The organism is Lacinutrix algicola, assembly GCF_001418085.1.
In the GTDB taxonomy this organism is placed as follows: domain Bacteria; phylum Bacteroidota; class Bacteroidia; order Flavobacteriales; family Flavobacteriaceae; genus Lacinutrix; species Lacinutrix algicola.
Genome location: NZ_LIQH01000021.1, coordinates 1 through 115,343, shown reverse-complemented (window position 1 = coordinate 115,343; position 115,343 = coordinate 1). Strand labels below are relative to the sequence as shown.

The 115,343-nt window shown below is 32.2% G+C and carries 87 protein-coding genes, 1 tRNA gene and 2 pseudogenes (1 of these 90 running past the window's edge); 41 read left to right on the top strand and 49 right to left on the bottom strand.

The features are described 5' to 3' along the window. Both ASC41_RS01970 and ASC41_RS01965 read right to left on the bottom strand, forming a co-directional pair. A protein-coding gene (locus ASC41_RS01970; RefSeq protein ID WP_055434960.1) for a DUF6695 family protein crosses the window boundary here: on the bottom strand, window positions 1-765 show its 5' portion. The gene continues 243 nt to the left of window position 1, outside the view; only the first 765 of its 1,008 coding nucleotides appear in the window; the start codon lies at window positions 763-765; its stop codon lies off the left edge, out of view. Continuing rightward, entirely contained in the window at window positions 758-1,483 is a 726-nt protein-coding gene (locus ASC41_RS01965; RefSeq protein ID WP_055434959.1) for an NRDE family protein, read from the bottom strand. Before ASC41_RS01965 ends, ASC41_RS01970 begins: the two co-directional genes overlap by 8 nt. Window positions 1,484-1,616: 133 nt before the next feature. Here ASC41_RS01965 and pruA point away from each other — a divergent pair, with 133 nt between their 5' ends. Then, window positions 1,617-3,245 (top strand): L-glutamate gamma-semialdehyde dehydrogenase, encoded by a 1,629-nt coding sequence (gene pruA / locus ASC41_RS01960; protein WP_055434958.1) that lies wholly within the window; start codon window positions 1,617-1,619, stop codon window positions 3,243-3,245. 217 nt (window positions 3,246-3,462) lie between these two features. Here pruA and ASC41_RS01955 read toward each other — a convergent pair whose 3' ends face one another. Next, complete coding sequence (locus ASC41_RS01955) at window positions 3,463-4,770, bottom strand: Omp28-related outer membrane protein (protein WP_055434957.1); 1,308 nt, start codon at window positions 4,768-4,770, stop codon at window positions 3,463-3,465. Window positions 4,771-4,911: 141 nt separating this feature from the next. On the opposite strand from ASC41_RS01955, the gene ASC41_RS01950 reads away from it, so the two are divergent. Together ASC41_RS01950 and ASC41_RS01945 are read left to right on the top strand one after the other, a co-directional pair. Further along, on the top strand, window positions 4,912-5,391 hold the full coding sequence (locus tag ASC41_RS01950; RefSeq protein WP_055434956.1) for a TlpA family protein disulfide reductase: 480 nt from the start codon (window positions 4,912-4,914) through the stop codon (window positions 5,389-5,391). 25 nt (window positions 5,392-5,416) lie between these two features. After that, window positions 5,417-7,204, top strand: coding sequence for a DUF6029 family protein (locus tag ASC41_RS01945; RefSeq protein WP_055434955.1), 1,788 nt, complete (start codon window positions 5,417-5,419; stop codon window positions 7,202-7,204). Window positions 7,205-7,259: 55 nt separating this feature from the next. On the opposite strand, the pseudogene ASC41_RS17075 reads toward ASC41_RS01945, so the two are convergent. The 4 genes and pseudogenes from ASC41_RS17075 to ASC41_RS01930 all read right to left on the bottom strand — a co-directional run. Next, window positions 7,260-7,682: pseudogene (locus ASC41_RS17075) on the bottom strand (outer membrane beta-barrel protein); the annotation flags it as partial. 15 nt (window positions 7,683-7,697) lie between these two features. Beyond that, complete coding sequence (locus ASC41_RS17070; RefSeq protein WP_241489616.1) at window positions 7,698-7,865, bottom strand: hypothetical protein; 168 nt, start codon at window positions 7,863-7,865, stop codon at window positions 7,698-7,700. Between the two features lie 94 nt (window positions 7,866-7,959). Beyond that, window positions 7,960-10,461 carry a DUF5686 and carboxypeptidase-like regulatory domain-containing protein gene (locus ASC41_RS01935; protein WP_055435071.1) on the bottom strand — a complete coding sequence of 834 codons (2,502 nt, stop codon included), beginning with the start codon at window positions 10,459-10,461 and terminating at the stop codon, window positions 7,960-7,962. Between the two features lie 165 nt (window positions 10,462-10,626). Beyond that, window positions 10,627-11,604, bottom strand: a complete 978-nt coding sequence (locus tag ASC41_RS01930; RefSeq protein WP_055434954.1) for a pyruvate dehydrogenase complex E1 component subunit beta — start codon at window positions 11,602-11,604, stop codon at window positions 10,627-10,629. 202 nt (window positions 11,605-11,806) lie between these two features. Between ASC41_RS01930 and ASC41_RS01925 the strand changes: the two genes are divergently transcribed. From ASC41_RS01925 to ASC41_RS01900, 6 genes are all read left to right on the top strand, one after another. Continuing rightward, window positions 11,807-12,553, top strand: coding sequence for an electron transfer flavoprotein subunit beta/FixA family protein (locus ASC41_RS01925; protein ID WP_055434953.1), 747 nt, complete (start codon window positions 11,807-11,809; stop codon window positions 12,551-12,553). Window positions 12,554-12,637: 84 nt separating this feature from the next. Next, entirely contained in the window at window positions 12,638-13,600 is a 963-nt protein-coding gene (locus ASC41_RS01920; RefSeq protein ID WP_055435070.1) for an electron transfer flavoprotein subunit alpha/FixB family protein, read from the top strand. A gap of 91 nt (window positions 13,601-13,691) precedes the next feature. Continuing rightward, the gene (locus ASC41_RS01915; RefSeq protein WP_055434952.1) at window positions 13,692-14,306 is read left to right on the top strand and encodes a bifunctional nuclease family protein; all 615 of its coding nucleotides are present in this window, start codon (window positions 13,692-13,694) and stop codon (window positions 14,304-14,306) included. Window positions 14,307-14,313: 7 nt separating this feature from the next. Then, window positions 14,314-16,044: a NupC/NupG family nucleoside CNT transporter gene (locus ASC41_RS01910; RefSeq protein ID WP_420835919.1), complete on the top strand. Its 1,731-nt coding sequence runs from the start codon at window positions 14,314-14,316 to the stop codon at window positions 16,042-16,044. 229 nt (window positions 16,045-16,273) lie between these two features. Beyond that, a complete protein-coding gene (locus ASC41_RS01905) occupies window positions 16,274-17,098 on the top strand; it encodes a thymidylate synthase (protein WP_055434950.1) in 825 nt (274 codons plus the stop codon). Between the two features lie 3 nt (window positions 17,099-17,101). Continuing rightward, window positions 17,102-17,944 (top strand): energy transducer TonB, encoded by an 843-nt coding sequence (locus ASC41_RS01900; RefSeq protein ID WP_055434949.1) that lies wholly within the window; start codon window positions 17,102-17,104, stop codon window positions 17,942-17,944. Window positions 17,945-18,002: 58 nt separating this feature from the next. Here ASC41_RS01900 and ASC41_RS01895 read toward each other — a convergent pair whose 3' ends face one another. Continuing rightward, entirely contained in the window at window positions 18,003-18,299 is a 297-nt protein-coding gene (locus ASC41_RS01895) for an isoamylase early set domain-containing protein (protein WP_055434948.1), read from the bottom strand. 263 nt (window positions 18,300-18,562) lie between these two features. Between ASC41_RS01895 and ASC41_RS01890 the strand changes: the two genes are divergently transcribed. The 3 genes from ASC41_RS01890 to ASC41_RS01880 all read left to right on the top strand — a co-directional run bounded on the left by ASC41_RS01890 (window position 18,563) and on the right by ASC41_RS01880 (window position 21,613). Further along, complete coding sequence (locus tag ASC41_RS01890; protein ID WP_055434947.1) at window positions 18,563-19,456, top strand: dihydrofolate reductase; 894 nt, start codon at window positions 18,563-18,565, stop codon at window positions 19,454-19,456. A gap of 103 nt (window positions 19,457-19,559) precedes the next feature. Beyond that, the gene (locus ASC41_RS01885) at window positions 19,560-20,645 is read left to right on the top strand and encodes an OmpA family protein (protein ID WP_160318791.1); all 1,086 of its coding nucleotides are present in this window, start codon (window positions 19,560-19,562) and stop codon (window positions 20,643-20,645) included. 176 nt (window positions 20,646-20,821) lie between these two features. Next, the gene (locus ASC41_RS01880; RefSeq protein WP_055434945.1) at window positions 20,822-21,613 is read left to right on the top strand and encodes an energy transducer TonB; all 792 of its coding nucleotides are present in this window, start codon (window positions 20,822-20,824) and stop codon (window positions 21,611-21,613) included. Window positions 21,614-21,654: 41 nt separating this feature from the next. On the opposite strand, the gene ASC41_RS01875 is transcribed toward ASC41_RS01880, so the two are convergent. Further along, window positions 21,655-22,749, bottom strand: a complete 1,095-nt coding sequence (locus ASC41_RS01875; RefSeq protein ID WP_055434944.1) for an ABC transporter permease — start codon at window positions 22,747-22,749, stop codon at window positions 21,655-21,657. A 6-nt stretch (window positions 22,750-22,755) separates the two neighbouring features. Next, window positions 22,756-24,897, bottom strand: a complete 2,142-nt coding sequence (locus ASC41_RS01870) for a carboxy terminal-processing peptidase (protein ID WP_055434943.1) — start codon at window positions 24,895-24,897, stop codon at window positions 22,756-22,758. A 278-nt stretch (window positions 24,898-25,175) separates the two neighbouring features. On the opposite strand from ASC41_RS01870, the gene surE reads away from it, so the two are divergent. The 5 genes from surE to ASC41_RS01845 all read left to right on the top strand — a co-directional run bounded on the left by surE (window position 25,176) and on the right by ASC41_RS01845 (window position 30,041). Beyond that, window positions 25,176-25,952: a 5'/3'-nucleotidase SurE gene (surE, locus tag ASC41_RS01865; RefSeq protein WP_055434942.1), complete on the top strand. Its 777-nt coding sequence runs from the start codon at window positions 25,176-25,178 to the stop codon at window positions 25,950-25,952. After that, window positions 25,945-26,232: a hypothetical protein gene (locus tag ASC41_RS01860; protein WP_055434941.1), complete on the top strand. Its 288-nt coding sequence runs from the start codon at window positions 25,945-25,947 to the stop codon at window positions 26,230-26,232. Before surE ends, ASC41_RS01860 begins: the two co-directional genes overlap by 8 nt. 3 nt (window positions 26,233-26,235) lie before the next feature. Then, window positions 26,236-27,357, top strand: a complete 1,122-nt coding sequence (lpxB, locus tag ASC41_RS01855) for a lipid-A-disaccharide synthase (protein ID WP_055434940.1) — start codon at window positions 26,236-26,238, stop codon at window positions 27,355-27,357. A gap of 1 nt (window position 27,358) precedes the next feature. Then, complete coding sequence (locus ASC41_RS01850) at window positions 27,359-27,895, top strand: C40 family peptidase (protein WP_055434939.1); 537 nt, start codon at window positions 27,359-27,361, stop codon at window positions 27,893-27,895. A 127-nt stretch (window positions 27,896-28,022) separates the two neighbouring features. Beyond that, window positions 28,023-30,041: a ComEC/Rec2 family competence protein gene (locus ASC41_RS01845; protein ID WP_055434938.1), complete on the top strand. Its 2,019-nt coding sequence runs from the start codon at window positions 28,023-28,025 to the stop codon at window positions 30,039-30,041. Between the two features lie 13 nt (window positions 30,042-30,054). Here the strand turns inward: ASC41_RS01845 and ASC41_RS01840 are convergent, their stop codons facing one another. From ASC41_RS01840 to ASC41_RS01825, 4 genes are all read right to left on the bottom strand, one after another. Next, complete coding sequence (locus tag ASC41_RS01840) at window positions 30,055-30,600, bottom strand: thioredoxin family protein (protein WP_055434937.1); 546 nt, start codon at window positions 30,598-30,600, stop codon at window positions 30,055-30,057. A gap of 102 nt (window positions 30,601-30,702) precedes the next feature. Next, window positions 30,703-32,487: a peptide MFS transporter gene (locus tag ASC41_RS01835; RefSeq protein WP_055434936.1), complete on the bottom strand. Its 1,785-nt coding sequence runs from the start codon at window positions 32,485-32,487 to the stop codon at window positions 30,703-30,705. A 33-nt stretch (window positions 32,488-32,520) separates the two neighbouring features. Next, window positions 32,521-34,035 (bottom strand): peptide MFS transporter, encoded by a 1,515-nt coding sequence (locus tag ASC41_RS01830; RefSeq protein WP_055434935.1) that lies wholly within the window; start codon window positions 34,033-34,035, stop codon window positions 32,521-32,523. A gap of 53 nt (window positions 34,036-34,088) precedes the next feature. After that, window positions 34,089-36,293: a S9 family peptidase gene (locus ASC41_RS01825; protein WP_055434934.1), complete on the bottom strand. Its 2,205-nt coding sequence runs from the start codon at window positions 36,291-36,293 to the stop codon at window positions 34,089-34,091. A gap of 180 nt (window positions 36,294-36,473) precedes the next feature. Between ASC41_RS01825 and ASC41_RS01820 the strand changes: the two genes are divergently transcribed. Beyond that, complete coding sequence (locus ASC41_RS01820; RefSeq protein WP_055434933.1) at window positions 36,474-37,772, top strand: hydroxymethylglutaryl-CoA reductase, degradative; 1,299 nt, start codon at window positions 36,474-36,476, stop codon at window positions 37,770-37,772. Beyond that, window positions 37,772-38,686 carry a GYDIA family GHMP kinase gene (locus ASC41_RS01815; RefSeq protein WP_055434932.1) on the top strand — a complete coding sequence of 305 codons (915 nt, stop codon included), beginning with the start codon at window positions 37,772-37,774 and terminating at the stop codon, window positions 38,684-38,686. Before ASC41_RS01820 ends, ASC41_RS01815 begins: the two co-directional genes overlap by 1 nt. A gap of 137 nt (window positions 38,687-38,823) precedes the next feature. On the opposite strand, the gene ASC41_RS01810 is transcribed toward ASC41_RS01815, so the two are convergent. From ASC41_RS01810 to ASC41_RS01780, 7 genes are all read right to left on the bottom strand, one after another. Continuing rightward, window positions 38,824-40,968 (bottom strand): peptidylprolyl isomerase, encoded by a 2,145-nt coding sequence (locus ASC41_RS01810; protein WP_055434931.1) that lies wholly within the window; start codon window positions 40,966-40,968, stop codon window positions 38,824-38,826. Between the two features lie 158 nt (window positions 40,969-41,126). After that, window positions 41,127-42,419, bottom strand: a complete 1,293-nt coding sequence (locus ASC41_RS01805) for a hemolysin family protein (RefSeq protein WP_055434930.1) — start codon at window positions 42,417-42,419, stop codon at window positions 41,127-41,129. Next, a complete protein-coding gene (locus tag ASC41_RS01800) occupies window positions 42,420-42,614 on the bottom strand; it encodes a hypothetical protein (protein ID WP_055434929.1) in 195 nt (64 codons plus the stop codon). A gap of 124 nt (window positions 42,615-42,738) precedes the next feature. Next, complete coding sequence (gene lptC, locus ASC41_RS01795) at window positions 42,739-43,293, bottom strand: LPS export ABC transporter periplasmic protein LptC (protein WP_055435069.1); 555 nt, start codon at window positions 43,291-43,293, stop codon at window positions 42,739-42,741. Next, window positions 43,293-44,624, bottom strand: coding sequence for a hypothetical protein (locus ASC41_RS01790; protein ID WP_055434928.1), 1,332 nt, complete (start codon window positions 44,622-44,624; stop codon window positions 43,293-43,295). The genes lptC and ASC41_RS01790 overlap by 1 nt, the downstream gene beginning before the upstream one ends. Window positions 44,625-44,643: 19 nt before the next feature. Next, window positions 44,644-45,960, bottom strand: a complete 1,317-nt coding sequence (gene bamG, locus ASC41_RS01785) for a BamG family beta-barrel-assembly machinery protein (protein ID WP_055434927.1) — start codon at window positions 45,958-45,960, stop codon at window positions 44,644-44,646. Further along, window positions 45,960-46,688, bottom strand: coding sequence for a type III pantothenate kinase (locus tag ASC41_RS01780; RefSeq protein ID WP_055434926.1), 729 nt, complete (start codon window positions 46,686-46,688; stop codon window positions 45,960-45,962). The genes bamG and ASC41_RS01780 overlap by 1 nt, the downstream gene beginning before the upstream one ends. 180 nt (window positions 46,689-46,868) lie before the next feature. On the opposite strand from ASC41_RS01780, the gene ASC41_RS01775 reads away from it, so the two are divergent. Beyond that, a tRNA-Phe gene (locus ASC41_RS01775) sits at window positions 46,869-46,944 on the top strand. A gap of 121 nt (window positions 46,945-47,065) precedes the next feature. Here the strand turns inward: ASC41_RS01775 and ASC41_RS01770 are convergent. The 10 genes from ASC41_RS01770 to ASC41_RS01725 all read right to left on the bottom strand — a co-directional run bounded on the left by ASC41_RS01770 (window position 47,066) and on the right by ASC41_RS01725 (window position 66,719). Then, the gene (locus ASC41_RS01770; protein ID WP_241489615.1) at window positions 47,066-47,539 is read right to left on the bottom strand and encodes a response regulator; all 474 of its coding nucleotides are present in this window, start codon (window positions 47,537-47,539) and stop codon (window positions 47,066-47,068) included. Window positions 47,540-47,559: 20 nt separating this feature from the next. Next, a complete protein-coding gene (locus ASC41_RS01765) occupies window positions 47,560-49,404 on the bottom strand; it encodes a PAS domain S-box protein (protein WP_055434925.1) in 1,845 nt (614 codons plus the stop codon). Continuing rightward, entirely contained in the window at window positions 49,391-49,786 is a 396-nt protein-coding gene (locus ASC41_RS01760) for a DUF7793 family protein (RefSeq protein ID WP_152971396.1), read from the bottom strand. The genes ASC41_RS01765 and ASC41_RS01760 overlap by 14 nt, the downstream gene beginning before the upstream one ends. A gap of 19 nt (window positions 49,787-49,805) precedes the next feature. Then, complete coding sequence (locus ASC41_RS01755; protein ID WP_055434923.1) at window positions 49,806-50,228, bottom strand: hypothetical protein; 423 nt, start codon at window positions 50,226-50,228, stop codon at window positions 49,806-49,808. Window positions 50,229-50,549: 321 nt separating this feature from the next. After that, the gene (locus ASC41_RS01750) at window positions 50,550-51,977 is read right to left on the bottom strand and encodes a hypothetical protein (RefSeq protein ID WP_055435068.1); all 1,428 of its coding nucleotides are present in this window, start codon (window positions 51,975-51,977) and stop codon (window positions 50,550-50,552) included. Between the two features lie 459 nt (window positions 51,978-52,436). Then, window positions 52,437-58,064: a PAS domain S-box protein gene (locus ASC41_RS17065; protein ID WP_055434922.1), complete on the bottom strand. Its 5,628-nt coding sequence runs from the start codon at window positions 58,062-58,064 to the stop codon at window positions 52,437-52,439. Between the two features lie 7 nt (window positions 58,065-58,071). Then, the gene (locus ASC41_RS01740; protein ID WP_055434921.1) at window positions 58,072-58,440 is read right to left on the bottom strand and encodes a response regulator; all 369 of its coding nucleotides are present in this window, start codon (window positions 58,438-58,440) and stop codon (window positions 58,072-58,074) included. A gap of 76 nt (window positions 58,441-58,516) precedes the next feature. Then, the gene (locus ASC41_RS01735) at window positions 58,517-60,652 is read right to left on the bottom strand and encodes a sensor histidine kinase (protein ID WP_055434920.1); all 2,136 of its coding nucleotides are present in this window, start codon (window positions 60,650-60,652) and stop codon (window positions 58,517-58,519) included. Between the two features lie 42 nt (window positions 60,653-60,694). Beyond that, window positions 60,695-65,029: a PAS domain S-box protein gene (locus tag ASC41_RS01730; protein ID WP_083477116.1), complete on the bottom strand. Its 4,335-nt coding sequence runs from the start codon at window positions 65,027-65,029 to the stop codon at window positions 60,695-60,697. A 148-nt stretch (window positions 65,030-65,177) separates the two neighbouring features. Further along, on the bottom strand, window positions 65,178-66,719 hold the full coding sequence (locus tag ASC41_RS01725; RefSeq protein ID WP_055434918.1) for a hypothetical protein: 1,542 nt from the start codon (window positions 66,717-66,719) through the stop codon (window positions 65,178-65,180). A gap of 148 nt (window positions 66,720-66,867) precedes the next feature. Between ASC41_RS01725 and ASC41_RS01720 the strand changes: the two genes are divergently transcribed. The 5 genes from ASC41_RS01720 to ASC41_RS01700 all read left to right on the top strand — a co-directional run bounded on the left by ASC41_RS01720 (window position 66,868) and on the right by ASC41_RS01700 (window position 73,944). Continuing rightward, window positions 66,868-68,043 carry a 2-isopropylmalate synthase gene (locus ASC41_RS01720; RefSeq protein WP_055434917.1) on the top strand — a complete coding sequence of 392 codons (1,176 nt, stop codon included), beginning with the start codon at window positions 66,868-66,870 and terminating at the stop codon, window positions 68,041-68,043. A 78-nt stretch (window positions 68,044-68,121) separates the two neighbouring features. Further along, entirely contained in the window at window positions 68,122-69,525 is a 1,404-nt protein-coding gene (leuC, locus tag ASC41_RS01715) for a 3-isopropylmalate dehydratase large subunit (RefSeq protein WP_055434916.1), read from the top strand. A 1-nt stretch (window position 69,526) separates the two neighbouring features. Then, window positions 69,527-70,108: a 3-isopropylmalate dehydratase small subunit gene (gene leuD, locus ASC41_RS01710; protein WP_055434915.1), complete on the top strand. Its 582-nt coding sequence runs from the start codon at window positions 69,527-69,529 to the stop codon at window positions 70,106-70,108. A 138-nt stretch (window positions 70,109-70,246) separates the two neighbouring features. Then, window positions 70,247-71,365 (top strand): 3-isopropylmalate dehydrogenase, encoded by a 1,119-nt coding sequence (leuB, locus tag ASC41_RS01705; protein ID WP_055434914.1) that lies wholly within the window; start codon window positions 70,247-70,249, stop codon window positions 71,363-71,365. Beyond that, window positions 71,365-73,944: a phosphoenolpyruvate carboxylase gene (locus tag ASC41_RS01700; protein ID WP_055434913.1), complete on the top strand. Its 2,580-nt coding sequence runs from the start codon at window positions 71,365-71,367 to the stop codon at window positions 73,942-73,944. The genes leuB and ASC41_RS01700 overlap by 1 nt, the downstream gene beginning before the upstream one ends. A gap of 149 nt (window positions 73,945-74,093) precedes the next feature. Here the strand turns inward: ASC41_RS01700 and ASC41_RS01695 are convergent, their stop codons facing one another. From ASC41_RS01695 to ASC41_RS01685, 3 genes are read right to left on the bottom strand one after another with little or no spacing between them, the layout of a single operon-like run. Then, window positions 74,094-75,341, bottom strand: a complete 1,248-nt coding sequence (locus ASC41_RS01695; RefSeq protein ID WP_055434912.1) for an ammonium transporter — start codon at window positions 75,339-75,341, stop codon at window positions 74,094-74,096. An 11-nt stretch (window positions 75,342-75,352) separates the two neighbouring features. Next, on the bottom strand, window positions 75,353-75,691 hold the full coding sequence (locus ASC41_RS01690; RefSeq protein ID WP_055434911.1) for a P-II family nitrogen regulator: 339 nt from the start codon (window positions 75,689-75,691) through the stop codon (window positions 75,353-75,355). 12 nt (window positions 75,692-75,703) lie between these two features. Beyond that, window positions 75,704-76,690, bottom strand: coding sequence for an outer membrane beta-barrel protein (locus ASC41_RS01685; RefSeq protein WP_055434910.1), 987 nt, complete (start codon window positions 76,688-76,690; stop codon window positions 75,704-75,706). A gap of 442 nt (window positions 76,691-77,132) precedes the next feature. Between ASC41_RS01685 and gltB the strand changes: the two genes are divergently transcribed. Together gltB and ASC41_RS01675 are read left to right on the top strand one after the other, a co-directional pair. Continuing rightward, a complete protein-coding gene (gene gltB / locus ASC41_RS01680) occupies window positions 77,133-81,629 on the top strand; it encodes a glutamate synthase large subunit (RefSeq protein WP_055434909.1) in 4,497 nt (1,498 codons plus the stop codon). 3 nt (window positions 81,630-81,632) lie between these two features. After that, window positions 81,633-83,099 (top strand): glutamate synthase subunit beta, encoded by a 1,467-nt coding sequence (locus ASC41_RS01675; RefSeq protein ID WP_055434908.1) that lies wholly within the window; start codon window positions 81,633-81,635, stop codon window positions 83,097-83,099. A 313-nt stretch (window positions 83,100-83,412) separates the two neighbouring features. On the opposite strand, the gene ASC41_RS01670 is transcribed toward ASC41_RS01675, so the two are convergent. The 15 genes from ASC41_RS01670 to ilvD all read right to left on the bottom strand — a co-directional run bounded on the left by ASC41_RS01670 (window position 83,413) and on the right by ilvD (window position 100,657). Further along, complete coding sequence (locus tag ASC41_RS01670) at window positions 83,413-83,709, bottom strand: GIY-YIG nuclease family protein (protein WP_055434907.1); 297 nt, start codon at window positions 83,707-83,709, stop codon at window positions 83,413-83,415. Between the two features lie 352 nt (window positions 83,710-84,061). Beyond that, a complete protein-coding gene (gene argH / locus ASC41_RS01665) occupies window positions 84,062-85,336 on the bottom strand; it encodes an argininosuccinate lyase (protein WP_055434906.1) in 1,275 nt (424 codons plus the stop codon). A 99-nt stretch (window positions 85,337-85,435) separates the two neighbouring features. After that, the gene (locus ASC41_RS01660) at window positions 85,436-86,497 is read right to left on the bottom strand and encodes a M20 family metallo-hydrolase (RefSeq protein WP_055434905.1); all 1,062 of its coding nucleotides are present in this window, start codon (window positions 86,495-86,497) and stop codon (window positions 85,436-85,438) included. Next, complete coding sequence (gene argB, locus ASC41_RS01655) at window positions 86,494-87,270, bottom strand: acetylglutamate kinase (RefSeq protein WP_193786888.1); 777 nt, start codon at window positions 87,268-87,270, stop codon at window positions 86,494-86,496. The genes ASC41_RS01660 and argB overlap by 4 nt, the downstream gene beginning before the upstream one ends. Window positions 87,271-87,372: 102 nt before the next feature. Beyond that, window positions 87,373-88,308, bottom strand: coding sequence for an N-acetylornithine carbamoyltransferase (locus tag ASC41_RS01650; RefSeq protein WP_055435066.1), 936 nt, complete (start codon window positions 88,306-88,308; stop codon window positions 87,373-87,375). A gap of 85 nt (window positions 88,309-88,393) precedes the next feature. Further along, window positions 88,394-89,524: an aspartate aminotransferase family protein gene (locus tag ASC41_RS01645; protein ID WP_055434904.1), complete on the bottom strand. Its 1,131-nt coding sequence runs from the start codon at window positions 89,522-89,524 to the stop codon at window positions 88,394-88,396. Continuing rightward, the gene (gene proC / locus ASC41_RS01640; protein ID WP_055434903.1) at window positions 89,521-90,321 is read right to left on the bottom strand and encodes a pyrroline-5-carboxylate reductase; all 801 of its coding nucleotides are present in this window, start codon (window positions 90,319-90,321) and stop codon (window positions 89,521-89,523) included. The genes ASC41_RS01645 and proC overlap by 4 nt, the downstream gene beginning before the upstream one ends. A 160-nt stretch (window positions 90,322-90,481) precedes the next feature. Next, window positions 90,482-91,465, bottom strand: a complete 984-nt coding sequence (argC, locus tag ASC41_RS01635) for an N-acetyl-gamma-glutamyl-phosphate reductase (RefSeq protein WP_055434902.1) — start codon at window positions 91,463-91,465, stop codon at window positions 90,482-90,484. A gap of 85 nt (window positions 91,466-91,550) precedes the next feature. Further along, a complete protein-coding gene (locus ASC41_RS01630; RefSeq protein ID WP_055435065.1) occupies window positions 91,551-92,747 on the bottom strand; it encodes an argininosuccinate synthase in 1,197 nt (398 codons plus the stop codon). 28 nt (window positions 92,748-92,775) lie between these two features. Further along, entirely contained in the window at window positions 92,776-93,411 is a 636-nt protein-coding gene (locus ASC41_RS01625; RefSeq protein WP_055434901.1) for a GNAT family N-acetyltransferase, read from the bottom strand. A gap of 401 nt (window positions 93,412-93,812) precedes the next feature. Beyond that, window positions 93,813-95,081, bottom strand: coding sequence for a threonine ammonia-lyase IlvA (ilvA, locus tag ASC41_RS01620; protein WP_055434900.1), 1,269 nt, complete (start codon window positions 95,079-95,081; stop codon window positions 93,813-93,815). An 84-nt stretch (window positions 95,082-95,165) separates the two neighbouring features. After that, on the bottom strand, window positions 95,166-96,668 hold the full coding sequence (ilvC, locus tag ASC41_RS01615; RefSeq protein ID WP_055434899.1) for a ketol-acid reductoisomerase: 1,503 nt from the start codon (window positions 96,666-96,668) through the stop codon (window positions 95,166-95,168). An 11-nt stretch (window positions 96,669-96,679) separates the two neighbouring features. Further along, complete coding sequence (gene ilvN, locus ASC41_RS01610) at window positions 96,680-97,210, bottom strand: acetolactate synthase small subunit (protein WP_055434898.1); 531 nt, start codon at window positions 97,208-97,210, stop codon at window positions 96,680-96,682. A gap of 1 nt (window position 97,211) precedes the next feature. Then, a complete protein-coding gene (ilvB, locus tag ASC41_RS01605; protein ID WP_055434897.1) occupies window positions 97,212-98,945 on the bottom strand; it encodes a biosynthetic-type acetolactate synthase large subunit in 1,734 nt (577 codons plus the stop codon). Window positions 98,946-98,977: 32 nt separating this feature from the next. Further along, the gene (gene ilvD, locus ASC41_RS01600) at window positions 98,978-100,657 is read right to left on the bottom strand and encodes a dihydroxy-acid dehydratase (protein ID WP_055434896.1); all 1,680 of its coding nucleotides are present in this window, start codon (window positions 100,655-100,657) and stop codon (window positions 98,978-98,980) included. Between the two features lie 392 nt (window positions 100,658-101,049). On the opposite strand from ilvD, the gene ASC41_RS01595 reads away from it, so the two are divergent. The 14 genes and pseudogenes from ASC41_RS01595 (at window position 101,050) to arsM (ending at window position 115,318) form a co-directional block, all read left to right on the top strand. Beyond that, complete coding sequence (locus ASC41_RS01595; protein ID WP_055434895.1) at window positions 101,050-101,523, top strand: nucleoside deaminase; 474 nt, start codon at window positions 101,050-101,052, stop codon at window positions 101,521-101,523. Between the two features lie 574 nt (window positions 101,524-102,097). Beyond that, window positions 102,098-102,322 (top strand): hypothetical protein, encoded by a 225-nt coding sequence (locus ASC41_RS01590; RefSeq protein ID WP_055435064.1) that lies wholly within the window; start codon window positions 102,098-102,100, stop codon window positions 102,320-102,322. Between the two features lie 130 nt (window positions 102,323-102,452). Continuing rightward, a complete protein-coding gene (locus ASC41_RS01585; protein ID WP_055434894.1) occupies window positions 102,453-102,788 on the top strand; it encodes an arsenosugar biosynthesis-associated peroxidase-like protein in 336 nt (111 codons plus the stop codon). 92 nt (window positions 102,789-102,880) lie between these two features. Next, window positions 102,881-103,945 carry an arsenosugar biosynthesis radical SAM (seleno)protein ArsS gene (gene arsS, locus ASC41_RS01580; RefSeq protein WP_055434893.1) on the top strand — a complete coding sequence of 355 codons (1,065 nt, stop codon included), beginning with the start codon at window positions 102,881-102,883 and terminating at the stop codon, window positions 103,943-103,945. 69 nt (window positions 103,946-104,014) lie between these two features. Next, complete coding sequence (locus tag ASC41_RS01575) at window positions 104,015-104,698, top strand: TIGR04282 family arsenosugar biosynthesis glycosyltransferase (protein WP_055434892.1); 684 nt, start codon at window positions 104,015-104,017, stop codon at window positions 104,696-104,698. 60 nt (window positions 104,699-104,758) lie between these two features. Beyond that, window positions 104,759-107,949, top strand: a pseudogene (locus tag ASC41_RS01570) (SusC/RagA family TonB-linked outer membrane protein). 10 nt (window positions 107,950-107,959) lie between these two features. Beyond that, window positions 107,960-109,405 carry a SusD/RagB family nutrient-binding outer membrane lipoprotein gene (locus ASC41_RS01565; protein ID WP_055434891.1) on the top strand — a complete coding sequence of 482 codons (1,446 nt, stop codon included), beginning with the start codon at window positions 107,960-107,962 and terminating at the stop codon, window positions 109,403-109,405. 3 nt (window positions 109,406-109,408) lie between these two features. Continuing rightward, entirely contained in the window at window positions 109,409-110,743 is a 1,335-nt protein-coding gene (locus tag ASC41_RS01560; RefSeq protein ID WP_055434890.1) for a sodium:solute symporter family transporter, read from the top strand. Window positions 110,744-110,745: 2 nt separating this feature from the next. Next, window positions 110,746-111,573, top strand: coding sequence for a metallophosphoesterase family protein (locus ASC41_RS01555; RefSeq protein WP_055434889.1), 828 nt, complete (start codon window positions 110,746-110,748; stop codon window positions 111,571-111,573). Window positions 111,574-111,591: 18 nt separating this feature from the next. Next, window positions 111,592-112,140 (top strand): rhodanese-like domain-containing protein, encoded by a 549-nt coding sequence (locus tag ASC41_RS01550; RefSeq protein WP_055434888.1) that lies wholly within the window; start codon window positions 111,592-111,594, stop codon window positions 112,138-112,140. 10 nt (window positions 112,141-112,150) lie between these two features. After that, complete coding sequence (locus tag ASC41_RS01545; protein WP_055434887.1) at window positions 112,151-112,750, top strand: TIGR04282 family arsenosugar biosynthesis glycosyltransferase; 600 nt, start codon at window positions 112,151-112,153, stop codon at window positions 112,748-112,750. 12 nt (window positions 112,751-112,762) lie between these two features. Next, a complete protein-coding gene (locus tag ASC41_RS01540; protein WP_055434886.1) occupies window positions 112,763-113,494 on the top strand; it encodes a DM13 domain-containing protein in 732 nt (243 codons plus the stop codon). Between the two features lie 4 nt (window positions 113,495-113,498). Beyond that, window positions 113,499-114,311 (top strand): purine-nucleoside phosphorylase, encoded by an 813-nt coding sequence (locus ASC41_RS01535; protein WP_055435063.1) that lies wholly within the window; start codon window positions 113,499-113,501, stop codon window positions 114,309-114,311. Window positions 114,312-114,349: 38 nt separating this feature from the next. Continuing rightward, on the top strand, window positions 114,350-115,318 hold the full coding sequence (arsM, locus tag ASC41_RS01530; RefSeq protein ID WP_055434885.1) for an arsenosugar biosynthesis arsenite methyltransferase ArsM: 969 nt from the start codon (window positions 114,350-114,352) through the stop codon (window positions 115,316-115,318). Window positions 115,319-115,343: the final 25 nt, after the last annotated feature.

Genomic DNA, 115,343 nt, shown 5'->3' with positions numbered 1-115,343 from the left:
TGCTTTTTCATGCAAGCCATTAACTTCTTTAGGAATAAGCGTCCCAACTTTATTCGGTTTATAATCTTTTAACCTATCTAAAAAGCATTTTAAATTTTCACTTTTTTGAGAACCTTTATACTCTACTATCGCTCCTTGATCTGAAACCTCAAAAGGATAAGTATTAGTATTTGCCAATAAAACATTACCAACAGTACTTGGCGTAAACCATTTAGAATTCTCTAAAGCTTTTTTAGTTTTTATATTTGTTAGTGATTCAATTAAAGCATCGGTTACAAAACGCGCACAATTACAAGCTTCTTTTTTAAAAGCAGCATAATATATAAATCCTCGCTCTTGCATACTAGTAATATGAGTTCTAGCTTTTTTATAATTTATAGCATTACATACAGAAGCTACCAATCTGCCATCTCCATGTGTTAATTTTGGATTTGTAGCTAAGAATTTTAAAATAGCATCTAGATTTAGAATCTCATCCTCTTTTATTTCTGCTTTAATCGGTATATGCAACTCGTTATCAGTATGAATACCACGAACACGACCATTAGGCTCTGAAGTAATATAACGACCAAAATCGTGATATTCTAAAACTCCGGTTGCTTTATTTATTAATACCAAAGCTGCATGTCCTGCACGAACACTTGTTTTACTACCTACTCCAACATATCTTAAATAAGGAGAATACCATTCTTCGGCATGAGAAACAATAGTATCTGGATAGGCAAGTGTTAATATTACACCTGTGTTTTCTTTTTGATTATTCATTTACTGCTTCAACAAGGTTAAATATTTTACTCGTTTTTTCTGAAGTATTCAAATTTAAAAATCGCATTTCTAAAGTAGCATTTGTTTTTTCAATTTGAGTAATACTTGTTGTTTTTACAAAACCACGATCCATAACAACACCAAAATTTGTATTATCCTTACCTGCTGTTTTATGAAATCCTAAAAGCGAGCTTGAAGACAATTCCTTTTCAGATTTAAAATCTTCAAACCAATCGCGTCTTGCCTGTTTTTTATCTTCAGTATATAAAGTAGAAGACGACCATATTTTAGTTTCTAATGGTAATTTTTGAAAATGCTTTAGTTCAGAATCCCAAACCAGCTCAAAGAATTTTAAGCCCGTATCCCAATCGGCAATCACAATTGTAAAAGGTTCTATATCTTTAAAATTATAAGCCTCAATAGTAGTTTCAATATCCTTAGCGGTTAGTAAATCTGTAACCACAACACCTCTACTTTGCCTGTAATTTGGTTTTCTTTCATGAAGTTTAAAACCACCATTTAACAAACATACTATTCTATTTCTATCACTTGCTCCAATCCAACTTCCGCCAGACTGCTCATCTTTAGGCATTAATAAACTTGTATTATTAATAGAATAAAAATCTGGAGACAAAGCGTTTCTATTTGGTGCTTCATCTCTATTAGAGGTTAACACAAAATCATTATTCCCTTTGTAAAAAATACTTACTGTACACATAAAGTTAATAGTCCAAAAATAGAACGGCAACTTACAAAAAAATAAGATTTCTTTGGCATTTACTCCAGAAAGAAATACTTAAAAATTTTGTAACTTTGCTCCTTTAAATTTGACAACTAAAACTTAATATAAAATGGGAAAAGGATTTTTTAACGTACCAATCGCAGTAAACGAACCTGTAAGAGCTTATGCTCCTGGTTGTGAGTATCGTGAAGCAATTTCTAAAGCTTACAAAGAGATGTACAACAGCACTTTAGATGTGCCAATGTATATTAATGGAAAGGAAGTAAAGACTGGAAACACTAAACCAATGTCTCCTCCACACGATCATAAACATGTTGTTGGACATTACCATTTAGCCGAAAAATCTCACGTTGACGAAGCTATTTCTACAGCTTTAGAAGCAAGAACAAACTGGGCAGAAATGCCTTGGGAACATAGAGCTGGAATATTTTTAAAAGCTGCCGAATTAATTGCTGGACCATATAGAGCTAGAATTAATGCTGCAACAATGATGGCACAATCTAAAACAATACACCAAGCAGAAATTGATGCTGCTTGTGAATTTATAGATTTCTTACGTTTTAACGTACAGTTCATGACAGAAATGTACCATGAACAACCACAAAGTACAAGTGGAGCTTGGAATCGTATAGAATACAGACCTCTTGAAGGTTTTGTATATGCTGTAACACCATTTAATTTTACTGCTATTGCAGGAAACCTACCTGCTTGTATGGCAATGATGGGTAATGTTGTGGTTTGGAAACCTAGCGATTCTCAAATCTATTCTGCTAAAGTAATTATGGATGTTTTTGAAGAAGCTGGAGTTCCTGCTGGAGTAATAAATGTTGTTTTTGGTGATCCAGTAATGATTACTGAAACTGTATTAGCAAGCCCTGATTTTTCTGGATTACACTTTACAGGTTCTACTTACATATTTAAAGAACTTTGGAAACAAATTGGAAACAATATCCATAACTACAAAACATACCCAAAAATTGTTGGAGAAACTGGTGGTAAAGATTTTATTGTTGCCCACAAAACAGCCAATCCTGCACAAGTAGCAACGGCTATTGCACGTGGTTCTTTTGAGTTTCAAGGACAAAAATGTAGTGCAGCTTCTCGTGCTTACGTTTCTAAAAGCATTTGGAATGCTGTTAAAGAACAATTAGTAAGAGATGTAAAATCTTTTAAAATGGGTTCTCCTGCAGATATGGAAAACTTTGTTACTGCTGTAATACATGAAGGTTCTTTCGATAAATTAGCAAAATACATTGACCAAGCGAAAGCTGATGACAATGCTGAGATTATTGTTGGTGGTGGTCATGATAAAACTAAAGGTTACTTTATTGAGCCTACTGTTATTGTAACAAACGACCCAAAATACACAACAATGCGTGAAGAGTTATTTGGACCAGTAATGACTATTTATGTTTTTGAAGATGAAGATTATTCTAAAACATTAAAAATAGTAGACGAAACTAGTGACTACGCATTAACTGGAGCTATTTTAGCACAAGATAGATATGCAGTAGTAGAAGCAACTAAAGCATTACAAAACTGTGCAGGTAACTTCTATATTAACGATAAGCCAACTGGTGCTGTTGTAGGGCAACAACCTTTTGGAGGTGCTAGAGGTTCTGGAACCAATGACAAGGCGGGAAGTATATTAAACTTACAACGTTGGGTATCACCAAGAATGATTAAAGAAACATTTGTAACACCTACAGATTACAGATATCCTTTCTTAGGAGAATAGTAACTTCTGTTATTAAATATAAAGAAACCCAAAGCTTTTAGCTTTGGGTTTTTTCGTTCTAAGCCATTATAAAATGTAATCCTTAAAAACACTTACTGTTTAATAAAACAATATCTTTTTAACTATAAACTAATTAAACATTACTGAATATCGACAAAACAAAAACGCGAACTAAATAGCTCGCGTTTTTTTTTATAAAATTATATTGAGATAATTTTTAGTCAAAATCTTTATTCTCCCCTAAATCTGCTTTTTGCACATTCAAGACTTTATTATTTAATCCCACAACAAAAGCAACTAACTCTAAGTTATCTGTGTTTTGAACAGATGCTGGAACAGTTAAAGTGTAGTTTCCTGTAAAAGTACTATTTGTATCTGTACTCGCTACTGGAATTACATCACCAAATATATTTGTAAAGACACTACGAGCTGTATGATCATGCACAAAACCAACAATTGGATTACCCGCTTGATACCATGGACTTGAAGGATCTCCATTATAATAGTTTACTTGGTCATAAACTAGACCATTCTCTAATAAATAAACAACAATTTTATTTTCAGAATTTACTTTTAAATCATAATGCACTTTTACTTCTGCAGTAATTGTATTACCAGCAATTGAAGAGTTTATTGCTAATCCCATATTTTGTCTAGTACTTAAGTAACCTATAGGCTGACTAGAACTCTCATTCCAAGTGATAGTTCTATTAACTTTACCTGTTGGAAAACCATTTACTCCAAAAGTACTCTCCATTTGATTTGCATAAGGAAATAACATTTCATTATCATCGTGTATTGCTACTGGAATAACATTAGAGTTTTGTGTAACTGTGTTTTCTAATGCCGTTGCTAATCTTGGGCAATACCCACACCAAGTTCCAGTATAATCTTCTACCAAGACCTTAGTAGTATGCGTAGACTCTACTGCCACAATATTAACACTATTAGATGTTAGCGTACTATTTGGCATTACAAAAGTTGCAACTGCATTATAATCGCCAGCACTTGTAAAATTAGTTGGATTAGTAACAGTACCTGCTTCTGTACTATAGACTACATATTCTGTTATGTTATTACCTAAATCGTCTATTACAGTAAAAGTAGCATCCTCTTTATCATACCAAAAAAGATTATTATCTACCGTAAGCGTTATTGCAGTAGGAGCATCACCAATCTCTATTGTAATAGTATCAGTAAAATCTCCATTTGTTGCTGTTACAGTATAAGATCCTGAAGCTGGAAACACATAAGGGTTCTCAACTACAACACCATTTACAGTAAATACAGAACCTGCTGTAACATCAGCACCTAAATTATTAACAACACCAAATGTTACAGGAATACCGGCAAAAGCAGAAGTAACATTGCTTTCTACCGTTATAGCAGTTACAATGGCAGATCCACCACCACTTCCACCAGTGCCAGTGCCTCCATCATCATTTTCGTTATCTGAACTACATGCGAATGCAAAAATCACAAAGGCCATTACGACTAATTCTTTTAAAATACTTTTAATTTTCATGTTGGTTTATATTTTGTTGGTTATTATTAAAAAGACAAATTATTAAGACTTTTAAATTGAAGTTCACAATTTATGACTTAATTTTCTAAACTTTCATTTAAAAAAACACTAATTTTATAAAAAAAATTAACAAATCATCAAATGAAACATTTTATCCGCTTATTAGTATTTGCAATTAGCTTTACACTTTCTGCACAAGAATCACTACCTACAACAGAAATTAAAACACTAGATGGCACAACTACTTCTTTACAAGAAATTAGCAAACAAAACGACCTTATAGTTGTCTCTTTATGGGCAACTTGGTGTGTACCATGTAAAAACGAATTAGACGCTATTAACGAACTTTATACAGATTGGCAAGATGAAACCAATGTAAAGGTTTATGCTATTTCAATAGACGACTCTAGAACGGTTAGTCGCGTAAAACCACTAGTTAATGGAAAAGCTTGGGATTTTGATATCCTATTAGACACTAACAATGATCTAAAAAGAGAATTAGGAGCTGCAACAGTACCACTTACATTAATAATAAAGAATGGGAAAATTGTTTACAGACACTCTGGTTATACTCCTGGCTCTGAAGACTCTCTTTTTGAAGAAATAAAAAAACACTCTTAAACCTAACTACCAACCAATTTATATTATGAAAAAAATCACAGTTTTAATTGTGTTAATACTACCTATGCTTAGTTTTTCACAAGAAACAGACACAAAAGACAATACTATATTTAAACAATTTCTAGATAATCTTTCGGGTAGTTTAGAAACCAATGGACAATGGTACACTAACGATGCTGTTTTAGGTGATTTTGAAGATCCTCTTCCTGAATTTGATTTAAGAAATGAACACATTAGAGTTAATAGTTATTTACGATTAGATTATAGTTTTTTAGAAAATTTCACCGTTGGCCTTCAAGCAGAAAGCTACGAACCTCTTCCGCTTATTAACTATTACCCTGAATATAATGATACTAGAATAGCAACGTATTATGCAAATTTTAGAAATAAAAAATTAGATATTACTGCTGGTTATTTTTACGAACAATTTGGTAGCGGATTATTACTTCGTGCTTTTGAAGAAAGACAGCTTGGTTTAAATACTGCATTAAGAGGTGGACGTATAAAATACACACCAACAGACTTTTTAGACATTACTGCATTATATGGACAGCAACGTGTTGCTTTTGATGTATCTGAAAGTGATATTTTTGGTTTCGACACCAATTTTGATTTCACAAAAGCTTTTGAAATTAAAGGATTAAACCGATTAAGCTTAGGACTAAGTTATGTTGGCAAAAAAGAAGATTTTACACCTCCTGTTAATGAATTTGATCCAGAAAATGAATTTGACATAACAGATTTTCCTGAAATGATAAATTCTTACTCAGCAAGAGTAGATGTTGATTTTGGAAATTTTTACATAAATACCGAATATGCTTTAAAAGGAGAAGATGTTACTTTTATTCCTCCTGCTCTACCAGGAGACGGTATTCTTGAAGGTAAATATTTTGATGGTAATGCACTTATTTTTACTGCTGGTTTTAGCAAAAGAGGATTAGGAATAAGCAATACGTTTAGACGCATGGAAAACATGACTTTTACTGCAGAACGTAATGCAAAGGATATTTCTTCAACAGAATTCCAATTTAATATGCAGAACTTAAACTACTTACCCACATTAACTAAACAGCAAGATTATTCTTTAGCAAACATTTATATTTACAATACACAACCTGGACTGTTTTTACAAAATTTTGGTGGTCAAGCTGGAGAAATAGGAAATTCTTTAGATGTCTTTTATAACTTTAAAAAAGGTTCAAAGTTAGGTGGTAAATACGGAACAAAATTTACTATGAATTTTGCGTATTGGGCTTTACTAGACGCCGAATTTAACCAGACGGAATCTACCTATAACGCTGAGTTTTTAAAATTTGGGAACCGCTTAAATAGAGATATAAATTTTGAAATTAGAAAAAAACTAAACAAAAACTGGTCTTCTATTTTTACTTACATCAACACTATTGTTGATAAAGGTGTTGCTTTAGGAGGTAACCTAGGAACAGATGGCGATATTAAATCTCAAATAGTAATTGCAGATGTTACCCATAAACTAGGTAGCGGAAAATCGGTTAGACTAGAAGGGCAGCATTTATGGACAAAAGAAGATAAAAAGAATTGGGCAGGAGCAACTTTAGAATTTGTTGCTAGCAGCAAATTAGCATTCTACGTTACAGATATTTACAACTATGGCAACGAGATTAAAGAAGACCAAAACCATTATTATAATGTTGGAGGTAGTTTTACAAAAGGAGCCACTAGAGTTGCTTTAAACTATGGAAGACAACGTGGTGGATTACTTTGCGTTGGTGGTGTTTGTAGATTTGTACCTGAAAATACAGGTTTAACATTAAACATAAACACTTCTTTTTAAAAATTAAAACTTATATAAAAAAAAGGCTTCCAAACGGAAGCCTTTTTTATGCTTACTATAAATCAAAACCTAATGTAAATTGCAACACTATATTTCTTGGTTTTCCATCATCATAAATATCTCCTAAACCAAAATGATATCTTACAGATAACCTAACGCAGGAATCTGTTTTAAAACTAGCTCCTACATTTACCCTACAATCGAATTTATTAAGATCAAACTCTTGAGAAACATCAAAAAAATTAAAACTACTCTCAAACTCTTCTTTATGAGAGATAGCCAAACCTGCTTGTCCTCCTACTTGTAAAAAGAAATTTTTAGTAGGATACAAATTAATTGATAATGGCTTATTTATATAATTCACTTTTTGTATAAATGTTGAATTATTATTTTTAAGCTCGTAACCTTGTTGCGAATATTGAAACTCTATTTGCAGAGCTAAAGCTTCGCTTACAAAAGACTCGCCGTAAAAACCAACATTAAAACCATGTCGCTATCCTATTTCTCTGTCTGTATTAAACTTTACTGAAGCTAAATTATAACCTCCTTTAAACCCAAAACTGGACTTGCTTTCTGTAATCGACTCTTTTACATTTTCTTGAGCATTTACTTCTAGACAGGCTATAAATAACACTATCAATACAATTATTTGTTTTTTCATTTTTTACGTTTTTGATTAAAAAAAAAACTGCTACCAAATGGCAACAGTTAAATTTATATGTACAAAAAAAAAAAATACTTTTAGTTTATTTAATTTAGAAATAAAACCCGAAACTACCGGTAACACCAAATTTTCTAGCTTCAGGATTAAGTACCGGATCTAGATAGTTACCTCTAAAATTAAAGTCTATTCTAAAAACTTTAAAAATATTACCTACACCAACACTATACTCATAATACGCTTCTTTATTTGGAGCAACATACGTTAAACCAGATGCATTAATATCTCTGTTTTTTTGAGATATATCTCCCATAACACCCCTAAAACCAACAATAGCTCTTAGGTTGTATTTTTTAAGAAACGGAATTCTTGAAAATAATCGTCCGTTGAAATTATGCTCTACATGCAAGGTCGCATACTCGTCTGTTACAAACTCGTAAAAATCTAAATTAGAGAATGTATTATAAATAGAAAAGTAACTTTGGTTACCAGGCACAACACTCATTAATCCTAACGGTATTTCACCATACGTTTTACCAACCTCTATACTTGTAGTTAAACGACCAAAACCACCTAAAGCCCATGGCTGGTAGTAAGAGAATTGTAATTTTTTATAATCGAAATCACTATTAAACAAACTTGGATCCCCAACTGTAACTTGCGCAAAAAGCCTAGCAAAGTCATCATTTTTATTTCTTCGCTCTACACCAAATCCTGTCATTTCTCTTTTTGGAAAATAAGACAGTGATAAAGCTGATTCATATTGTTTAATTTCAGACTTTGTTTCCGTTTGAGTAGCGTCGGTATAATAGTCTAAACTAAAAGTTGATGAAGCAGATTCTAATGTTTTATAAGTTCCGCTTAAGCGAGTTACGAAATTTCTAAGTGGCTCTGCCTCTATTGCAACAGTAGTTAAATTAACATTGGTTAGCTTATCGTTAGTTCCAGTCCCTACAACAGATGATGACGCTAAACTTCTACCTAGAACATCAGTAGAACTTGTTAAATTCGCTCCTATTTGTTCTACATCTCTTCTATTTCCTCCCGAAATAATCAATCGACTTTTTTTATCCATTAACCATTTTCCAGAAATACCGTATTTAAATTTATCATCTCTAAACCCATAAGCTAAAAAACCTTCTAAACGCCATAAATCGTTCTGTCCAAAATAAGTTCTACCACCTCCTCTTAATCTAACACCTTCGACTTCATTATACCCAAAAGTTGAAAAAATTGGTCCGTAATCTAGGTTTAACTCATCGAACTCAATGTAGCCCGAAGCCAATATGCTTCCTAAATTATAAAGTCTTTTAAACTTTTTGGTATTCTTTAAAGAATCAAGCATTACATAAACACCTTTTTCATCTTTGCTTAAAGACTCCATTCTGTTTTTATCCCAAAAGGCTTCATCTTGATTGTACAAATCTTCATCAAAACTATAAATTTTCTCTTTATAGAATTTAGGCTCTTTCTTTTCGTCGAACTTATAATTATCATACAACGTTGTACGCTTACCATAGATACCTTGTGACTTTTCCTTTTTATTGAAAGCAAAATCAGACATAAAGTAATCTCGTTTAATCAAGAAAGTAGAATCATTTAAAACATCAAACTCTTGCTCTATATAAATTTCTTTTACCCAATTAATATTTGCACTTTTAGAAGCTTGCATATTAATATCTTTAATAGCAAACGTGGTATCTGCCACCCAAAAATCACCTTTAAAGGTCAATTCGTTTTTACGTCTTGGATAGTAAATAATATTATAACACCATTTATTATCTATAAAAGAACTATCAGCTAAAACATAGTTATAAGTTTGTATTCCTGTTCTAGAAATAGGACTAGTAAAACTCTTATCGAAGAACTTTAAATAATTATCGTACACATCGTAGTCGCTATATAAATCGTCTACAAAATCAATAATAATTTGGTTATTACTAAATCCAGAATTTTTATTTCCTTTTAAAATCTCGCGCTTTTCATTTATAATATTATCTCCATAAACTTCAGCTGAAGACTCATTTATAAACATTGGTAAATAGGTTTTACCAGTAACTTTAGAAGTATCTACTTGCTCGAAAACAAACTCCATACCACGAAATAGTTTACTTTTTATGGTCGCGCTATCAATTGTATTTAAATCGAACTCTACTTTTTCGTATTTATCGTATTGGTATTGCTTGTATTGTTTTAATCCGTTACTTCTTTTATTAGCCCAAATTTTACGTAAAATATCTATTGCAGGATTATTTTTTTTAGGTTGCTTACCAGAAACAAGTACTACCTCTTGTAACGTTGCAGCATCTTCTTGCAAAGTAACATCAAACTTATAATTAACTTTTTTTGTTAGTTTTACTGTTTGTGTTTGGAAGCCTATAAAAGAATACACAATAGATTCCTGTGTATCATCATCTTCTAAATAATAGGTTCCGTTTTCGTCTGTAATTGTACCAATGCTTGTGCCTTCAAAATAGATATTAACATAAGGAACAGGAGAATTAGTATCATCATAAACATGACCACTAACTTTGGTTTGCGCTAAAGCAGTAAGACTTACAAAGCATAATAGCAAGAATAAAAATTTTAATTTCATGTGTTCCTTTTTATCATTTTTTAATAGTAGCATCAAGTATTCTTACAAACACATCTATATGAACGAATTATAGAAACATATGTTTTATAAGTATAGAATATAAACAAACAAACTTCATCAACAATTGTGCTAATGAAGTTTGATATAAAACTATTTTTTGTTTTTCTATTTATACATCACTTTTTTAACAGCCTTAATTACCTCTGTATAATCTGGTAACCATTCTGCTAATAATACTGGTGAATAAGGTGCAGGTGTATCTGCAGTATTTATTTTTACAACTGGAGCATCTAAATAATCGAAAGCTTCAGACTGTACAATATATGTTAATTCTGTAGAAACGTTTCCAAAAGGCCAAGCCTCTTCTAAAACAACTAAACGGTTTGTTTTCTTTACAGATTTTAATACCGCTTCTTTATCTAAAGGTCTTACTGTACGTAAATCTATAATTTCGCAAGAGATACCTTCTTTTGCTAATTCGTCTGCTGCTTTGTATGCTTCTTTTATAATTTTACCAAAAGAAACAATAGTAACATCTGTACCTTCTCTTTTAATATCGGCAACACCTAATGGGATTGTGTACTCTCCTTCTGGCACTTCTCCTTTATCACCATACATTTGCTCACTTTCCATAAAAATTACTGGATCGTCATCACGAATAGCAGCTTTTAATAATCCTTTTGCATCATATGGATTAGATGGCACAACAACTTTTAAACCGGGAGTGTTAGCGAACCAACTCTCGAAAGCTTGTGAATGTGTTGCTCCTAATTGTCCTGCAGATCCTGTTGGTCCTCTAAATACAATTGGGCATTTAAGTTGCCCACCAGACATTTGTCTGATTTTTGCTGCATTGTTTATAATTTGATCTATCCCAACTAAAGAGAAATTAAAGGTCATATATTCTACAATTGGTCTATTACCAGTCATGGTAGAACCAATAGCAATACCAGCAAAACCAAGTTCTGCAATTGGAGTATCGATAACACGTTTTGCACCAAATTCGTCTAACATACCTTTAGATGCCTTGTAAGCACCATTATATTCTGCTACCTCTTCTCCCATTAAGTAAATGCTTTCATCTCTGCGCATTTCTTCACTCATGGCCTCACATATAGCTTCTCTAAATTGAATTGTTTTCATATTACTTTATAAAATTGAAAAACAAAAATAAGGATAACTCTAAACTAATAATACAGTTTTTATTTAAAATTTATTATGCGTGCATAGTATTTTTTCAGAATAAAATAATTATCTTCGTATCCTGAAAAACTGAAGCATTTAACGATAACGATTGAGTAGAGGGCTTCACAAACAAAATAGTCTTAATTTAATTATAATAAATATGAAAATATTAGTGTGTATAAGTCACGTTCCTGACACTACATCGAAAATTAATTTTACTGATGGAGATTCAAAATTCGACACAAATGGTGTTCAATATGTAATAAACCCTAACGATGAGTTTGGTTTAACACGTGCAATGTGGTTTAAAGAAAAGCAAGGTGCAAGTGTAGATGTTGTAAATGTTGGTGGTGCAGAAACTGAACCTACTTTACGTAAAGCTCTAGCTATTGGTGCAGATTCTGCAATTAGAGTTAACACAGAAGCTAAAGATGGTTTTCAAGTTGCTAAAGAATTAGCTAAAGTGGTAAAAGATGGTGGTTACGACTTAGTAATTGCTGGTCGTGAATCTATTGATTATAATGGAGGAATGGTTCCAGGAATGTTAGCTGAATTAACAAATGCAAATTTTGTTACCAACTGTATTAATTTAGAGGTTGAAGGTACAAATGCTACTGCTACTAGAGAAATTGATGGTGGAAAAGAAACGGTTGCTACAAGTTTACCATTGGTAATTGCAGGACAAAAAGGATTAGTTGAAGAAAGCGATTTACGTATTCCTAATATGAGAGGAATTATGATGGCACGTAAAAAGCCATTAAATGTTGTTGATGCAGCAAATGCTGAACCAGAAACAGCTTCTATTAAATTTGAAAAACCAGCTCCTAAAGGCGCAGTTACTTTAGTAGATGCAGGAAACTTAGATGAGTTAGTAAACTTACTTCATAACGAAGCTAAAGTTATATAGTTGTCATTCCTGCGCAGGCAGGAATCCACAAGTAAATCAAAATAGGTTCCTGCATGCGCAGGAATGACAAAAAAAACAAAATATATGTCAGTTTTAGTATATACAGAATCAGAAAATGGGAAATTTAAGAAAACAGCCTTAGAGGTTGCTTCTTATGCCAAAGCAGTAGCTACTCAATTAGGGACTACTGTTACAGCTGTTACAGTTAATGCAGCAGATACAAGTGAGTTAGGAAATTATGGAGTAGATAAAGTATTAAACGTTACAAACTCTACTTTAGAAAAATTTAGCGCAAAATCTTATGCAGCAGTTTTAAAACAAGCAGCAGAAAAAGAAGATGCAAAAGTAATTGTAGTTAGCCAAAGTGCAGATAGTAAATATTTAGCACCTTTATTAGCAGTAGGTTTAAATGCTGGTTATGCTTCTAATGTTATGGAAGCACCTTCAAGTACAGCTCCTTTTACAGTAAAACGAACAGCTTTTACAAATAAAGCCTTTAATATTACTACAATAAATACAGATGTAAAAGTAGTTGGTCTTTCTAACAATTCTTTTGGATTAGTTGAAAGTAGCGCAAGTGCATCATCTGAAGACTTCTCTCCTACACTTCCAGAAGCAGGAGTTACAGTTCAATCTGTAGATAAAGCTACAGATACAGTAACTATTGCTGATGCAGAAATAGTAGTTTCTGCAGGTCGTGGTTTAAAAGGACCAGAAAACTGGGGAATGATAGAAGAATTAGCAGACGTTCTTGGAGCTGCAACTGCGTGTTCTAAACCAGTAAGTGATTTAGGATGGAGACCACACAGCGAACACGTTGGACAAACAGGAAAACCTGTAGCTGCAAATTTATATATTGCAATTGGTATCTCTGGAGCTATTCAACATTTAGCAGGAATTAATGCAAGTAAAGTAAAAGTTGTTGTTAATACAGATCCTGAAGCACCTTTCTTTAAGGCTGCAGATTACGGTGTTGTAGGTGACGCTTTTGAAGTTATACCTACACTTATCGAAAAATTAAAAGCATTTAAAGCGGCAAACGCTTAATTTTTTATAAATTGTGCTCGTAAAAAGCGGTTAATGCTAATTGGTACTATTCCATTTTACATTTAACCGCTTTTTTTTGATTAAAATATTTATGAGTTTAGTTAGACTAAAAATAAAAGGTATATCGTACAGCCAAACACAAAATGGTGCATACGCTTTAATATTAAATGAGGTAGATGGCGAACGTAAATTGCCAATAGTAATTGGTGCTTTTGAGGCACAATCTATTGCAATTGCTCTTGAAAAAGAAATTCGTCCTCCACGCCCACTCACTCACGATTTATTTAAAAATTTTGCCGACAGATTCGATATCGTTGTCAAACAAGTTATTATACACAAACTTGTAGACGGTGTTTTTTATTCGAGCCTTATTTGCGAACGTGATAAAATTGAAGAAATAATTGATGCAAGAACTAGCGATGCAATAGCATTAGCTCTACGTTTTAAAGCACCAATATTTACTTACAAAAACATCTTAGAAAAAGCCGGTATCTACTTAAAAGTAGACCCAAATAAAGATGAAAATGAAGTGGATGAAGACAATATTTTAATAGAAGATATTATTAATGACGAACTAGAATTTGTCGATTCGGACGATTACAACTCACATTCTTTAGAAGAATTAAATAACCTACTTAGCGAAGCTGTAGAAAATGAAGACTACGAAACTGCTGCTAAAATTCGTGACGAAATTTCTAAACGATAACCTTATGATTAAAAATTTAATACTAGCTGTCGCAGCTATATTTTTTGGGATAACTACCACTTTTGGACAAGACTTAGAAAAAAAATGGGTTTCTCAATCTCCAACAAGTAATTTTAAAAGTTTAGAATTTAATGAAGGTGAATTTGCTTTTACAGGAGATTCCATTCAATCTGTAAATGGTGACTATATATATCAAAACAATTTACTGGTGTTTTATCATAATGATACCTCTAATTCTATTAGACATTATAAAATAACAGAACTTACAGATTCTACTTTAGTAATTAAAAACAAGAATACTACCTATAATTACACATCGCCAACCACGGTTACAGAGGAAAGCATTGCAGTTCTAGATACTACAAAACCAGAAATGGGTTCAATTATTCCTAGTCAAGGTTTCTCTTTAAGTAGTTTATGGAGAGGTGTCTTAGGAATGGTTACTCTAATATTTGTAGCCTTTCTATTTAGTAGTAACCGTAGAGGCATTAATTGGAAAACTGTTGGTTTAGGTTTAGCGTTACAACTAATAATAGCCATAGGTGTTTTAAAAGTAAGTTTTGTAAAAACTGTTTTCGAATTTATTGGTAAAGGTTTTATAGAAATTTTAAGCTACACACAAGCAGGAAGTGAATTCTTATTTGGTGGCATGCTAGACGTTACCTCTTTCGGGTTTATTTTCGCCTTTCAAGTATTACCAACTATTATATTTTTCTCTGCCTTAACATCGGTATTATTTTACTTAGGTATTATCCAAAAAGTTGTAAAACTAATGGGACTATTACTAACTAAAGTACTAGGTATTTCTGGAGCAGAAAGTTTAAGCGTTGCAGGAAACATTTTTTTAGGACAAACCGAAGCACCGCTTTTAATTAAGGCTTATTTAGAGAAAATGAATAAGTCTGAAATACTCCTAGTTATGATTGGTGGTATGGCAACCGTTGCTGGTGCTGTATTAGCTGCATACATTGGGTTTTTAGGTGGTGAAGATGAAGCTTTACAACTTTTTTATGCTAAGCATTTATTAGCTGCATCTGTAATGGCTGCACCGGGAGCTATTGTTATTTCAAAAATATTATTTCCTCAAACTGAAGAAGTAAATACAGATGTAGAAGTTTCTCAAGAAAAAATAGGTTCTAATATTCTTGAAGCCATTGCAAACGGAACAACAGAAGGATTAAGATTAGCGGTAAATGTTGGTGCAATGCTTTTAGTTTTTGTAGCCTTTATTGCTATGGTTAATGGAATTATGGGAGGTATTGCAGGATTTAATGGTTTAACAATAGATGCGTTAAACCTTAAGTGGGAATTTACTTCTCTAAACGAAGTTATTGAAGCCAACACACCATACGATAGTTTATCATTAGAATTTCTATTAGGATATATCTTTGCACCACTTATGTGGTTAATTGGTGTTGCTAGAGAAGATATGGCTTTAATGGGACAACTTTTAGGTATCAAATTAGCAGCAAGTGAATTTATAGGATATATACAATTAGCAGAGCTTAAAAATGTAGCTAATGCTACACATTTAACTTATGAAAAATCTGTAATAATGGCTACATATATGTTATGTGGTTTTGCAAATTTTGCATCAATAGGTATTCAAATTGGTGGTATTGGATCATTAGCACCTGGACAACGTAAACAGTTATCTAAATTTGGAATGAAGGCCTTAATTGGCGGAACTATTGCTTCTTTAATTTCGGCTACTATTGCAGGAATGATAATTGGGTAATAACTTTCTGCAAAAGTAGAAATCTTTTAACGCAAGAGAAACAAAACATAATAAACAAGAAGGCTCTTAATAAAATATTAAGAGCTTTCTTGTTTATTAATCATATTTTTATATCCTTAAAATGAAGTTATAAACTCACTTCTAAGTAAATTTGTTTTAGTTATTTTTGTTTAAATTACGACAATATTATTAATTAAGAGATTCCTGCCTTCGCAGGAATGTGTGCACTATGAAACAATACCACGAGCTAGTAAAACACGTTTTAGAAAACGGAAACGAAAAAGGAGATAGAACAGGAACAGGAACAAAAAGTGTTTTTGGTTACCAATTACGTTTCGATTTAAGTGAAGGCTTTCCGATGGTTACTACTAAAAAACTTCATCTAAAATCTATTATCTACGAACTATTATGGTTTTTAAAAGGTGATACGAATATTGATTACCTAACCGAAAACGGTGTTAAAATCTGGAATTCTTGGGCAGATAAAAATGGTGATTTAGGTCCTGTTTATGGTCACCAATGGCGTAACTGGAACAGTGATGAAGTCGATCAAATAACAGAAGTTATAGAGACACTAAAAAACAATCCGAATAGTCGTAGAATGTTAGTTTCTGCATGGAACCCTTCTGTTTTACCAGATACTTCAAAATCTTTTGATGAGAATGTTGCAAATGGAAAAGCCGCTTTACCACCATGTCACGCATTCTTTCAATTTTATGTAGCAGATGGAAAATTATCTTGCCAATTATACCAACGTAGTGCAGACATCTTTTTAGGTGTCCCTTTCAATATTGCATCTTATGCTTTATTCACAATGATGATGGCACAAGTTTGTGGATACCAAGCTGGAGAGTTTATCCATACTTTTGGAGATGCTCATATTTATAACAACCATAAAGAACAACTAGAATTACAGTTATCCCGTGATTGCAGACCATTACCTAAAATGAAACTGAATCCTGAGATTACTGATATTTTCGATTTTAGATTTGAAGATTTCACTTTGGAAGATTACAATCCGCATCCACATATTAAAGGTCAAGTTGCAGTATAGCTTATGAAAAATAGTATTTTAATTCTTTTATTTATTAGTCTTACTCACATTGTATTTTCTCAAGACATAAGTTCTAAAAGTTTAGACCGTGAAGAAGGCATAGTAGATTTTAATGTTATAGAACATGTTCCTATATATAAAGGCTGTGATAAAAAATCAACTAACTCTGCTCTAAAAAAATGCATGAGTGATGCCGTAAACAAGCATGTTTTAAACTATTTCAATGCTAATATTGGTGACGGATTAGGTCTCCAAGATTTTAAAGTTAAAATTTATAGTCAATTTACCATAGACATCGATGGAACCGTTACTAATATTAAAATTAGAGGACCACATCCTAAAATAGAAAAAGAGGCTAGACGTGTTATTAATTTAATACCAACTTTTACTCAACCAGGAATGCAACTAGGAAAACCTGTTAAAGTTACTTTTTCACTACCAATCACCTTTAACATTAAGAATAAAAAGAAAACGAATCTTAGCAGTGAAAATAGCGCAAAAGATCTAGACTCTTTTCCTATTCACAAACGTTGCGATGAAAGCTTAGGACTTAATAGTCAACGTGAATGCACTACACAAAAAATAGTGGATTTTATAAAAATGAGCGTAAATATGGAATTGGCAGATAAGCTTTTTCCTCTTGAGAAATCTACTAAATTTCAACTTGATTTTATAATAGACAAAAAGGGTAAAATAAAAGATATAACAGCCAAAGCACATCATAAAGTGATGGCTGCCGAAGCTATAAGAGTTGCAAAACGATTACCTAAACTAAAAGCTCCTGGCTTTAAAAATGGCAAACCGGTTGAAGTTCCTATTAGTGTTTTAATGACCATTTATTTCTAGATCAAACAAAAAGAACTTTCGTTAGAAAGCTCTTTTTTGTTTAAAATAGTGGTTTAAACTATAAGTTAATTACACTATTCTTATCTGCAGCATAATCATTCCAAGCAAAAGCATCGGGCTTCTCGTCATTTTTCCACTGTCCGTCTACTAAGTATCTAAACTCATAAGATTTATCTTTTTCTAAATTAACAGTTCCTTTAAAGGTTCCATTTTTCAACTTTTTCAATATAGTCGCTTTAGGATTCCATTCGTTAAAGTTACCAACAACTTTAACTTCGTTAGCATCTGCTGCCGGTACAGTAAATGTTACTTTACATATTGGTTTAGATTTTAAAAATTGTTTTGTAATAGCCATATTATTAATGTTTTATGATTTATGAAATTAAATAACTATACTTTAGAAACAAACTCTTTAATACACATTTAATAAAGAATTATTAAATTAGTAGAATGAAATGTTATATTATTAGAATACAATAATTAAAATATACGTTTTCTAGTAATTTAATAGCTTATATTTTTACATAAAACACTAACAATCAGAAGAAAAAGTTTTCGCTTTAAATAAAAAACAAAAATTAGTATTAATACTTTAACTTTACATTTTTAATAGAAACTATGTTCGGAAAAAAGAAACAAAAGCCACAAATAGACTTAGATCAATTAGCCTTAATTGAAAATGCACAACGTAGAATCAAACAGAAAAAAGGATTATATATACACTTTGTAATCTTCTTAATAGGTGCTGTTTTTTTAATTCTAGCAAATACAGTTTTAGGCATTGGAAAAGACTTTAAAATCCTTGGATTAGATTGGTTTGTAATTGCTATTTCCGCTTGGTTATTCTTCTTTTTGTATCATGCTTTTAATGTTTTTATTACTAACAAGTTTATGGGTAAAGACTGGGAAAAAGCACAAATTGAAAAACTAGTAGCCAAACAACAAGATAAAATTGAATCGTTAAAAAGTAATTTAATTACTCCTCAGGCGCAAACGAAAACAGCAACCACGATTAAATCTATTAAAAATTTAACCATGATTGTTGCTGCTGGTGAGAACAACGAAATAGGAAAAGACAACGGTCTTATCTGGCACTTACGCGATGACCTTAAACGTTTTAAATCATTAACTTCTGGTCATCATATTATTATGGGCCGCAAAACGTTTGAAAGTTTCCCAAAACCGTTACCAAACCGAACCCACATTGTAATTTCTAGACAAAAAAACTATCAAGTTCCCGAAGGCGTTTTAGTTGTAAACTCTATAGAAGATGCTATAGATGCTGCTCGCAGTGACACTCAACCTTTTATTATTGGAGGTGGAGAAATTTACAAGCAAGCCATGCCTTTTGCTACTAAAATTGAATTAACTAGAGTACATTCTACGTTTTCTGCAGATACCTTTTTTCCAGAAATAAATATGGAAGAATGGAAAGAAACAGCAAGTAAAGTACATGATAACGATGAGCAACATAACCATGCGTTTTCGTTTATGACTTATGAGAGAAAATAAATCGAAATTATTTTTTAGAAGTATATTATTTATCCTTCTCATTCTTTGTAAGCTTAGTTTTGCACAGTTAAAAGTATCCCCTATTTCTAATGCTAATCAATTAATGAATAGCTTACTTGGAGATTCGGAAAACATAATAGTAAGCAATATTACTATTAAAGGCGGTAAAAAAACATTTGGGCTTTTTAAAACAAATTTACTTTATAACACCTTTTTTAAAGAAGGCGTTATTATGAGTACTGGAATTGCTGAACATGCTGAAGGACCAAACGATGACACTAAAAAGAGTTCAAAAATAAACTTTGAAAGCGATAAAGACATTAACGTTATTGCAGATAATAAAGGTTGTTACGATACTAGTTTATTCGAATTTGACCTTATATCTGCAACCGATGAAATTGAATTTAAATATTGCTTTGCTTCGGAAGAATATCCTGAATACATATTTAAAAATGTTAACGATGTTTTTATCTTTTTAGTCACAAATACAGATACAAATACTTCAAAAAACATAGCATTATTAAACGGAGACGTAAACACTCCTATTACGGTAGATCATATAAATCCGAAAGTTAATTCAGAATATTATATAGCAAATTTTAACTACAATATTTCAACAATAGAAGCGCTTCAAAATAATGAAAAACATTTCGAACTCGCTAAAAGCATCCAATATGATGGTTTTACAACTGTTTTAACCGCCAAAACAAAAGTAATTCCTAATGTTAAATACCACTTTAAACTAGGCATTAGCGATGTTGGAGATCAATTATACGATTCTGCTATATTCTTAGAAGCTAATTCTTTAAAAAGCACGGGAACTAAACCTGGATTATTAGACACTATAAATAATTTGAAAACTGAAATTTCCTTAGATTTTCAAATTAATTTTGAGACTGCATCGAGTAAAATAATAGGAGCGGATTCATTTTTATTATTGGACGATATATCAAAAACATTGCTAAAAAAATCAGAAATAAACATTAACATTATTGGCCATACAGATGCTGTCGGCACAAATACTTATAATAAAGAACTCTCATTAAGTAGAGCTAATACTGTTAGAGATTACTTTATTTCTAACGGTATTAATAGCTCTAGAATTACTACAAAAGGCATGGGTGAAGAACAGCTAAAAAGTAGTATTTCTAAAGATAACCGTCGTGTAGAAATAGTATTTTCAAAATAAACCTATTCTTTTTTATTACAGAAACATTCCTTGTTAAACACATAGCACGATTCAATTACACCTATATTAAACAAAGTGTTTTACACAAGTTTTGCACTTTTTTGACATTTGTTGTACATGTAAAGCCTTGTCCTGTCTATATATTTGACAGACATTAATCTTTAAACATAATAATTATGAAAAATCAAAGCATCATATTAAGTCTTTCAATTTTAATCACTTTCAGTTTTACTAGTTGCAATAATCCTAGTAAAAACACTATCGAATTAAAAGACATCGCACAACTTGAATTAGCAAACCAAAACATGAATCCTGGAAAAGCAGAATCTGAATACTATTACGGAATAGGTTCAAGATTTGAAGCTATTAGTAAAACAGATTTAAGAAATATTACTACTATATTCCCTTTTAATCGCGATCAGGAAAACGAGCAAATTGAGAAGGTTAATTCTACGGAAATAATTATTATTGAAAACGACAGACAAACAGAAAAACGTACTTATGGAACTTCAGAAAAATTAAATGAATCCCAAATAGCGCTTTTTAAATCTCTTGATTATAATAATAACTTTTCTATGAAAACACTATTTCAAGAAAAAAACACTGATGCATTAACTTCTGAAGAAAAGAAATTTAATCCTCATTATACCGTAACTCCAGAGAAAGAGGCGACATACGTTGAAGGAGAAGATGCTATAGTAAATTATCTAATTATAAACACTAAAGAAGAAACAGCTGACTTGGACAACAAAAAAATACGTCCTGCTAAAATCTACTTTACCATTACCAAAGAAGGCAATATTAAACATGTTAGAATAGATAGAACTACAGGTTATCCGGTTTTAGATAAAAAGTTAATAGAATTAATAAGTAACATATCTGGACAATGGGAACCTGCACAAAATAATAATGGTGAAATTATTGAACAAGAATTCGCTTTTACTTTTGGACCAAAAGGCGGTTGTTAATTCCGACTTTATTAAAGCAATCTATTAAGAGATTATTATAATTAATTCTTGACATCTAAGGCGTCGCGTAAGGCATTACCAATTAACATAAAGGCCATAACTAAAAACATAATGCATAAGCCTGGAATGATGGCTAAATAAGGCTTGCCTAGAATAATATAATTGTAATGATCTTTTATCATTGCTCCCCAACTTGCCATTGGCGGTTGAGCACCAATACCTAGGAAACTCAATCCGCTTTCTATTAATATTGCAGCAGCAAAATTAGCGGCACAAATTACAATTACAGGAGCCATTATATTTGGTAGAATATGCTTAGTAATTATACGGTAGTTATTAAAACCTAAAGCTCGAGCAGCAGTAACATATTGCATTTCTTTTGCACTAATAATTTGTCCTCGCACTACTCTAGCAACTTCTACCCACATTGTTAAACCTACTGCAATAAACACTTGCCAGAAACCTTTTCCTAAAGCCAAAGTAATTGCGATAACCAATAATAAGGTTGGTATAGACCAAGTTACATTTATTATCCACATAATAAACGCATCTATTTTACCACCAAAATAACCTGCTACACTTCCCATAAATATTCCAATTACCAAGGAAATAAAGACAGCAACAAAACCTATAAAGAAAGAAATACGTGCACCTACTAAAATACGACTAAGCAAATCTCTACCATATTTGTCGGTACCTAAATGGAATGTTTTTTTAGTAATTAAAGTTTCTGTATTAATGGTATTATCTTCATCAAGAGTATAGTTTTTTTCAACACCTTTTAATCCATCGGAAGCATATTCGGTATAACTTATAGTATTTCCCGAGATACTATATTGTGTAATTGGAATTTCGGTTACAGTATTAATGTTTCCGAAGAACAATTTATCAATAAAACCTTGTTCATTTTTAATTTGAGAAGGCAACACTAACATCTCGACACTAAAACCTGGTGCTTTAGAATGTATAGAAACATGCATTTGGTTGGCGTGTCTAGAATTATCTGGTGCAAACACATAGGCAAACACAGAAATAACACCAATGAATAGGATAAAATAGAAACTAAAAACGCCCCAAAAATTCTTTTTAAATTTTTGAAGCGCTAATTTACTTAATGAGTTTGCTTTGTTACTCAATGTTTTTTAATCTTTTATGGCTGCTACTTTTTTAATTTCGTAGGTCATTTTTAAATCGTCTATGACATTTAAAGCCTCCTCAATATAAACATCTTGACTTAAGCTTTCGTGCCATCTTACACGCTTCTCTTTTAAGATAGTATCTTTTTCGAAAAGAGCAGTTTCATAAGGTAAAGACTCGAATGTTAAGTTAGTTTTATATTCAGAAATAGCATCAAACTCTTTTGCTTTTTCTTCGTCTGCTTTTAATTCAGCTTTATATTTTTTATAATTTAAAGAATAAATATTCTCATCCATTTGCGTTTTAATCCACTTAGCATTTTCTTCGATAAGCTTAAGCTGCGCATTGTTTTGCATACGCTCTTTACTATTACTTATTGTTGTATTGTAATCGAAATAGCTATTCCAAGAATCGTACTTTACTGCTTCAATTTTATCCCATGGTAATGGATTGTGTTGATCGCGTTCTCCAATATCTATAAAACTATAACGGTCTGGAACCACAACATCACTCTTAACACCTTCTAACTGTGTTGACCCTCCATTAATTCTATAAAATTTCTGACGTGTAATTTTAATAGCTCCTAAATCTCCATGAGAACTATTACGCACCATTCTGTTTAAATCTAATATGTTTTGAACAGTACCTTTTCCATATGTTTGCTTACTTCCAATAACAATAGCACGCTTATAATCTTGCATTGCTGCCGCTAAAATCTCTGACGCTGAAGCAGATAATTCGTTAACCATAATAACTAAAGGTCCATCCCAAATAATAGAATCGTCTGTATCCTTTAAAACTTCTTTTGGTTCATTTGTGGAGCGCACTTGTACTATAGGTCCTTCTTTAATAAACAAACCTGCTATATCTACAACCGTTTTAAGAGATCCTCCTCCGTTATTTCTAAGGTCTAAAACAAGACCTTCCATACCTTCGGCTTTTAATCTTTCTATTTCTTGTTTAATATCGGATGCTGCATTACGTTTTTTATAATCTGTAAAATCGATATAAAATTTAGGAAGATTTATCACTCCATATTTTTTGTCGTTTTTAATAACAGTAGATGATTTAGCATAAGTTTCCTCTAACTCTACTATATCTCTGGTAATTGTAATATCCTCTATAGAACCGTCTACTTTTTTAAGTGTTAAATAAACATTAGTTCCTTTAGGTCCTTTTATTAATTGTATAGCATCGTCTATGCGCATACCAACAATACTAACTGCTTTTTCTTCGTCTTCTTGGCGTACTTTTAAAATAATATCACCAACCTCAAGGTCTTTACCTCTCCATGCTGGACCTCCAGAAATAACTTCTACAATTTTAGTGTAATCCATTCTTTTAGAAAGTTTTGCTCCAATACCTTCTAATTTTCCAGACATTTGCTGGTCGAAACGGTCTTTATCTCTAGGCGCAAAGTAAGATGTATGCGGATCGAATTCTTCTACTATTGCGTTAATGTACATTGCAAACCAATCTTTACGTTCTAAATCTTCAACGTAATCTGTATAATACACATCAAGATTTTTTAAGGTTTCAGCACGTGCTTCAATCTCAATTTCTTTAAGTGTTTTCTTTACTTTTGGCTCATCACCTTCTGCAATAACTGTATCTCTCTCTTGAGTTCTAATTAGTTCATCGTAATTAGAAATAGTACTAAATTTTAACAATTGTCTCCAACGTTCTTTTAGTTTTTTCTTACTCTTTACATATTCGTGATTTTCGTAATCTGTATCAAAATTTTCGTCCCTATCAAAATCGAAAGGCTTTTCTAACACCTCTTTATAATAAGCTTTTGATTCAGCCATACGTTGCACTAAACGTTCATTTGTAACATTAAAAAATGTAATATCATACACTTTAAGTTCGTCATCAATTTCAGTTTCAAACTTTTCAAACTCTTCAATATCGCTCTTTAAAAAGAAACGTTTTAAAGGATCTATTTGTTTTAAATATGTTGAATAAACCTCTTTAGAAAATTCATCATTAAAATCTTTAGGTTCAAAATGCAATTGCTCTAAAGCTAAAGTAATTATCTGGACTAAGAGTTTATCTTTATCTGGATCATCATCTACTTTGGCTGTAAAACTACAAGAGCCAAAGGCTAGTAAAAGCACTAGCATTAATATATTATATTTCCTTTTCATGTGTGTGAATTTATTGTTTTTCTGAAAGTCACATGCTATTGGCTATTAATCGTTACCGCAATTAATAACATTTTTAACATGCTTGTTTCATATGTTTTCTTAATCTTTTTATAGTCGCTGCTAAGGGAAAATTTCCACTAAAATAAAAGAAAAAACCGTGCCAAGTATCTGCAAGCGCACTAATTTTTTGTTAAAGCTCAAAATTTAGAGAAATACTATAGAAATTATGTATTTTAGCTCGTTATTAAAGAGATTAACGCCTTCGCGGAAACAATAAGATGAAAAAAACACCACTAATTTTAGTTACAAACGACGATGGCATAACTGCTCCAGGCATTCGTACTTTAGTAAAAATAATGAAAACCATAGGAGACGTTGTTGTTGTTGCACCAGATAGTCCGCAAAGCGGAATGGGACACGCTATAACTCTAGACTCCACTCTACATATTGAAAAAATACATGTAGAAAATGGAGATTACGATGCTTACAGTTGTTCGGGAACACCAGCAGATTGTGTAAAAATAGCTGTAAACGAAATCTTAGACAGACGTCCAGATTTAGTAGTTTCAGGCATAAACCATGGTAGTAACTCTTCAATAAATGTAATTTATTCTGGAACCATGAGTGCCGCAATAGAAGCAGGTATTGAAGGTATTCCTGCTATTGGATTTTCGCTTTTAGATTACAAATGGAATGCAAATTTTGAGCATTCTAAAAAGTATATAAAAACGATTGCAGAAAACGTGTTAAATAAAGGTTTAGCAGAAGGCACTGTACTTAATGTTAACGTTCCTAATCTAGATAAAAAGGAATTAAAAGGCATTAAAATTTGCCGACAAGCGAAAGCCAATTGGAAAGAGAAGTTCGACAAACGAAAAACACCTCAAGGCAAAGATTATTATTGGCTAACAGGAACATTTGTAAATTACGATAAAGGAGAAGATACAGACGAATGGGCTTTAGAAAACGGTTATATTTCTGTTGTTCCAGTACAATTCGATCTAACCGCTCATCATGCCATACAACAGTTAAATACATGGAACTTAAATGAATAAAAAAGCTATTATTTTTGGATTTCTTATTGGGATAGTTACAACCTTTATTGGTATTTCTATTTACACTTTTTTTATTGGTTTAAAATTAGATTTATCTTTTCAAGAAATAATTAATAGAATATTATCGACAAATGTTTTAGGCAAACGTGCAAGTATTGGCGTTTTACTTAACCTTCCTGTTTTTTATTATTTTCTGAATAAGAAAAAAGAAGATTTTGCAAAAGGTATTTTAATTGCTATTGTTTTAGTAGCTTTAATTTTTATTCTGAATAAATTATAACACATGAAATACTATATTATTTCTGGAGAAGCTTCTGGCGATTTGCATGGTGCGAACCTTATGAAAGCATTATTACATGAAGATGTAGATGCAGATTTTAGGTTTTGGGGTGGCGACCTTATGGAAGCTGTTGGAGGCACATTAGTAAAACACTATCGCGAGCTGGCTTTTATGGGTTTTGCAGAAGTAGTAATGAACTTAAGAACCATAACAAAAAACCTTTCTTTTTGTAAACAAGATATAGAAGCGTATAATCCTGATGTTATTATTTACATAGATTATCCTGGTTTTAATTTACGAATTGCCAAATGGGCAAAACCAAAAGGCTTTAAAAACCATTATTATATTTCACCTCAAATTTGGGCTTGGAAAGAAGGCCGAATTAAAGATATTAAAAAGGATGTGGACGAAATGTATGTTATTTTGCCTTTCGAAAAACAATTCTACGAAGACAAGCATAATTTCCCTGTTCACTTTGTTGGACATCCTTTAATTGATGCAATTGCAGATAGACATCAAGTAGATGAGTTTATATTTAGAAAAGAAAACGGTTTAAGTGAAAAACCAATTATCGCATTATTACCTGGAAGTCGTAAACAAGAGATTAAAAAAATACTCTCGGTTATGCTTAGCCTAGTTGACAACTATAAAGACTATCAATTTGTAATTGCTGGTGCTCCTGGTCAAGACTTTGAATTTTACCAGCAGTTTATAAAAAAATCTAACGTGCATTTTTTAAACAATAAAACGTACGATTTACTTAGTATTTCTACAGCTGCATTAGTTACTTCTGGTACAGCAACACTTGAAACAGCTTTATTTAAAGTACCACAAGTTGTTTGTTACAAAGGAAGCTGGGTGTCTTACCAAATAGGTAAACGTGTGGTGAATTTAAAATATATTTCTTTGGTGAATTTAATTTTGAATAAAGAATCGGTAACCGAACTTATTCAAAACGACTTTAATACCAATAGATTAAAAAAAGAACTAGATATTTTACTAGACAAAGAACAACGTGCAAAATTCTTTTTAGATTATTATGATTTAGAAAAAGATTTAGGTGGCAAAGGCGCTAGTAAAAACACTGCAAAATTGATTTATAATTCTATAAATAAGACTTCCTAAAATGCGAAAAATTATTATAATTCTACTTACTATAATTACACTAACTAGTTGCGGAAGTACTAAAAACAAAAGTGTAATTACAAAAAAATCTCAAACCACAAAAACGGTTAGAAAAACCACAAGAAACAACAAAACTCCTAATGTAGCAGTCCCTAAAATAGCACATTCTATTATTAATAATGCCCAAAAATATGAGGGCACACGCTATAAATATGGTGGAGTAACTAAAAAAGGGATGGATTGTTCTGGTTTAATTTACACTGCGTTTAAAGAAGATAATGTTGCAATTCCTCGAGTGTCTAGGGAAATGGCTAAAACTGGAGATTGGATAGATTTAAAAAAGGTACGTAAAGGTGATTTGTTATTTTTTGCTACTAAAAAAAACAACCGCAGTATTAACCATGTTGGTTTGGTAACAGGAACTAAAGGTGATGATGTAGAGTTTATTCATGCTACTACAAGCAAAGGTGTAATGACATCTATGTTAAAAGAAAAGTATTGGTATTTTGCTTTTGTACAAGCGAGGAGAGTGCTTTAATTTTTATTGCTAGTTTTAGTTGTTTTTCAAACAAAGTAGACCATAAGAAACTAAACAAGAACGCAACTAGCTGTTTTTAAGCACTATATTAATCTATCTGTAAGGTTTTATTTATTATCTTCAGAGAGTGAGACTTCTTAACTTCTCTATAATTAAACTAACAACTTGCTTAGTTATTGGAATTTTAATCGCTTTTTTTATAGCAATTCCGGTATCTATTATTTTGTATACCACAGTTTTTCTACTGCTAGTACTAACATTATTATTTTTTATTTCTAAAAACAAAAGCACTAAAACCGTATGGTTTGGTATTGTTAGTTTTCTAACAATGATTTGTATTGGACTACTTGTAACTAATTTCCATAATGAGAAACTAAACAATAGCAACTACACAAATATAGACTCCAATAAAAAGTTAATCACCTTTAGAATTCGATCTACTTTAAAATCTGGTAATTATAATGATAAGTATATTATTGATGTTTTAAAGATTGCAGATGTTTCTGTTTCAGGAAAAGCGCTACTAAACGTATCGAGAGATAGTTTAAATAAAGTTTTAAAAGTTGATAATGTATATGTTACTTCAGAAGGCTTTCAACCTATTGTAGCAACTATAAACCCATATCAGTTTAATTATAGAAGTTATCTTGAAAAACAATACGTTTTTAAGCAACTGTATGTTAAACCTGTAAGACTTTTCCGCGTAAGCGAAAACAAACATACTATTTTTGGATATGCAGATTTTGTTAGAGAAACTATTAATACCAAGTTAAAATTTTATGATTTTGAACCTGATGTTTTAGCGATTATAAATGCACTAATCTTAGGACAACGTCAAGACTTGAGCAAAGATATTTATGATAGCTATACAGATGCTGGAGCTGTTCATATTCTTGCTGTTTCTGGTCTTCACGTAGCGTTAATATTGTTACTCCTTAATTTTGCATTAAAGCCTTTAAAACGGTTTAAATATGGCAAAGAAATAACCATTCTTATTTTAGTAGTATTAATGTGGAGTTTTGCAATTATAGCTGGTTTATCTGCTTCTGTAACTCGTGCAGTTACTATGTTTAGTATTATTGCTATTGGCATGCATTTAAGACGACCAACAAATATTTACAATACATTAGCTATTTCAATATTTGTACTTCTATTGTTTAAACCTTTATTTTTATTTGATGTTGGTTTTCAATTGAGTTACTTGGCTGTTATTGCTATTGTTGCAATACAACCAAGATTAGTAAAACTTTGGCAACCTAAAAACTTTATTCTATCCAAAGTTTGGGATTATTTTACTGTTGGTATTGCTGCTCAATTTGGCGTTGTACCTATTAGCCTATATTATTTTCATCAATTCCCTGGTTTATTTTTTGTTGCTAATGTTATTATCATTCCTTTTTTAGGTTTCATTTTAGCTATTGGAATTTTAGTTATTATTCTTGCTTTATGCAATGCGCTACCTAAATTCCTTGTCGTTGGTTTCGGTTTTATTATCTCTAGTATGAATGATTTAATGAAATGGTTATCGTTACAAGAGCGCTTCCTGTTTAAAGACATTTCTTTTAATGGCTGGCAAGTTATTACTGCTTATCTATTTGCAATTGCTTTTGTACAATTAGCTATCCATAAAAACTATAAATGGATGAAGTTTACTTTAGTTTCTGTTTTACTTTTTCAAGGTGTTAATCTCCATACTAAATACAATAACAATACAGAAACACTCACTATTTTTCATAAAAGCAGATTAACTGTTATTGGGCAAAAGCACAAATTTAATCTCGATGTGTATTCTAACTTAGACAGCCTTTCGCAGTTTAGTAATTTAAAAGATTACGCTATTGGAAATACTATTGCTGAGATTAATGCATACAAAACACCTTCTTTTATCCAAATTGAAAACAACACCTTATTAATTATAGATAGTTTGGGAGTGTATAATGTGAAGCAACAAAAACCAGATCATATTTTATTAATACAATCTCCAAGAATAAATATGTCTAGATTAATTGATTCTTTACAACCTAAGCAAATTATTGCAGATGGTAGTAATTACAAATCTTATGTTGCGCGTTGGAGAGTGACTTGTATAAAACAAAAAATCCCTTTTCACTATACTGGTGAAAAGGGAGCTTTTGTAATAGATTAACTTTAGATTACTTCTATTTAAATTCTGGCTTAAAGTTTTTAAAATACTCATTAAATTTTGCTTGAGTATCCATACCTGTATGTTCGTTTTTCTTAAACATTTTTAAATACAATTCTAATTGCTGTGGTTTTTTATAACCAATAATAGGTGCTATAAAATCTGCTTTTTCATCTAAAAATAAAATAGTTGGATAAGAGCGAATACTAAAAAAACGTGCTAATTCATGTCCTGAATTTCTACGTTTTGCTTTTGCAGGATCGTAACCTGGATTAGAAAATGTTTTATCTTTAAACTTTACCACATCATTACCTTCAGCATCAAATTTTACAGCGTAAAAATTATCGCTTACATATTTGGCAACATCTTTATTAGCAAATGTATTTTTATCTAACATCTTACAAGGTCCACACCATGAAGTGTACATATCCATCATTATTTTTTTAGGATTTTTCTTTTGAAGCTCAACTGCTTCTTCAAGTGTTATCCAATTAATTTCTTGAGCCGATATAGTAACAGTTGCAAAAACCGTAAACAACGCTATAATAATGTATTTTTTCATTTTACTAATTTATATTTTTTATGTAGTCGCAAATAGTGTTCCAAAGTTACGAAAAAAACAAAACGCCTCTATTGAGGCGTTTTGTTAAAGTTTTACTACTAATTATTTAACACCGTGCATTAATTTCTTTAATACAGGATTTAATAACATAGATACAATTCCTATTGCTGCGGGAACTAAAGTAAATATTAAGAAGAAAGTACTTAATGAATATTCCGATGTAATTTTATCAATCATTCCACCCATAGAACCTGCTGCTTTATTACCAATAGCAATAGCTAAATACCAGATTCCAAACATAAACCCAATCATTCTACCTGGAACCAATTTACTTAAGTAAGATAGACCTACTGGAGAAATACATAATTCTCCCATAGTATGAAATAAGTATGCTAATATCAAGAAAACCATACTAACAGCTGCTGTTTTAGCTCCTGGTTCTATACCTAAAGTACCAAATACTAATACACCAAAACCGAATCCTAAAAGGATTAAACCAATACCGTATTTCATAGCTACACTTGGATTGTATTTACTTTCCCACCATTTAGAAAATAATGGAGCTAATGTAATAATGAAAAATGAGTTTAAAATACCAAACCATGATGCTCCTACCTCAGTAGCATCTTTACTAAATTCATTATTAACCTTATAATAGACAACATACCAAAGGAATACAAATGTAAGGCCTAAAACGATGTTTGATAAAAGAATTTTTGATGCTGTTTTTTTAAATAATAATACAAGTACCCAAGAAATAATTGCAAGAGGTACAATTGTAAGTATTGTATCTATAATTTTAAAAACACTTGCTGAAGAACCTGTTAAAACTCTATCTGTATAATCTCTTGCAAACAATGTCATAGAACCTAAAGATTGTTCGAAAGCTGCAAAGAAAAAGACTGTAAAGATGCCAAAAACAGAAACCGCTATAATTTTATCTCTAACAATTGGAGCGTATCTTGAAATTCTTGTAATAATTAAGTATAGAAATAAAACTAAGGCTGTTAATACTGTAACATTAGAACCATCCATACTTCCCACAGAGAAGTTTAATAAATTAACATTACCAATTTTAGATAATGGATCGTTAAATAAATATAGAACACCACCTAATGATGATAAAACGATTAAAATTTTATCTATAGTTGTAAATGGATTTAATTTAATAGCCTCTTCTAAAGGATTATGTTCTTTAGGGTTTCTTTCATTAATATTTTGAGACAATTCAACTTCATGTACTTTAGAAGGTGCTTCTCCAATTGAACCAAATAAATCTTTAGCTAACCAAAATTGAATTAATCCTCCTAACATAAATATACCAGCTAGTCCAAAACCGTAACTCCATCCTAAGTTTTCTGCTAAATATCCACAAAGCATCATACCAAAAAAGGCACCAGCATTTACTCCCATATAATAAATAGTATACGCTCCGTCTTTTTTAGACTCCTTTCCTTTATACATTTCAGAAATCATAGAAGTCATGTTTGGCTTAAAGAAACCTGTACCGATAATTAGCAATGCTAAACCTAGGTACAAAGACCAAGGTGTTTCGAAAACCATAAAAGCGTGACCAAGCATCATGATAAAACATCCAATAATAACAGCCCATTTATATCCTGAAATTTTATCTGCAAACCATCCTCCAACTATAGGTGTTAAGTAGAGAAGTGAAGAATAAGTACCTATCAATGCTAATGCATTTTCTCTAGACCATTCCCAACCTGGATTATCACTTAAGTATGGAGCAGTTAAAAAGAGTACTAAAAGTATTTTCATTCCATAAAATGAAAAACGTTCCCACATTTCTGTAAAAAAGATTACAAATAATCCTGCTGGATGACCTATAACTTTGTCTTTAAATAGATTTTCAATATCAGTATTCATAAAAATTATATTTAGTTTAGTATAAGATTAATATTAGTGCACTTTACCCATTAATTTCTTCATTAATGGAGAGAAAATTAAAACAATTAAACCTGCTCCAAGAGCATACTTTGCTATAAGACTAAAACCGTCTGTATAAACTGTTAGTGTTTGTAAACCTCCTACATTTCCATCTGTACTTTCTATAGCTAATTGCTTAGATATAAAACCTACTATTTGAAAAGCAAAGGCTGAAGATAAAAACCAAACTCCCATCATGAAAGCAACAATGTTTTTTGGAGATAAATCTGTAATTTTAGATAAACCAACTGGAGACATAAATAACTCTCCTATTGAAATAATAAAATACATTGCAAATAAATAGTAAAAAGGAACCATACCATTTTCATCGGCACTAGCTCCACTAATTGAAAGAATATAAAAACTTAAACCTGCAAACAACAACCCTAAACCAAATTTGTAAGGTGTTCTTGGATTTAATTTTCTTTTTGATAAATATCCCCATAAAAGTGAAATAGGAATTGCTAAAATAATTATAAACATTGAGTTTAACCCATTAGTCTGTCCTGCATTCATAATACCATCTAGATCAACATTTCTAGATGCAAACAAAGTAATTACACTTCCTGATAGTTCATGAAATCCCCAAAACAAAGTCATAAAAAAGGTAATTAAAACAGCCATCACTAATTTTTTTCTAGCCTCATTGGTTTTTAAATTAAAGATAATGTAAGCTAGATATACTAAAACAGCAACACCTATAAATTTAAATATTCCACTAACAAAGTTATCTTGCCAAGATGCCAATAACCATGCTATACCTGGTGCAGATAAAAAAGCAATAATTGGAATTAACGTTTTTTGTGGGACACCTATTATTTTTTTATTGTAAACTTCTTGGCTTGGAGGCATTCCTTTATCTCCAAAAACATTTTTTTTGATTCCGCTCCAAAAGAAAATTAAACCTGCCAACATTCCAATACCTGCTAAACCAAAACCATAATGATAACCATATTTAACAGCTAGCCATGCACATAAAAAAGGAGCAACCATACCACCTATATTAATTCCCATATAGAAAATAGTAAATCCGGAATCCTTTCTTACATCACCATCTTTATACAATGCACCTACAAAAGTTGAAATATTAGGTTTAAAAAAACCATTACCAACAACTATTAATGCTAGTGCTAGGAAAAAGGCAATATCATTTTCAACTGCTAAAACAAAATGCCCTAGAGCCATTAATATCCCTCCTAAAAAAATAGAGCTACGCATTCCTAATATTTTATCGGAAATTTGACCTCCAATAACTGTAGACGCGTATACTAATGAACCATAAGATGCATATACAACAGCTGTAGCAGCATCTCGCTCTGCAATAGCTGCGAATATTTTCTCTACCATATAAAGCGTTAATAACGCTCTCATACCATAAAAACTAAAACGTTCCCAAAGCTCTGCAAAGAATAAATAAAACAATCCTTTTGGATGCCCAAATAACTGTGGTTCTTCTAAAGCAACTGTTTTTGAATTTTGATCTGACATAATGATATATTAGTTAGTAAATTTTATCCTTTAATCTTAACTTCTTTTTTAGCTTACTCTTTTAAGTCTTCAATTTTATCCCCTAAAGTACGATCTATAAAATTGGTCATTTTTGTATATAAATGCTTTCTTGTATTACCTCCGTAAATACCATGATTTTTGTCTGGATAAATCATCCATTCAAATTGCTTATCTGCTTGAATTAATGCTTCAACCATACGCATTGTATTTTGCACATGTACATTATCGTCTCCTGTTCCATGAATTAATAAAAAGTCACCTTTTAATTTATCCACATGGTTTATAGGTGAATTATCATCATAACCACTTGCATTTTCTTGAGGTGTTGTCATGTAACGTTCTGTGTAAATAGAATCGTAAAATCTCCAACTTGTTACTGGTGCAACAGCAATGGCCATTTTAAAAACATCATTACCTTTAAATAAAGCATTACTGGACATGAAGCCACCGTAACTCCATCCCCAAATACCAATTCTTGAAGCATCTACATAATTGCGTTGTCCTAATAATTTGGCTGCTTCAATTTGGTCTTCAACTTCAAATTTACCTAATTCTTTTTGTGTTACTTTTTTAAAATCAGCACCTTTAAATCCTGTTCCTCTTCCATCTACACAAGCAACAATGTATCCTTTTTGAGCTAACATTTGGTACCAATAATCATTAGCGCTATTCCATTTATTTGCTACCTGCTGAGAACCTGGACCAGAATATTGAAACATAAAAAGAGGATACTCTTTAGTTGCATCAAAATTTGCTGGTTTAATCGTCCACATGTTTAAATCATTACCATTTACATTAATAGTGGTAAACTCTTTTTGAGAAGTTGTGAATTCTGATACCGTTTTAGCTAAAACATCGTTATCCTTTATATTTTTTACCACATCACCATTTAAAGCACTATTTAATGTGTATTTTGGAGGTGTTGCTGCACTAGAAAAAGTATTAATAAAGTAAGTAAAATCGGCACTAAAATCTGCATTATTAGTTCCTGTTGTTTTTGATAATCGTTTTTTATCTGTGCCCTTAAGATTGATTGAATGCACATCTCTATTTATAGAACCATTCTCTACCGATTGGTAATAAATATTATTTGTTTTAGCATCGAAACCATAATAATTAGTGACTTCCCAATTTCCTTTGGTAACTTGATTAATTAGCTTCCCTTTTTTATCATAATGATAGATATGATTGTAACCATCCTTTTCACTAGTCCAAATAAAACTATTATCTTCTAAAAAAGTTAGATTATCTGTTACATCAACATAAGCTTTATCTTTTTCAGCAACAGCTAAATTGGCTTTATTTTTATTAGCATTAATTAACCACAGATCTAATTCATCTTGATGACGATTCATATACTGAGCACTTAACACATCAGCATTATTAGACCATTTAATTCTTGGAATATAAAAATCGTTATAAGCTTTATCTACTTTTACTTCAGTAGTTTTTTCTTTCTTTAAATCGTGAATATGTAATGAAACTATTGCATTAGCCTCACCTGCTTTTGGATATTTAAAAACAGTTTGTGTTTGGTATAAGTCTTTACCATAAACATCCATTGAAAATTCAGGAACATTTGTTTCATCAAAACGAATAAAAGCAATTTTATCGCTATTAGAGTTCCATTCGAATGCACGTACAAAACCAAACTCTTCTTCGTAAACCCAATCGGTAATACCGTTAATAATTTTATTTTTTACACCATCTGTAGTAAACTGAGTCGTTTTTCCTGAAGATAAATCTTTTACGTATAGGTTATTGTTTAATCCAAAAGCCACCTTTTTTCCATCTGGAGAAAACGTTGGTTCTTGAATTTTATCATTAGAAATTGAAGTTAAACTATTCGTTTTAGTGTTAAACACATAATAATTGGCTAAGGTAGATCGTCTAAAAATAGACTCTTGATTAGTAGCCAAAAGCACTTGAGATTCATCGTCGCTAAAGGTATAGTCTGTAAAATACTTTACATCTTCTAAGTTAGAAGAATTTACTAAAGTCTTTACTTTTTTAAGCGTCTTGTAATCGTAAATATCTATAGCTGTCGAACCGTTTTGTCTATCAAAGTTTAAAACAGAGTATTCTTGACCATTCTTCATAGAATGTAAAGCGTCTAATCTTTCGGTTCTAAAAGTGCCATTAGACCATATATCTTCAAGGTCTATAGATTTGTTTTGCGCTGTAGATAAAGTAGTTACTAATAAGCAGAAAAATGCTAAATATTTAGATAAAATCATTAAGAATAATTTATTAATAAAATAATGTCAAGTTTACTAAAAAATAAGCAAAAAACCCTAATTATTAACAGTTAATTCAAGTTTCAAAATTGCAAAAAATTTCAGAATATAATTTCATCAATCTAACTCTGCAACAAAATAACCAACGTTTAGTATCTTCGCACCTATAAATAACACTAAATGAGCGCAACAATTTCTGGTTTCTCAAAACTATCTAAATCTGAAAAAATAGATTGGATAGTTACTAATTACCTATCAAACTCTGAGGCAGCAAAGCAAACTATTACACAATATTTTAATGCCGATAACAAACTACAACAGCTACATGATGAGTTTATAGAAAATACTATTTCAAATTACTATTTACCGCTTGGTGTTGCACCTAATTTTGATATCAACGGTAAAACATATGCTATACCAATGGCAATTGAGGAAAGCTCTGTTGTTGCTGCTGCAAGTAATGCTGCTAAATTCTGGATGAAACGTGGAGGCTTTAAAGCCGAAGTATTATCTACTACAAAAATTGGACAAGTACATTTTATGTTTGATGGTGATTTTGAAGAATTAAAACTATACTTCAACTCTATTAAACCAAAATTAATAGCAGATACAAAAGCCATTACTGCTAACATGGAAAAACGTGGTGGTGGAATTCTAGATATAGAATTAAGAAATAAAACTGAAGATTTAGACAACTATTATCAGCTTCACGCAACCTTTGAAACATTGGATGCTATGGGAGCAAATTTTATAAATTCATGTTTAGAACAGTTTGCAAAAACGTTTAAAGCTGAAGCTGAAAAACACTTGAATACTCCTATAGAAATTGTAATGAGTATTCTTTCTAATTACGTACCAGATTGTCTTGTTCGTGTAGAAGTATCTTGTAACGTTGAAGATTTAAAAGACAAAGGCATTAGCGGTAAGGCTTTCGCCGAAAAATTTGTTCGTGCTGTTAATATTGCAGAAGTCGAGCCACATAGAGCAGTAACGCACAATAAAGGTATTATGAATGGTATTGATGCTGTTGTATTAGCTACTGGAAACGATTTTAGAGCAGTTGAAGCTGGAGTGCATGCTTTTGCTGTAAAAAACGGAAAATACACTAGCTTAACACATGCCAAGATTGAAGGTGATGTTTTTACTTTTTGGATGGAAATACCTCTTGCATTAGGAACCGTTGGTGGATTAACAGGATTACATCCTTTAGTTAAAATTGCTTTACAAATTTTAGGACAACCGTCTGCGAAGGAATTAATGCAAATTGTGGCTGTTGCTGGATTGGCTCAAAATTTTGCTGCTCTGCGCTCGCTTACGACAACTGGTATTCAAGAAGGCCACATGAAAATGCATTTAATGAATATATTAAATCAATTTGAAGCTACTAATACTGAAAAAGATAGTATTGTCAATCATTTTAAAACCAATACAGTTACACATAGTGCTGTGGTTACAGAAATTGAAAAACTAAGGCAATAATGAAAACTTTCTATAGTCACGGAAAACTACTACTTACTGCAGAATATGTTGTACTTGATGGTGCTAGAGCTTTAGCTTTACCTACAAAATTTGGACAAACACTATCTGTTGAAGCTTACGCGGAAGAAAAACTAATTTGGCAAAGTATTGATTATAAAGGTAACGTTTGGTTTAAAGATGAGTTCATTATTACTAACGGACAAATTAACTCGTCTCATACTCCCAACAATGACATTAGCATAAGGCTTATAGAAATATTAAACGCTGCAAAAATACTTAATCCTGATTTTCTTAAAGATGGAAAAGGCTATACAGTAAGCTCAAAATTAGAATTCCCAAATGATTGGGGACTAGGCTCTTCTTCTACTCTTTTAAACAATGTAGCACAATGGGCAAATATTGATGCTTTTGCATTATCTAATGCTACTTTTGGTGGTAGTGGTTATGATATTGCTTGTGCACAAAACGACTCGGCAATTGTTTATCAAATAGAGAATTCTATGCCTTTAATTAAAAACATTTCTTTTAATAAAGAATTTGAAGATCAATTATTTTTTGTTCATTTAAATAGAAAACAAAACAGTAGAGATTCTATAAAAACTTATAGAGATAACAAAACTGATACTGAAGCTGTTATTTTAAAAATAAACGATATAACTTCTCAATTAATTACTTCAGATTCTATAGCTACTTTTAACGCTTTAATTCAAGAACATGAGTGTTTAATAGGAGAAGTAACTAACCAAACACCCATTAAGAAACGCTTATTTAGCGATTTTAAACATCAAATTAAGAGCCTTGGAGGATGGAATGGCGACTTTGTTCTAGCTACGGGCGAAAAAGAATATATAGACTCCTATTTCACGTCAAAAGGTTACACTACCATAGTTAGCTTTAAGGATATGATTCTCTAACTACTTAAAACAGTATTAACTCACAACTAAATAGAAACCTATTTAATTAACTATTACATATATAAGTTTTCAACTTTTATCTATAAAAAAAAAGCCATCGCAATGCGAGCTTTTTTTATTTTATATTCAGTTTATTACTATTGTACTGTTTTAGCTCTATAATCTTCAATCTCTGAAGCTTCTTTTAAAGCATTATATAATCTTGTATTAATTGCATTCGTCTTAGCAAGTGCAACTTGGTTAGCAGAAGACTGGTAGTTTTCTAACTTAACAGCTGGAGTCTTTTTTGTTAGCTCAACCATATAAACACCTTTTACTCCTGTAACTAATTTAGAAGATTGTCCTTCTTCAAGACCAAAAGCAGTTCCAACTACAAGTGGCTCTAAACCTGCTCCTGCAATTGTTGGATTTTTCATATTAATAGCTAATGCCGTTTTTACTGTTTGGTTCTCTGCAGCTGCAAGATCTGTAAGTGAATTAGCACTTACTCTTTCTTTAATTAATTTAGCTTTCTTTTCTTTTCTAATTTCAGGTAAAGCAGTTACAGATGCATCTTCAACATTCATTAAACCTGCTTCGTTTTTACCTGTTACTTGAGCAACAATATAACCTGTAGTAGTTTCAAAACGTTTTGTATCCCCAACTTCAGTATTATCTTCAAAAGTCCAACGTACTAAACTTCTTAATGGTCCAACACCAGGAATATTTTCATCTAACTCTTTAATAGTATTAACTGGATTAACACTTAAGTTACTTGCTTTTGCAGCTTCTTGAAAATCTTGATTCCCTAATGAAACTTCAAAGTTGGTAGCCGTTCTAAACACTGCATTTTCTGTATCTACAGAAGGCTCAATAACTCTTTCTATAGTTGCTACTTTGTATGCTGTATCTTCGTTTTTCTTATCGTCGATTCTAATAACATGGTATCCAAATTTAGTTTCAACAACATCTATACTTCCTGCTTTGTTAAAGAATAAGAAGTTTGCGAAATCAGGATCGAATCCTGCAGGATTATAGTTAGATAAACGAGACCATCCAATACTGCCATCTTTTCCTTTAGAACCGTCTGTATTAATTTCGTTTGCTATTTCTGCATATTTCGTTTTATTATTTTTAACTAAGTTAAAAATACTATCTGCAGATACTTTTGCTTGTGCTTTAGTTTTTGTTGTCTCAGCATTTGCTGCTTGAGAACCAACAAAAGGAATAAGAATATGGCTAGACTGAATAGAATCTGCTAATACTTTTCTATCTAAAAGTTTTGTGATTTTAAAAGTCTTACCATCTTTATAAGGACCGTAAACAGAACCTACAGTTAATTTAGAAATACTATCTTTTACTCCATTTGGAAAGTTAGATGCATAAACAAATTTATCTTCAAATTTTACAGTTCCATCAGTTTCAGCATTTACTAAAGTAATCGCTTGCTCTTCGTTCATTTCTAAGAAACCAGGATTTCTTTCTGTTTGCTTTGTTGTTTCGTTATAAACATCTCCACCTTTAATAAATGAAATTAATTCATTTTCAAGAGTAGTTTCATCTTCTAAAGAGGCTACATTTTCAAATTTTACATATTGTAAGTTTCTTGATGCTTCAGCTTCGTATTTATTCTTGTTGTTATTAATATATGTAGTTATTTCAGATTTAGAAACTGAAATAGTACTATCTGGAATAGTTGCATAAGGAATAGATACATATTTAATATCTACTAAGTCGTTTTGTAATTTATGCTCTAATTCACCTTCAGCTAAAGTAGCATTAGATGCCGCTTTAATCATATTAATATAATTTTGCTGTAATGCACCTGAAGCAATACTCTCTTCTCCAAGAACCCATCTATTATAGAAATCATTATTAGGAGAATTCTTTAAATCTAAAATGTATTGATTAAGTAAAGACTCATCAAAAATACCATCAGCATTTAAAAACTGAGGGCTGCTAGCGTATGTTGTCTTTAATAAATCACGCATTTGCTCTCTTCCAACAGTTAAACCTAACTCGTTAAATTGAGATTCCATTACAGATTTTCTTACTTCTGCATCGAAAACTTGATTCATTATTTGAGATTGGGTAGCATTAGGATTGTTACGTGCCTCAACTTGAGCCATAAATGCTTGACGAGAAATGTCTTTTCCATTAATAGTAGCAACTACATCTGGAGATTTGTTAAATAATGCATCTTTATTATCAAAAAGGCTCGATAATATAAACGCGAATAGCGCTAATGCGATTACTAAAATTAGTACAACTGTTTTCTGTCTTATCTTATTTAAAATTGCCATCTGTTGAAATAGATTGTATTCTGTTATTGTTAAAATATAGTGGGCGAAAATACCATTTTCTATTTAATAATAAAAGCAGAAATTGGCAATAATTTTAGAATTATTGAAATGAAGTGTTTATTTATGGAAAATCCTGCAGTATTATGGCGATTTCCTTACTAATCGTCTGTTTTAACTTTTAAAGACACCAAATCTATTTTAGTATTTGAGACTTCTAATATTTTAAACTGAAAATTTTCTGTAGTCACAACATCGTTTTGTTGTGGTATTTTCTCTGTGTGATCAACAATTAAACCTCCTAGCGTTTCGTAGTTTTCGCCTTCTGGCAGGTTTAACTTATGTGTTTCGTTTAAATAATCTACTTCTAATCGTGCAGAAAAAATATAGTTTAAATCGTCTATTTTCTCTTCTCTTAATACTACTGTATCGTGTTCGTCTTCTATTTCTCCTAAAAGTTCTTCAACAATATCTTCAACAGTCATTATACCAGAAGTTCCACCGTACTCGTCTAAAACTACTGCAATACTCTTACGCTTTTTTATAAGCACATTTAAAATATCGTTTGCTAACATTGTTTCTGGAACAAACTCCACAGGCAAAACCATTGCTTTAATCGTTTTTGGTTTTTTAAACAACTCGAAAGCATGTGCATAACCAACAATATCGTCTATAGTATCCTTATAGATTAATATTTTAGACATTCCTGTTTCTATAAACAGGGCACTTAAATTTACGACAGTATCATTAATTTCTAAAGCTATAATCTCAGTTCTTGGTATCATGACTTCACGAGCTTTAACTTCTGCAAACTCTAAAGCATTTTGAAAGATTTGAATTTCTGAATCTACATCGTCATGCGCATCTATAGACTCCATCTGTTCACTTATGTAATTTCCTAATTCTAATTTTGTAAAGGCTAATTGCACTTGATCTCCTTCCGTTTTAAAGAATTTTTTAAGTACAAAATCAGATATCCAGAGTACAAAGTCTGATATAAAAGTGAATAATAAATAAAATAAATATGCAGGAAAAGCTAACACCTTAATTAAGGTGTTACTATAAATTTGAAAGAAAACCTTAGGAAGAAATTCTGCAGTAAACAAAATTACCAATGTTGATATTATAGTTTGAGAAAACAGACTTAAATCTGTTAGCAAATAACTTAAAAAAGCATAATTACTTACCAATGAAGCAAACCACTTCACCAATAAATCTCCCATAAAAAAACCATAAATAACTAAAGCTATATTGTTACCAATAAGCATTGTTGCAATAAACTTAGATGGTTTTGCTGTTAGTTTTGAAAGAATATTAGCTAAAAAATCGTCTTGTTTTTTTTCTATTTCAATATGAATTTTATTGGCAGAAACATAAGCAATCTCCATTCCAGAGAAAAACGCCGACAATAATAACGACACTACAATAATAACGATAATTAATGTTGTGGACATTTACTGTTTATTATTTCTGTCTTCATATTTTTTATGAAAACGTCTTCTAAAGAAGAACATAAATATAGCTAATGCAAATAAGAACAAAGACAAATAAGCTTGGTTTCTATCTTCATTCCAAGTCATTATGCAATCGTATAAAAAAAACGCACCTGCAATAATATAGATGTACTGTGAGAACTTTAAGTATTTCATTGTTTATATAAATCCTTTTATTAAACAACATATGTATTAACACAGCTGTTTATAAATATAATTAATTTGTAATAGTAAAGATATGTAAAATTTTGAAGTGTGCTATAATTAATACAATCTTGTATTAATCACTAACTGCAAAAAGACCACTTATTTCAAGAACCTCTGCTTTAGTAAAATCGCGATCAGAATCGAAACCTTTACCTTTTGTTAGATAGTCTTTAGACTTGTATTTTACTGGTAAGTTAGTAAATAGCCATTCTTTTTTTTGATCGAAAAACAATTGATCTGCGTATAAACTATCGCCTTCATGAGTAGAGACTATAACATTATCTTGCAAATCTATTACATCTGTGTCGCTGTATATAATTGCATAGTCTGCTACTATTGTTGTTTTAAAATTTTGTTCATCGAAAATATGCAATATAACACCTTCTGGAAACTCAGAATAACCAAACTTTCTATTTTCGTAATCTAATAATTTTGGACTAATTAAGTTAGCAACCACACGACCAGAATCTGTACGTTTAGCATTCACGTTTACGCCTACACCTTGCGGTTCGTTATCGCTTACACCAATTTTATTAACTTCTTGAAAGTTGTTTGTACAAGAAAAAAACAAAGTCATAGCTATTGCTATGACTCCGTTTTTAATATTATATATTTTATCTATTTTCATTAAATAGTAGGCACTGTTATACTTCTTCCAATCCAACATCCAATTTTAATTGTTTTTCCAGACATACCTGCTGAAAAAATATCTTGTTTAGATGGTGCTAGTGCTCTGTATTTACTAGCAAGAGAACTGCTTGATTTTGCAGCTTCATCTGCAGCTAACCAAAAGATTGCTCTTTTTTCGAAGTTAGTAGTTCCACAACTTTTAACACTTGCTGCGTACATAGCAGCTATTTGCTGGTATGGTTTTGTATCGGCTGGATTTTGTTTAGCAGCCTTATTAAAGTAAGATCTAGCTTGACCATAACTTCCTTTGCTTTTAAACTCTAATCCTAAATTATAGTTAAGCTTAGCTAATTTTAATGGATCTGTTTCTAATCTAAAGATTTCATCTAAATATTTTTGCTCTCCAGTTATTCCATATAAGTACTTAGCAACATCTGCTGTAGGCTCTAAAGAATACTTTTGTTTAACAACTTTTACAAACATTGGATCTGTTTTACAACCCTTAGCATATAACTTGTTCATTGCTCTTTGTAACCAAACACCATCGTTTTTGTTAGCCTCGTAATCTCTTTGGTAAATTGGAATTAAAACTTCGCAATTTGCTCTATCTCCTAATTCTTGCTCTAAACTTCCTGAAATTTTATCGAATGCAGCTAATGTTTGAGTATAAAATCTTTTATGCTTCTCCTCTTTACTAGATAAGCTCTCTCCTTTAGAAATAAACTCGTTTAATTTAACAGAATTTTCTTCAACTTCAGTTTCAATTTTATCAACTACATCATCATACTTATTAAATAACTCTTGAGGTGTTTTTTGTCCTTTGTCATATAAGCTTACCATCATTTTGAAATAAACGTATAATCCTTTTGGGCTTTCAAAGTTTTTTAAATCTGATTTGTAAATAGCATCAAACTCATTGTAGATTTGCTCATCTGTTAAACCTAATAATTGTCTATTATCATATCTAAGCATTACTTTTTTAGTTTCATACTTTCCTACTGGAGATTTTCTAGCGTAATTTTCTATTCTAGAATCCCATAATGCAGATAATTCATTTATGTATTCAACTTTCTTTGCATCTGTAGTTGCAGCATCAAAAAGACCTTCAAACATATCCTCTCCATACTTGTAAATTGCAGATGGGTTAAATTTTGGGCAATCATTGATTGCTTTTTTATAATATGGTAATGCTTCTGTAAATTTATCAGCTTTAACTGTTTCAACGAATAAAGACAGGTTTACCGTACATTCTTCATTACTAGCTTGAGCAAAACCTGAGTTTAGTCCCAAAAATAGTATGGCAATTATTAGTGTTATATTAGTTTTCATAATCTTAATGTTTGTTTTATTAGTCGAATTTTCTTTTTTTGAACCATCTATCGTTTAACGATAAACTAATTTTAAAATTAACAAAATTCTCTTGTATTAAATTAGCATTAGTTGTACCACGTTTACCAATTTCAAAACCGAAATTAGCATTCGAGAACGGCTCTCTGTTTGTTCCCGCTGGTAAACCTACTCCAAAAGATATGCCAAACTCTTTAATCGATTGGTTTTCTATTTGCAATCCTGTATTCTCGAAACGCAAACCTCCTCTATAAACAACACGTTTCCAATAACTTGAAAACGAATTATATTTAGGAATAAAAAAACCACCTAAAGACAAAGTTGAAGCATCTTCAAAGGTCGTTGCTGTATTTTGATATAAAACATTAGAAAACTTACTTGTATTTTGTGTTGTATATTCTATTCCTGCAAACCATTTTCTTGGCGCTCCAATTCCTCCTCCAAAAGATAGTCTTGATGGAAGTGTTAAGCTTGTATCATCTAAACCACTTGCAGCTAAATCTGCCTCAATAGTTTCTAACGCAAATTCTTCTCCTGTAATTTCATTTATGGTAATTGTAGAAAAAGATCGCTCATTAGCAGAACTAAGATCACTTGTTGGTGCATAAGTAACAGCAGACTGCAATTCTAACTTATCTGTAATCATTGATTTATAATGTAATCCTAAATTAAAGCTAAGACCACTTAAATCTGACCTATTAGTTTCTCTAGATTTTGTTTGCAAAGGATCACCATCGCCATTATAAGTATATTGTATTGTGCTATTTTGAATATTTCCAAAATTATAATTTGCGTCTATTCCTGCACTTAATCCTTCTGTTATTTGATAACCTACAGACAAAAAGGCTTTATTTAAACCTCCTTCTCCACTAAAACGTGTATCTATATCTCCTGCATCGTTCTTTGATTCCAACCTATAACCTACAGATGTATATGGGAGTAATCCAAAACCGAAACCTAGTTTACCTATCGGAACTGACAAAGCTAAATAATCGAAAGTAGTAGACGTAACACGATCTGTACTAGAATTTGTTTTTAACTCTGTTGATGTGTGACTTCCTCCTACTGTAAATTTTACAGGACGGCTTTCGTTATTATAGGTAGTAATATTAGACCCTCCATAAGTTGCAGGATTTCTAAAATTTACATGAATACTATCTTTATAAATACTCAATCCTCCCATGCTTACATTCTCCACAGAACCTTTAAACTTTAAACTCCCTATACCATAAAAAGAATATGGTGAAGCTGTTGTTTCCTGAGCGTAACTTTGAATTGCAAATAATGCAATAAAAACTAATACAAGTTTTTTTATCATTAGTGTTGATTATATTGTAAAATAAAATTCAATCCTTCTAAAAGGAAATTTGAATTCGCAAATATGCTACTTTTTAATTGTTTAGACAACATTTTAGCATCTCCTCCTGTTAAAATTACTGTTAAATCTTGATATTCTGCTTTATACTTACTTATACAACCATCTATTTCGTTAAAAACACCGTTTATAACGCCAGAGTGTATAGAAGCAGCAGTAGCATCTCCAATAAAATGCTTAGGAACTTCTGTTTCTAACAACGGTAAATTGGCTGTTTGATTGTGCATTGCTTTATAACGCATACGAATACCTGGAGATATTGCACCTCCTAAATACTCATTTTTAGCGTTTATAAAATCGAAAGTTATACAGGTACCTGCATCAATAATTAGCACATTATTATCTGAAAACTGCTCTACCGATGCGCAAACTAAAGCTATACGATCGATACCTAATGTATTTGGTGTACTATATAAGTTTTTAAAAGGTAATTTAGATTTACTAGATAATATTTGAAGTTCGAATTCTTTTTTAAGAAAATCTAGAGTATCAATATTTAATCGACCAACCGAAGAGACTATTGCTCTATCCAATTCTTTGTATTCCTTTTGAAGTTTCTTTATTTGACTTATACAGTCTTCTGTTTCAACGCTTTTTTTATCGATTAGCTCGTTTTTTTTAAAAACAGCCAGCTTTGTATACGTATTGCCTACGTCAATAATTAAATTCATATATTAAATTGAAAAACAAATCTACAAAATTGAATTATTTTTTTCTAATGTAATCTACTGATTTTATGACTACTGAATTATACTTTTTTAATTTCATGAAAAATAAATTAAAATTTTTCAACTTTATCTTTGGTAGAACCAAAAATGAGACTATATTTGCACTCGCAATTAAATGCAACTGGTGCCTTAGCTCAGTTGGTAGAGCAAAGGACTGAAAATCCTTGTGTCCCTGGTTCGATTCCTGGAGGCACCACCACTAAAAACCCGATTCATCTGAATCGGGTTTTTTGGTTTTACAAATATCTTTACACCACCAAGGCTGCTATGTTTATTTAAATTGTTTTTAAAGAGGAAGCTATAATAAAACAAACCGTCCATTACACCTCAATAGACTGTTTAAAACCTACCAAGCTAACATCTTCGGCCTCAGCATCAAACCTTTTAAGATATGGCCTAAATTCTTCTAAAAGTTCTTCAACATTATATATTTTAAGCGGTTTAGCAATAAGACCTATACAAGAATTAGATGCTTCTATTTTCTCCACATCCTGAGGACTAGTTGATGAAGACAACATATATATTCTAATACTTTTTTTATCTATTTTATTAAGCTCTTCGAATTCCTCTAAAAATTGAAACCCATCCATTTCAGGCATGTTAATATCTAATAATATTACATCCGGAACAAACATTGTTGGATAAGCACCTTCATCTTCTAAAATTTTCAAAAAATTAATAGCAGAGTTCGCACTAGTAAATGCTCGAATATCACAACCTGTACTTAACCTCTCAATAATTTTTTGATTAACAAACAAGTCTATCTTATTATCATCAATTAACATTATATTCATACCTCTTTTTTTAATATTACCTACACACTACTTGGTAAAACAATTTCAAAACGAGCACCGTTTCCCACACTACTTTCAACACTTACCCTTCCTTTTAGTTCACTTACTATGTTTTTAACCACATAAAGCCCTAAACCGTGACCAGTCTCATTAAATCTATTGGCCCTATAGTATAAATCAAAAATTTTATGAATCTTCTTTTTATGCATACCAACACCATTGTCTTCAACAATTACTATTACTTCTTTTTGACTAGTTCTTACTATTATATTTACATAAGATTTATCTAATTCTTCAATATCTGTAGAATATTTTATAGCATTCTGAATTAAGTTTTGCAGTATATATTTTATTTTTTCTTGATACGAATTAAAATCACAAGTATCGATAACATCTACTTTAAAATTTATAGCAGAAAACTTCTCTACTCCTTTTAACGAAGCCAATACTCCATCTATAATTTTAGAAAAGTTGATTTTTTTAATCTCACTTTTATTAATCAAAATATTAGATGCTTGAGAAAGACTTTCTGATAATTCTTTTCCATCTTTAACAACAGTATCCAACATGCCCATTAACAATTCTTTCTCTTCACTAACCTTTTCATCTTTTAACAAATCAAGAAGCCCTTCAGCTGATGAAAAAGGAGCCTTAAGATCATGAGCAGAACGATACAAAAACAGCTCTAGGTCTTTAGTTTTTACTTTCAATTTATTTTCTAACAATTTACGTTTTGTTATATCTAACATCATCGCGCAATAAAAACTACTATCACCAATTTTTCCAGAACTTAAAGCAAATTCCACAGGAAACTGACTACCATCCTTATTCAAACAACACATTTCTACAGCATTTACATTTTGTTTGTTTTTAATTCTATTAACAGTCTTTTTAAGCTGGGTAATATTTCCTTTCCTATATTTATCAGACATTAAAACTGTTAACGATTTACCTATTATTTCTTCTTTCTCATAACCAAAAGCTGCCTCTGCACCTTTATTCCACTCCGTAATATTGCCTTTATCATTTGCAACCACAATAATACCAACATTTATAGACTGGTAAATTGTTCTAAATTTTGCTTCTGCATCAATTAACTTATTACTCGAACTGTTATGTTTAGTGATTTTATACAATGCTATTGTTGCAGAAACAACAACACCTATTTCATCAAAGTTAGGGGAAACCACTACCGAAAAGAACTTTTTCTCTCCAACAACATTAAAATCATACAATTCGAACTCGTGAGTTAATTTATCTACACAAGCTTTATCTATATTCTGTTTAAAATACTCAAAAACTTCAGGGCTAAAATAATCATATAGATAGGTATCGATTAAATCATTAACTTTATTACTGCAAAAGCGCTTATTAGCATTTAAAATCTTTCCATACCTAGAAATTGTAAACACATTTAAAGGTATTTTTTTTAAGAAATTTTTACTAGCTAAATCATCTTGCAAAAGCTTAATGTTTTTTTCATGATATTTTGTTACATCATTATAGATCGCTAAATATTTTACATTTTTTTGCTCCTCATTTATCAATGGTATAATTGTAGTATCTAACCAAAATGGATTTCCTGTTTTCGAGAAATCGGCCAAAACACCACTCCATTTATTTCCCATTTTAATGGTTCTCCACAAGTTTTTATAAACACGATCTGAATGTAATGGCGATTTTAGTAATTCGTGTGTTTCCCCAATAAGTTTATTGGCATTACAATCTAAAATTTTACAAAATTTATTATTCACATATTCTATCCTACCTAAAGAATCTGTTATAGAAACTATAGAATTCTCAAAAACGGTTTCTAAAACCTCATCATTAAGACTGCTTAATAAACTATATTTAATTGCTTCCATAAAAATTATTTTTAGCTTTTAAGCAGTACTGTTTTGCAGACTCAAGGTCATCGAACATTTTAAACGGAGTAAGTGGCTCATAAATTCTTTTGTATGAATTTACTATCAATTTTATTCCAATAGAATTAATAACATAAGCTTCAGAAATCCTTAACTTAACTAATGTAGGAGAATTAGCCATTAAATTAGACGACTCTCGCGTAAAAGTACCTTGAGAATCTCTAGAGTCTATTAAAAAAGGCATAGGCTTACCATCGCACAGCTTGTCTATAATTTTAATAAAAACTTTAACTGCATCTAATTCAAATGTGTAATTAGCTTTTTCGTTTCTAAACTGACAATATAAAATACCATTATCTGTCCAAAACTTTGACTGACCCATTTTTATTACATTTTCCATGTTAACCATCACAACTTAAAGAATTAAACACCGTATAATTTTCACTACTATATTCTATTGCTAAATTGGAATCTTTAAAAATCAAATTAGAAAAATTAAAGCCGTAAAATATTTGACATAAAGAAAGAAGAACTTTATGCTTATTTTTTTTTACTAAAAAAACTTTTGAAAGCACTGCGTTTTCAATTTTTAAACTATTAGACAAAATTCTAAACAACCTTAAACCATACAAAGTATTGAGCTCGCTAAAATTAAATATCACTGGCAAGTAAGTTTCATTTGACAATATTGATATCGCCTCATAAAACAAATCTTCGACACCATCTAAAGAATAGTTTTTATCAAAATCATTATATATATCACAATAAATAACATTTCGGTTCAGCCAAATTTTAATATTATTTATGTGTATTTCATTTTCCATAACTATATCTTTATAAAACCAATACTAATAAGATGCCAAATGTCTCATTTTTCAAAGAAAAACACTCAATCGACTGATTATTAAATTATTACATGTAACTGGTAAATTTAGCTATAATAAAAAAATAACGATATCCCGTGAGTGACCTTTAGGTTAAATTTACAAATTGACGGTATTACGTTAGTAAACGCAACACTACAAATTACTATAACTCTATTTTTAAGAGAGCTATTAATATACCGAGCTCTCATTACTCAGTTATAACTCTTAAAAAATTACTGCTATTTATTTAATATTAAGATTTAAAGAAAAAACTGTTATTTATGAAGTAACAATACTACCTACTAATTTTTGTCCCCAAATTTCTATATAATCATTTGGCTCCAACTCAACTGTTCCTGAAATTGAATTACTTGTTATATCTGCCAAAACATTCACTCTCATAATTGTATTAGTTTCAGTTAAAGTTGTTGTTCCATTTTTTCTAATAAAAAACGCATAATAATCACCCAAATTAACATTGCCACGTACCGATAATGAAGCACTTATTTGAAATGTTCTAGTTTTTTTTCCTAAATACGTCAACCTATTATCTTGAGGTGACGACACTCTAAGAGCGTTTACTACAGTAGTACTATTAGAACCACTATTCCCTGACAAATTAAAAGCACTATTATTTGGAGCACTTTGAACAAAACCTGTTGTAATAGTTCCGTCGTAATAAATATGACCAGTAGCAACCTCATCTGATTCTACAGAAAATCCAGGACAATCTACCGTCCATGCATTACTAAAACTATAACCTGAAAACGAACCTGATGTATACTTTTTAATATACTGTGTACTAGTACCACTAAAACTAGCTCCTGTTAACACTCCTTTTTCTACAACAGGATTACTACTAACATCTATTCCTATAGCAGAACCATTTACATGAGAAAAACCACCTTGCTTTTCAAGAATACTAAATGCTCCTACAAATGTTTCATAAGTTCCTGAGTTTGTAGATAACCAACCTTGATTACTCAACAACAACTCTCTAATATTTGAATAAGTAATACCATTTGCATTTCCCGAATACTGAACAATACTTGAAAATGCTAATCCGTATCCATCCACAGAACCTACTGACATTGAATTTGCAACTACAGCATCTCTAAAAACAAAGTTTTCGGTAGTTGTTCCCGTTAAATTAAAAATAGTCCCTCCTGGAGCTGTTAGCGTTAAACCCTTTATACTACCTCCCGAATTCCCTACAAACATTGTTCCTCCTGATTTTGTCAAAATATCTTCATTAGTATCGTACCCAAGTATATATGCATTATTTAAGTTAATAGACTGCGCCAAGGTAACTGAGCCATTAATCTCGTATAAGGTATTTGGAGTTAACAAATACTCACTTCCTCCTCCAGCTGCAAGCTCATCATTTAAATCTGCAGCAGATTTAATTAATTTGTGATTGTCACGTTTTTCCGTAGGCATTATTAACCAATTACTTGAGTTATAAAAATAAAAAGCACTTTCAGTTATATCATAAACCAACAGCCCATCTGCTGGGTTGACTATCGCTAGTTTTTGAGCAGTAGTCATTCTTGGCGCCAACATTCCCTGAGTCTCTGAGCTAATATCTAAAACAGAAGAAGGATCCGGAGACGTTGTACCAATGCCTACTTGAGAAAAGGAACAATAACTAAAACTAACAAAGACAGCTAGTAGAAGTGTTTTTAAAGATGGTTTTAAGTTTTTCATAATTAATAGGTTTAGTTTATTTTGGATTTTGATTAAGACTTTAAGGCTTGCACTAAACAAAACCACAAAAGACATTTACTATTGAATCAAGAGGTTTATAGGAATAACAATCAAACTCTTATATAAAAAAAAAAAACGCTCTATTAATTCTAAAAAGAATTGGTTAACAATAACTAGACCTTTACAGCTAACAGCATTATTTTATATTATTTAATTACAGCTCCACTATAATTTTATTAAATACACAAATAAAAACTACTCGACAACCTCTTGATTTTCAATAGTATTATAAAAAAGCTACCAATACGAATGCCAAAATTAATTTAAGAACAAAAAAAATCATAAACACCTATATATTAGTTGCTTATGATTATAATGTGAATTATTGCTAATTATAAAAATATCGTTATACCGCTTAATTTTAGGTTGAAAAGCAGAAACTAACGGTATTCCGTTATTTTATTTAGATTTTAAAATATTCAATTTAGTCATTCTATCTCGTAATGTACTAGGCTTTAAATTTAACACAATAGCGGCTCCTTTAGGCCCACTAATTTTCCAATTACATTTTTCTAAAACCATTATAATATGATTACGTTGAACAGAATCTAGAGTTAAATCTTTACTATTAATTGGCTTTGCTTTTTGCGTAGAAGATTCGAATCCGGGAACAATTAAAGTCTCCGTACTAGACAAGATAGAGGCACGTTCTATCAAATTCTCTAATTCCCTTATATTACCTGGCCAATTATAAGCTTTCAACTTACTCATGGCATCATCTGTAATAAACTTAATATTCTTTCCATAAGCCTTATTAAATTTATCTACAAAATGCTCAACTAATAAAGGAACATCGTCTTTTCTGTCTCTTAAAGGCGGAACCTCTATTGGAAAAACATTAAGTCTAAAGTACAAGTCTTCTCTAAATTGTTTTTTCTTAATCTCTTCTTTTAAATCTCTATTAGTTGCTGCAATCACTCTAACATCTAATTTTTTTGATCCAGTAACACCACCAACAACCTCAATTTCACCTTCTTGTAAAAACCTTAATATTTTTGGCTGCATATCTAATGGCAACTCTCCTATTTCATCTAAAAACAAAGTACCTCCATTTGCTAATTCAAATTTCCCAACTTTATCACTGACAGCTCCCGTAAAAGATCCTTTTTTGTGACCAAACAACTCACTCTCAATCAACTCCCTAGGTATTGCAGAACAATTCACTTTAATTAATGGTTTATTATTACGTAAACTCGTATTATGTACAGCTCTTGCCAACAACTCTTTTCCTGTACCAGATTCACCTAATAATAACACTGTAGCAGTTGTTGGAGCAACTTTCTCAACCTCTGTTAAAACATTACTAAACTCTACACTTCCATAAACCATTTCCTCATAATTAAACACTAAGTCTAACTCATTACGCAGGTAAACATTTTCTTGTTCTAATTGCTCCTTTAATGTATTTAGTTCCTTATTTACCTCTGTTAGTTTCTGATTAGTAATTGCTATTTTATTTTCTGCAGTTTTTCGCTCTGCACTTTCTATCATTAAAGAAACAATACTAGCTATAGAAGTAACAAAACTTTCTTCATCTACACTAAAAACTCTATTGTTTGACTTACTCTCAAAACTTATAATACCATAATAATTATTTCTACCATGGATTAACACATCTATTCTAGAAAAAATATTATTAGGAATAAAAAATTGTTTAGCAAAATCTTTAGTTATTGAATTAGATTTTACATCTTTTATATTTATACTATTTCTATTTTTAAATGCATTAAAATAGTTTGGAAAATCATCTTTTACTATCATTAATTCATTTGCCTTAAACAAATTATCTGTTGCGTTATAAAACAACCTGCTCATTAGTTCCGTTTGCTCATTCCTATACTCCCATATAGTTACCAAATCTGCATCTAACGCTTTAGCAGACTCTATTGCAATCTTCTTTAAAGAAGAATCGAAATCTTCACCAATGAGACTAGCTAATTCTAGAATAACATCTTTTTTCTGCTTTGACTTTATCGCAATATCTTCTAAAGCTTTCCTAATTTTCTCTTCTTCTGAAACATCTTTAATTGTTGCAAATATAGCTACAACTTCTCCTTCATCATTCTTAATTATTCCTGTTAAAAAAGAGGCTAAAAACTTATTCCCTGATTTTTTAATAAACTCTAACTGAAAAGATAGCGCATCTCCTTTTGCCACCTCATCCTTAATTTTAAGCATATTTTCATAGTCCTTTTCTTGTGCAAAAGGATACGGTAATTCTTGACCAATAAGCTCTTCTTCTGAATATCCAAGAATTTCACATAATGAATCGTTTACTTTAATTATTTCACCTTCTAAATCTACCATAAACAAACCTTCTTGCATAGACATAACAAGGTTTTCGGTAAATTCGTTTGCTATCTTAAGGTCTATTGCTGCTTTTTTACGAGCTGTTATATCCTGAATGGTACCAACGAAACTTATCTCTTTACCATTTACAGAGATGATCTCCCCTAATCCATGAATCCATTTTAACTCATTTGTGTCTTTAGTTATGATTCTATATTCTAAATCGAACTTTTTATTATACTCTTGACATTCTAAAACTATTTTTTTTACAACCGCCCTATCTTCTGGATACACAATTGCTTTCCAAATACCAAAATCTATTATAGTGTTTTTTTCTACTCCTATAATTTCATTGAATGTTATAGATGTTTCAGCTATTAAACTTTTTAAACTTAAATTAAAACTTCCTGTTTTCGCTATTTTTTGCGCTTCCAAAAGCGACTTTTCACTTTCCTTAATTTTTATTTCTGATTGTTTACGTTCAGTAACATCTTGAATTGTACCAAAAAACTCAACAGGCTCATTATCATAATGAATAATATGACCTAATACATGAATCCATTTTAATTGCTTTTTATTTTTAGTTATTACTCTAAATTCTAGATCAAATGCTTCTCCAGTCTCAATGCTATTTCCAAACATTTCTTTATCTAAAAGCGCATCATCTGGATGAATAATCTCCTCCCAAGATTGAAAGAAAAAATCTCCATTATCTTCCAATTCTAAGATATTTTTAAAAGCAGTAGAAGCCTCTATTTTTTCTGTTTTCAGATTTAAACTATAACTTCCTATTTTTGCTATTTTTTGAGCCTCTAATAACGACCTCTCATTTTCTTGTAATTTCTTTTCGGCTTGTTTACGCTGCGATATATCTTGTATTGTTGCAATATTAGCAATAACTTCTCCTTCATTATTTTTAACAAATGAAGCCGACATTAAAACAGGAAAACGCTCTCCATTTTTACGCATTAAAGTTAACTCTACTTTACTATATTCTCCTTTTAGTATGTTAGTGTATGTTTCTTCAATTTCTTCTCGTTTTTCTGGCGGCCAATAATTAAAAGGAGCTTTTTGACCTACTAATTCTTCTTTTGTAAAGCGCAACATTTTACAAAGCGCCGGATTTGCTTCTATTTGAACGCCTTCCATATTTACAACTGATAAACCTTCGTTTAAATTTAGAATAAGATTTTCTGAAAAATCTTTAGCTAGCTTTAAATCTATTTCAGCCTTTTTACGCTCCGTAATATCTTGAACCGTGCTAAAACTTGCTGTTTTCACACCATTAACATCATAAATACTCGATATTAAAACATGTACAGGAAAACGCTCCCCATTTTTTCGCATGTACGTGTTTTGGTAATTCTTTTTATTTTTATTTTCTTTTAATAATTTATAATTTTCATCATTTTCTTTTTGCAATTCAGGTGGAGAATATGGAAACGGACGCTTAACACCTATTAATTCTTTCTCAGTAAAACCTGTCATTTTACAAAAAGAAGGATTTACACTAATTATTTCTGATTCTAAATTTATAGCAATTAAGCCTTCATGCATACCATTTAGAAGACTAGAAGAAAATTCATTTGCTTTTCTTAGATCTAATTCAATGTTTTTACGTTGCGTAATATCTTGAATCGTACCAATCATTTTTGTAGGATTACCTATATCATCAAAAATAAGTTTACCTATTCCATGCACCCAAACTTCTTCTTTAGAGCCCTGCTTTAAAACCCTATACTCTTTGTTAAATTTCTTATTATTTATAACGCAATATTCAAAATAATAAGAAACTTCTTCTTTATGGTCCGGATGAATAAGCTCTGTCCAACCTTCCATTGTTCTAGCATAATCTCTATTAATGCCAAAAACGCTGTATAAAAATGCAGATCCTTGCCAAGTCATTTCGTTTAAATCGATAACATAAGAACCTATATTACCAACTAATTGAGATTGTCTTAAATTATATTCGCTTTCTTGTATTTTTATTTCGGCATGCTTACGGTTGGTAATATCCTGCATGGTCCCAATTACTTTTATTGGTTTTGCATCGCTATCGAAAACGAATTCACCTATTCCATGGACCCAAATTTCTTTTTTATCGTCTACTTTTACAACTCTGTACTCTCTATTAAACTTCTTGTTGTTTAAAATACAATCTTCAAAATGATTTTTAACAGATTCTCTTTCCTCTGGATGAACAACATTCATCCAGCTTTCGAATGTTTTCACAGACGTTTTATCTAAACCTAACATCTTGTTAAGCACAATAGAACTTTCCCAAATCTGAGTGTTTAAATCTAAAGAATAAGACCCTATATTTCCAATTATTTGAGCCTGCTTTAAATTATACTCACTTTCTAAAAGCTTAAATTCTGCATTTTTACGCTCTGTAAGATCTCGCGCAATAGACAAGACCTCCCCATCCTTTTGCATTCTTGAAGACACCTCTGTCTCTATAAAAGACCCATCTTTACGCTTAAACTTTCTAAAAAAAAGAATAGGATCTCCTTTTAATAAACTTTCATAATTTTCTTTACTCTTAATAAAATTACCTTGATTAAGATCGTTAATATTTAGTTTTAAAAATTCTTCCTCTGTATATCCTAAATTAACATACACAGCTTTATTAAAACTATGTATTGTTCCGTCTAAGGAATAAGTAATAATAGAATCTGTTGCTTGATCTATTAATGCTTTATAAGACTCGTCTTTCTTTTTAATTTCTTCTACAATCCTAGATTTCTCAATTGCTATGCTAACTAAGTTTAATCTAAAATTTAATTCGCGAATATCGCTTAAAGAAGGCGCACTTATAGACTTACTATAAATAGCGAAAGTCCCTATAACTGTTTTATTTTTTGATAAAAATGGAATAGACCAACAAGACTTTAAATCACTCTCTAACGCGATATCTTTATAATCTACCCATAAAGGATCTGTGCTTATATCTGAAACAATAACAGGTTTTCCTGTAAATGCAGCTGTACCGCATGAACCCACTTTTTCTCCTATAGCAACTCGTTTTAGTGCCAAACTATACACTTCTGGTAGTGATGGTGAAGATTCTAAAACAAGGTGTAGACCATCTTGATCCATTAAACTAATAGAGCCATAATACCCCGGATAAATAGACTGATAGTTTAAAATTAAACGATCAAAGATTTCATGCAAAGGAGTATTTACTGCAATTAAATCTAGAATTTCATTTTTATGTATTAATAAACGCTGTGTTTTTTCTCTTTCTAAAACCTCACTTTCAAGATCTAAGTTCTTTTGTTCAAGCTTACTAATCAATCTTTTACTATAGAGTTTTAAAACTTCTTCTTCAGTAAATTTTATTTTATTAGCAACTTTCTCCTTTGGTATAATATCAGCAAAAATATCTTTAATTACAGATAGTATTTTATTTTGATCTGTTGGTTTTCTTAAAAATTGAACTGCTCCTAGTTTTAACGCAAAATCTTCATCTAGCGCTTCGGTGTATGTAGAGGTGTAAAAAACAAAAGGAATATTTTTAAATTGTTCGTCTTTTTTACAAGCTTGACAAAATAGATAACCATCCATAACTGGCATTAAAATATCTGATATAATTAGATCTACATCGTATTCATGTAGTTTCTCTAAGCCTTCTTTACCGTCTTTAGCTTCTACAATTAGATAGCCTACTTCTTCAAGTATAACTCTTAGTAAATATAGGTTTTCAAAAGTATCATCTACTATTAATATTGTTTTCATACCTTAATTATGCTTTAAATATACTCTCCATTTGTTTTACAAAAGTATCTGGATTAATAGGTTTTTCTATATACCCATTTGCTCCAGCTTCAATTGCTTTTTCCTGATCTCCGCCCATAGCATGTGATGTTACTACGATAACAACAATGCTTTTTGGCAAACCACTAGATCTTAATCTGCTACATATTTCATAACCATCCATATCTGGTAACTGAATATCAACTAAAATAATTTCGGGATGTTTTTTATTTGCTAAATTTAACCCATCTATCCCATTGTAAGCCTTAATAACATTGTAACTACTACTTGTGAGTAAATACGAAAGCATATACATATTTTGTATATTATCTTCAATAATTAAAATGGTAGAGTTCATTATTTAGTGTTTTTTACTAGTGGACTTAGTGATAAATATATTAAAACTAATTATTAATTAAAGTAAGTAAGTTTGTTTAGGAATATTTTAATGGAAATTTAATTATAAAGGTACTCCCTTTTTCGAGCTCACTTTCCACCTCAATTGTACCTCCTAATTTTTCGATTAAATTTTTACTAATAGCCAACCCTAGGCCTGTTCCTTCATGTTTTCTATTAAGACCTCCTTGGAGCTGAATAAAAGGTATAAACAATTTATCAATATCCTTTTTATCTATACCAATTCCTTGATCTATGATTTGAGTTATTAGCACATCATCTTTTACGTTTACTTTTATTCTTACATCTCCTTTTTCAGAAAACTTAATAGCATTAGAAAGTATGTTTAGTAAAATTTGCTCTATCCGCCTTTCATCACTTACCAATGTAATATCTAAATTAGAAATTTCTGTACGTAATTCCAATCCTTTTTTTGAAGCCTGTGGCATTAAAAAATCTATTGTTTTTTCTAATGTTTCCAAATAATTAAACGGATAGAAAGAAACTCTTAACTTACCTGCTTCTATTTTAGAAATATCTAAAACGTCATTAATTAAGCCTAATAAATGTGAACCACTATCTTTTACCATAGAGAGTTGTTTTTTTTGTTCACTATTTAATGGTCCTGCTAATTCTTTTAATAAAATACCTGTAAAACCAATAATAGAGTTCATTGGCGTTCTTAACTCATGTGACATGGTTGCTAAAAATGCAGATTTCATTAAATCTGCAGACTGCGCCTTTACTTTTTCTTTCTCTAATTCGGTAGATTGAAGATTTATATCTTCTAAAAGATTTAACAAAGCCTCTTTACTATCATTTAGTTCTTCAGTTCTTAAACCTACTAGTTTCTCTAAATTATTCTTATAGCTTAATAGTTCTTTTTCGCTATGAATTCTTTCTGTTATATCTGAAGCAGTACCAATATATCCATAAATATTGTTTTGTGCATCTATTAGCTTGGTGCCTTTAACAATAAGCCAAGTGGTATTTCCTTTTTTATCTAAGAACTTCAGTTCCAAATTAAAATCACTTCCATATAACACTGCTTGTTGCCATACATGTATTACTCTGTCTTTATCTTCAGGATGCAAAGCATTTATCCATCCAGAACCCATTGCTTCTTTAAATGACATTCCGGAATATTTCATCCATTCATCATTAACATAATTAACCATTCCTTCCTTGTCTGCAGAAAATATGGCTACTTGCGCATTGGAGGCTAGACTTCTAAATAGCGCTTCGCTTTTTTTAACTTTTTCGGATGTGATTTCGTAAACTAACTTTAATTGTTTTTCCTGTTCTGAAAGTTTTGAAGAAATTAAATTATTTAAACGTGCTGATCTACCCGCAAAATACCATACAATCCAACTACTAACAAAAGCTAACAAAACACCAATTATTGAAGACCATATAGCTGTATTAAATGGCTTTTGCAATGGCACTACATAAAGTTTCCACTCCCCTATAGACATCTCTATAGGTATAGCATAGTCTTTGTATGGAGAGATATCGCTTTCTAAAAAAAAATCTTCTATACCCGTTTCCGTGTTTACCTTGGACAATTGATATATAAAACGATTTTCTTCTGGATCCTCCAAAACTAGCTCATTAAAAAAAGTAGATATTCTAGTAACCACAGCAGCAAACCCAACGAATTCATCATCTATAAATAGAGGCTGCCTACTTACCATACCAACTCCTCCTTGTTTTAAACGAACTGGACCCGCAATAAAAAAATCTTTCCTTTTTATAGTAGCCATAGATCCACTGCGTCCCTCAGCACTTGTTAGAATATTAAAACCTATAACCTCATTGTTCTCTAACGGATAAACGTGTGTAATAACACCATTACCGTCTACTAATTCTACAACATCAAAATATTTACTTCTACTTAGCAATTCTGCCGCTATTTTATTGAAATCTTTTGGAACTCCATTTATTTCCACAATATATTCCAGTAATTTTGTAGCGGAATAACTATCCATAACCAGTGATTGCAACTTTTCTTTAATTAAACCAACCTGCTTGTTCACTTTTTGTTTTTCTTCACTATTGTTTATCACATACTCCTGATAAGAAACATATTGCGTAGCAAAAAGCAGTGTTAAAAAAACAAAGAAACCTAACACCAAAGGCTTTTTTAAAGAAAAAAACGAAATACTTTTTCTCATATTAAAGAAAAATTAAATAGATTTCTTTTTTTTATAGTTGATTTAATTATCATTTTCTTTTTCTAACTTTTTAATAATCCCTTTCAATTCTTTCATTTTCAACTCCCTACCTACAAACAATTTATTCATACGCTCTAATTGATTATTTTTTAAATGCACTTCTTCTGTTCTAACTTCAATTAATTCTTCTAGGTTATTTCTGTATTTTTCTAATTCTGCTTCGGCATTTTTCTTTTCCGTTATATCTAAAATAGTTAACAAAACATGACCTTCGCTATTCAACTGAAGTGACTGTAAAGAGATTAATATATATATTTCTTTTCCTGAATCCATTAGATATTTTAATTCCATATTAGAAACATATCCTTTTTCTCCAAAAGCACTCCATAGTTTATTTTCATTTTCTAAATTGCCTGGACTATCTAGACTGAACAACCTTATTTCTTGAGCTGTTCTCCCTAACATGTTTTCTCTTTCTAAGCCAACAATATAAGCCAATGCTTCGTTTACTTCTACAATCTTCTTTTCTTTATTAAGTATGGCTTTTCCAATAACGTTAGACTCAAAAGCTTTAGAGAATTTATCTTCATTTTCTTTAATGTTTTTTTCATACTCTACTCTTTCTGTTACGTCTTGAACCAATGACATTACGGTCTCTACTTGCCCATTTGGAGATTGCAAAACAGAATTATTCCATTGGCAATAAATAACTTTTCCTTCTTTGGTATTGTTACGGTTAACAATTTTATTGTTTTTAACTATTCCTTTCATTAATTGGTTAGAAATAACCTCTGTAGATTCATAATCATCTTCATAAACGAGGTTTAAATCATTAAAATGCTTTCCCAAAACTTCTTGTTCTTTCCAACCAAATATATTTTCTGCCTGTATAGACCAACTACAAATAATTAAATTATGATCCCATTCTATTACTGCCAAAGGAGAATTACTTAAGTGCATAGTAAGACGTTGATGTGCTTTCTGGATTTCTTCATCTGCTTTTTTACTTTCTGTAACATCTAGTATTAAAGACAAAACTGTTTCTATTTGTCCGTCTGGAGATTGTAAAACCGAATTATACCATTGACAATAGATTACCTTACCTGATTTTGTATTATTACGATTAATAATCTTATTACGCTTTACCTTACCATTTCTTAATTCGCTAGCAATAAAATCTGTAGCAGGAATATCTTCTTCATAAACTAAGTCTAAGTCCACCAATTGTTTTCCTATCGCTTCAGATTCTTTCCAACCAAATATTTTTTCGGCTTGTGTTGACCATTTAGAAACAAAAAAATCCCTATCCCATTCTATTATAGCTAGTGGAGAATTATTTAAATGCGTAGTAAGACGTTGATGTGCCATCCTGATTTCTTCTTCTATTTTTTTACGCTCTGTTATATCTCTAATAATACCAATTAAAAACAAATTACCAGCAACATCAATAAATCTTGTCTTTTTTGTTGAAATTATTCTTGGCTCTTTTTCTGCTAGAGTTAAAGTTTCTTCACTAACATTCTCTATTCCTGTTTCTAAAACTTGCTTATCTACTTTTAAAAAAAACTCCCTTTCCTCAACAGAAACACTTTCTGCTAAAGTTTCGCCTATTATAGCCTCTCTTTCAATATTAAAAACAGAACAAAACGCATCATTAACCAACAGTATTCTACTTTGATCATCTTTAACAAAAACTGGGTCACCTATATTGTTTAAAATACTATCTAGATACTTTTCACTTTTAATAATTTGCTCTTCTACCTCCTTACGATTTGTTATATCGACAATTGTCCCTATGTACCCATACAAATTATTATTAACATCATACAAACCTGTAGCTTTAGCTGAAAGCCATTTTGTCTCCCCTTTTCTATCTAGAAACCTAAGGTCTGTTTTATATTCTGTTTCTTCAATAATAGATTTTTCCCATACATCAAGAACTCTATCTTTATCTTCTGGATGTATCGCATTAGACCAACCAAAACCCAAAGCTTCGTCAAAAGCTATTCCTGAATAATTTATCCATTCTTGATTTACATAATTACAAACTCCATCTTTGTCTGTTTGAAAAATACCAACAGGTGCATTAGAAGCTAAGCCTCTAAATAATTGTTCACTATTTATTAACTTCTCTTCAGCTTTTTTCCGCTCTGTAACATCTACAATTGTTCCTATATACCCATACAATTCGTTATTATGATTATATAAGCTAGTGGTTTTTGCCGAAACCCATTTTGTATTACCTTTTTTACTTAGTAATCTAAAATCTGAAATTAAATCTCCTCCACTAGAAACAACTTGCTCCCATTCACTTAAAACCCTAACTTTATCTTCTGGATGAATAGCAGTAGACCAACCCAAACCTAAAGATTCTTGAAAAGTTAGCTCTGAATACTTCATCCATTCCTCATTAACATAATTACAAACACCATCTTTATCTGTTTGATAAATTCCAACAGGAGCATTAGATGTTAATCGCTTAAATAACTTCTCACTATTTATTAACTTTTGTTCCGCCTTTTTCTTTTCAGTAACATCAATAGCCATTCCTATATAGCCATATAAATTATTCTGTGCGTCATAGGTTCCTACCGTTTTAACAGTTACCCAGACCACCTTATTATCTTTATGCAAAAATCTAAAATCTGTTTCCAGTTCACTTTCTCCAGATGACACATATGCTTTCCATTCTTGAAGTATTCTTTCTACATCATCAGGATGAATGGCATTTGCCCACCCAGCTCCCATAGCCTCTTCGTAAGACATTCCTGCATAATGCAACCACCTTTTATTTACATAATTACAAGAACCTTGAGTATCTGTTTGATATATTCCTGCTGGCGCTTTAGAAGTTAGCCGTTTAAAAAGCTGTTCGCTATTTATTAATTTCTCTTCAGCTTCTTTACGCTCACCAATATCCTTAGCAACAATACCTAACGCTAGTGGTCTTTCTTTTTCCTTATCTTTAATTAAGAAACCGGACATTTCGATAGGTATTAAATCTCCTGTTTTCAAATTTTTAAAGCTTGTTTCGCCTTTCCAGCCATTAGCTTTAAAAATATTAGACATATGCTCGTTTGCAATTATGTCGTGATACTCTTCAGGAAAAAAAGCAGAAATAGAATCTGGCATTTTCTCACCCGATCCTAATCCCATTAATTTTCTACCATTATCATTTAAATAAAGAGGTTCTCCATCTAATGTTGCTAAGCCAATAAAATCCTGATTAGTTTCTATTAAAGACAATAGCATTTGATTATTAGTATCTGCTTTTTTCCGTTGTGTTATATCTGTATAATAAATTGTCAATCCATCTTGAGATGGGTAAATTCTATTCTCAAACCATTTATCTAATGGCTCATAGTAATCATCAAAATACACCGTCTCTTGCGTTTCAACTGCCTTATGATAAGCTTTATAAAATGAACGCCCTACACCTTCTGGGAATTCGGTCCAAATATGTTTTCCAAGCAATGCTTCTGGCGACTTCCCTAAAAGATCTGCTGCTTTTTTATTAACATACGTATAACACCAGTTAGTGTCTAGAGAAATAAAACCTCCTGAAATATTATTTAGAGAAGTTTCCAATTGAGAAGTTAAATTTTTCTCTAACTCTTGTTTTTCGGTTTTTAGTTGTAAATATTCTTTTTCATATCTTAATATAGAAAACACATCTCGTTCTTGATTAACAATAAAAGAAGCACTTTTTTTCTCTCCATCTATATACTTTAAGTACAAATACAAAACAAAAGAAAACACTAATGCCGCAACAAGCTTTCCTATAATATTCCCTACTAACAAATTATAGAAGCGCACATTCCCTAAGTAGAGCACTATATTAAAGACAAAAGAATCAAAAATAAAAACAGTTAAAAGTGAAAAAAAGAGTATAAGAAAGAAATATTTTTTATTAATTATTGAAATAAAAAATTGATAAATTATTACCATCCAAAGAAAATCTAACAACAACAATATACTACCTGTAATAAAATACTTATCATCTATCAAAAATGCGAATGTAGACTCTATGTCACTCACATTTTGCGTTTGCGTAAGGCAAAATAACACAGACAAAAGTAGATTGGAAATGATAATCCCAAAAATAAGAGCTCTTGCACTAGAAACTCCTTCTTTGATATAAATAAGTAAGACCGCAAACAAAAGACAACTAAATATAATAAGAGAGGAAGGATAAATTATGAAATTATCTAAAACAGTAAAACTTACCATTGTTCCGGTAAGCGCTTGCAAATATCTAACCGCTCCCAAAAAGAGATATAGAGGTGCTAAACCTAGTACATTTCTAAATTTAAATAATAAAAGAATACTAGATACTATGAGTAGAAACTCAAGAATTATTGTGGTATAGATATTCATAAAATGAATTGGTTAAGCTAGGAACTTTAAAAATACACTTTTTACTTTAAAAACCATAAAAAACTAAATACATTTGATTTACAGTCAATTAAAATATGACTATAAAACAAAATCACTAAACCTAAATCATCTTTTTTTTTAAAGTATCTTATATTTTTGCTAAATATTTTTCTCTAATAATATCACTTACTGGCTTATCCTCTATCTTACTTTCTAACCACGAAATAATATCTAAATACAAAAATGCACGACGTTCGTAAGGATGCTCTTCAAAAGTTTTCAAAGTATCTCTTAAAGTTCTAAACGCATTTTTTAAATCTTGAGGATAGATATCTTGTAAGCCTTTAATAAATTTTATCATCTCTTTTTGAACTTCATGGAGATCATTCATCTTAATTAAAAATTTATAAGTACTTCTTAACAAAGTTTCTAAATGATAATCTAATCCTGCTTCGTAATGCGCAACTAAATTTAACACTCTTGAAAAACATAGCAAATCCTCTCGCATAGAAAGGGATTTATTAGAAATAATTTTATCTAAATACCTTATACATTCTTTGTTATTACCAACGCCAAAATGCAAACTTGCAAACTTGTAATAAAACACCATTGTATGATGCTCGTCTATTCTATTTTCAAACTGAATTAAGTCTAATTCTATCTTAGGAATTAAAGCCAAACCATCCTGGAAACTACCGTCGATAAAATGCTTATTAATATCATGAAAATTAAGATATAAAAAAGTTAACGACTGTACATTTTCATCTTTCGGAAAGTTAGAATCTTCAATTTGAGCTTTAAATTTCGAAAACACCTCTACAAACTTAGGCTTATTATTAACATAGAAAACCGACTCTAATAAATAATTACTACCTTTTAAAAAGAAGACAGGATTCAAGTGTAACATATCCGGATATTGATTAAATAAATCTACCCATTTAGAAGCATACTTATAACAACTTAAAAAATCTTGCATTAAAAAACTGTACCACAAATGCGCTTTATAAAACCATAACTTCTCCCTAAAACCTAATTTAGAAATTTCAAAATCTGGTAACCTATCATTAAAGTACTGCGTTACCTCGTTACTCTCTTGCTCATTTTTTACGTAACCTGTTTTTAAAATAATACCATACAATTGTAGAGACAAATTAGACAACTTACTTGTTATCACATTTAATTCGCTTAACTCTTTTGCTTGAATAGTAAGCTCATCTGCCCTAGTACTAATACTCCTGGTTATGTATTGCGCTTCAATAATTTTCTCAAGCTCTACTATTTCGAACGCAAGGTTTTTTTCTTCATTTACAATTGCAACATCTTTTGCTTTATCTAAAATTTTTAAACTCTGCTTATACAATCCTTTATGGTATAAAATTGAAGCAAAATCTAATTGCTCTCTAATTTGTAACCTAATATTTTGATGTGACGGATTTAACTTTAAACTAATAAGAATCTGCTTATACAAATGCGCTTTTACATTTGCTAATTGCTGTTTTTTAATTTGTGTAGACTTTAATATAGAAACCTCGTCGTAGTTTTTAGACTTATCTAAAACTGTAAATAAATTTAAAAATTTAGAATCGGAATTCACGCCTAAACGCCCAACATACAATTTAAATTGTCGTTTTTCAGACTTATTCAAAGACTTAACTAAGGCGAATAAATTATCTTTTTGATCTTTAGTCATCAAGTAATATTTGTTTTAACTAATTGATTTATAGTGTTTTATGTTCTATTTAAAAGATTGAACATCGTAACACTGTAAATTGTGATTACTAGTAACGAATAACCAAAGTATAAATTAGTCTTTCAATAGAAAAATAAAACACTCTTAAATGTCAAATAATAACATACAAATTTTCGACACAACGCTTCGTGATGGAGAACAAGTTCCTGGTTGCAAACTAAATACTGAACAAAAAGTAATTATTGCAGCACAATTAGATTTATTAGGAGTAGACGTTATAGAAGCTGGTTTTCCAGTATCTAGTCCTGGAGATTTTAAATCTGTTGAAGCAATTTCTAAAATAGTAAAAAATGCTACTGTTTGTGGTTTAACAAGAGCTGTAGAAAACGATATAAAAGTAGCTTCGGAAGCACTAAAATATGCTAAAAAACCGAGAATACATACAGGTATTGGGACTTCAGATTCTCATATTATTCATAAATTCAAATCTAATAGAGAAGCAATTATCGAACGCGCTTTTGAAGCCGTAAAATACGCAAAGTCTTTTGTAGAAGATGTAGAGTTTTATGCAGAAGATGCCGGACGTACAGAAAACGAATATCTTGCACGAGTTTGCGAAGCTGCAATAAGAGCCGGAGCAACAGTATTAAACATACCAGACACAACAGGCTACTGTTTACCTAGCGAATATGGAGCGAAAATAAAATATCTAAAAGAAAATGTAAAAGGTATTGAAAAAGCCATTTTATCCTGCCATTGCCATAACGATTTAGGCTTAGCAACTGCAAATTCTATTGAAGGTGTAATACATGGAGCAAGACAAATAGAATGCACTATTAATGGTATTGGAGAGCGCGCTGGAAATACAGCATTAGAAGAAGTTGTTATGGTGCTTAAACAACATCCTTACCTTAATTTAGATACAAACATTAAAACTGAAATGCTTTACGGAATAAGTCAACTTGTATCAGACAGCATGGGAATTTACACCCAACCGAACAAAGCAATTGTTGGTGCAAATGCTTTTGCTCACAGTTCTGGAATTCACCAAGATGGCGTAATTAAAAACCGTGAAACTTACGAAATTATAAACCCTAAAGATGTTGGCGTAACAGAATCGGCTATTGTTTTAACAGCAAGAAGTGGTCGTGCTGCCTTAGCCTACAGAGCCAAAAATGTTGGTTACGAATTAACGAAACTACAATTAGACGATGTTTACGCTAATTTTTTAAGCTTTGCAGATAAAAAGAAGCAAGTAGAAGATGAAGATATTCATCAAATTATTGAAACTAGCAGCGTATACAGACAAATAATTTCAGCATAAATTTATAATAGGCATTTTATTTCTTCTAATTAGCAAACACTTATTTGAAGAAGCAAAATGCTAATTGATTTTTAATACATGACAAATAAAAAAACATTATTCGATAAGGTCTGGGACGCTCACGTGGTCGATAGTATAGAAAACGGTCCACAGATACTTTATATAGATAAACATTTAATACACGAAGTAACAAGTCCGCAAGCTTTTAATGAATTAGAAGATCGCGGAATTGCTGTTTTTAGACCAAATCAAATTGTAGCAACTGCAGATCACAACACACCAACAGAGAATCAACATTTACCAATTAAAGATTTACAGTCTAGAAACCAGTTAGAGCAACTCTCTACAAACTGTAAAAAAAATAATATTACTTTATACGAACTTGGTCATAAATACAATGGTATTGTACATGTTATGGCTCCTGAGTTAGGTTTTACACAACCAGGAATGACAATGGTTTGTGGAGATAGTCACACCTCAACACATGGTGCTTTCGGCACTATCGCTTTTGGCATTGGAACCAGTCAAGTAGCACAAGTTTTTGCAAGCCAATGTTTGCTACTTACTAAACCAAAGAGCCTTAGAGTTACCGTTAACGGAAAACTTAAAAACGGCGTACTACCTAAAGATGTAATTCTTTATATAATATCAAAATTAGGCACCAATTCTGGTACTGGTTATTTTTGCGAATATGCAGGAGATGTTTTTGAAAACATGTCTATGGAAGGTAGAATGACGGTTTGTAATATGAGTATAGAAATGGGAGCTCGTGGAGGCATGATTGCTCCAGACCAAACTACTTTCGATTATGTTCAAGGACGCGAATACGCTCCAAAAGGAGAAGCTTTCGATAACAAAGTAGCTTATTGGAAAACATTACCAACAGATGATGGAGCTACCTTTAATAAAGAATACACTTTTGATGCTGAAGATATAGAACCTATGATTACCTACGGAACAAATCCAGGTATGGGAATTAAAATATCGGAAAACATCCCGAACGATAAAGACGCATCATTTGTAAAGTCTTTAGAGTACATGAATTTTGAAGCAGGCGAAAGCTTAATCAACAAGCAAATAAATTACGTATTTATTGGTAGCTGCACCAATTCTAGAATCGAAGATTTTAGAGTAGCAGCCAAATATATAGAAGGCAAACAAAAAGCAGATAATATAACTGCATGGCTGGTTCCCGGAAGCAAGCAAGTGGAAACACAAATTATAGACGAAGGTTTAAAAGATATTTTTGATGCTGCTGGATTCGAACTAAGACAACCTGGTTGTTCTGCTTGTTTAGCAATGAACGACGATAAAATACCACAAGGTGAATATTGCGTATCTACTTCGAATAGAAATTTTGAAGGCAGGCAAGGTCAAGGTTCTAGAACCATTTTAGCAAGCCCGTTAGTAGCTGCTGCAACAGCAATTGCGGGAAAAATAGTAGATGTAACAGAAAATATTGAAACATTAGAATTCGCATAGCATGGAAAAATTTACAACATTAACATCAAGAGCAATACCATTAGATATTGCAAATGTAGATACAGACCAAATTATTCCTGCGCGTTTTTTAAAAGCGACAGATAAAAAAGGTTTTGGCGACAATGTTTTTAGAGATTGGCGTTATAATAAAGATGGTTCGGAAAATTCGGAATTCTCTTTAAATAATACAGATTACTCTGGAAGCATATTAGTAGCTGGAGATAATTTTGGTTGTGGCTCTAGTCGCGAGCATGCAGCATGGGCATTAGTTGGCTATGGTTTTAAAGTAATTGTATCTAGCTTTTTTGCAGATATTTTTAAAGGAAATGCTTTAAATAACGGCTTACTACCTATACAAGTTAGCTTAGAGTTTTTAAGCGAATTACTAATTACCATAAAAAATAATCCCGATACAAAAATTATAGTTAATTTAGAATTACAAACGATTTCTGTAGGTGATACATCTGAAATTTTCGACATCGATCCATACAAAAAAACATGTATGATTAATGGTTACGACGATATTGATTACTTACTTAGTAAAAAAACAGAGATTGAAGCATTCGAAAATACAATTGGTTAATTAGTGCGTTAAGGATAGAACGGCATGTTTGAGCTCCTTGAAAAGAGCGAGTAGTGAAAGCCTGACCTTTAGGGAACGCTAAAAAAAATAACAACATAAATTTCCTCTTTACACGGAAATGAACAAAATAAATTTTCTATGAAATTAAATATTGCAGTTTTACCAGGAGATGGCATTGGTCCAGAAGTAACCAAACAAGCGATTAAAGTTTTAAAAGCTATTGCTTTAGAATTCGACCATACGTTTTTATTTAAAGAAGCATTGGTTGGTGCTATTGCTATAGACGAACAAAACAATCCTTTACCAGATAACACTTTAGAGCTTTGCAAATCGAGTGATGCTATTTTATTTGGAGCTATTGGACACCCAAAATACGATAATGATCCAAGCGCTAAAGTAAGACCTGAACAAGGCTTACTTAAGCTTAGAAAAGAATTAGGCTTATACGCAAATGTTAGACCCGTAAAAGCATACGATACATTGCTTGATAAGTCACCTTTAAAAAGAGAGATTATTGAAGGCACAGATATTAGCATCTACAGAGAATTAACTGGAGGTATCTATTTTGGAGAAAAACAACTGAGTGAAGATGGCAATACAGCTTCAGATTTATGCGAATATTCGCGGGAAGAAATTGAACGTATTGCACATTTAGCGTTTAAAGCTGCACAGAGCAGAAGTAAAAAAGTAACCTTGGTTGATAAAGCCAATGTTTTAGAAACATCACGTTTATGGAGAAGAGTTGTTACCGAACTAGCAACACAATATCCAGATGTAACTTTAGACTTTTTGTTTGTTGATAATGCAGCTATGCAAATGATTTTAAATCCAAAACAGTTTGATGTTATTTTAACTGAAAACTTATTTGGAGATGTAATTAGCGACGAAGCTAGTGTTATTGGTGGATCTATTGGGTTACTAGCTTCAGCTTCGGTTGGAGATAAATATGCAATGTTTGAACCTATTCATGGATCTTACCCACAAGCAACTGGAAAAGATATTGCAAATCCTGTAGCCTCTATTTTAAGTGCTGCAATGTTATTAGAGCATTTTGATTTACATGAAGAAGCCGACTTAATTAAAGAAGCTGTAGAAAAATCTTTAAAACTAAATGTTACTACTCCAGATTTAAATACTATTTACGATAACATTTCCACGAATAAAGTTGGCGATTTTATAGCAGATTTTATTAGCAACCCTAAAGATTCGAACCATAATTTTACAAACATTCACTTAGGACAATCCACTATAATTTAATGTCTATACAACCTAAACTTACACGATTTAATCAAAACGTTTTGTCGAAGTATCAAATATACAACAGTATATTCATGACACTTCCTTTCGATGCTATTACAAAAACCGGAGCCCTTTTACCACTTTTTCATGAAACTTGTGAGAAAGGATTTTCTAAACAAGACAACCCAACAACTATTGTTGAAACATTTTTTAAAAAATACCAATCTAGTCGCTCTCCAGAGAGTCAGACTAATTTATTATTTAAATTTATTCAATATATAGAACGCCAAGTTGTATTGTTTGATGCTATTGAAGATGCCGCTTTTCCATTAGTTAATAATATGGATGGTATTGGAACATTGCGTAGCCTAAAAGAAAGTGCAACTGCCGAGAACAAACTAGAAACACTTAAAGCGTATTTAGAAGAATTTAAAGTTCGTATTGTATTAACAGCACATCCTACTCAGTTTTACCCAGGTTCGGTTTTAGGTATTATTACAGATTTAACAGAAGCTATTCGTGAAAACGATTTACTAAAAATAAACGACCTTTTAGCACAACTAGGGAAAACACCATTTTTTAAACATGAAAAACCTACACCTTACGATGAGGCTGTGAGTTTAATATGGTATTTAGAAAATGTATTTTACAAATCTTTTGGATCTATTTACGATTACATTCAACAAAATATATTCGACGGAAAACATATTGATAACGATATTATTAATATTGGCTTTTGGCCAGGAGGAGACAGAGATGGAAATCCATTTGTAACTCCAGAAATAACATTAAAAGTTGCTAATAGATTACGCGAAACAGTTATTAAAAATTATTATCGCGATGTAAGAGCTTTAAAAAGAAAATTATCTTTTCAAGGTGTCGAAGAGCGCGTGGCTAACTTAGAGCGTGAGCTTTATAAAATGATTACGAATCAAGAATCTAATTTAACTTTAGACTCATTTACTTCAGAATTAAAGGAAATAAAAGAAATCATAATAGATAAACACCAATCGCTTTATGTAACTGAAGTGAATAGTTTATTAAACAAAGTTCATCTTTTCGGATTTCATTTTGCTAACCTAGATATTCGTCAAGATAGCAGAAAGCACGAGCAGTATTTTAACGATATGGTAAATACCTTAATTGAAAGCGGTAGTACTATATTCCCTAAAAACTATCATGATTTACCAGAAAATGAGCAGGTACAAATTTTATCTAAAGTTGAAGGTAAAGTTGATTTGTCTTTAATTAAAGATGAAGAAACCCTAAAAGCTTTAAATACAATGAAAGCTATAAAAACCATTCAAACTACGAATGGCGAAGTAGCCGCAAACCGCTATATTATTAGTAATAACCAAACAACTCTGCATGTTATGCAGTTGTTTGCCATGTTAAAACTAGTTGCTTTTCAAGATAAATTAACTGTTGATGTTGGACCTTTATTCGAAACTATTACCGATTTAGAGAACGCACCTCAAGTCATGGAAGAGTTATATACTAATCCAGAATATGCTGCACACTTAAAATCGAGAGAAAACAAGCAAACTATTATGCTTGGTTTTAGCGACGGAACTAAGGATGGTGGTTATTTAATGGCTAATTGGGCAATCTATAAAGCTAAAGAAAATCTAACTACAATATCAAGACAACACGGTATTACCGTTATTTTCTTTGATGGTCGTGGTGGGCCTCCAGCACGTGGCGGTGGAAAGACTCATAATTTCTACGCCTCTCTTGGACCAACAATTGAAGACAAAGAAGTACAATTAACAATACAAGGACAAACAATTAGTTCTAATTTTGGAACTTTAGATTCGTCTCAATACAACTTAGAGCAATTAATTAGTTCTGGTATTTACAATAGTTTAAGTGATAAAGATTTGAGCATGCTTCCTGAAAACAGAGCAGTAATGACAGATTTATCCGAGCGTAGTTACGAAGCATACTCTGCATTTAAAGCACATCCTAAATTTATTTCGTATTTAGAACACATGAGTACTTTAAAATATTATGCAAAAACTAATATTGGAAGTCGCCCATCTAAACGTGGAAAAGCAGAAGGCTTAGTATTCGAAGACTTAAGAGCCATACCATTCGTTGGTTCTTGGAGTCAGTTAAAACAAAATGTACCAGGATTTTTTGGTGTAGGTACTGCGCTTAAACATTATGAAGACACCAATACGTTTGATAAAGTTCAAAAGTTATTTAAAACTTCAGACTTCTTTAAAACTCTTATTGAAAATAGCATGATGTCTTTATCTAAATCGTTTTTCGATTTAACAAAATACATGAGTGAAGATGAAGAATACGGTGGCTTTTGGAATGTTATTTATGAAGAATACAAAACCTCAAAACGTTTACTTTTAAAACTTACTGGATATACAGAACTTATGCAAGAAGAACCTGCAGGAAGCGCATCTATTGCAGTTAGAGAATCTATTGTTTTACCATTACTAACGATACAACAATATGCTTTAAAGAAAATTCAGGAACTTGAAAAAGCACCAGTTAAAGATGAAGCACAAATTGCTATTTATGAAAAATTAGTAACGCGTTCGTTATTTGGGAATATTAATGCTAGTAGAAATTCAGCATAACAGGCTTATTTAATACATAACTATTAAGGCTTGCAAATTTAAAATTTGCAAGCCTTTTTTTTATAACAAAATTCAAGAAAATCATATATGCAAAAAAAACCTCGAAGCTAGACGACTCCGAGGTTTTAATCAATAAAACTAACTAAACATTAATGCTCATTCAATCTAAAGTCTGGATAAGCATCCATACCATGTTCATGAACATCAAGACCTTCTAATTCTTCTTTTTCAGAAACTCTAATTCCTACTATTTTCTTCATTGTAAATATTATCGCAAATGAAGTCGCTATACAGAAAACTGCATAAGATGCAACACCTATAAGCTGACTTACAAATTGTGCTCCGCTTGCTAACGCTCCAAAAATTCCTACTGCTAATGTTCCCCAAATTCCACATACCAAGTGTACTGCTATTGCTCCTACTGGATCGTCTAATTTTAATTTATCAATTAAAGAAACAGCAAAAACAATAATAGCTCCAGCTATTGCGCCAATTAAAATAGCATCTGTTGGACTCATTTGATCTGCTCCTGCAGTAATACCAACTAATCCACCTAAAATACCATTTAAAAACATAGTTAAATCTAAGTTTTTATATTTCAAAAATGTAACCAATGCCGCAACCACACCACCTGCAGCTGCCGCAAGACAAGTTGTTACTAATGTTATTGATGTTAATCCTGGATCTGCAGATAATACAGAACCACCATTAAACCCAAACCAACCTAACCATAATATAATAACTCCAGCAGTTGCTAAAGGAATATTATGTCCTGGTATAGCCTGAGGTTTTCCATTTTTGTATTTACCAATTCGTGACCCTAATAAGCAAACAGCAACTAATGCCGCCCATCCACCTACAGAGTGTACCAATGTTGAACCTGCAAAATCGTAAAAAGGAGTTTCTAAATTATCTAAAAATCCACCTCCCCATTTCCATGAACCAGCTATTGGATAAACGAATCCCACGTAAATGATTGTAAAAATCATGAAAGGTCCAATTTTCATACGTTCGGCAACAGCACCAGAAACAATAGTTGCCGCAGTTGCTGCAAACATACCTTGAAATAAGAAATCTGTCCAATAGGTATAACCTTCATTATATGCTAAATCTAATATAGCTTTTCCAGTTTCTGGATCTATAACCGTAGGAGATTCTAATCCAAATCCTGCAAAACCAATAAACCCATTAAATTCACCTGGATACATTAAATTAAAACCAACCAAACAGTAAAGCAACAGACCTACTGTAATGATAAATATATTTTTAAATAAAATGTTTAATGTATTTTTTTGTCGTGTTAACCCTATTTCTAAAAATGCAAATCCTAAATGCATAAAGAAAACGAGCGCTGTACAGATCATCATCCATACATTATTTATTGTAAGTAATTCCATGTTGTTTTTTTTTATTTTAAAGTGCTTCCTCCTTTTTCACCTGTTCTTATTCTATAAACCTGATCTACTTGTGAGACAAAAATTTTCCCATCCCCTACTTCACCGGTAGAACCAGCTTCCAAAATCGCTTTGATAGTTACTGCTTCAAAATCATCATTCACAACAATAGATAAGTAACGTCTTTGAATATCGCTTGTACTATAAGAGACACCTCTATACACATGGCCTTCTTTTTCATTTCCTAATCCGGTAACATCCCAATACGAGAAGAAATTAACACCTACTTCGTGAAGTGCTTCTTTTACTGCAGAAAATTTAGATTTTCTGATAATTGCTTCAACTTTTTTCATAATTAGTTTTAGTTAGAATTTATATATAGCAGCAACTAGAAAAGATGCTAAACTTTCTGTTGGCAAACCATCGTTATCGTAAAATGGCGTATTATCCGACCAAGAATCAAAACGAATTTCTGGTTTAATTGTTAAATCATCTACAACATAGCTTCCTGTTAATGTTACATCAAAAACACTTGGCAAATCATCTCCTTCACCATGCAAAGCAAAATACTCACCTCTTAATCCCAGAGAAAAAGCATCATTTAAACTATATTGAGGATATAGTGCTGCTCCATAAAACCCAGAACCATCATTATCTTGATATGCTGCATTAATCCCTAAAAACATTTCATCAGAAACATCAAATCCACCAGTATAGTCTACTTCAAAACCTAATACAACTCCTGAATCGTAATAAATATTTAAATACTGATCTGAATATCCTAATTGTGCTCCAAATGCATAATCACCTGTTGTGTTATTATTTGTGTCTGTAGCATTCATAACCGACAACATCAATGAAAAATCCTCAGACAATTCAAAATCAGCCTTAAGACCTACATGAGAAAAAGGTCCGCTTGCAAATAAATAAGAAGTACTATAATTAAAATTACCTATTGGAGAGATCACCTCATAACCTAAAAATGTATTAAAACGACCTAATGTTAATTTTGTTTTTTCAGAGATATTCCAATAAGCATAAAGCTGATTTACATAAAGCACATCTGAGCCCACAGCTTGATCTCCTCTAGGTCCAAATACTAAATCTGCAACAGCTCCTACATTTCCAGATTCGTAAGATCCAATAACATTTGCCATTCCTAATGCAAATCCTGTTTGGTTAGCAAATGAAGCAGGTGATTGAGCGATAGTATCTGTGGCTGTTAAATTTGTTCTAAAATAAGTATCCACACTTCCTTCTAAAGAGAATTTCTTCACTGGTTTCTCCTCTGCATCTTGAGCAAAACCGATTGACGTTATTAACAACACAATTATTAGCGTAATTTTTTTCATAATAAACTTGTTTTTTAGTTAATAAAAACATAAATCTATACAAAACGACAATACACCCTATAAAAAATAAGGGTAAAAAGTTAATTTTTATGATATTACATATTTATACCCTAATAATTTTAGGGTTGAATTATTTTTTAATCTTTTTCTGATAATTTGGTAATTTAAAATTTAAGTGATTATCAATATTTTAGCATAATTGATGTGTTATTTTTAATAAAAATTGATTCACGCAATCGTTTTCGCAATAAAACTTTAATAACGACATAAAACAACACCTTATATTATTATACAATTAGACACTAAATAATTATTGAATTTTCAATTAGAACACTCTTAATTATCTATATCGGAAAAGTGATTCCAACTTTTTTTATATTGGGTAATAGCTTCTATATTAGAGATATAATAAGGCGCAAAAAGCCTTTAAATTTTACTTATTATGCTTAAAAAACAAGGACTTTATTTACCAGAATTTGAACACGATAATTGTGGTGCAGGATTTATATGTAGCTTAACAGGAAAACGATCTAACGACATCATACATAAAGCGCTTGAAATACTAGTAAAATTAGAGCATCGTGGCGCCGTAAGTTCAGATGGAATAACCGGAGATGGTGCAGGTATTTTAATTGATATTCCGCATAAATTCTTCAAGATTTTCTGTGAGTTTGATTTACCTGAAGCTGGAGAATACGCAGTTAGCAATGTATTTCTTCCTAGAAAAGAAAACCAACGTCAATATTGTATTGATGTTTTTGAAAAAGAAATCCAAAATCAAGGCCTTAAATTAATTGGCTGGAGAGACGTACCAGTTAATAGTAAAGTTTTAGGTGAAATTGCAAAAGTAACAGAACCTTTTGTAAAACAAATTTTTATAGGAAAGGCTAGCGACAAGCAAACAGAAAGAGAATTCAACATAAAATTATACGCTGCACGAAAAATCGCAGAACACACTATATATGATTCTAAATTATCCGAATCAAAATTCTTCTACCTACCAAGTCTATCTACTAAAATCATAATATTTAAAGGCTTATTAATGCCAGAACATATTAATGAATACTATTTAGACTTATTCAACTCGGCTTTAGATACAAGATTAGCATTAGTACACCAACGTTTTTCTACCAACACATTCCCAACTTGGGATTTAGCACAACCGTTTAGATACATCTGTCATAATGGAGAAATAAACACAGTCAGAGGTAATGTGTCACGTATGTTTTCTCGTGAAGAGATCATGGAAAGCCCATTATTTGGAGATGATATCAAAAAAATAATTCCTACTATTTTAAGAGGGAAATCAGATTCTGCAACCCTAGACATGGTGGTTGAATTACTACTAATGACGGGACGCTCGCTTCCAGAAGCGATGATGATGCTAGTCCCTGAAGCTTGGGAAAAAAACCCACACATGTCGGATTCTAAAAAGGCGTTTTACGAATACAACTCCTGCCTAATGGAACCTTGGGACGGACCAGCTTCAATCCCATTTACAGACGGTAATTTTATTGGCGCTGTTTTAGACCGAAATGGATTACGACCATCACGATACACAGTTACCAAACAAGGAAATGTTATTATGTCTTCCGAAACTGGCGTTGTAGACATTGCTCCAGAAAACATAGAATTCCATGGTCGTTTAGAACCAGGAAAAATGTTTTTAGTTAACATGAGCGAAGGTCGTATTGTTAATGATGAAGAAATCAAAGAAGAAATAGCAGCCAAACATCCTTACAGACAATGGTTAAACGAAAATTTAATACACCTTAGAGATATTGAAGCTAAAGAAGGACATATTAAATACGATGAAATTGATCTTAAAAAACGTGAAGTCGTTTTTGGTTATACGGAAGAGGATTTAAACACTATTATTCGTCCGATGGCACAATTAGGAAAAGAGCCTATTGGATCCATGGGAAGCGATACGCCAATTGCCATTTTATCAGAAAGACCACAATTAATTTATAACTATTTCAAACAGTTATTTGCTCAAGTTACCAATCCGCCTTTAGATGGTATTAGAGAAGAGTTAATTACAGATATTAGTTTAACACTTGGTAGCGATGTTAATATATTTGATATCAATGCCGAACATTGTAAAAAATTAAAAATTCAGAATCCAGTTATCTCTAAGCACGATTTAGATAAGATTAGAGATTATGACACTAATCCTGATTTTAAAGTCGAATCTATTTCGATGTTATATGAAGTAAATCGCGGATTAAATGAGCTTGAAGTCGCGCTAGAAAACTTAGTCACTAAAGCTTCTAAAGCTATTGACAACGGTGCAAACATTATTATTTTATCAGATAGATTTGTAGACAAAAACCACGCACCAATTCCGGCACTTCTAGCTTGCTCTTACGTCAATCATGCTTTACATAAATTAAAAAAGCGTTCTAGAATTAGTTTAATTATTGAGTCTGCAGAACCTCGTGAGGTACACCATTTTGCTTTATTATTTGGTTATGGTGCAAGTGCTGTAAATCCATACATTGTAAATGAAATTGTTCAACAACAAATCAACAATGCAGATCTTACAGATTTAGAATATTTAGCAGCCATTAAAAATTACAACAAAGCAGTTGGAAAAGGAATTTTAAAGGTGATGAACAAGATTGGGATTTCAACTTTAAACTCTTACCGTGGGTCTCAATTATTTGAATGTATCGGAATTAAAACCTCAACAGTCGAAAAATATTTCCCAAACACACCAACGCGTATTCAAGGTATTGGCTTAAGAGAAATAGAACAAGAGATTGTTAAACGTCACAAAAGGGCTTTTCATAAAAATACAGAACCACAAATTGAAGTTGGTGGAGATTACAGATGGAGACGTGGACAAGAAAAGCACATGTTTAATCCATTAACAGTAGCCAAACTTCAGGAATCAGTAAGAACCAATAAAGCCTCTACATTTAAGGAGTTTTCAGACTTAGTAAACGACCAATCTAAAAGCTTAATGACTATTAGAGGTTTGTTTGAGTTTGATCAATTTGACCCAATTCCTTTAGAAGAAGTAGAACCTTGGACAGAAATTGTAAAACGTTTTAAAACCGGAGCCATGTCTTATGGTTCTATTAGTAAAGAAGCACATGAGAACTTAGCGGTTGCTATGAACAGAATTGGAGGAAAATCTAACTCTGGAGAAGGTGGAGAAGACCAAGAACGTTTCTATAAAAGCTCGCAAGGAGATTGGAAAAACTCTGCAATCAAGCAAGTAGCCTCGGGACGTTTTGGAGTGACCTCAAATTACTTAACAAGCGCAAGCGAAATTCAAATAAAAATAGCACAAGGTGCAAAACCTGGTGAAGGTGGACAATTACCTGGACCAAAAGTGAATCCAGAAATTGCAAAAACGAGAAATTCAACGCCTTATGTTGGTTTAATCTCACCACCACCGCATCACGATATTTATTCTATTGAAGATTTATCGCAATTAATTTATGATGTAAAATCAGCAAACAGAGAAGCCAGAATTAATGTCAAACTAGTATCAGAAATTGGAGTCGGTACCGTTGCTGCTGGAGTTGCTAAAGCAAAAGCAGACGTTATTTTAATTGCTGGTTTTGATGGAGGAACAGGTGCAACACCTTTAACTTCACAAAAACACACTGGTTTACCTTGGGAACTTGGTGTTGCAGAAGCACAACAAACCTTAGTGATGAATGACCTTAGAAATCGTGTGGTTTTAGAATGTGACGGACAATTAAAAACAGGTCGCGATGTCGCAATTGCTTGCCTACTTGGCGCAGAAGAATTCGGTTTTGCAACAGCGCCTTTAGTCGCTTCAGGATGTATTATGATGCGTGTATGTCATTTAAATACATGCCCTGTCGGTATTGCAACTCAAAACCCTGACTTACGTAAAAAGTTTAAAGGAAAACCAGAACACGTTGTTAACTACATGTATTTTGTAGCACAAGAATTACGTGAGATTATGGCTAAATTAGGATTTAGAACTATTAATGAAATGGTTGGACAATCTCAAAAACTAAACAGAAACAAAGCCATAGACCATTATAAATCTTCAGGAATCGACTTAACACCAATCTTACACAAAGTAGAAGTTGCGGAAGGTGTACAATTATACAACACGTATTGTCAAGACCATAACTTGAATGTGCACTTAGATTTTAAAATCATAAAACAAGCACATCAAGCTTTATTTAGGCGACAAAAAACAAACTTAGCTATGCCTATCACAAATATAGATAGAGCAGTTGGCGCTATAATAAGTAACGAAATTTCAAAAATTTATGGTGCAGATGGCTTACCAGAAGATACTATAGATATTGATTTTACAGGTTCTGCAGGACAAAGTTTTGGAGCTTTTGCAACCAAAGGTTTAAAATTCACCGTGCACGGAAATACAAATGACTACTTAGGAAAAGGTTTATCCGGAGCTAAATTAATTATTAAAGTGCCAGAAAAATGCACCATTGTTCCGGAAGACAATATTATTACAGGAAACGTAACGCTGTATGGCGCAACCTCTGGAGAAGTTTATATAAATGGTAAAGCTGGTGAGCGTTTTTGTGTTAGAAATTCTGGAGCACAAGCAGTAGTTGAAGGTATTGGAGATCACGGTTGCGAGTATATGACTGGTGGCGTTGCTGTTATTCTTGGGACTGTAGGTCGAAACTTTGGAGCAGGAATGAGCGGAGGAGTCGCTTATGTTTTAGACGAAAAAGGAACCTTTAAACAGAATTGTAATTCCGAAGATTTAAATATCGATCCAATTGAAAACGAAGCTGACACGAATCAGTTAAAACAATTAATCGAAAATCACTTTGAAGCAACAGGAAGCCCGTTAGCGGAACGCATTTTAAAAGACTGGAACAATTACCTTCCAAAGTTTAAAAAAGTGTTACCAGAAGAATACAGACAAGCCTTAGTGAGATTAGAACAAGAACAACTAGAATTAGCGTAAATTATGGGAAAGATAACAGGATTTTTAGAGTTTAAGCGTGAGAACGAAACTTATATAGCGCCAGAAAAACGCATAGAAAATTACAAAGAATTTACGGTTCCGTTACCAGAAGATCATTTGAAAGATCAAGGCGCACGTTGTATGGATTGCGGAATTCCGTTTTGCCATAGTGGTTGTCCGCTTGGGAATTTAATTCCAGATTTTAACGATAAAGTTTACAAAGGAAAATGGAAAGAAGCTGCTGAAATCTTACACAAAACCAACAACTTCCCAGAGTTTACAGGACGTTTATGCCCAGCACCTTGCGAAGAAGCTTGTGTACTTGGTATTAATGAAGACCCAGTAACTATAGAAAATATTGAAAAAAACATAGTAGAAACCGCCTTTAATGAAGGTTGGATTACTGCACAACCACCAAAAGTTAGAACCGAAAAAACCATTGCTGTTATTGGCTCTGGACCAGCGGGATTAGCTGCTGCACAACAATTAAACCGAGCAGGACACACGGTTACTGTTTTTGAACGTGACGAAAAAGTAGGAGGCTTATTACGTTATGGTATCCCAGATTTTAAAATGGAAAAAACCGTAATTGACAGACGTGTTGCTGTTTTAGAAGAAGAAGGTATTATTTTTAAAACCAATGCACATGTTGGCAAAAACATAGATGCCAACCAACTTAAAGATGACTTTGATGCTGTTGTGTTATGTGGAGGTGCAACCGTAAGACGAAGCATTCCTATACCTGGAGCAGACTTAAAAGGCGTGACTCAAGCGATGGATTTTTTGAAACTAAATAATCAATACGTGGATGGTTTAGTGGATTTTAAAGACGTGATTTCTGCAAAAGGAAAGGACATTATCGTAATTGGTGGTGGAGATACAGGAAGTGATTGTATCGGAACGTCTAATCGTCATGGCGCAACCTCTGTGACTAATTTTGAGATTTTAAGCAAACCTTCTGAAGGTCGTCCAGCAAATCAACCTTGGCCTTACTGGCCTATGAAGTTAAAAACAACCTCATCGCACCAAGAAGGAGTCGAGCGTTTTTTTAGCATTTCTACTAAAGCATTTATTGGCGATAAAAAAGGAAACTTAACAGGCTTAAAAACGGTTGAAGTCGAATGGCTTTTTACTCCAGGAGAACGACCACAACTTAAAGAAGTCCCAAATACTGAAAAAGAATGGAAATGCGACATCGCATTATTAGCACTTGGATTTACAGGCGCTGAAAAAACTTTAGCTGATCAGTTTGGTTTAAAAATGGATTTTAGAACGAATATTGAAGCTACAACAAAAGATTACAAAACAAATATCCCTGGCGTTTTTGCAGCTGGAGATATGCGTCGTGGACAATCGTTAATTGTTTGGGCTATTTCTGAAGGAAGACAAGCTGCACATCATATTGACACCTATTTAATGGGAGAATCGTGTTTACCTTTAAAGGATGATAGCGATTTGCCTCGTGTTTAATATATGGAAAGTCGCTTAAGCTAAAAAAGCAAACTACTAAACTCAATTAAGAAGATTGCTTCGTGCCTCGCAATGACACACAACACGTCATTGCGAGGAAGTACGACGAAGTAATCAATTTAACTGAAACAAAACAATAGAAAACAATACTTAAATACAATCAAAAGATTGCTTCGTTCCTCGCAATGACAGACAGCACGTCATTACGAGGAGGCACGACGAAGTAATCTGTTTAAAAAAATCTAAAACGTGCCAAGTAAACTATTTGATATATTTAGAAAGATTGATCCGCTCCTAGCACTGACAGCAATAATCAGAAACTAAACAACCAACCATCACCTAAATCCTTCCAATTAGGATTTTCTAAATTAATTAAGCCTTCCTTCCTTTTCCTATTGCCTGCTTTTAATTGTTTCTCTCTAATAATTGCCAAATTAATATCATCAAATTCTTCGAAATAAACTAGTTTATCACAATTATACCTTGATGCAAAACCTTTATAAACCTTTGTTTTATGTTGATATATGCGTTTTATTAGATGACTTGTTACACCTATATAAATTACAGTATTGTTTTTATTAGTCAAAAAATAAATATGAGATTTTTTCATATTTAAAGATAGAGATTTTGGTTTATACCCTATTGTTTTTTCGAAATAAACCTTGATTTACTGATGATTAACAGATAAAACTGAAGAGATTGCTTCGTTCCTCGCAATGACATACAGCACGTCATTACGAGGAGGTACGACGAAGTAATCTGTTTAACTGAAACAAAAAACACGAGAAAAAATACTTAAATACACTCAAAAGATTGCTTCGTTCCTCGCAATGACACACAGCACGTCATTACGAGGAGGTACGACGAAGTAATCTGTTTAATTAAAGAAAGAAAACTCTTTAAATCAAAAATTTTACAAAATTAGAGAGATTGCTTCGTTCCTCGCAATGATGAAAATAATGTTACTCAGGATATTTACCTCTAATCCCATCCAAACACAAATTACCAATGCTACCAATATGGCTATGTTTTTTAGAAGTATCTGGTTTATAAGTTCCATCTTCTACTTCACCTCCAATTTTTTGATACGCTTCTCTAAAAGGCATGCCTCCCACAACTAAAGTATTGATATTATCTACCGTAAATAGATATTGATACTTAGCATCATTCAAGTCAATATCTTTTACAACAACTTGCTGAATGGCGTAATTAAAAATATCTAATAAGTCTTTTACATCTTCAATTGCTGCAATAATATTTTCCTTTAATAACTGAAAATCTCTGTGATAGCCACTCGGTAAATTATTAGTAATCAACACCATTTCGGTATGCAATGCTTGAATCTTATTAGCTTTCCCTCTAATTAATTCAAACACATCAGGATTCTTTTTATGTGGCATAATACTGCTTCCAGTCGTTAACTCATCAGGAAAAGCAATAAAGCCAAAATTCTGACTATTATACACGCAAATATCCATTGCAAAACGCGCCAAAGTATTACATACACTACCTAAAGCTAAAGCGATTGTTCGCTCGCTTTTCCCTCTACTCATTTGTGCTGCAACAACGTTGTATTTTAAAGTTGAAAAGTTTAATTCTTTTGTGGTTAATTCTCTGTCAATAGGAAACGAACTTCCGTAACCTGCTGCAGAACCTAATGGATTTTGATCTACGGTCTTCAAGGCTGCATTTAACAAGTATACATCATCAATTAAAACCTCAGCATATGCAGAAAACCACAACCCAAATGAAGATGGCATTGCCACTTGTAAATGCGTATAACCAGGAAGCAAAGATTCTTTATGCGTTTCAGCCAAACCTAAAAGCGTATCAAAAAACGTTTTTGTTTTCTGATTGATTTCCTTTAAATTGTCTTTATAATATAACTGAAGCGCCACCAAAACCTGATCGTTTCTAGAACGTGCGGTATGGATTTTCTTTCCGACATCACCTAAGGTTTTTGTTAATTCATATTCAATTTTAGAATGCACATCTTCAAAGGACGCTTCAATAACAAAAGTTCCGTTTTCTATAGTTTCCGCAATAGCGTGTAAACCATTTTTAAGCTGCTGCAGTTCTTCCGAAGAAATAATGCCAATAGACTCCAACATTATTGCATGCGCTAAAGATGCTTGCACATCGTACTTTGCAATATGTAGGTCAATTTCTCTATCGTTTCCAACGGTAAATTGTTCTATTTTTTTATCGATACTTATTCCTTTATCCCAGAGTTTCATAATTTATTTTTTATTGTCATTGCGAGGAAGAATGACGAAGCAATCTGTTCCTTAACCATGAGATTGCTTCACTATGTTCGCAATGACGTTTCACTTTTTTTACAGTACTTTTTCCAATAATTCAATATATATTTTAATCCCTTCATCAATCTCATTTAAGTAAATAAACTCGTCAGCAGAATGTGATCGCGTGCTATCTCCAGGTCCTAATTTTAAGGAAGGACAACTCAACACTGCTTGATCTGATAAGGTTGGCGAACCATAGGTGTTTCTTCCAATTTCTATTCCTGCAATTACCAATGGATGGTCGATTGGAATGGATGACGAATTTAATTTTATGCTACGCGGAATAATACTATCACAAGGCGCTTCCTTTTGCAAAATACCGACAATATCTTGGTTAGAATATTTATCATTTACACGGACATCAACCACTAGTTTTACATCTGCAGGAACTGCATTATGTTGCTTTCCTGCGTTGATTTGTGTAACGGTCAACTTTACCTCTCCCAAAGCTTCCGACGTCTTATCAAACGTGCAATTTTTAAACCATTCTAATACCGGAATTGTTTTATAAATCGCATTATTGTGATTTGGATGTGCAGCATGACTCGGCGTTCCTTTTACGATTGCATCAAACACGACTAAGCCTTTTTCAGCAACAGCCAAATTCATTAAAGTCGGCTCTCCAACAATAGCAACATCCACTTTTGGAATGACTGACAACATACTATTTAACCCATTTTCTCCGCTACTTTCCTCTTCTGCGGAAGCGACAATTACCAAATTATAATTTAGGCCTTTTTTATCATAGAAATAAGCAAACGTTGCCAACAAACCCACCAAACAACCTCCAGCATCATTACTACCTAAACCATATAATTTTCCGTCTTCAACAATAGCTTTAAATGGATCTTTAGTGTAACCATTATTGGGTTTTACCGTATCATGATGAGAGTTTAACAATAGCGTTGGTTTGCTATCGTCAAAATATTTATTGGTTGCCCAAACATTATGATTGGTTCTTTTAAAAGGGATACCTTGTTGCACAAACCAATGCTCAATATGCGCTGCTGTCGGACCTTCTTCCGAAGAGAACGACTGCGTTTCTATCAATTGTTTTAATAAAGCAATTGCTCTTGTTGTTAGTTTTTCTATCATTTTGAAATGGTTGTGTGTTTATTATTTTTATCGAAAAGCATTTCTGATTTACCAATACAAACTTTTTGAACTTGATTATTTACAGCATGAAAACAGTTATTTAATTTTGGCAGCATGCCTTCATAAATAATACCATTTTCAATTAACGGTTGGTAGGTTTTAGTGTTGATGTTTTGGATAATAGAATCGTCATTATTTACGTCTTCTAAAACGCCATTTTTTTCGAAGCAATAATATAATTCAGTTTTATATTTTGTTGCGAAACCAATTGCTAATTCGGAAGCAATCGTATCTGCATTTGTGTTTAATAATTGTCCGTTTTTATCATGTGTAATGGCGCAAAACACAGGTGTAATCGCATTGTTTAAAAGAATTTCTAACGTTTCAGTATTTACGTGTTTAACATCTCCTGCAAAACCATAATCAATAGGTTTTGATGGTCTTAAATCTGAAACTATCGTGTTACCATCCGCTCCTGAAAAACCAATAGCATTACAATTATTGGCTTGTAATTGCGCGACTATAGTTTTATTGATTTTTCCAGCATATACCATTGTAATAATATCTAAAGTTACCTGATCGGTTACGCGTCTTCCGTCAATCATTTTAACCTCAACTTGCATTTGTTGCGCTAATTTGGTTGCTAATTTCCCACCTCCATGCACTAAAATTTTAGGAGTATCTATAGTCGCGAATGCTTTTAGGAAACTCTGTAAAGCGTTATCATCATCGATGATGTTCCCTCCAATTTTTATGATTTTTAGTGTTTTCATACGTATTCTTCTTTTGATGTGATGCTGAAATGAATTCAGCACAACCAAGTTATCTGTTTCAATTAAAAGATTGCCTCAATCGTTCCTCATTCGCAATGACGTTTACAACTCCTCCAAAATCTGTTTCAATACAATTTGCGCAGCAAAAGTCCTATTATTTGCTTGTTTAATTACAACAGAATTATCACTATCCAAAACCGCATCTTCCACAACCACATTACGTCTTACAGGTAAACAATGCATAAATTTTGCATTACCCAACTTGGCTTTTGTCATCATCCAATTCTCATCTTGACTCAGTACTTTTCCGTAGTCATTATAATTACTCCAGTTTTTAACATACACAAAATCTGCATCTTTCAAAGCCTCTTCCTGATCGTGATTTATTGGTGTGTTTTTCGTGATCGCTTCGCTTAACTCATAACCTTCAGGATGTGTTATGGTTAAATCTACATCCATATTTTGCATCATTTCTACAAACGAATTCGCAACTGCTTGTGGCAACTCCTTTGGATGTGGTGCCCACGACAAGACTACTTTTGGTTTCATTTTTTTAGATAATTCAATAATAGTAATTGCATCTGCCAATGCTTGTAAAGGATGTGCAGTTGCACTTTCCATATTTACAATTGGCACTGTTGCGTATTTTACAAAGCTGTTCATCACAAATTCACTTTCATCCTTTGTCTTATCTGTTAAACTTGGGAATGCTCTAACAGCAATCACATCTCCATATTGCGAAATCACTTGCGCTGCTTCTTTAATATGTTCTGACGTGTTTGCATTCATGATTGTACCATCTTCAAATTCTAAGTTCCATGCGTCATTAACATTTAAAATCATCACATCCATTCCTAAGTTCTTTGCTGCTTTTTCTGTGCTTAATCGCGTACGTAAACTGGAATTAAAAAACAGCATGACTAATGTTTTATGTTTTCCCAAATCTTCGAATTTAAAAGGATTCTTTTTTAGTAAAATCGCGTCCTTTATGGTTTCTTGAAGATTTGATATGTCTTTTATTTTTGTGTAATCTTTCATGTATTTATTATTCTCGTCTCGCTGAATGACTTTAATTCTTATTGTTATGTGATTCTGAGACCAGTTCAGAATGACGTTTCTCAAGCTAGTCTTGCAACTCACTTTTTAAAGCCTCAAAAAACAAATCGACATGTTCTTTTTTGATGGTTAAAGGCGGAAGAATTCGTAATAAATTAGGATTCTTCGCGCTTCCTGTAAATATCTTATGATCAAAAATTAGCTTTTTACGTAGTTCAGCAATCGGAAAATCAAATTCCAATCCCAACATTAAACCGCGTCCTTTTATGTTTTTAATTGCCGAAATTCCTTTTGCTTTCTCAACAAAATAAGCTGAGATATCTTTAGCATTTTGCATTAAATTTTCTTCTTTAATTACTTCCAAAACAGTAGAAGACGCCACACACGCCAAGTGATTCCCACCAAAAGTGGTTCCCAACAAACCAAAAGACGCTTTAATATTTGGATGAATTAAAATCCCACCAATCGGAAAACCATTCCCCATACCTTTAGCAATCGAAATAATATCAGGCATCACATTATATTTCTGAAATGCAAAGAAATCACCAGTTCTACCAAAACCAGATTGCACCTCATCCGCAATAAAACACGTATTGTATTTTTCGCATAACTCATCCAAGCCTTCGTAGAATTCCGTAGTACTTTCATCCAATCCGCCAACACCTTGAATACACTCAATAATTACAGCGCAAACATCATTTTTAGCCAATGCTTTTTCCACACCTTTTAAGTCTCCTAATTCTAGAATTTCAACCTCTTGCTGAGCATTAATTGGCGCGATAATCTTCGCGTTATCTGTTGCTGCAACTGCTGCAGAAGTACGACCATGAAAGCCATTTTTAAAAGCAATTATCTTTTTCTTTCCATTATGGAAGGATGCTAATTTTAAAGCATTTTCGTTAGCTTCTGCTCCAGAATTACATAAAAACAACTCGTAGTCTTTACAACCTGATAATTGCTCTAATTTATTTGCTAATTGCACTTGTAATGGATTTTGAATCGAATTACTATAAAACCCTAATTTGGCAACTTGATCAGAAATTGCAGCCACATATTTTGGATGCGAATGCCCAATAGAAATCACAGCATGTCCACCATATAAATCCAAATATTTGGTCTCATTTTCATCATAAACAAAGACATCTACAGCCTTTACTGGTGTGATATCAAATAATGGATACACATTAAATAAACTCATATCTGCTCTTCTTTTATAGTATTAATCTTGTTAAACGAGGCAATCATACCTTGTATCAAAGACGAACTCAATCCTTTGTGTTCCATCTCATTCAAACCTTCAATCGTACACCCTTTTGGAGTCGTTACTCTGTCTATTTCCTCTTCCGGATGATTCCCATTGGTAATCAATAAACTTGCAGCACCTTCACTGGTATACATCGCTAATTCTTGCGCTTCTTTAGCATCAAAACCTAACTGAATAGCAGCCTGCGTTGTTGCTCTAATTAGACGCATCCAAAAGGCCACACCACTTGCGCAAACCACAGTTGCTGCTTGCATTTGACTTTCCGGAATACTTAACGAATGTCCTAAACGATTAAAAATAGCTTCAGCGATTTTAATACGTTTTGCACCTTGCACATTACTGCACAAACACGTCATGGATTTCCCAACTGCAATTGCGGTATTTGGCATCGCACGAATGATAAATTTATCAGCACCAACTTGCGCTTCAATCTTAGGAATTAGAAAACCCGTAATAGTCGAAATCAGCACATGCTTCTCTGTTAATTCCGGCTTAATATCATTTAATATTTGCTCAAAATGTGCTGGTTGCACTGCAAAAATGATGATATCAGATTGTTTTACAGCTTCGGTATTATCCGTTGTTAAATGCACATTTTTATAACCATCAAATTCTTGAATCTCATCCAAATTCCGTTTGGTTAAATACAAACTAGTAATCGCATTGTTGGTAATCAAACCTTTTGCGATAGACTTTCCTAAGTTTCCTGTTCCTATAATTGCTATTTTCATTTGTTCGATTTTATTGTTTGGGCGTTACCACAAGGGTCGCGTTTTCCGTTATATCTTTTTTGCCTTGTTCTCGATACAAATTTGCTCATGCTTCACAAATTCACTCGAACTGACGTCAAAAAAGGATGCCACTTCAATCGCTAACGCAGCTGCAGTACTTTTAAAAATAAGTTGCTTTCAATTTTAAACCTTCTGTTTCATCAAAACCAAACATTAAGTTCATGTTTTGAACAGCTTGTCCCGAAGCCCCTTTTAATAAATTATCAATGATACTTGTCACCAATAATTTGTCTTCATGTTTATGTAAATGAAGAATACACTTATTGGTGTTTACTACTTGTTTTAAGTGAATCTCATCATCCGAAACCACAGTAAAAGCAGCATCTTTATAAAACGCGTTATACAATGCTTTTGCGTCTTCCAAACTTCCTTTAAACTTAGTGTACATGGTTGCGAAAATTCCTCTAGAAAAATCACCACGATTTGGCATAAAGTTGATATCCGAATTAAAGTCTGACTGCAACAATTTCACCGATTGATTAATCTCTCCTAAATGTTGATGCGTAAATGCTTTATAATGCGAAAAGTTATTATCTCGCCACGTAAAATGTGTGGTTGCGGATAACGATGTTCCTGCGCCTGTCGCTCCTGTAACCGCATTAATATGCACATCGTTTTGCAATACTTCAGCTTCAGCTAAAGGCAATAATGCCAACTGAATCGCAGATGCAAAACACCCTGGATTTGCAATGTAATTCGCTTTTTTAATCGCTTCTTTATTTAATTCTGGCAAACCATAAACAAACGTTTTGCTATCAAAAATGGTGTCTTTAGTTAATCTAAAATCATTACTTAAATCAATAATTTTAGTTTCAGCAGAAAATGAATTCTTCACTAAAAATGCTTTAGAATTCCCGTGACCTAAACACAGAAACAACACCTCTACTTCAGAGTTAATTTGACTTGAAAACTCCAAATCTGTACTACCAATTAAATCTTGATGTACTTTAGATATTTTGTTACCAGCATTGGACGTACTGTAAATAAAATTGATGTTAGTTTTTGGATGATTTAACAACAATCTAATAAGTTCTCCTGCTGTATAACCTGCACCTCCAATGATTCCTATTTCTAATTTTTTCATGTCTATTTCCCTCGAAAATGGGAATATTTTAGTTCAACTGACTTCAGACCTGTCAGGTTTTTAAAACCTAACAGGTCTCATTCAATTAATTATTTACTTGTTGATAAATCTTATTTTGATTACCAACTATTTTGATAAAGCCTTTAGCCTCCTCAGCAGTCCAACCTTTATTTTCTTCGCCATAACTTCCAAACTTTGCATTCATTAAATCATGTTTAGAGCTAATTCCGTCTACGGTAAAACGGTATGGTTTTAAGGTCACAAAAACATCTCCCGACACTTTGTCTTGGCTACTTTGCAAAAAGGCTTCCATGTCTCGCATTACAGGATCTAAATATTGCCCTTCATGCAAATGCATTCCGTAGAAATTTGACATATAATCCTTGTGTTGTAATTGCCATTTAGTCAACGTATGCTTTTCTAATAAATGATGCGCTTTTATAATCACCAAAGCTCCTGCAGCCTCAAAACCAACACGACCTTTAATACCAACTATTGTATCTCCAACGTGAATATCTCTTCCAATAGCATACCCAGACGCCAAGTTATTTAAGGCTTCAATATTTACGTCTGATACGTTTTCAACTCCGTTTACAGCAACCAATTCACCTTTCAAAAAGGTTAATGTCACTTTTTCGTCTTCCGCATGTTTTAATTGAGAAGGATAAGCACTTTCTGGTAATGGCTTTTCTGATGTTAATGTTTCTTCTCCACCAACACTTGTTCCCCAAAGCCCTTTATTAACAGAATATTTTGCCTTTTCCCAAGAAGCTTCGATACCGTTTTCTTTTAAGTAATCAATTTCTTGTTGTCTGCTTAAACTTCCGTCTCTAATTGGCGTGATGATTTTAATATGTGGCGCTAACGTTTGAAAAATCATATCAAAACGTACTTGATCATTTCCAGCTCCCGTGCTTCCGTGTGCGATATATTCCGCATCAATACTTTTTGCATATTCGATAATTTCGATTGCTTGAATAATACGTTCTGCACTAACAGACAACGGATAGGTATTGTTCTTCAAAACATTTCCGAAGATTAAATACTTAATCACTTTATCATAATACGAGGCAATTGCGTCAATATTTTTATAGGTTGACACACCCATTTTATAGGCATTAGCTTCGATAGTTTTAATTTCTTCATCAGAAAAACCACCCGTATTTACGCTTACCGCATGCACATCGTAACCTGCTTTACTTAAACTTACTGCACAATAGGATGTATCTAATCCGCCACTATATGCTATGACTAATTTCCCCTTTCTGTCACTCTCTGACATCTTTCCCAAAGAGAAAGCATTATCGGATTTATTCGCTTTTTTCATTCTTTTCTTTTTTTAAAAACATAGATTGCTTAATATTTTTCAATCTGGTCCATACTTTTTTATCATGATTATTTGCGACTGGTTTTGTTGCTTCCTTTTTAGAAGGATCATACAACATTCCTGTACACAAGCACATTTTTTGTTCAGTCCTGGTTAAAACATCAAAGTTTTTACAGGTTTGACAACCATTCCAAAAGGATTGATCGTCTGTTAATTCTGAAAACGTCACTGGTTTATAGCCTAAGTCGCTATTCATTTTCATAACCGCTAAACCTGTAGTGATACTAAATACTTTAGCATCCGGAAACTTGGTTCTAGAATGCACAAATATTTTCTGTTTGATTTGTTTAGCTAAGCCAATGTTTCTAAAATCTGGATGTACAATTAATCCAGAATTAGCTACAAATTTACCATGACCCCATTGTTCGATATAACAAAATCCTGCAAATTTATCGCCCTCTAATGCGATAACAGCATTGCCATTTTCCATTTTGGTAATAACATATTCCGGCTTACGTTTTGCAATCCCAGTTCCTCTAACTTGAGCAGCGTCAGCAATAGTGTTGCAAATAATATCTGCGTAAATACTATGCGATTTATCAGCAATAACAATTTCCATTGTAATTGAATTTTAAATTAAAAAATGTAATAATTTTTGTTTTTGAAAGCAGAACCGGACTCACCTTAGTTCTATAAATAGAAGTACACCCTAAGGGCGACGACGGAAAATTGGACGTAGGGTTATCCTGTTATTATTTCTAATAACTGTATTTAAAAAAGAAACTATTTGTATTGAATTGTTCACTGTTTGAAAAAAAATAAAAACTATTAACTAAAAGCTTGAAGTATGCGTATTAGCGACGTCGTCTGCGCGCTGGCAAACTTGTGGGTCTTTCGTTTTTATTTAGTGATGTAAACATGGTGCAAACGTATAATTTAATTTGATACAAAACGTGATTTTGTGTCATTTTTGATGAATTTTTACGAATTTGAAAGTATTTAAGGTCATAATTATCAAAATCACACTAAAAACTGAAATAAATCTGGCTTATCATTTAGATAATCTCCATAAAAATTATGACGTTTCATTTTAGTAATTAATGGCTCTAAATCGTTTGGAGATTTTAACTCAATTCCAACTACTGCAACATCATTTTCACGATTGGCTTTTTTAGTGTATTCAAAATGAGTAATATCATCTGTATCACCCAAAATATCAACAACAAAATCTCTTAATGCTCCTGAACGTTGCGGAAACTTAACAATAAAATAGTGCTTTAAATCAGCATACAATAGCGCGCGCTCTTTGATTTCGGCAGTCCGTGTAATATCGTTATTACTTCCGCTAATAACACAAACTACATTTTTACCTTTAATTTCTTCTTTAAAATATTCTAAAGCAGATAAACTTAAAACCCCTGCAGGCTCTGCTACAATCGCTTCTTTATTGTATAAATCTAAAATGGTTTGGCAAATCTTACCTTCATCTACAGTAACCACACGATGTAATGTCTCTTTACAAATAGCAAAATTTAAATCACCAACACGCTTGACCGCTGCACCATCGACAAAACTATCGATCTCATCTAACTCGGTGTTTTTATTATTTCTTATAGACGTTAACATGGAAGGTGCCCCTTTTGGCTCCACACCTATAATTTTTGTGTGTGGTGATAATAACTTAAAAACAGACGACAAGCCTGAAGATAAACCACCACCTCCAATAGGCACAAAAACGTAATCTATTGGATGAAACTCCGTTTGATCTATAATCTCTAGACCAACCGTTGCTTGACCTTCAATAACTTTTTTATCATTAAACGGATGAATAAACGCTTTGTTTAAACGTTCGCAATCCTCCATTGCGGCATGATACGCATCATCAAACGTATCGCCCACTAATACTACTTCTATATAATCCTCTCCGAACATTTTAACCTGTTCCACCTTTTGATTTGGTGTTGGAGAAGGCATAAAAATAGTCCCTTTTATTTTTAATAATTTACAAGACAATGCCACACCTTGCGCATGATTTCCTGCACTTGCACATACAATTCCTTTTTCTGCTTCTGCTTCAGTTAAAGACGACATTTTATTATAAGCCCCTCTAATTTTATAAGACCGTACTTGCTGCAAGTCTTCGCGTTTAAACATGATATTTGCTTCAAATTGCTTTGAATATCGCATGTTTGAAATTAAAGGCGTTACGGTAGCAACGCCTCTTAATTTTTCGGCAGCAGCCTCAACAGCTTCTAAAGTGGGCCTGTATGTTGTTTTGGTTTCTTCCATATTTATTTCCCACGACAGTGGAAATATTTTTGTGTTATAAATGAAACACTTTGACTGTGTTTGATATGACCTCTTTTATAGCTTTTACGCTAAAACTGATGCTGCTGTTTTAACATCTGATTTTATAATCTTCATTGCTGTCATTGCAGCTCTTAATCGTTTTCCGACTGCTTCGATTGGATGATTTCTAATCGCATCGTTTACTGCTATTAATTCGATATTATCAACCCCTGTTGTTGCAGAAAATGATTTACCAATTATATCTGTTTCAACCGTTTTCATAAAATCTGTTAATAACGGTTTACAAGCATGGTCAAATAAATAACACCCATATTCTGCTGTATCAGAAATGACTCTGTTCATTTCAAATAATTTTTTTCTAGCAATTGTATTCGCTATTAATGGTAACTCGTGAAGCGACTCGTAATATGCAGAATCAGCAATAATTCCCGCACTTACCATCGTTTCGTACGCCAGTTCCACACCAGATTTTACAAATGCTACTAATAATGTTCCGTGATCAAAATACTCTTGTTCAGAAATATGATCCGGAGTTAATGCTGTTTTCTCAAAAGCAGTTTCGCCAGTTGCAGCTCTCCATTTTAAAAGATTCACATCATCATTTGCCCAATCTTCCATCATTGTTTCTGAAAAATGACCAGAGATAATATCGTCCATATGCTTTTCGAATAACGGACGCATGATATCTTTTAATTCTTCTGATAATTGATACGCTTTAATTTTTGCTGGATTAGATAAACGATCCATCATATTTGTAATTCCACCATGCTTTAAGGCTTCCGTAATAGTCTCCCAACCAAACTGAATTAATTTTCCAGCATAACCAGGTTCAATACCTTCTGCAACCATTTTATCGAATGACAAAATGGCTCCTGTTTGAAGTAAACCACATAAAATAGTTTGCTCTCCCATTAAATCACTTTTCACCTCAGCAACAAAAGACGATTCCAACACTCCTGCACGATGACCACCAGTTGCAGCAGCATAAGCTTTTGCCTGAGCCCAACCTTTATTTTCTGGGTCGTTTTCTGGATGCACAGCAATTAATGTTGGCACACCAAAACCACGTTTATACTCTTCTCTAACTTCTGTTCCTGGACACTTTGGAGCAACCATAATTACGGTAATATCCTCTCTTACTTTTGTACCTTCTTCAACAATATTAAATCCATGAGAATAGCTTAATGTTGCGCCTTTTTTCATTAAAGGCATTACCGCTTTTACCACGTTTGTGTGTTGCTTATCTGGTGTTAAATTCAATACTAAATCTGCAGTAGGAATTAACTCGTCATAAGTCCCAACAGTAAATCCGTTAGAATTAGCGTTTTTAAAAGACTCACGCTGTTCATCAATCGCAACCTGTCTTAATGTATACGAAATATCTAAACCAGAATCTCTCATGTTTAAACCTTGGTTTAAACCTTGTGCACCACAACCAACAATTACAATTTTTTTTCCTTTTAATGCATTTACACCATCTTCAAACTCTGAAGCATCCATGAATCTACATTTACCTAATTGATCTAATTGATTTCTTAATGATAATGTGTTAAAGTAATTTGACATTGTATTGTTTTTTAATGTTGGAATGCTTCTAGCATTGTTGATATTTTCATTTCTTCTTTAGATACTGCAATACGTCCTGAACGTGTAAATTGCATGATCCCAAAAGCACTTAACTCTCTATGTAATAATTCGATTTCCTCTTTTCGTCCTGATTTTTCAATCACAAAAAACTCACGATTTACTGTCACAATTCTTGCGTTACTTTCTTTAATAATATTCTGAATTTGACGCTCATCAAATAACAAAGCTGATCTCATTTTAAAAATGCAAGACTCTTGATAAATAATCTCGTCTTCTGTGTGATAATAAGCCTTAATAACCTCGACTTGCTTTTCTATCTGACCTATAATTTTTTTAATATTATCTTCAGTCATATTTATCACAATCGTAAATCTAGACACACTTTCAATTTCTGACGGCGACGTATTTAAGCTCTCTATATTGATATGTCTTCTTTGGAATATTGCTGAAATTCTATTCAACAACCCTATATTGTTTTCAGTATAAACAGATACTGTATATAATTGTTTTTCTGCGCTCATATTATTCTAGTCTTACTTCTGAAACTGATGCTCCTGTTGGTATCATCGGGAACACTTTACCTTCTTTTTCTACACAAACCTCTAAAAAATAAGGGCCATCTGTGTTTATCATTTTAGCCACAGCGTCCTTTAAGTCTTCACGTTTTGTTACTTTCTCTGCTGGAATAAAATAACCTTTTGCTATAGCAACAAAATCTGGATTTGTCATTTCGGTAGATGCATAGCGCCTATCAAAAAACATCTCTTGCCATTGCCTAACCATACCCAAAAACTCATTATTTAAAACCACGATTTTAACGCCTGCTTTTTGCTGAAAAATGGTGCCTAATTCTTGAATAGTCATTTGATAACCACCATCTCCAGAAATAGAAATGACCTCACGATCTGGAGCTGCCATTTTTGCTCCAATTGCAGCAGGCAGACCAAAGCCCATTGTCCCTAAACCACCAGATGTAATGTTACTTCTCGTTTTATTGAAGTTAGCATAACGACAAGCGATCATTTGGTGTTGCCCAACATCTGTTACAATAGCCGCATCACCTTTGGTCTGGATATTAATTTCTTTTAACACCTCAGCCATTGTCAACCCTTCCTTTGTAGGATGTAAATCGTGCTTTATGACTTTTTCATATTCGATAGCATATAAATCCTTGAACTTTTGATGCCATTCTGGATATGTTTTTTCTTCTAAAAGTGGCAATAAGGCGGCTAAACTTTCTTTAGAATCACCTAAAACAGCCACATCTGTTTTTACATTTTTATCTATTTCGGCTGGATCAATATCAAAATGAATCACTTTTGCCTGTTTAGCGTACGTGGATAAACTTCCAGTAACACGATCGTCAAAACGCATACCGATTGCAATTAACACATCACAGTCATTAGTTAATACATTTGGTGCATAATTACCATGCATACCAACCATACCAATGTTTAAAGGATGGGAGGTTGGAATTGCTCCTGCTCCCAAAATAGTCCAAGCAGAAGGGATTCCTGCTTTTTCGACTACAGCTTTAAATTCGGCTTCAGCTTCACCTAAAATAACACCTTGCCCCCAAACAATCATCGGTTTTTTTGCTGCATTAATTAATTTTGCAGCAGCTTCAACCGAAGTCTGGTCTAATTTTGGAATCGGAATATAACTTCTGACCCCTTTACATTTTTCGTATTTAAAATCGAACTCTTCAAACTGAGCATCCTTTGTAATATCTATTAAAACAGGTCCTGGACGTCCACTTCTAGCAATATAAAAGGCTTTAGCCATTGCTTCCGGAATCTGTGAAGCTTTGGTAACCTGACAATTCCATTTGGTGACTGGCGTAGAAATACCAACGATATCCGTCTCCTGAAACGCATCACTACCCAATAAATGCGAAGCCACTTGACCTGTAATACAGACCATTGGCGTACTATCTATTTGGGCATCTGCGATACCCGTAATTAAGTTTGTAGCTCCTGGTCCTGACGTTGCTATTGCAACACCAACTTTACCAGAAATACGCGCATAACCTTGTGCCGAATGTGTTGCACCTTGCTCATGACGTGTTAGTACATGATGAATTTTATCTTGATACTTATAAAGCTCGTCATAAACAGGCATTATTGCTCCTCCAGGATAACCGTAAAGGATATCAACTCCTTCGGCTAACAAACACCTGATAACCGCTTCGCTACCAGAAATACGCTCTGTAGTTTGCGTTGTGTTTGTTTCTTTTTTTATTGTTTTTGTATCCATATTAATCTTGTTAGGATTATTATATTTCTTGTTTAAAACTCGTCAGTAACACATCCTTTTGATGCAGATGATACGGTTTTAGCATATTTATACAACACACCTCTTTTAAATTTTAAATCTGGTGCTTTCCATGATTGTCTTCTTTTTTGTAATTCTTGATCTGAAACTTCTAAAACAATACTATTAGTTTCAGCATCAATAGTAATTACATCTCCATCTTTTACAAGTGCTAGATTCCCTCCTTCTTGTGCTTCAGGAGTAATATGCCCTACAACAAAACCATGTGTTCCTCCAGAAAAACGTCCGTCTGTAATTAGTGCGACATCTTTACCCAAACCTGCTCCCATAATTGCAGCAGTTGGCTTTAACATTTCTGGCATTCCTGGACCTCCTTTTGGACCTTCGTATCTTATGACTACCACATCTCCTTTTTCTACTAATCCGTCTCTTATACCATCATTTGCAGCATATTCGCCTTCAAAAACTTTTGCTTTACCTTTAAATTTCAAACCTTCTTTTCCCGTTATTTTAGCAACACTTCCTTCGGTTGCTAAATTTCCATAAAGCATTCTTAAATGTCCAGAAATTTTAATAGGATCTTCTATTGACTTAATAACATCTTGACCTTCGGTTAAATCGGCAACATCTAATAAATTTTCAGCAATTGTTTTTCCTGTAACAGTTAAACAATCACCGTGAAGCATTCCTTTTTTAAGCAGGTATTTCATAACTGCAGGAATTCCGCCAACAGCATGAACATCTTCCATTAGGTATTTTCCACTAGGTTTTAAATCGGCTAAAAATGGTGTATTATCACTTATATCTTGAAAATCTTTAAGTGTAAAATCTATTTGAGCAGCTCTTGCAATTGCTAAAAAGTGTAATACTGCGTTAGTAGAACCTCCTAAAATAGTTACTAATCGTACTGCGTTTTCTAGCGATTTTCTAGTAATTATATCACTTGGTTTTATATCTTTTTCTAAAAGCAATCTTAAGGCTTCACCTGCTCTAACCGACTCTTCTTTTTTAGCACCGCTTAGCGCAGGATTAGAAGAATTAAAAGGCAACGTCATCCCTAAAGCCTCAATTGCAGAAGCCATAGTATTTGCTGTATACATTCCTCCACAAGCTCCAGCACCTGGACATGCTTTTTCAACAATGTTTTGATATTCTGTTTCTTCCATGGTTCCAGCAACCTTGCTTCCCCAAGCTTCGAAAGCAGAAACGACATCTAATTTTTGTCCGTTATGACAACCAGAATCTATAGTTCCTCCATACACCAAAACACTGGGCCTATTTAAACGAATCATAGCTATTAATGCGCCAGGCATATTTTTATCGCAACCTACAACAGTAATTAAACCATCGTAACTCATAGCTTGCACTACCGTTTCCATAGAATCTGCAATAATATCTCGAGACGGTAACGAATAACGCATTCCTGGAGTACCCATAGAAATACCGTCACTAACCCCAATAGTATTAAAAATCAGACCGATAATATCTTTATTTTTTGTTCCCTCCTTAACTAATTTTGCTAAATCATTAAGATGCATATTGCATGGATTACCCTCATAACCTGTACTCGCAATACCTATAATAGGTTTAAAAAAATCCTCTTTAGTCAATCCAATAGCATGAAGCATAGCTTGGGCTGCTGGTTGTGTTGGATCTTGCGTTACTGTTTTACTGTATTTGTTTAATTGACTCATATCTTTATTTGATAAATCGAAAGTACTTCTTTGCTTTTCTTTGATAATTAGCAGTTCTTATTTTTACTCTAAATCCAACATCAGCGACACATAATTAAGCCATTGATTACTAAGCACTTAAGCAAGTTCTTTTATGATGCCCAATTACCTTATTTTTTTATATAAAAAAAGCCTTCCAAAAAGGAAGGCTTTAAATAAATCATATATTTTAATTCATCATAGCATTCCCTGACTTCGTGAAATAATCACGATGCGAATAATAGAAATGATATTAATGACTTGTTTTTTCATTGATACCCCAAATATTAGAAATTATTTTTTGGTTTCCTAAATCAAATAATAAAAAACAAAAAATGGTATATTAGCTTGTTAGAAAAAAATAAAAATACAAGATGAGTAATAAAGATCAATTTATGAAAGAAGCTGTAAACGCAGCTTTAAAAGGAATGAACAACAACGAAGGTGGGCCATTTGGTTGTGTCGTTGTTAAAGACGGAAAAATTGTAGGACGTGGAAACAATAAAGTAACCTCTACTAACGATCCAACTGCACATGCAGAGGTTACAGCTATTAGAGATGCTTGTAAAAATTTAGACTCGTTTCAATTAGATGGTTGCGAAATATACACTTCTTGTGAACCTTGTCCAATGTGTTTAGGCGCTATTTACTGGGCTAGACCAGACAAAGTATATTACGGAAGCAATCAAGTAGATGCTGCCAATATTGGTTTTGATGACGAATTTATTTATAAAGAAATTCCATTACCATACTCAGAAAGAAGTATCCCGTTTGAGCAATTAGCGCGCGAAATTGCATTAGAGCCTTTTCAAGAATGGACTAAAAAAATTGACAAAACTGAATACTAAATAAACAATTACGTCAGTTCGAGTGTTTGAACTTATTCATCGAAATGTATCGAGAACCTTTAAACAACAAAAAACTTCTTGATGTTTGTGTTAAATCCAGTCTAAGTATAAAATTTACAAAAGAGATTTCACTCGAAGTGACGCTATTTTAACACTATTCTTTTTAGTTAATATTCCGATTTCCTTTTTAGCTAATAATTGTTCTAAATTAAAATGGAGATTCTTAGGAAGCTTAATATACTCAGCAATAATGGAAGTATATTATACTCTAGGCGAAACTATTTTTTGTTAAGAAATAATATTAATCTATTTCAATCCAATTCCACATTATTATTTTATAAAGAACTTGAATGTAATGCTTTTAAAAATAAAATAGTTTCAAATTCAAAAAATAAAGGAAGACTTTAATTACTCTAATTTCATCTGAAATCACTAGTATCTACGCAAGTAACTGATTCTTTTTTATTTATAGTAATTGGTTTTCACAATTTAAGAATCAATTTTTATTATGGAAATTTATACGAAAATTGAATATATTTCGTTATTTTGTGAATTAAATACAAAAAAGAATTATATGGAAACGTTACTTATAGAAGCTCAAGAGTTTGAAGATATGAAAATGAGCAATATGTCAACTAGCGATCGTGTTAAAGCCTCAAGAAAAGGTAAGTCAATAATATTAGGTTTAAATGAATTTTATAAAGAAAGTAAGGATGAAAAGATTATGGACGTTATGAAAAGAGTTACCGAAAAAAAACAAAAAATAGAAAAGCGTCTTAAAGGAAGACCATCTTCTTAATAAAAGAAACTAGTAAATTAAAAATGGACTTAACTTTATATATAAAGTTAAGTCCATTTTTTTGTTAGGTATATTATTTATCTCCGACAACAAATTATAGATTTATATCTTAGCACAAACTAAAATTATAATGAGCAAAACGTATTACGATCCAGCAGATTTAAGAAAATTTGGAAAAATAAGTGAATGGAATCCAGAGTTAGGTGATAAGTTTTTTGACTATTACGGTAAAGTCTTCGAAGAAGGTGCACTTACCGCAAGAGAAAAATCACTTATAGCACTCGCTGTAGCACACACAGAACAATGTCCTTACTGTATAGACGCCTATACTAAAGATGGATTACAACGTGGTATTACCAAAGAAGAAATGATGGAAGCTTTACATGTTGGTGCTGCTATAAAAAGTGGAGCAACTTTAGTTCACGGTGTTCAGATGATGAATAAAGTGAATAAACTAGAAATGTAAGTAGAAACCATTTTTTACTTTTTTAGCAATAAATCTAACGACCTAAAACTAAAACCTCAAATTTTACGTAAACAGTACAGTTAAACTTAACAATGGGTAAATTAAAAACACAGTCATTACAGAAAAGAGATAGCGATTTAGCAAAAAGCAATAAGCAATTAGATATTTTATCTAACGGTATTTTTGCGAATGGTGAATTACCAACATTCAAGAATAAGATTTCGGAAACAAATCAGTTTCCTTTAAAAGCGAAAAAGCTTGAGATTTTACAAATTAATGTTGGCTATATGTGCAATCAAGTTTGCGAGCATTGCCACGTTGATGCAGGTCCAGATAGAAAAGAAATAATGACGCGTGAGACCATGCAACAAATTCTAGATGTTATAAAAACCACTAGAGCACACACGTTAGATTTAACAGGTGGAGCGCCAGAAATGAACCCACATTTTAGATGGTTTGTTGAGGAAGCCTCTAAAGTTGGTGTAAAAGACTTTATTGTACGTTCTAATTTAACCATTATTCGTGCTAATAAAAAGTATTACGATTTACCAGACTTTTTTAAAAAATACAACATTCATGTTGTGTCTTCTATGCCACACTGGACAAGAGGTAAAACTGATAAACAAAGAGGTGAAGGTGTTTTTGATATGTCTATAAAAGCGTTACAAGAATTAAACGAACGCGGTTATGGCATGCCTGGTAGTCATTTAAAGTTGGATTTAGTTTACAACCCTAATGGCGCTTATTTACCTGGTGACCAAGCCACAATGGAAAAAGATTTCAAAAAAGCTTTGATGGAAGATTTTGGAATTAATTTCCATAGTTTATTTGCCATCACAAATTTACCAATCGCTCGTTTTTTAGATTATTTAATTGCTTCAGAAAATTACGAAGATTACATGTATGCTTTGGTTGAAGCTTATAATCCGGCTGCTGTAGAAAACGTAATGTGCACCAATACATTGTCTGTAAGTTGGGATGGTTATTTATTTGATTGTGATTTTAACCAAATGTTAGAATTACCAGTGAATAGTAAATCTAAACACATTAGCGAATACCAAGAAGAATTACTAGAAGGTAGAAACATCGTGATTTCTCAACATTGTTATGGTTGTACTGCTGGAGCAGGAAGTAGCTGCCAAGGTGTTGTAGCTTAAAATAAATCAAAATATTACCGCTTACGTGGAAAAACAAAACACATAAAATCTCTATTATGGAGATGATTTATGACAAATAAAACAGCCATATTAATATTTGCAAACTCTGCAAAAGCGGAAGGTTTAAACAAACCTTTCCAACATGCTACTGTTTTATTTCAAGCCTTAAACACACAAATCGAAGCTAAAGTAAAGCAAACAAAATTGCCTTATTTTATTGTTTCTGAAACCCAACAAATAGGAAACACCTTTGGAGAGCGTTTTACAAATGCTATTCAATCTGTTTTTAATAAAGGTTTCGACAATGTAATTACTGTTGGTAATGACACACCACATTTAAAAGTGAGTCATATTAATAGTGCTTACAAAAAACTTAAGACTAACACTTTAGTTTTAGGTCCATCTCAAGATGGTGGTTTTTATCTTATGGGAATAAGTAAAGAACAATTTAATGCAAAACAGTTTAAAACTTTACCATGGCAAAGCTCTAAATTAAGGCAACGCATAACCAACCTACTATCCTTAAAAAACATTAAAGTCTCTCTATTAGAAACACTTACTGATATTGACACTTTTTCTGATGCTAAAAAAATTACAGACAGCTTCAGAAGTATTTCTACTTTAATTAAAAGTATTTTATTACTAATTATTACTTCCGCGAAAGCGAAAACAACACATATATTTCAGTTCCTAAAGCTGAATTTAACCGCTTTAAATTACAACAAAGGCTCTCCATTTATATTTTCGGCATAGACATATAAAGAAACGAGACACTTCGTTTCAACTTTAATAATCTATTGAAAATATATTTTAATGAAACACATTTACTTGTGCGCATTGCTACTTATATCAAGTTTTAGCTTTGCACAAATTATAATTTCTGGTACAGTAACCAGTAAAAATGATGGTACCACTTTACCGTTTGTAAACATTACAACAGAAAACAATCAAGGTACAACAACCAACGAAGATGGTTTTTATACTATTGAAGTTAGCAATCAACTAAGCCAATTAAAGTTTTCTTATTTAGGTCTTAAAACACAAACCATTACTGTTAGCAACAACACACAAATTGACATTAAACTAACCGAAGATGCTTCTGCCTTAGACGAAGTTGTAATTACAGCTTTAGGTCTTGAGCGCGATACCAAAGAATTAGGTTACGTTGTACAATCGTTAAAATCTGAGGACATAACAGAAGTAAAATCGGTTAACTTTCTTGATAATTTATCTGGAAAACTAGCAGGTGTTACTATTTCTCAAGGCGCAACCGGAGTTGGCTCGTCTTCTAAAATAACCATTCGTGGTGAAGCTTCATTTTCTAACAACAACCCATTATTTGTAGTTGATGGTATTCCTATTAATAACAACACCGTTTTTAATTTTACAAACGAAGCTGCTGCAGGTTTTCAAGAAATAGATTTTGGAAATGGCGCTATGGAAGTTAATTCGGACGATATTGATGAAGTATCTGTATTAAAAGGTCCAAGTGCAGCTGCATTGTATGGCTCGAGAGCATCAAATGGTGTTATTGTAATTAAGACCAAAGACGGAAAAAAACCAAAGGTTTAGGCATAAGTATTAACACCTCTTTGTTTGTAGATTCTGCTTTTAGATTGCCTGATTTTCAAAACACTTATGGTCAAGGAAATTCTGGACAGTTTGAATATATCGATGGCCTAGGTGGTGGAGTAAACGACAACATTTCCTATTCTTGGGGACCACAATTAGATGCTGGTGTTTTTGTATCTCAGTTTGATAGTCCTGTTCTTTTAGACAATGGCACAATTGTTCGTGGTGGTGATACGGCTTTATATTCTGGTAATGCTATTACACCCACAGAATTAAAATCTAACCCAGACAACCTTAAAGATTTTTACAAAACAGGAATTACAACTATTAATAATATTGCCATTTCTAATGGTTTTGATAAAGGTGACTATAGATTATCTTTTACAGATTTAAGAAGCGAATCTATTATTCCTGGTGTTAATTTAGATAGGCAAACAGTAGCTACAAAACTTAATTTTGAACCTACAGAAAACACTACTTTTTCTTCTTCTATTTCTTATACAAATTCTAGTAGTGACAACAGACCATCTAATGGTTATGGTAGCGAAAATGTAAATTATTCTTTAGTCGCTTGGGGACCGCGAAGTCTTAACATTAATAATTTACAAGACTATTGGCAACCTGGCCTAGAAGGCGTGCAACAGTATTCTTTTAACTATACTTTTTTCGATAATCCATATTTTATTTTATACGAAAACAGAAACTCTTTTAATCGTGATCGTGTGTTTGGAAACCTTGCCTTAAAACATGAATTCTCAGATAATTTTAGTTTACAAGTAAGAACAGGAATGGATTATTCTTACGAAAACAGACAACTTATACGCGCCTATTCCAGTAATCGTTTTCAAAGTGGTGCTTATGCAGAACACGATGTTTCTTATAGAGAAGTCAATACCGATTTCCTTTTTAATTACAATAATAACTTTGGCGATTTTAAATTAGATTTTTCGGTTGGTGGTAACAGATTAGACCAAAAAGCTTCTACAAAACAATCTCAAACAGTAAGTTTAGCACAACCTGGTATTTTTAATTTAAATAATGCTGCATCTCCTATTGAAGTGTTTCAGTTTGAATCTCAAAAACGTATTAATTCCTTCTACGGAATCGCTAAATTAGGCTATAAAGATTATTTGTATTTAGATATTACTGGTCGTAATGATTGGTCGAGCGCATTGGCTACTCCCTTTTCGGTAGACAATACGTCTTTCTTTTATCCTTCAGTTTCAACAAGTTTTATTTTATCTAATGTTACAGAGTTACCTAAAAGTATTTCTTTTGTAAAATTAAGAGCCAGTGTTGCGCAAGTTGGCAATGATACAGATGCTTACCAAACATCTGGCGCTTTTGTATCTCAAACACCTTTTAATAGCGAACCAACATTTAGTGATCAAAATTTTATACCGAATGCAGATTTAAAGCCTGAGAGTACAACCTCTTATGAGTTTGGAGCAGATTTACGCTTTTTAAAAGACCGTTTACGTTTCGATTTCACATACTATAACGCAACTACAAAAGATCAAATTATTTCATTGCCAATCCCTATTTCTTCGGGTTACGAACAACAAGTTGTAAATGGCGGAAAAGTACAATCTAAAGGAATAGAAATTATTGCAGGAATAACACCAGTTAGAACTAATGATTTCTCTTGGAATACCACTTTTAATTTTGCGACAAACACAGCCACTATTAAAGAATTACCGCTAGCAGATGGTAGATTAACCTTAGCCTATAGCAGAATTTACGATAGCCAAAATCAAACGGTTTGGTTTCAAGTGGAAGAAGGCGGAAAAATTGGTGATTTTTATGGAACTGGTTATTTAAAAAACGACAATGGACAGTTTATTATTGACAGTAACGGAAATTATATAGCAGATAATAATTTACAAAAACTTGGAAACTACAATCCGGATTTTACTTTAGGTTGGAATAACGATTTTAATTATAAAAATTGGAAAGCAAGCTTTTTATTCGACTGGAGACAAGGTGGAGAAATTGTTTCTAGAACAAGCGCTTTAGGAAACGTTGGTGGACAATTAGCAGAAACAGAATACAGACCAGATGGTGGAATTGTTGCCGAAGGTGTTACTGAAACAGGAGAACCAAATACAGTTGCTATTTCTGCAGAAAGTTATTACAGACAGTTTTATGATAGAAACCATGAAGAAAACAATGTATATGATGCTTCGTATTTAAAATTACGTCAGTTTTCAATTGGCTATGCTTTTGAATTAAAAGAAGGTTTTTTAGGCTTAAAAGAAGGTGGTACAATTGATTTAGCATTAATAGGAAAAAACCTTTTCGTAATTACCGAGAATCCGCATTTTGATCCCGAACAACTAGCTGTACAAGGCACTGGCTTTGTAAGTGGTGTAGAAGATATTAGTTATGCTTCATCACGTAGTTTTGGTTTTAAAGCAAGTTTAAATTTCTAAAAAGATACAAATGAAAAACATATTATACTTATTTAGTTTTTTTGCGCTTGTTTTAACAACAAGCTGCACAAAAGATTTTGAAGACATTAATACAAATCCTAATGCTCCAAACGCGGTACAACCTAGTCTATTACTAAGACAAGTGATATACGATTTTGGAGAGCAAATGAGTTATGAAGGCTTTGTTGCTGGCGATTTATTATCGCAACATAGAACCGCTTTAGATTTTAACCTATTCGATCGTCATGCTTTAAAATCACCACAATTAGGTGGTAATCCTTGGCCTGTATTTTACACTAATTTACGCGACAATGAAATTATTTTAAATCAATCTAGAAGCATTAACACCTTTGCAGTCTACGAAGGTCCTGCTCTAATTTTAAAAGCCTATATGGCTGCTGGCTTAACAGATTTATTTGGAGATGTCCCTTATTCTGAAGCCTTTAATGGTATTGAAGGTACTGCAACACCAACTTACGATAGTCAAGAATCTATTTATATGGACGACAATGGTATTTTAGATAATTTAGATAAAGGTATTATTGCCATAGAAAACTACTCGCAAAGTATTTCTTTAGAAGGTGATATTTTATTTAATGGTGATTTAGAAGCTTGGGTGAAATTTGCAAATGCTTTAAAAATTAAAGCGTTGCTTAGAATATCAGACAAAATAGATGTTTCTTCACAACTACAAGCTATTGCAACAGAAGGCAATTATATTTCTTCAAATAGTGAGAATGCTATTTTTAATTTCACCAATACAGATCCTAATAGTTTTCGCTTAGCGCAATTACGTATTGGAGATTTTAATAATTTTGTTTTATCCGAAACCATGGAAAACATTTTAATAGATTTAGATGACTCAAGAATAAACACCTTTTTTAAACCTTTTGCAAACGCTGCAGCATCAGAATTTAATGGTTTAATTAATGGTATAGACGCTTCTTCTACTTCTATTGCTTTATCAGATTATTCTTTAGCAAGTAGTGCTTTTAGAGAAGACACTTCTGTTTTAGATGCTAACTTCATCACTTCTTGGGAAGTCCATTTTGCTTTAGCAGAAGCTGCCCAAAAAGGATTAACAACAGGAAATGCACAAGATTTATACGAAACCGGAGTCACGCAAGCTTTTGAGTATTGGCAAACAGAAATGCCTATAAATTACTTAACTGGAAATGCAGCATTTAATGCAACAAACACAACACCTTTAGAGCAGATTATTACTCAAAAATGGATTGCAAATATTATTAATGGATATGAAGGTTGGGTAGAATACAGACGTACTGGTTTCCCAGAATTTAATGCTATTTCTGCTAGTTTAAATAATAATTTAATTCCAGTTCGCATGCCTTATCCTGCAGAAGAAGAAGCTTTAAATGCCGAAAACTATCAAGAAGCATCAAGTGCTACAAATAGTAACAGTATTAATGTCCCAGTTTGGTGGGACGAAAACTAAAAAATGAGTACAGAAACATGGCAATGGATTTTAGTAGTAGGATCAAGTTTAATCTTGTTTCTATTGTCTCCATTTGCAAAAACTACAGATGAATTTTTTAAGGCAGTCCATAAAAAGAAAGCGCCAAATACTTTAGTACTAACTGGAAGCCTTATTATCTCTTGGATTTTTGCCAAAAGCATAACCAATGCCGCAAATTTAGGTTTAGATTTTGGTATTGTTGGTGGCGTAGCTTATGCTGGTTATTATTTGTCCTTTGCAGTAGCCGGTTTACTTATTTATAAAATGAGAACCGTTGGTGGATTTAAAAGTATTCATCAGTTCTTAACTACAAAATTTGGTAAAGGAGCTATGGCTTTATTTTCCATTCTTATTGCTATTCGTTTATTTAATGAAGTCTGGAGTAACACTATGGTTATTGGTAGTTATTTTGGAGCATCCGGTAGTAAAAACTATTATTTAGCTATTATCGTATTTACGGTATTAACTTTAGCTTATGCTATTAAAGGTGGTTTAAGCAGTTCTATTTTTACAGATATTATACAAATGGTATTATTTGCTGTTTTACTAATAGTCATTTTATGGAATATTTTTTCAATCGAAGATTTTAGTACTTCAGATATTGTTAGTTCTGGTTCTTGGACTTTCGAATTAGGGTTGAACTTGTTTTTCGCAGCCATTATTCAGTCTTTTAGCTATCCGTTTCACGATCCCGTTTTAACAGACCGAGCATTTATAAGCTCACCAAAAGTAACACGTAAAAGTTTTTTATGGGCCAGCTTATTAGGTGCTATTTGCATTATCCTTTTTAGTGTCATTGGCGTGTATGCGCAAACTCAAGGTTTTAAAGGTCAAGCAGCCGTAGAAGTTGGCAAAGCATTTGGAGTCGTTATATTATTAGTTATTAATTTTATAATGATAACCTCTGCTGCATCAACTTTAGACTCTACATTTTCATCATTTTCAAAATTATTAGCGATAGACTTAGGCATGGTAAAAGATCTTACTTTTGGAAGAGCATCTATGGCTGCAATTGCAATTTTAGGAACATTACCGGTTTTTTTAGATGCCGAAATCCTATCAGCAACAACAATTTCTGGAACCATGGTTATTGGTTTAACACCAGTTTTTCTGTTTTGGAATATTAAAGTTCCAAAAATTAGTTTCTATCTAAGTACATTTTGTGGCTTAATTTTTGGTTTTCTATTAGTTTTTAAAGCCTTTCCACAAGCATTAATTTTTACAGAAGGAAAGTATGCCGATTTACTTTGGGTAAATGTTTGGGGCATTATAAGTTGTATTACAGTGTATTTTATACCAAAGTGGTTAAGTAAATAAATATGGATAAAAAAATAACAGATTTAGGCGTATTAAAAGGAAAAACATTGCTCTTTGGTGGTGTTTATAGTAATCTACAAGCACTTGAAGCTTTAAAAGCTATTGCCGAAAAAGAAAACATTCCTGCAGAAAACTGTATTTGCACAGGAGATATTGTTGGCTATTGTGCGCAGCCTGAAGAGACTGTACAATTATTAAAAATCTGGAAAGCAAAAGGTATTTTAGGTAACGTAGAAATACAATTAGGCGAAAATGCCGAAGATTGTGGTTGCGATTTTACCGAAGGCTCGCGTTGCGATGGTTTTTCAAAATTATGGTATCCGTTTGCACAGAGTAAACTATCTAAAAATTCAATAGAATATTTAGCAACCTTACCAGACCATCTTACGTTTACTTATGCTGGAAAAAAAGCAATTGTTGTACATGGTGATTATTTTAATGTTTCAGAATTTATTTTTAAGTCTACCGATTGGGAAATAAAAGCCAAAAACTTTAAAAAAACGCAAAGCGATGTCATTATTGCTGGACATTGCGGTTTGCCATTTAACCAAGAAAAAGACGATAAATTATGGTTAAATCCTGGTGTTATTGGCATGCCTGCAAACGATGGTTCTCCACAAGTTTGGTATGCTATTTTAGACGATAGTAACGGAGAAATGAAATTCTCGCACCATAATCTCGACTATAACTATAAGCTTACTAATAAACTCATGCAAAATGGTTTATTACCCGAAGAATATGCCAGAACAATAATTACTGGTATTTGGGATAATACCGAAATATTACCTGCTGTAGAAAGTGGCTTACAAGGTTTTGGGATTACACTATAAATCATTATTTTAATTATTATGAAATACATACTGATACTCTTTTTTACTTTTTTTTCTGCGGAAGCAATAGCTCAAAAAAACTTAGACGCTCTTCTTAAACAATATAATGATAAAGGCGTGCCTTACATTACAGTTGAAGAACTAGCAATGCCAAAAACAGAAGCCATACTTTTTGACTCTAGAGAACCTAAAGAATACAAAGTTAGCCATATAGAAAATGCTGTTTGTGTGGGTTATGATGATTTCGATATTGCTTCAGTTGAAAAACAATACCCTAATAAAGATGAAAAAATAGTAGTGTATTGCTCTTTAGGTATTAGAAGTGAAACCGTTGGCGAAAAACTAAAAAAAGCAGGTTACACAAATGTTTATAATTTGTATGGAGGAATTTTTGAATGGAAAAACAAAGATTTCATTGTTTTAGATTCCGAAGAAAAAGAAACAGAAAAAGTACATACTTTCAATAAAGATTGGAGTAAATGGTTAGAAAAAGGCGAGAAAATTTATGAAGAAGAGCCTAAATCTAAAAAGAAAAGCAAAAATAAAAATAAAAAGTCTAAAAAATAATTAAACGAGAATGCACAAAAACCTCATCATAACATTTACTAGAAATCCTGAATTAGGCAAGGTAAAATCGCGTTTAGCAAAAAGCATTGGAGAAGCTTCTGCTCTAGAGGTTTATAAATTTTTATTAGAACACACCAAAGAGGTCTTGTCTAAATTAGATTGTGATAGAGCGGTTTATTATTCGGTTAAAATTAGAGAGAATGATATTTGGGATTCACAAGTATTTTCTAAACACCAACAATTTGGTAACGACTTAGGCGAACGCATGAAAAATGCTTTCGAAAATGGGTTTAAAAAAGGTTACGAAAAAATAATAATTGTTGGTAGCGATTTATACGACTTAAATACAGAAATAATAAATCAAGCTTTTATACAATTAGATACTCACGATAATGTTATTGGTCCTGCAGAAGATGGTGGTTATTATCTATTAGGTATGAAAACACTTAATCCATCTGTTTTCGATATTGAAAATTGGGGAACCGAAACGGTTTACAAACAAACCATCTCAAAATTAACATCTAGTCTGTATGTTTTAGAGACTTTAAACGACATAGATTATGTCGAAGACTTAAAGCCTTACGATATTTTTAATAAATATTTAAAATAAAACAAAACGACTATGAAAACAAAACTACTTTATTTAGCTGCATTTTTTGCGGCTTTTTTTCAATTAACACATGCACAATGCGTAGAAAACGTAAGTGGCTTTAATAACAATACATCTGTACCAATGTACAATATATCGGGAGATGTTAATGTTACAGTAAATACTGATAATACAGTAACTTTAGATTTAGGTGATAATTTCATGACTGCTGATGGTCCTGATGTAAGAGCTTATTTTGTAAAATCTAATGGCGCATCGGATACTACAATAAAAAACACATTAATTACTAATTTAGATACTATAGAATTTGGAATAGTTGGTGATAATACAACATCTATTAATGGTGCAAAATCGTTTACCATCTCAATACCAAGTGGTGATACAATAGAAGATTACGACAAAGTATTTTTTTACTGCTTCTCATTTGACCAATTTTGGGATCTAGGAACTTTTACTTCTTTTGACTCTACCAATTGCGCTTCATTAAGTATTAACGAAAATGAGTTGTTAAACAACGTCTCTTTTTACCCAAACCCTACAAACAATCAGATTGAGATTTCGAATCCTAAACAGTTAAATTTAGACATAAACTTATATAATATACTTGGTAAAAAAGTATTAGAAACTAATGCTATTTCTCTAAGAAATCAAACTATAAATTTATCTTCATTAAATTCTGGCGTATATTTGGTAGAAATTAAAGCCGAAGGTAAGCGTATTACAAAGAAGCTTGTTAAGCAATAAATTAATGATAAAATTTATAAATGAAACTGTAGAATATTTACAAGAGAAAGGATTTAAAAGTCCTGAAATTGGAATTATTCTAGGAACCGGTTTAGGTCAACTTATCAATGAAGTTGAAATTATTAAAGAAGTTAGCTATAACCATATTCCAAACTTTCCTACTGCAACAGTAGAATTCCATAAAGGCAAATTAATTTATGGAACCTTAGAAGGTAAAACAGTAATTGTTATGCAAGGTCGTTTTCATTTATATGAAGGTTATACATTACAAGATGTAACATATCCTGTTCGTGTAATGGAAAAACTAGGTATTAAAACATTATTGGTTTCTAATGCCTCTGGAGCCATTAACCTTGATTATAAAAAAGGTGAATTAATGCTTATAGATGACCATATTAATTTACAAGGTGGCTCTCCATTAGCATTTAAAGGTGTTGAAACATTAGGCGAACGTTTTGCAGATATGAGTGCGCCTTACGATTTAGAAATCAATGCTAAATTTAAAGCCATTGCTAAAGCAAATAACATAACATTACACGAAGGTGTTTATGCAAGTGTTGTTGGTCCACAATTAGAAACAAGAGCAGAATATAGAATGCTTAAACTTATTGGTGCAGACGCTGTTGGAATGAGCACAGTACCAGAAATTATAGTAGCTAATCATTTAAATCTAAAAGTAGCTGCTGTTTCTGTATTAACTGACGAATGCGATCCAGACAACCTTAAACCTGTAGATATTAGCGAAATTATTGCTATGGCAGGTAAAGCAGAACCAGATATGATTACATTATTTAAAAATTTAATAAAAAGTTTATAACGTCATTTCATTCTTCGCAATGACAAAAAAATAAAAAAATGAGCTACTTAGACGCAACAAACGATTTATACAAAGAAGCAGCACTAACTCCTGATGTTGGGCTATGCTGTACAACCAATCCTATTTGGGAATTACCAGGTTTAAAGATCCCAAAAATAATGCAGGAAATGAATTACGGTTGTGGTAGCACTGTAAATGCAAGAGACTTAACCAACAACCCAAAAATGCTTTACGTAGGTGTTGGTGGTGGTATGGAGTTGTTACAATTCGCATATTTTAACCGTCAGAAAGGAGGCGTTATTGGTGTAGATGTTGTAGATGAAATGCTAGAAGCTTCAAAGAAAAACTTTTTAGAAGCCGAAGCACAAAACGATTGGTTTAAAAGTGAATTTGTAGATCTTGTAAAAGGAGATGCTTTGAATTTAAATGTTGAAGACAGTTCTATAGATGTCGCTGCACAAAACTGTTTATTCAATATTTTTAAAGCTGAAGATTTAAAGAAAGCTATAGAAGAAATGTATCGCGTTTTAAAACCTCATGGAAAACTTGTAATGAGTGATCCTACTTGCGAGCAACCAATGAATGATACTTTACGTAACGACGATAGATTACGTGCTTTATGCTTAAGCGGAAGCTTACCAATTGCTGAATACGTAAAGGCGTTAACAGATGCTGGTTTTGGTACTATAGAAATTAGAGCCCGTAAACCTTATAGAATATTAGATCCTAAAAATTATCCTACCGAAGAATTAATTTACATAGAGTCTATTGAAGTTGCAGCCATTAAAGATCCAATGCCAGAAGATGGACCATGTATTTTTACAGGTAAAGCAGCTATTTATTATGGAAGCGAAGATTATTTTGACGATAAAAAAGGACACATTCTATTAAAAAACCAACCTATTGCTATTTGCGATAAAACAGCAGGAGATATCGCCGCTTTAGGAAGAGACGATATTTTTATTAGCGAATCTACTTACCATTACGATGGTGGAGGATGTTGTTAGTAAACAACTTTAAATAAAAACAAAA

Bases quoted from the DNA above. Each gene is read 5' to 3' on its own strand.
- ASC41_RS01595 (WP_055434895.1), top strand. From the start codon at position 101,050: ATGAGTAATAAAGATCAATTTATGAAAGAAGCTGTAAACGCAGCTTTA.
- ASC41_RS01835 (WP_055434936.1), bottom strand. From the start codon at position 32,487: ATGAATACTGATATTGAAAATCTATTTAAAGACAAAGTTATAGGTCAT.
- ASC41_RS01700 (WP_055434913.1), top strand. From the start codon at position 71,365: ATGTCTATACAACCTAAACTTACACGATTTAATCAAAACGTTTTGTCG.
- ASC41_RS01810 (WP_055434931.1), bottom strand. From the start codon at position 40,968: ATGGCAATTTTAAATAAGATAAGACAGAAAACAGTTGTACTAATTTTA.
- argC (WP_055434902.1), bottom strand. From the start codon at position 91,465: ATGAAAAAATTAGAAATAGGAATCATTGGAGGTGCAGGTTATACAGCA.
- ASC41_RS01660 (WP_055434905.1), bottom strand. From the start codon at position 86,497: ATGATAGAAAAACTAACAACAAGAGCAATTGCTTTATTAAAACAATTG.
- lptC (WP_055435069.1), bottom strand. From the start codon at position 43,293: ATGAAAATAGATAAAATATATAATATTAAAAACGGAGTCATAGCAATA.
- ASC41_RS01805 (WP_055434930.1), bottom strand. From the start codon at position 42,419: ATGTCCACAACATTAATTATCGTTATTATTGTAGTGTCGTTATTATTG.
- ASC41_RS01860 (WP_055434941.1), top strand. From the start codon at position 25,945: ATGAATAAAAAAGCTATTATTTTTGGATTTCTTATTGGGATAGTTACA.
- ASC41_RS01550 (WP_055434888.1), top strand. From the start codon at position 111,592: ATGAAATACATACTGATACTCTTTTTTACTTTTTTTTCTGCGGAAGCA.
- proC (WP_055434903.1), bottom strand. From the start codon at position 90,321: ATGAAAATAGCAATTATAGGAACAGGAAACTTAGGAAAGTCTATCGCA.
- ASC41_RS01920 (WP_055435070.1), top strand. From the start codon at position 12,638: ATGTCAGTTTTAGTATATACAGAATCAGAAAATGGGAAATTTAAGAAA.
- ASC41_RS01535 (WP_055435063.1), top strand. From the start codon at position 113,499: ATGATAAAATTTATAAATGAAACTGTAGAATATTTACAAGAGAAAGGA.
- ASC41_RS01830 (WP_055434935.1), bottom strand. From the start codon at position 34,035: ATGTCAGATCAAAATTCAAAAACAGTTGCTTTAGAAGAACCACAGTTA.
- ASC41_RS01950 (WP_055434956.1), top strand. From the start codon at position 4,912: ATGAAACATTTTATCCGCTTATTAGTATTTGCAATTAGCTTTACACTT.
- ASC41_RS01650 (WP_055435066.1), bottom strand. From the start codon at position 88,308: ATGAAAGATTACACAAAAATAAAAGACATATCAAATCTTCAAGAAACC.
- ASC41_RS01735 (WP_055434920.1), bottom strand. From the start codon at position 60,652: ATGAGAAAAAGTATTTCGTTTTTTTCTTTAAAAAAGCCTTTGGTGTTA.
- ASC41_RS17070 (WP_241489616.1), bottom strand. From the start codon at position 7,865: ATGAAAAAACAAATAATTGTATTGATAGTGTTATTTATAGCCTGTCTA.
- ASC41_RS01820 (WP_055434933.1), top strand. From the start codon at position 36,474: ATGAGCGCAACAATTTCTGGTTTCTCAAAACTATCTAAATCTGAAAAA.
- ASC41_RS01800 (WP_055434929.1), bottom strand. From the start codon at position 42,614: ATGAAATACTTAAAGTTCTCACAGTACATCTATATTATTGCAGGTGCG.
- ASC41_RS01780 (WP_055434926.1), bottom strand. From the start codon at position 46,688: ATGAATTTAATTATTGACGTAGGCAATACGTATACAAAGCTGGCTGTT.
- leuD (WP_055434915.1), top strand. From the start codon at position 69,527: ATGGAAAAATTTACAACATTAACATCAAGAGCAATACCATTAGATATT.
- ASC41_RS01585 (WP_055434894.1), top strand. From the start codon at position 102,453: ATGAGCAAAACGTATTACGATCCAGCAGATTTAAGAAAATTTGGAAAA.
- ASC41_RS01790 (WP_055434928.1), bottom strand. From the start codon at position 44,624: ATGAAAACTAATATAACACTAATAATTGCCATACTATTTTTGGGACTA.
- ASC41_RS01575 (WP_055434892.1), top strand. From the start codon at position 104,015: ATGACAAATAAAACAGCCATATTAATATTTGCAAACTCTGCAAAAGCG.
- ASC41_RS01560 (WP_055434890.1), top strand. From the start codon at position 109,409: ATGAGTACAGAAACATGGCAATGGATTTTAGTAGTAGGATCAAGTTTA.
- ASC41_RS01690 (WP_055434911.1), bottom strand. From the start codon at position 75,691: ATGAAAAAAGTTGAAGCAATTATCAGAAAATCTAAATTTTCTGCAGTA.
- ASC41_RS01625 (WP_055434901.1), bottom strand. From the start codon at position 93,411: ATGGAAATTGTTATTGCTGATAAATCGCATAGTATTTACGCAGATATT.
- ASC41_RS01685 (WP_055434910.1), bottom strand. From the start codon at position 76,690: ATGAAAAAAATTACGCTAATAATTGTGTTGTTAATAACGTCAATCGGT.
- ilvB (WP_055434897.1), bottom strand. From the start codon at position 98,945: ATGGATACAAAAACAATAAAAAAAGAAACAAACACAACGCAAACTACA.
- ASC41_RS01670 (WP_055434907.1), bottom strand. From the start codon at position 83,709: ATGAAAAAATCTCATATTTATTTTTTGACTAATAAAAACAATACTGTA.
- ASC41_RS01840 (WP_055434937.1), bottom strand. From the start codon at position 30,600: ATGAAAAAATACATTATTATAGCGTTGTTTACGGTTTTTGCAACTGTT.
- ASC41_RS01720 (WP_055434917.1), top strand. From the start codon at position 66,868: ATGTCAAATAATAACATACAAATTTTCGACACAACGCTTCGTGATGGA.
- ASC41_RS01555 (WP_055434889.1), top strand. From the start codon at position 110,746: ATGGATAAAAAAATAACAGATTTAGGCGTATTAAAAGGAAAAACATTG.
- ASC41_RS17065 (WP_055434922.1), bottom strand. From the start codon at position 58,064: ATGAAAACAATATTAATAGTAGATGATACTTTTGAAAACCTATATTTA.
- ASC41_RS01895 (WP_055434948.1), bottom strand. From the start codon at position 18,299: ATGGCTATTACAAAACAATTTTTAAAATCTAAACCAATATGTAAAGTA.
- ASC41_RS01885 (WP_160318791.1), top strand. From the start codon at position 19,560: ATGAATAGCTTACTTGGAGATTCGGAAAACATAATAGTAAGCAATATT.
- arsM (WP_055434885.1), top strand. From the start codon at position 114,350: ATGAGCTACTTAGACGCAACAAACGATTTATACAAAGAAGCAGCACTA.
- ASC41_RS01965 (WP_055434959.1), bottom strand. From the start codon at position 1,483: ATGTGTACAGTAAGTATTTTTTACAAAGGGAATAATGATTTTGTGTTA.
- ASC41_RS01675 (WP_055434908.1), top strand. From the start codon at position 81,633: ATGGGAAAGATAACAGGATTTTTAGAGTTTAAGCGTGAGAACGAAACT.
- ASC41_RS01695 (WP_055434912.1), bottom strand. From the start codon at position 75,341: ATGGAATTACTTACAATAAATAATGTATGGATGATGATCTGTACAGCG.
- ASC41_RS01870 (WP_055434943.1), bottom strand. From the start codon at position 24,897: ATGAAAAGGAAATATAATATATTAATGCTAGTGCTTTTACTAGCCTTT.
- ASC41_RS01955 (WP_055434957.1), bottom strand. From the start codon at position 4,770: ATGAAAATTAAAAGTATTTTAAAAGAATTAGTCGTAATGGCCTTTGTG.
- ASC41_RS01630 (WP_055435065.1), bottom strand. From the start codon at position 92,747: ATGTCAGAGAGTGACAGAAAGGGGAAATTAGTCATAGCATATAGTGGC.
- ASC41_RS01730 (WP_083477116.1), bottom strand. From the start codon at position 65,029: ATGAATATCTATACCACAATAATTCTTGAGTTTCTACTCATAGTATCT.
- argB (WP_193786888.1), bottom strand. From the start codon at position 87,270: ATGAAAACACTAAAAATCATAAAAATTGGAGGGAACATCATCGATGAT.
- ASC41_RS01905 (WP_055434950.1), top strand. From the start codon at position 16,274: ATGAAACAATACCACGAGCTAGTAAAACACGTTTTAGAAAACGGAAAC.
- ASC41_RS01645 (WP_055434904.1), bottom strand. From the start codon at position 89,524: ATGAGTTTATTTAATGTGTATCCATTATTTGATATCACACCAGTAAAG.
- ASC41_RS01825 (WP_055434934.1), bottom strand. From the start codon at position 36,293: ATGATTTTATCTAAATATTTAGCATTTTTCTGCTTATTAGTAACTACT.
- leuC (WP_055434916.1), top strand. From the start codon at position 68,122: ATGACAAATAAAAAAACATTATTCGATAAGGTCTGGGACGCTCACGTG.
- ASC41_RS01740 (WP_055434921.1), bottom strand. From the start codon at position 58,440: ATGAACTCTACCATTTTAATTATTGAAGATAATATACAAAATATGTAT.
- ASC41_RS01890 (WP_055434947.1), top strand. From the start codon at position 18,563: ATGTTCGGAAAAAAGAAACAAAAGCCACAAATAGACTTAGATCAATTA.
- ASC41_RS01945 (WP_055434955.1), top strand. From the start codon at position 5,417: ATGAAAAAAATCACAGTTTTAATTGTGTTAATACTACCTATGCTTAGT.
- ilvN (WP_055434898.1), bottom strand. From the start codon at position 97,210: ATGAGCGCAGAAAAACAATTATATACAGTATCTGTTTATACTGAAAAC.
- ASC41_RS01925 (WP_055434953.1), top strand. From the start codon at position 11,807: ATGAAAATATTAGTGTGTATAAGTCACGTTCCTGACACTACATCGAAA.
- ASC41_RS01725 (WP_055434918.1), bottom strand. From the start codon at position 66,719: ATGACTAAAGATCAAAAAGATAATTTATTCGCCTTAGTTAAGTCTTTG.
- ASC41_RS01760 (WP_152971396.1), bottom strand. From the start codon at position 49,786: ATGGGTCAGTCAAAGTTTTGGACAGATAATGGTATTTTATATTGTCAG.
- ASC41_RS01750 (WP_055435068.1), bottom strand. From the start codon at position 51,977: ATGAAAAACTTAAAACCATCTTTAAAAACACTTCTACTAGCTGTCTTT.
- ASC41_RS01815 (WP_055434932.1), top strand. From the start codon at position 37,772: ATGAAAACTTTCTATAGTCACGGAAAACTACTACTTACTGCAGAATAT.
- ASC41_RS01765 (WP_055434925.1), bottom strand. From the start codon at position 49,404: ATGGAAGCAATTAAATATAGTTTATTAAGCAGTCTTAATGATGAGGTT.
- bamG (WP_055434927.1), bottom strand. From the start codon at position 45,960: ATGATAAAAAAACTTGTATTAGTTTTTATTGCATTATTTGCAATTCAA.
- ASC41_RS01565 (WP_055434891.1), top strand. From the start codon at position 107,960: ATGAAAAACATATTATACTTATTTAGTTTTTTTGCGCTTGTTTTAACA.
- ASC41_RS01900 (WP_055434949.1), top strand. From the start codon at position 17,102: ATGAAAAATAGTATTTTAATTCTTTTATTTATTAGTCTTACTCACATT.
- argH (WP_055434906.1), bottom strand. From the start codon at position 85,336: ATGAAACTCTGGGATAAAGGAATAAGTATCGATAAAAAAATAGAACAA.
- gltB (WP_055434909.1), top strand. From the start codon at position 77,133: ATGCTTAAAAAACAAGGACTTTATTTACCAGAATTTGAACACGATAAT.
- ASC41_RS01590 (WP_055435064.1), top strand. From the start codon at position 102,098: ATGGAAACGTTACTTATAGAAGCTCAAGAGTTTGAAGATATGAAAATG.
- surE (WP_055434942.1), top strand. From the start codon at position 25,176: ATGAAAAAAACACCACTAATTTTAGTTACAAACGACGATGGCATAACT.
- ASC41_RS01770 (WP_241489615.1), bottom strand. From the start codon at position 47,539: ATGAATATAATGTTAATTGATGATAATAAGATAGACTTGTTTGTTAAT.
- ASC41_RS01880 (WP_055434945.1), top strand. From the start codon at position 20,822: ATGAAAAATCAAAGCATCATATTAAGTCTTTCAATTTTAATCACTTTC.
- ilvA (WP_055434900.1), bottom strand. From the start codon at position 95,081: ATGGAAGAAACCAAAACAACATACAGGCCCACTTTAGAAGCTGTTGAG.
- ASC41_RS01755 (WP_055434923.1), bottom strand. From the start codon at position 50,228: ATGGAAAATGAAATACACATAAATAATATTAAAATTTGGCTGAACCGA.
- ASC41_RS01545 (WP_055434887.1), top strand. From the start codon at position 112,151: ATGCACAAAAACCTCATCATAACATTTACTAGAAATCCTGAATTAGGC.
- ilvD (WP_055434896.1), bottom strand. From the start codon at position 100,657: ATGAGTCAATTAAACAAATACAGTAAAACAGTAACGCAAGATCCAACA.
- ASC41_RS01935 (WP_055435071.1), bottom strand. From the start codon at position 10,461: ATGAAATTAAAATTTTTATTCTTGCTATTATGCTTTGTAAGTCTTACT.
- arsS (WP_055434893.1), top strand. From the start codon at position 102,881: ATGGGTAAATTAAAAACACAGTCATTACAGAAAAGAGATAGCGATTTA.
- leuB (WP_055434914.1), top strand. From the start codon at position 70,247: ATGAAATTAAATATTGCAGTTTTACCAGGAGATGGCATTGGTCCAGAA.
- ASC41_RS01930 (WP_055434954.1), bottom strand. From the start codon at position 11,604: ATGAAAACAATTCAATTTAGAGAAGCTATATGTGAGGCCATGAGTGAA.
- ASC41_RS01850 (WP_055434939.1), top strand. From the start codon at position 27,359: ATGCGAAAAATTATTATAATTCTACTTACTATAATTACACTAACTAGT.
- lpxB (WP_055434940.1), top strand. From the start codon at position 26,236: ATGAAATACTATATTATTTCTGGAGAAGCTTCTGGCGATTTGCATGGT.
- ilvC (WP_055434899.1), bottom strand. From the start codon at position 96,668: ATGTCAAATTACTTTAACACATTATCATTAAGAAATCAATTAGATCAA.
- ASC41_RS01915 (WP_055434952.1), top strand. From the start codon at position 13,692: ATGAGTTTAGTTAGACTAAAAATAAAAGGTATATCGTACAGCCAAACA.
- ASC41_RS01540 (WP_055434886.1), top strand. From the start codon at position 112,763: ATGAAAACAAAACTACTTTATTTAGCTGCATTTTTTGCGGCTTTTTTT.
- pruA (WP_055434958.1), top strand. From the start codon at position 1,617: ATGGGAAAAGGATTTTTTAACGTACCAATCGCAGTAAACGAACCTGTA.